Source organism: Pseudomonas sp. NPDC086278, assembly GCF_050280905.1.
Classification (GTDB): Bacteria; Pseudomonadota; Gammaproteobacteria; order Pseudomonadales; family Pseudomonadaceae; genus Aquipseudomonas.
The window spans coordinates 1-90,347 of record NZ_JBNNWE010000011.1; the positions used below are offsets into that span (position 1 = coordinate 1).

At 60.6% G+C, this 90,347-nt stretch carries 82 protein-coding genes and 2 pseudogenes; 45 read left to right on the forward strand and 39 right to left on the reverse strand.

Translation table 11 applies throughout. The features are described from left to right. Positions 1-669: thiamine pyrophosphate-dependent enzyme (locus ACQKP4_RS05360; protein WP_427631109.1), on the forward strand; the 669-nt coding region annotated here is incomplete at its 5' end. 123 nt (positions 670-792) lie between these two features. Then, positions 793-1,011 (forward strand): hypothetical protein, encoded by a 219-nt coding sequence (locus ACQKP4_RS05365; RefSeq protein ID WP_427631111.1) that lies wholly within the window; start codon positions 793-795, stop codon positions 1,009-1,011. Positions 1,012-1,024: 13 nt separating this feature from the next. Here ACQKP4_RS05365 and ACQKP4_RS05370 read toward each other — a convergent pair whose 3' ends face one another. From ACQKP4_RS05370 to ACQKP4_RS05390, 5 genes are read right to left on the reverse strand one after another with little or no spacing between them, the layout of a single operon-like run. Further along, a complete protein-coding gene (locus tag ACQKP4_RS05370; RefSeq protein ID WP_427631112.1) occupies positions 1,025-3,064 on the reverse strand; it encodes an LTA synthase family protein in 2,040 nt (679 codons plus the stop codon). Between the two features lie 44 nt (positions 3,065-3,108). Further along, positions 3,109-3,726: a hypothetical protein gene (locus tag ACQKP4_RS05375; protein WP_427631114.1), complete on the reverse strand. Its 618-nt coding sequence runs from the start codon at positions 3,724-3,726 to the stop codon at positions 3,109-3,111. After that, entirely contained in the window at positions 3,726-5,021 is a 1,296-nt protein-coding gene (locus ACQKP4_RS05380; RefSeq protein ID WP_427631115.1) for a sialidase family protein, read from the reverse strand. The genes ACQKP4_RS05375 and ACQKP4_RS05380 overlap by 1 nt, the downstream gene beginning before the upstream one ends. Positions 5,022-5,073: 52 nt before the next feature. Continuing rightward, complete coding sequence (locus ACQKP4_RS05385) at positions 5,074-5,619, reverse strand: cytochrome b/b6 domain-containing protein (RefSeq protein WP_427631117.1); 546 nt, start codon at positions 5,617-5,619, stop codon at positions 5,074-5,076. Beyond that, complete coding sequence (locus ACQKP4_RS05390; RefSeq protein WP_427631118.1) at positions 5,619-5,885, reverse strand: PepSY domain-containing protein; 267 nt, start codon at positions 5,883-5,885, stop codon at positions 5,619-5,621. The genes ACQKP4_RS05385 and ACQKP4_RS05390 overlap by 1 nt, the downstream gene beginning before the upstream one ends. Positions 5,886-6,053: 168 nt before the next feature. On the opposite strand from ACQKP4_RS05390, the gene ACQKP4_RS05395 reads away from it, so the two are divergent. Together ACQKP4_RS05395 and ACQKP4_RS05400 are read left to right on the forward strand one after the other, a co-directional pair. Then, entirely contained in the window at positions 6,054-6,716 is a 663-nt protein-coding gene (locus tag ACQKP4_RS05395) for a response regulator (protein ID WP_427631120.1), read from the forward strand. Then, a complete protein-coding gene (locus tag ACQKP4_RS05400; protein WP_427631122.1) occupies positions 6,713-8,080 on the forward strand; it encodes an ATP-binding protein in 1,368 nt (455 codons plus the stop codon). Before ACQKP4_RS05395 ends, ACQKP4_RS05400 begins: the two co-directional genes overlap by 4 nt. Here the strand turns inward: ACQKP4_RS05400 and ACQKP4_RS05405 are convergent. Continuing rightward, entirely contained in the window at positions 8,067-8,864 is a 798-nt protein-coding gene (locus tag ACQKP4_RS05405; RefSeq protein WP_427631123.1) for a DeoR/GlpR family DNA-binding transcription regulator, read from the reverse strand. The genes ACQKP4_RS05400 and ACQKP4_RS05405 overlap by 14 nt on opposite strands. Positions 8,865-8,984: 120 nt before the next feature. On the opposite strand from ACQKP4_RS05405, the gene ACQKP4_RS05410 reads away from it, so the two are divergent. From ACQKP4_RS05410 to ACQKP4_RS05420, 3 genes are all read left to right on the forward strand, one after another. Beyond that, entirely contained in the window at positions 8,985-9,866 is an 882-nt protein-coding gene (locus tag ACQKP4_RS05410) for a serine hydrolase domain-containing protein (RefSeq protein ID WP_427631125.1), read from the forward strand. 243 nt (positions 9,867-10,109) lie between these two features. Beyond that, on the forward strand, positions 10,110-11,081 hold the full coding sequence (locus ACQKP4_RS05415) for a glycoside hydrolase domain-containing protein (protein ID WP_427631127.1): 972 nt from the start codon (positions 10,110-10,112) through the stop codon (positions 11,079-11,081). A 34-nt stretch (positions 11,082-11,115) separates the two neighbouring features. After that, positions 11,116-12,639: a hypothetical protein gene (locus tag ACQKP4_RS05420; protein ID WP_427631129.1), complete on the forward strand. Its 1,524-nt coding sequence runs from the start codon at positions 11,116-11,118 to the stop codon at positions 12,637-12,639. Positions 12,640-12,657: 18 nt separating this feature from the next. Here the strand turns inward: ACQKP4_RS05420 and ACQKP4_RS05425 are convergent, their stop codons facing one another. Further along, the gene (locus ACQKP4_RS05425) at positions 12,658-13,326 is read right to left on the reverse strand and encodes an ATPase (protein WP_427631131.1); all 669 of its coding nucleotides are present in this window, start codon (positions 13,324-13,326) and stop codon (positions 12,658-12,660) included. Between the two features lie 213 nt (positions 13,327-13,539). Here ACQKP4_RS05425 and ACQKP4_RS05430 point away from each other — a divergent pair, with 213 nt between their 5' ends. Further along, positions 13,540-14,019 carry a hypothetical protein gene (locus ACQKP4_RS05430; RefSeq protein ID WP_427631133.1) on the forward strand — a complete coding sequence of 160 codons (480 nt, stop codon included), beginning with the start codon at positions 13,540-13,542 and terminating at the stop codon, positions 14,017-14,019. Between the two features lie 48 nt (positions 14,020-14,067). After that, positions 14,068-14,976 (forward strand): alpha/beta fold hydrolase, encoded by a 909-nt coding sequence (locus ACQKP4_RS05435; RefSeq protein ID WP_427631134.1) that lies wholly within the window; start codon positions 14,068-14,070, stop codon positions 14,974-14,976. 27 nt (positions 14,977-15,003) lie between these two features. On the opposite strand, the gene ACQKP4_RS05440 is transcribed toward ACQKP4_RS05435, so the two are convergent. Next, complete coding sequence (locus ACQKP4_RS05440) at positions 15,004-16,242, reverse strand: MFS transporter (RefSeq protein WP_427631135.1); 1,239 nt, start codon at positions 16,240-16,242, stop codon at positions 15,004-15,006. Positions 16,243-16,545: 303 nt separating this feature from the next. On the opposite strand from ACQKP4_RS05440, the gene ACQKP4_RS05445 reads away from it, so the two are divergent. The 8 genes from ACQKP4_RS05445 (at position 16,546) to ACQKP4_RS05480 (ending at position 22,948) form a co-directional block, all read left to right on the forward strand. After that, on the forward strand, positions 16,546-17,856 hold the full coding sequence (locus ACQKP4_RS05445; RefSeq protein WP_427631137.1) for a flavin-containing monooxygenase: 1,311 nt from the start codon (positions 16,546-16,548) through the stop codon (positions 17,854-17,856). 22 nt (positions 17,857-17,878) lie between these two features. Beyond that, entirely contained in the window at positions 17,879-18,295 is a 417-nt protein-coding gene (locus ACQKP4_RS05450) for a RidA family protein (protein ID WP_427631139.1), read from the forward strand. Between the two features lie 155 nt (positions 18,296-18,450). After that, complete coding sequence (locus ACQKP4_RS05455; protein WP_427631141.1) at positions 18,451-19,128, forward strand: DUF1028 domain-containing protein; 678 nt, start codon at positions 18,451-18,453, stop codon at positions 19,126-19,128. Beyond that, positions 19,125-20,273, forward strand: a complete 1,149-nt coding sequence (argE, locus tag ACQKP4_RS05460; RefSeq protein WP_427631143.1) for an acetylornithine deacetylase — start codon at positions 19,125-19,127, stop codon at positions 20,271-20,273. Before ACQKP4_RS05455 ends, argE begins: the two co-directional genes overlap by 4 nt. 187 nt (positions 20,274-20,460) lie before the next feature. Then, positions 20,461-20,679, forward strand: a complete 219-nt coding sequence (locus ACQKP4_RS05465) for a PLD nuclease N-terminal domain-containing protein (protein ID WP_427631145.1) — start codon at positions 20,461-20,463, stop codon at positions 20,677-20,679. A 664-nt stretch (positions 20,680-21,343) separates the two neighbouring features. Further along, a complete protein-coding gene (locus ACQKP4_RS05470; RefSeq protein WP_427631146.1) occupies positions 21,344-21,637 on the forward strand; it encodes a fructose-bisphosphate aldolase in 294 nt (97 codons plus the stop codon). A 328-nt stretch (positions 21,638-21,965) separates the two neighbouring features. Then, the gene (locus ACQKP4_RS05475; RefSeq protein WP_427631148.1) at positions 21,966-22,385 is read left to right on the forward strand and encodes a hypothetical protein; all 420 of its coding nucleotides are present in this window, start codon (positions 21,966-21,968) and stop codon (positions 22,383-22,385) included. A gap of 137 nt (positions 22,386-22,522) precedes the next feature. Continuing rightward, complete coding sequence (locus ACQKP4_RS05480) at positions 22,523-22,948, forward strand: hypothetical protein (protein WP_427631150.1); 426 nt, start codon at positions 22,523-22,525, stop codon at positions 22,946-22,948. Between the two features lie 210 nt (positions 22,949-23,158). Here the strand turns inward: ACQKP4_RS05480 and ACQKP4_RS05485 are convergent, their stop codons facing one another. The 5 genes from ACQKP4_RS05485 to ACQKP4_RS05505 all read right to left on the reverse strand — a co-directional run bounded on the left by ACQKP4_RS05485 (position 23,159) and on the right by ACQKP4_RS05505 (position 29,131). Next, positions 23,159-23,605: an NUDIX hydrolase gene (locus ACQKP4_RS05485; RefSeq protein WP_427631152.1), complete on the reverse strand. Its 447-nt coding sequence runs from the start codon at positions 23,603-23,605 to the stop codon at positions 23,159-23,161. Positions 23,606-23,682: 77 nt separating this feature from the next. Further along, the gene (locus ACQKP4_RS05490) at positions 23,683-24,231 is read right to left on the reverse strand and encodes a cupin domain-containing protein (protein ID WP_028623608.1); all 549 of its coding nucleotides are present in this window, start codon (positions 24,229-24,231) and stop codon (positions 23,683-23,685) included. A gap of 491 nt (positions 24,232-24,722) precedes the next feature. Further along, the gene (locus ACQKP4_RS05495) at positions 24,723-26,009 is read right to left on the reverse strand and encodes an NAD(P)/FAD-dependent oxidoreductase (protein ID WP_427631154.1); all 1,287 of its coding nucleotides are present in this window, start codon (positions 26,007-26,009) and stop codon (positions 24,723-24,725) included. Positions 26,010-26,065: 56 nt separating this feature from the next. Then, positions 26,066-27,556, reverse strand: coding sequence for an aldehyde dehydrogenase (locus ACQKP4_RS05500; protein WP_427631155.1), 1,491 nt, complete (start codon positions 27,554-27,556; stop codon positions 26,066-26,068). Positions 27,557-27,754: 198 nt separating this feature from the next. Further along, the gene (locus ACQKP4_RS05505) at positions 27,755-29,131 is read right to left on the reverse strand and encodes a glutamine synthetase family protein (RefSeq protein WP_427631157.1); all 1,377 of its coding nucleotides are present in this window, start codon (positions 29,129-29,131) and stop codon (positions 27,755-27,757) included. 280 nt (positions 29,132-29,411) lie between these two features. Here ACQKP4_RS05505 and ACQKP4_RS05510 point away from each other — a divergent pair, with 280 nt between their 5' ends. The 6 genes and pseudogenes from ACQKP4_RS05510 (at position 29,412) to arfA (ending at position 35,075) form a co-directional block, all read left to right on the forward strand. After that, positions 29,412-30,173, forward strand: coding sequence for a gamma-glutamyl-gamma-aminobutyrate hydrolase family protein (locus tag ACQKP4_RS05510; RefSeq protein WP_427631159.1), 762 nt, complete (start codon positions 29,412-29,414; stop codon positions 30,171-30,173). A 434-nt stretch (positions 30,174-30,607) separates the two neighbouring features. Beyond that, positions 30,608-30,763, forward strand: a pseudogene (locus ACQKP4_RS05515) (polyamine ABC transporter ATP-binding protein); the annotation flags it as partial. An 8-nt stretch (positions 30,764-30,771) separates the two neighbouring features. After that, positions 30,772-33,032: pseudogene (gene leuS, locus ACQKP4_RS05520) on the forward strand (leucine--tRNA ligase); the annotation flags it as partial. A gap of 87 nt (positions 33,033-33,119) precedes the next feature. Further along, the gene (gene lptE, locus ACQKP4_RS05525; protein WP_427631161.1) at positions 33,120-33,725 is read left to right on the forward strand and encodes an LPS assembly lipoprotein LptE; all 606 of its coding nucleotides are present in this window, start codon (positions 33,120-33,122) and stop codon (positions 33,723-33,725) included. Positions 33,726-33,764: 39 nt separating this feature from the next. Then, positions 33,765-34,802 (forward strand): DNA polymerase III subunit delta, encoded by a 1,038-nt coding sequence (holA, locus tag ACQKP4_RS05530; RefSeq protein WP_427631243.1) that lies wholly within the window; start codon positions 33,765-33,767, stop codon positions 34,800-34,802. Positions 34,803-34,910: 108 nt separating this feature from the next. Next, positions 34,911-35,075 carry an alternative ribosome rescue factor ArfA gene (gene arfA / locus ACQKP4_RS05535; protein ID WP_283189191.1) on the forward strand — a complete coding sequence of 55 codons (165 nt, stop codon included), beginning with the start codon at positions 34,911-34,913 and terminating at the stop codon, positions 35,073-35,075. A gap of 52 nt (positions 35,076-35,127) precedes the next feature. On the opposite strand, the gene ACQKP4_RS05540 is transcribed toward arfA, so the two are convergent. Continuing rightward, entirely contained in the window at positions 35,128-36,096 is a 969-nt protein-coding gene (locus tag ACQKP4_RS05540; protein WP_427631164.1) for a halovibrin HvnA, read from the reverse strand. A gap of 243 nt (positions 36,097-36,339) precedes the next feature. On the opposite strand from ACQKP4_RS05540, the gene ACQKP4_RS05545 reads away from it, so the two are divergent. Continuing rightward, positions 36,340-37,662 carry a lytic murein transglycosylase gene (locus tag ACQKP4_RS05545; RefSeq protein ID WP_427631166.1) on the forward strand — a complete coding sequence of 441 codons (1,323 nt, stop codon included), beginning with the start codon at positions 36,340-36,342 and terminating at the stop codon, positions 37,660-37,662. Positions 37,663-37,776: 114 nt separating this feature from the next. Here the strand turns inward: ACQKP4_RS05545 and ACQKP4_RS05550 are convergent, their stop codons facing one another. The 13 genes from ACQKP4_RS05550 to ACQKP4_RS05610 all read right to left on the reverse strand — a co-directional run bounded on the left by ACQKP4_RS05550 (position 37,777) and on the right by ACQKP4_RS05610 (position 50,359). Next, positions 37,777-38,727: a S66 peptidase family protein gene (locus ACQKP4_RS05550; protein WP_427631168.1), complete on the reverse strand. Its 951-nt coding sequence runs from the start codon at positions 38,725-38,727 to the stop codon at positions 37,777-37,779. Positions 38,728-38,901: 174 nt separating this feature from the next. Beyond that, positions 38,902-39,927, reverse strand: coding sequence for a lipoyl synthase (gene lipA, locus ACQKP4_RS05555; protein ID WP_427631170.1), 1,026 nt, complete (start codon positions 39,925-39,927; stop codon positions 38,902-38,904). 1 nt (position 39,928) lies between these two features. After that, positions 39,929-40,576 (reverse strand): lipoyl(octanoyl) transferase LipB, encoded by a 648-nt coding sequence (gene lipB, locus ACQKP4_RS05560; RefSeq protein ID WP_427631172.1) that lies wholly within the window; start codon positions 40,574-40,576, stop codon positions 39,929-39,931. Further along, positions 40,576-40,851: a DUF493 domain-containing protein gene (locus ACQKP4_RS05565; protein WP_054052426.1), complete on the reverse strand. Its 276-nt coding sequence runs from the start codon at positions 40,849-40,851 to the stop codon at positions 40,576-40,578. The genes lipB and ACQKP4_RS05565 overlap by 1 nt, the downstream gene beginning before the upstream one ends. Positions 40,852-40,931: 80 nt before the next feature. Continuing rightward, positions 40,932-42,089, reverse strand: coding sequence for a D-alanyl-D-alanine carboxypeptidase family protein (locus ACQKP4_RS05570; RefSeq protein ID WP_427631174.1), 1,158 nt, complete (start codon positions 42,087-42,089; stop codon positions 40,932-40,934). 181 nt (positions 42,090-42,270) lie between these two features. After that, on the reverse strand, positions 42,271-43,284 hold the full coding sequence (locus ACQKP4_RS05575; protein ID WP_427631176.1) for a septal ring lytic transglycosylase RlpA family protein: 1,014 nt from the start codon (positions 43,282-43,284) through the stop codon (positions 42,271-42,273). Continuing rightward, on the reverse strand, positions 43,284-44,294 hold the full coding sequence (mltB, locus tag ACQKP4_RS05580; RefSeq protein WP_427631178.1) for a lytic murein transglycosylase B: 1,011 nt from the start codon (positions 44,292-44,294) through the stop codon (positions 43,284-43,286). Before mltB ends, ACQKP4_RS05575 begins: the two co-directional genes overlap by 1 nt. 17 nt (positions 44,295-44,311) lie before the next feature. Continuing rightward, positions 44,312-45,415, reverse strand: a complete 1,104-nt coding sequence (gene rodA / locus ACQKP4_RS05585; protein ID WP_262164170.1) for a rod shape-determining protein RodA — start codon at positions 45,413-45,415, stop codon at positions 44,312-44,314. 31 nt (positions 45,416-45,446) lie between these two features. Next, entirely contained in the window at positions 45,447-47,342 is a 1,896-nt protein-coding gene (gene mrdA / locus ACQKP4_RS05590) for a penicillin-binding protein 2 (protein WP_427631180.1), read from the reverse strand. 10 nt (positions 47,343-47,352) lie between these two features. Beyond that, a complete protein-coding gene (gene rlmH, locus ACQKP4_RS05595; protein ID WP_007937439.1) occupies positions 47,353-47,820 on the reverse strand; it encodes a 23S rRNA (pseudouridine(1915)-N(3))-methyltransferase RlmH in 468 nt (155 codons plus the stop codon). A gap of 9 nt (positions 47,821-47,829) precedes the next feature. Continuing rightward, the gene (gene rsfS / locus ACQKP4_RS05600; RefSeq protein ID WP_427631182.1) at positions 47,830-48,324 is read right to left on the reverse strand and encodes a ribosome silencing factor; all 495 of its coding nucleotides are present in this window, start codon (positions 48,322-48,324) and stop codon (positions 47,830-47,832) included. A gap of 72 nt (positions 48,325-48,396) precedes the next feature. After that, the gene (gene nadD, locus ACQKP4_RS05605) at positions 48,397-49,119 is read right to left on the reverse strand and encodes a nicotinate-nucleotide adenylyltransferase (RefSeq protein WP_427631184.1); all 723 of its coding nucleotides are present in this window, start codon (positions 49,117-49,119) and stop codon (positions 48,397-48,399) included. Then, positions 49,088-50,359: a glutamate-5-semialdehyde dehydrogenase gene (locus ACQKP4_RS05610; RefSeq protein WP_427631186.1), complete on the reverse strand. Its 1,272-nt coding sequence runs from the start codon at positions 50,357-50,359 to the stop codon at positions 49,088-49,090. Before ACQKP4_RS05610 ends, nadD begins: the two co-directional genes overlap by 32 nt. Positions 50,360-50,536: 177 nt before the next feature. Between ACQKP4_RS05610 and ACQKP4_RS05615 the strand changes: the two genes are divergently transcribed. Together ACQKP4_RS05615 and ACQKP4_RS05620 are read left to right on the forward strand one after the other, a co-directional pair. Further along, positions 50,537-51,235 carry a DNA-3-methyladenine glycosylase gene (locus ACQKP4_RS05615; protein WP_427631188.1) on the forward strand — a complete coding sequence of 233 codons (699 nt, stop codon included), beginning with the start codon at positions 50,537-50,539 and terminating at the stop codon, positions 51,233-51,235. Between the two features lie 174 nt (positions 51,236-51,409). Further along, positions 51,410-52,726 (forward strand): bifunctional DedA family/phosphatase PAP2 family protein, encoded by a 1,317-nt coding sequence (locus tag ACQKP4_RS05620; RefSeq protein WP_427631190.1) that lies wholly within the window; start codon positions 51,410-51,412, stop codon positions 52,724-52,726. Between the two features lie 54 nt (positions 52,727-52,780). Here ACQKP4_RS05620 and ACQKP4_RS05625 read toward each other — a convergent pair whose 3' ends face one another. Genes ACQKP4_RS05625 through ACQKP4_RS05635 form a run of 3 tightly spaced genes read right to left on the reverse strand, consistent with a single transcriptional unit; the run spans position 52,781 to position 54,457 of the window. Beyond that, positions 52,781-53,371, reverse strand: coding sequence for an LON peptidase substrate-binding domain-containing protein (locus ACQKP4_RS05625; RefSeq protein ID WP_427631192.1), 591 nt, complete (start codon positions 53,369-53,371; stop codon positions 52,781-52,783). Positions 53,372-53,381: 10 nt separating this feature from the next. Continuing rightward, on the reverse strand, positions 53,382-54,098 hold the full coding sequence (locus ACQKP4_RS05630) for an LrgB family protein (protein ID WP_427631194.1): 717 nt from the start codon (positions 54,096-54,098) through the stop codon (positions 53,382-53,384). Further along, positions 54,095-54,457 (reverse strand): CidA/LrgA family protein, encoded by a 363-nt coding sequence (locus ACQKP4_RS05635; protein ID WP_427631196.1) that lies wholly within the window; start codon positions 54,455-54,457, stop codon positions 54,095-54,097. Before ACQKP4_RS05635 ends, ACQKP4_RS05630 begins: the two co-directional genes overlap by 4 nt. 177 nt (positions 54,458-54,634) lie before the next feature. Between ACQKP4_RS05635 and ACQKP4_RS05640 the strand changes: the two genes are divergently transcribed. The 3 genes from ACQKP4_RS05640 (at position 54,635) to ACQKP4_RS05650 (ending at position 57,589) form a co-directional block, all read left to right on the forward strand. Further along, complete coding sequence (locus tag ACQKP4_RS05640) at positions 54,635-55,090, forward strand: MaoC family dehydratase (protein WP_427631198.1); 456 nt, start codon at positions 54,635-54,637, stop codon at positions 55,088-55,090. Positions 55,091-55,201: 111 nt separating this feature from the next. Continuing rightward, positions 55,202-56,920, forward strand: a complete 1,719-nt coding sequence (locus ACQKP4_RS05645) for a C13 family peptidase (RefSeq protein ID WP_427631200.1) — start codon at positions 55,202-55,204, stop codon at positions 56,918-56,920. Between the two features lie 27 nt (positions 56,921-56,947). Then, positions 56,948-57,589 carry an oxidoreductase gene (locus ACQKP4_RS05650; protein WP_427631202.1) on the forward strand — a complete coding sequence of 214 codons (642 nt, stop codon included), beginning with the start codon at positions 56,948-56,950 and terminating at the stop codon, positions 57,587-57,589. A 118-nt stretch (positions 57,590-57,707) separates the two neighbouring features. Here ACQKP4_RS05650 and ACQKP4_RS05655 read toward each other — a convergent pair whose 3' ends face one another. The 4 genes from ACQKP4_RS05655 to ACQKP4_RS05670 form a co-directional block, all read right to left on the reverse strand. Then, the gene (locus ACQKP4_RS05655; protein ID WP_427631203.1) at positions 57,708-57,992 is read right to left on the reverse strand and encodes a YceK/YidQ family lipoprotein; all 285 of its coding nucleotides are present in this window, start codon (positions 57,990-57,992) and stop codon (positions 57,708-57,710) included. Then, positions 57,985-58,617, reverse strand: coding sequence for a flavin prenyltransferase UbiX (gene ubiX, locus ACQKP4_RS05660; RefSeq protein WP_054052392.1), 633 nt, complete (start codon positions 58,615-58,617; stop codon positions 57,985-57,987). Before ubiX ends, ACQKP4_RS05655 begins: the two co-directional genes overlap by 8 nt. Beyond that, positions 58,614-59,963 carry a UDP-N-acetylmuramate:L-alanyl-gamma-D-glutamyl-meso-diaminopimelate ligase gene (mpl, locus tag ACQKP4_RS05665; protein ID WP_427631205.1) on the reverse strand — a complete coding sequence of 450 codons (1,350 nt, stop codon included), beginning with the start codon at positions 59,961-59,963 and terminating at the stop codon, positions 58,614-58,616. The genes ubiX and mpl overlap by 4 nt, the downstream gene beginning before the upstream one ends. A gap of 170 nt (positions 59,964-60,133) precedes the next feature. Further along, a complete protein-coding gene (locus tag ACQKP4_RS05670; RefSeq protein ID WP_427631206.1) occupies positions 60,134-62,050 on the reverse strand; it encodes a sigma-54-dependent Fis family transcriptional regulator in 1,917 nt (638 codons plus the stop codon). Positions 62,051-62,803: 753 nt separating this feature from the next. Between ACQKP4_RS05670 and exaC the strand changes: the two genes are divergently transcribed. The 9 genes from exaC (at position 62,804) to ACQKP4_RS05715 (ending at position 72,592) form a co-directional block, all read left to right on the forward strand. Continuing rightward, positions 62,804-64,324, forward strand: coding sequence for an acetaldehyde dehydrogenase ExaC (gene exaC / locus ACQKP4_RS05675; protein WP_427631208.1), 1,521 nt, complete (start codon positions 62,804-62,806; stop codon positions 64,322-64,324). A 244-nt stretch (positions 64,325-64,568) separates the two neighbouring features. Next, entirely contained in the window at positions 64,569-65,939 is a 1,371-nt protein-coding gene (gene eat / locus ACQKP4_RS05680; RefSeq protein ID WP_427631209.1) for an ethanolamine permease, read from the forward strand. Positions 65,940-66,142: 203 nt separating this feature from the next. Continuing rightward, complete coding sequence (locus ACQKP4_RS05685) at positions 66,143-67,537, forward strand: ethanolamine ammonia-lyase subunit EutB (RefSeq protein WP_427631211.1); 1,395 nt, start codon at positions 66,143-66,145, stop codon at positions 67,535-67,537. Positions 67,538-67,545: 8 nt separating this feature from the next. Next, positions 67,546-68,370 carry an ethanolamine ammonia-lyase subunit EutC gene (gene eutC, locus ACQKP4_RS05690; protein WP_427631213.1) on the forward strand — a complete coding sequence of 275 codons (825 nt, stop codon included), beginning with the start codon at positions 67,546-67,548 and terminating at the stop codon, positions 68,368-68,370. A 116-nt stretch (positions 68,371-68,486) separates the two neighbouring features. After that, positions 68,487-68,948, forward strand: coding sequence for a GNAT family N-acetyltransferase (locus ACQKP4_RS05695; RefSeq protein ID WP_427631214.1), 462 nt, complete (start codon positions 68,487-68,489; stop codon positions 68,946-68,948). A gap of 548 nt (positions 68,949-69,496) precedes the next feature. Beyond that, on the forward strand, positions 69,497-70,153 hold the full coding sequence (locus ACQKP4_RS05700) for a DedA family protein (protein ID WP_427631216.1): 657 nt from the start codon (positions 69,497-69,499) through the stop codon (positions 70,151-70,153). A gap of 6 nt (positions 70,154-70,159) precedes the next feature. Next, positions 70,160-70,972, forward strand: coding sequence for a zinc-dependent peptidase (locus tag ACQKP4_RS05705; protein ID WP_427631218.1), 813 nt, complete (start codon positions 70,160-70,162; stop codon positions 70,970-70,972). 114 nt (positions 70,973-71,086) lie between these two features. Continuing rightward, a complete protein-coding gene (gene ppa, locus ACQKP4_RS05710; RefSeq protein WP_003205933.1) occupies positions 71,087-71,614 on the forward strand; it encodes an inorganic diphosphatase in 528 nt (175 codons plus the stop codon). Positions 71,615-71,845: 231 nt separating this feature from the next. Beyond that, positions 71,846-72,592, forward strand: a complete 747-nt coding sequence (locus tag ACQKP4_RS05715; protein ID WP_427631220.1) for a S24 family peptidase — start codon at positions 71,846-71,848, stop codon at positions 72,590-72,592. 586 nt (positions 72,593-73,178) lie between these two features. Here the strand turns inward: ACQKP4_RS05715 and ACQKP4_RS05720 are convergent. Together ACQKP4_RS05720 and ACQKP4_RS05725 are read right to left on the reverse strand one after the other, a co-directional pair. After that, the gene (locus ACQKP4_RS05720) at positions 73,179-74,486 is read right to left on the reverse strand and encodes an amidohydrolase family protein (protein ID WP_427631222.1); all 1,308 of its coding nucleotides are present in this window, start codon (positions 74,484-74,486) and stop codon (positions 73,179-73,181) included. Between the two features lie 600 nt (positions 74,487-75,086). Continuing rightward, the gene (locus tag ACQKP4_RS05725) at positions 75,087-76,367 is read right to left on the reverse strand and encodes a D-tagatose-bisphosphate aldolase, class II, non-catalytic subunit (protein ID WP_427631224.1); all 1,281 of its coding nucleotides are present in this window, start codon (positions 76,365-76,367) and stop codon (positions 75,087-75,089) included. 132 nt (positions 76,368-76,499) lie between these two features. On the opposite strand from ACQKP4_RS05725, the gene ACQKP4_RS05730 reads away from it, so the two are divergent. The 7 genes from ACQKP4_RS05730 to ACQKP4_RS05760 are packed head-to-tail and all read left to right on the forward strand — an operon-like array spanning position 76,500 to position 83,408. Beyond that, positions 76,500-77,300, forward strand: coding sequence for a DeoR/GlpR family DNA-binding transcription regulator (locus tag ACQKP4_RS05730; RefSeq protein ID WP_427631226.1), 801 nt, complete (start codon positions 76,500-76,502; stop codon positions 77,298-77,300). Next, complete coding sequence (locus ACQKP4_RS05735) at positions 77,297-78,229, forward strand: N-acetylglucosamine kinase (RefSeq protein WP_427631228.1); 933 nt, start codon at positions 77,297-77,299, stop codon at positions 78,227-78,229. Before ACQKP4_RS05730 ends, ACQKP4_RS05735 begins: the two co-directional genes overlap by 4 nt. A 50-nt stretch (positions 78,230-78,279) precedes the next feature. Beyond that, positions 78,280-79,539 carry an extracellular solute-binding protein gene (locus tag ACQKP4_RS05740; RefSeq protein WP_427631230.1) on the forward strand — a complete coding sequence of 420 codons (1,260 nt, stop codon included), beginning with the start codon at positions 78,280-78,282 and terminating at the stop codon, positions 79,537-79,539. Continuing rightward, the gene (locus tag ACQKP4_RS05745) at positions 79,539-80,444 is read left to right on the forward strand and encodes a carbohydrate ABC transporter permease (RefSeq protein ID WP_427631245.1); all 906 of its coding nucleotides are present in this window, start codon (positions 79,539-79,541) and stop codon (positions 80,442-80,444) included. The genes ACQKP4_RS05740 and ACQKP4_RS05745 overlap by 1 nt, the downstream gene beginning before the upstream one ends. Beyond that, positions 80,444-81,319 carry a carbohydrate ABC transporter permease gene (locus tag ACQKP4_RS05750; RefSeq protein ID WP_427631232.1) on the forward strand — a complete coding sequence of 292 codons (876 nt, stop codon included), beginning with the start codon at positions 80,444-80,446 and terminating at the stop codon, positions 81,317-81,319. Before ACQKP4_RS05745 ends, ACQKP4_RS05750 begins: the two co-directional genes overlap by 1 nt. Positions 81,320-81,343: 24 nt before the next feature. Further along, positions 81,344-82,297 (forward strand): SIS domain-containing protein, encoded by a 954-nt coding sequence (locus tag ACQKP4_RS05755; RefSeq protein ID WP_427631234.1) that lies wholly within the window; start codon positions 81,344-81,346, stop codon positions 82,295-82,297. Between the two features lie 31 nt (positions 82,298-82,328). Then, a complete protein-coding gene (locus ACQKP4_RS05760) occupies positions 82,329-83,408 on the forward strand; it encodes an ABC transporter ATP-binding protein (protein ID WP_427631236.1) in 1,080 nt (359 codons plus the stop codon). Between the two features lie 158 nt (positions 83,409-83,566). Here the strand turns inward: ACQKP4_RS05760 and ACQKP4_RS05765 are convergent, their stop codons facing one another. The 3 genes from ACQKP4_RS05765 to ACQKP4_RS05775 all read right to left on the reverse strand — a co-directional run. After that, positions 83,567-84,379, reverse strand: coding sequence for a YfaP family protein (locus tag ACQKP4_RS05765; protein ID WP_427631237.1), 813 nt, complete (start codon positions 84,377-84,379; stop codon positions 83,567-83,569). A 3-nt stretch (positions 84,380-84,382) separates the two neighbouring features. After that, positions 84,383-86,002: a DUF2300 domain-containing protein gene (locus ACQKP4_RS05770; RefSeq protein ID WP_427631239.1), complete on the reverse strand. Its 1,620-nt coding sequence runs from the start codon at positions 86,000-86,002 to the stop codon at positions 84,383-84,385. A 1-nt stretch (position 86,003) separates the two neighbouring features. Continuing rightward, a partial coding sequence (locus tag ACQKP4_RS05775) for an alpha-2-macroglobulin family protein (RefSeq protein WP_427631241.1) occupies positions 86,004-90,347 on the reverse strand: 4,344 nt, incomplete at its 5' end.

Below are 90,347 nucleotides of genomic sequence, written 5' to 3' on the forward strand. Positions count from 1 at the left end.
GCTGAGCGTGTTGAAAAGCGCACATGGCCGACCATCGCCAATGAATCGATGGGGCACCCCGCTTCGCTGGATAAAGACTCGCCCATCACAGCAGAGCTGCTCTATCCGCGCTGGGCAGAATTTATCCGCGAAGACGATCTGGTCGTGGCGGAAACGGGCACGGTTTCGATGGGCCTCGGCTTCGGCCGATTACCCCAGGGAGCGACGTTCTATAACCAGACGCTGTGGGGCTCGATTGGCTGGGCAACGCCTGCAGCACTGGGTGTCAGCGTCGCCGCGCCGGATCGACGAGTTCTGCTGTTCACCGGTGAGGGGTCGCATCAGCTGACCGTGCAGGAACTGGGACAGTTCGGGCGCATGGGCCTGCGCCCGATCATTTTCGTGCTGAACAACAACGGATACCTGATTGAGCGGCTGCTCTGCAAAGATCCGGACATTGCCTACAATGACGTCGCACCGTGGAATTACACCGAGCTGCCCCATGCGATGGGGTGCGACGGCTGGTACACAGCCAAGGTAAAAACCTGCGGCGAACTGGAAATTGCACTGGCCGAAGCCAACCGCTCGACCTCAGGTGTCTACATTGAAGTTGTGACCGACACTTACGCGTCATCCGAACTGGCTTTGCGCCTGTCCGAAGCGTTGAAGTCCATGAGAAAAAACGAATGAGCCCGACGCGGGTTTAAAACTGCCCATGGCTCTGCGTCGCTCAAAACTACGCCACTGCGCAAGCCCGCCGGACAACCGCCTGCCCGCCTCAGCGGAACGACCAAACACTTGAGCGGATGTTGAGTGACGCATGACGTGGGAGCGGGCTTGCTCGCGAAAGCGATCCGCGCCGCTATCGATTCCTTCGATCCTTTACATCACGAAGCCGAATTTTTTTATTTGTGGCGACATCGTCAAGATGTCGCCACTTCCAGGAATTCGGGCGACCCGTTCATGAACATCAATTTTGCGTTTGCGTGCCTGATCGTCGTGTCGTTTGCGATTGCGCTGGGCCACGGCTGATTTCAGCCGCGCATCAATCCACACGAACGTTGCGGAACAGCATCAGCCTCGAACTCTCATGCAAGCCCCGCGTCAGCTCCACCAGACGCTTGAACTCCTGCGGATTCTGCTCGGCGACATCCTCCGTCGGCGTGTTCGACGCCAGGTCGTGCAGGGTCGGCGAGCTGCCGTCATGTTGCATTTGCAGCAGGTGATGCTGGGTGACGCCACCGATCAGCGGGAAGGTACCTTCGCGCAAGACCAGCGGAACCACGCGCTCGCCCTCCGGCGCCGGTTGCTGGATATCGCGCCCCATCGCGCCGTTGGTGAACGGCATGCCAGCCATGCCCGCCACCGTTGGCAGCAGGTCCGCCAGGCCCACTGCCTCTTCGATCACCCTGGGCTGCAACAGGCCGGGCGCGTGAATCAGCATCGGCACGTTGTTGCTTTCCAGGCCCAACTGCTCGAAGGCCGGCGCCATGTGCGGAATCTGGCTGATGCGCGTGTTGTGGTCGCCAAAGAACACGAAGATCGTGTTGTCGTAGTAGCCGCCCTCCTTCGCGATCTCCATCAACCGTCCGATGTTGAAATCCAGCAGGCGCACCGCGTTGTATTGCTCGACGCTGCGCGACCCGGCGGCCTGCACTTGCTCGGTTGTCAGGTGGCTGACTTCGAAGCCGTCGTTGTCCTTGGGAATGGTGAACGGACGGTGGTTGCCAGAGGTTTGCAGGTAGGCAAAGAACGGCTGGTCCTTGGGCAGCTCGCGAATAATCCGGTCACTCTCCTTGAACAGGTCCAGGTCGGAGATGCCCCACACATCGACCAGCGGCGAGCGCCAGTCGCTTTCGTCATACAGCCGCACGCCGTCGACACTTTGCCGGATCAGTGCGTTGATATTGGCCCAACCGGCGTTGCCGCCAATCATGTAGAGCTTGTGGTAATCAGTGAACGCATTGATCACGCTGTGCTGGCGGGTGATCAGCGGATTGCGCGTTGCCGTCTCCTGGCGGGTGACGTCCGGCACCCCGGTAATGCTCGCCCAGACGGTTTTTGCGGTGCCGGTGACGGGCACGTAGAAGTGTTTGAAAAACCAACTCTGCCCGGCCAGGCGATCAATGTTCGGTGTCGGGTTCAGCGGGTTGCCATAGGCCCCCACGGCGCTGGTGCCCAATGATTCGAGCATGACAAAAATCACGTTCGGCGCTCGCTCGCCGGTTGCTTTGTACGGTTGCGCAGCCTGACGGCGTTCGAAGGTCAGCGTTTGCGAGTCCGGTTGCGTCACCCCCAGGTATCGGGCGACCGCCGGGTAATGCTGGCGCACCTGTTCTTCATCGAACTGCGACTGCCCGACCTTGAGCGTGTCGTAGAGAAAAATCACCGGGTTGAGCCCCAATGCCGCCATCTGGCTGTTGCCGGAAAAAAACGCATCGCTCCAGCGCAACGGCACCGGGTTCTCAAGGTTGAGGTTTTCCACCCGGCCCAACAGCGCCAACAACACCGCGACCACCCCCAGCCCTGCGCCGAACGCGACTGACCGACGACGAATCGGCGTCGGCTCGCGATCAAGGGTCAGGCGCTCCAGACGCATCAGCCCGTAGAACCACAGCGCAACCACCGCCAGCCAAGCGGCGGTGATCCACAACACCGGGTAGGTCTGCCAGACCATTTGCCGGGAGATTTGCGCGTCTTCGAGGTAGCGCAGCACCGTCGCGTTGATCCGCACGCCAAGGTAGGCGTAATGGCCGAAATCGACGATGTACACCAACCCGACAAGCGCCAGTGCCAGCAGCAGATACGTCCTCGCCAGCCAACGCAGCGCCGGCGTACGGATCAGATTCCAGCGCGGCAACCACGCCAGCACGGCCAGCGGCAGCATCAGCAACACCGCCAGGCGCAGGTCGAAACGCAGGCCGATGCCCAGCGTCTCAAGCCATTGCGGATTGGCGGCCACGGCCCGCAGATCGACCCCGGAAAACCCCAGTACAAACACCAGCCTGAGCACGGCGAACAGCAAAAACATCAAACCTATGGCACCGGCGCCATAGCGCAAGCGTCGTGATTGCAACCAACCCATCGTTTACCTCGGTGTTGTCATTCGTTGATTGACGCAGGCGCCGCTTAACTGTTCAGTGAAGGTTTCAGCCCAGCGTACGCGGGACGCATCCTGCGCCAGACAGCCATCGCCAACAGCCTTGAGCCCGCTACCACGCAGTACCCCGCCAACAGTGGGTCGATCAAGTAGTCCCAGTAGTTTTCCGACGCCTTCAGACGCAGTGCGAACGCCAGCGTACCGGCCGCCAGCATCCACACGCCGAGGGCGTTGCGCAGCCACAGCAGCGCCAGTGCCGCCAGGCCGGTGAGGACGATCATCGGGCGCGGGTTGAAGCCCCAGCGGTAGGGATCGAAATAAGTCAGGCCCAGCGTCGCCGGGTACAGCACCAGCCCGAACACGGCAAACGCCAGCAGCACCTGGCCCCGGTGCGCGCCTTTCAATGGCGGGACCACGCCCAGACGCAGCAAACACGCCCAGCCCAGAAACACCAACGTGCTGATCGCCAAATCATCGGTGAAGCTGCGCGCATAGGCGGCGAGGGACAGGCCGTCGACCGGAATGAAGCTGACCAGCACCAGCGCCGGCAACAGCCACGGACGCCAGCGCGCCGTGAAATCGAACGAACCCAGCAGCACAAAAATCACCAGGGTAAAACTCAAGTGGGCTTGCCAGAGAGGTAGCATCAGAGGCGCTCCGCCAGCCAGGCATCATTGAAGCTGACATGTTTGATAAAGGTGTTATTCCACGAGTAGACCACGTGGTACATACCGTCCGGGCTGCGGCTGAAATACGGATATTCGTACTCGAATTCGCAACCGTCGGGCTTGCACACGCGGTAATCCAGATTGCTCAGGAAACGTTGTTCCAGCGGCAAGCGCCGGGCGCCGCTGGAGGCACGAAAACCTTCGCCGATGATTGCCTTGTAGGCGCCCGGCGCGAACGCTTTGCCCGCAGGATCGGGTGACTGATCCAGCTCGGCCAGGTTACGCCAGTCAGTGAGCCCGGCATTGGTGCCATACAGGCTCAACTTGAAACGCCCGTCGCGCAGATCGTTGAGCGCCACCAGCACGCCGTCGCCGGGCATGCCGACCGCCGCCAACGACGAGTTGGGATTGGCCGGTGCCAATGGGTACGGCTCGCTCCAGGTCTGGCCGGCATCCTCCGTGCGGCTGGCGAGCACCCGATGATGGGTGTTGCCGGCATAACGCAGCATGGCCACGGCGCGACGTCCATCCTGCGGCACGATGGTCGGCTGCAAGGCATTGGTGCCCCGGCTGATGCGAAACTTGTCGATCACCACGCCGTCGGCACTCAGGTACAGGTACTCGGCGAACTTGCCGAGGAACTCGTGATAGATCGGCAACCCGATCGAGCCGTCGGCATGGAACACCGGCGCCGCGCGCACCAGCGTGCTGATGTTGAAGAATGGCGAGGTGATCAATTGCCGTGGTGGCGACCAGGTGCGGCCCAGATCATCCGAGACCATGGCATTGATGGCGCTGCCGGCCCAGCCGCCGACCGACACCGAGACATAGAACAGCCACAGGCGATTGTCCGGCGCCATGGCGATCACCGGGTTACCCAGTTTGCGAATGTGTTTGAGGGTGCCCAGGCGCGTCGAGTCGCGCGTGGCCAATACCTGCTCCGCGCCCCACTCGCCAGTTTTGGCGTCAAAGCGGGAAGCCCGCACCTGGACGTCCGCCGCGCCTTCGCGAGAACCGGCGAACCACACGGCCATCAGGTTGCCATTGGGTAAGGCCGTCACTGAGGACGAGTGAACAAAGTCGTCCAGGTGGGAGGACACAAAACGGCTGGTGTACAGCGGCGCAGGTTTTTGCCCCGAGGCCTGGCCGGGAGGGCTGGCCTGGGCGAAGTCCGCCAGCACATGCTCGGGATGGCTGCGCCAGGCGGCAACGAAAATGACGGCCAGCAGCAAACTGCTGACGATAAAGGTCAGGCGAACAGAAAAGATGCGCATGAATAACCTGTTGCAGGTGCAGGTGGGGGGGCAAGCGACAGGACGCGAGTGATCAGCGCGCAGCATCATCAGGAAGACGCCGACGACGCCCGGTGAGCATCGACAACGGCAAGTTGTCGCGGACCATAACACTTTCAAGCAGCGCCGCCGCAACATGAATACCGACCAGACCGAGCAGGACATTGGCGCTGGTCTCATGCACCAGCAGTGGCCAATCGGCACCCCACAAGGCATCGACCTCCTCCATCGCCCAACCGGTGAGCGCCAGAATCGCCATCGCCAGCATCATCGAAATCATCACCAGCGCACCGATCGGCGAATGCCCGAGGCGATGCTCGGGACGCTTGGCCAACAGTGATCGTACTTGCCCGACAAGCCGCGTCGGCGTCGGCCAGAAATCGGCCCAGCGGGCACTTCGCGGCCCGATGAATCCCCACACCACTCGCACCAGCAGCCAGGCGGCGGCGTAATAACCGAGCCAGACATGCCAGTCGTCACCGGCTTCAGTGAAGAAGTAGTTGGCGACAAAGACACCCGCGATAGACAGGTGAAACACCCGTACTACGGGGTCCCAGAGGCGCAGGGACTCACTTCGCATCAGCCTTTGATCTCGGTCTTGACCGCTTTGCCGGTCACCGGATCGTGGTAGATCTCGACCTTGCGCTTGTCCTTGTCGAAGCCATAGATCTCGTAGCAGTTACCGTCGGTGACCTTGAACTTGCTGATCTCGTAACCCTGGGCCTTGAGTTGCTCCTGGAAGACTTTCTGGTCTTGCCATTGCGAACGTTCGGCAGTGGTGCATTGAGGGCCGGCAACGGCGACCGGGCTGAGGATAACCAGGGACAACAGCAGTAGCTTACGCATAGGAGCACGCTCGTTTGATGAGGAAGCCGCACTGTGCAAAATCAAGCTTAATGCAAGCTTAGTTGGCAACGTGTCGTTACATCTTTCCCGGTGAAGGGGCTGCCAGCAGGCTAACGGGAGCGGCATGATGCCGCCGTCCCGTCGTCTGTTTCCTACCGAGAACCGCCCATGCGTTTGCTGCTTGTCGAAGATGATCGTGCCTTGGGCCAAGGCATTCGTGTGGCCTTGAGCGCCGAAGGCTACACCCTCGACTGGTTACAGGACGGGCTCAGCGCGCAACACGCCTTGCGCAGCGAAAGCTTCGACTTGCTGCTGCTCGACCTCGGCTTGCCACGGCTCGACGGGCTGACGCTGTTGCAGCAATTGCGCGCCGATCAGCAAGACCTTCCGGTGCTGATCCTCACCGCCCGCGACGGCACCGCCGAGAGGATCGCCGGTCTGGACGCGGGCGCCGACGACTACCTGATCAAACCCTTCGACGTCGAAGAGCTCAAGGCCCGGGTCCGCGCCCTGCTGCGGCGTAGCCAGGGCCGTGCGCAGCCGTTGCTCGAACACGCCGGCGTCAGCCTCGATCCGGCCACCCAGCAAGTCAGCTATCAGGGCGAAGACGTTGTGGTCACGCCGATGGAATACCAATTACTGCATCAACTGATGGCGCGCCCCGGCAAAGTGGTCACCCGCGAACGCCTGTCGCGTGCACTGTATGGCTGGCAGGATCGGGTCGAAAGCAACACCCTGGAAGTGCTGATCCACAACCTGCGCAAAAAACTCTTCAGCGAACTGATCCGCACCGTGCGCGGCGTGGGTTATGTGGTGGAGCTCAAACCATGATCTCGGTCCGCGCGCGCATTCTGGTGCCGGCGCTGGTGCTGGTGTTGATCGGTGACGTGCTGATCAGTTGGCTCGCCTTGCGCGACAGCCACCATGAAATCGAAGAAGTCTACGACGCCCAACTGGCGCAAAGCGCCCGGTTGCTCCAGGGCGTACTGCGACAACGGGCGCCCGGCGAGGCAGATTGGGACCGCTTGTACCAGGCGTTCGATGACGCCATGAGCCGCGTCGGCGATGGCGAGGCGGCGCACCCCTACGAAACCCCGCTGACCTTCCAGGTGTGGCGCAGCAACGGCGAGTTGCTGGTGCGTTCCGCCGAAGCCCCGGTGCTCGAGTCTCCGCCCACCACGCTCGGCTCCCACGACCTGATGGAAAACGGACGCGACTGGTGCGCCTTTTTGCTCGCAGACCCGCAGCAAGGCCTGTTGATCTGGGTCGGTGAGCGCGACGATATTCGCCAGGACCTGATCCAGCGCATCGTCCGTCATACCTTGTGGCCCACGTTGATCGGCGTGCCGCTGCTGGCCGCGCTGATCTGGCTGACCATCGGCTGGGGCCTCAAACCGCTGCGCGCCATGACCCAGGCGATCCGTGGACGCAACACCGAAACCCTTCAGCCGTTGACACTCGATCCATTGCCCGTCGACCTGGAACCCATGCAAACAGCGCTCAACGGCTTGCTGTCGCAGATCGACAGCCTGCTGGAACGGGAGCGACGCTTCATCGCCGATGCCGCCCATGAGCTGCGCACCCCGCTGGCGATCCTGCGCATTCACGCGCAAAACGCGCAGCGCGCCAATACGCCGGAACAACGGGAAGAAGCGCTGGAGTTTCTGGTCGCCGGCGTCGATCGAGCGACCCGGATCGGCAGCCAGTTGCTGACCATGGCCCGCATCGAACCGCGCCTGAACAACCCGCACATGAGTGTCGTGGAATTGACCGCGCTGGTGCGCGAAGAGTTGGCCGAACTGGCGCCGCTGGCGCTGGAGAAAAGCGTCGAACTGGTCCTCGAAGGTGAGCTTGATTGCGAGATACGCACCGACCCGGTCGCCTTGGCCATCGCCTTGCAGAATCTGGTCACCAATGCGCTGAACTTCTCCCCGCCCGGCAGCGAAGTGCGGGTACAGGTTCGCCCGCAACCGTCAGGCGCGGTGTACATCAGCGTCGCCGACAGCGGGCCTGGCATTGACGAAGCGCAATACGCCCGGCTGTTCGAACGGTTCTACAGTCAAGGCAACGCCCATGGCGCGGGCCTGGGGCTGGCCATCGTTGAGATGATCGTCAGCAAGATCGGCAGCAGCCTCAAGCTCTACAACTTGCCGCAGGGCGGATTGTGCGCAGAGTTGCGGCTCAGCGAATGCTGAGGCTCGTTTGCACCACGTGGATGCCCAGGCGTTTGTAATCCTCGACATTGCCTGAAGCGACGTGTTGCTCGGTGATGAGCGTATGGATCCGGTTGCACGGCGCGACCACAAACGGCTCCACCGCCCCCAGCTTGTCGGCGGTGGTGACGGCGATCACATGGGAGGCGCTGTCGAGCATCGCTTGCTTCACCGGCATTTCATCAAAGTGCAGGGAGCTGATGCCGACCTCGGGATGAATCGCGCAGACCCCGGTGAACAGCACATCGGCCTTGATGCTCTCGATCAGACGCAATGTTTCATGCCCGCTGGCAGACATCGTCGCCGGGTTGAGTTGCCCGCCGGCCACGATCACTTTGATGCCTTTGTACTCGGCCAGAGCGATGGCAATCAGCGGCGATGCCGTGACCGCGGTGATGGCGATGTCCGAGGGCAGCGACCGGGCGATCTGCAGCGTGGTGCTTCCGGAATCGAACATTACGATCTGACCGTCCCGCACCTGGCGCGCGGCCAGTTGCGCCAGGTGGGTTTTCACCTCATCGGTTTCACCCACCCGCGTGAAGAAGTCCTTGCCCGTGTCCTTGGGACGCGGCAGCGCCCCGCCATGCACGCGCTGCACCAGTCCGGCCGTGGCCAGTTCCGACAGGTCGCGGCGAATAGTGTCTTCGGACACTGCGAAATGCTGGCTCAATTCCGAGGCCATGACCTTGCCGTCGCGCTCGAGCATCAAGAGAATTTTCTGCCGACGCACCGAGGGAAGTTCGGCAACTGAATGTTGATCATGCATGGTTTTGCCTGTTTTTGCGTGTTTGTGCGAGATTAGCCAAAGCATCGCCCAAACACAATCAGGACGCCGATGCGTTTTCTGGCAAACTCCTGCGGTCCCCACCTCCACAGCGGTTATTCGATGCTTTTCTCGCTTGTTGCAAATGGCTCACTGACAACGCACGACCCGCATGGATCAGCGGTGCCGTGGTGGAGCTTTACCAAAACCGTGCTCGCTGGCGCCGCGCTCACGCTGGTGCGTGACGGGTTGATCACGCTTGATGAAACTCTGCCCGAAGGGCCTTTCACCCTGCGCCAACTGCTGAAACATGAGGCCGGACTGGCGGATTACAGTGAGTTGGCCGATTACCACGCGGCTGTTGCTCGTGATGAAACGCCTTGGTCGGCCAACGAAATGCTGCAACGCCTTGACGCCGCCACCTTGCGTTACACGCCGGGGGAAGGTTGGCGGTATTCGAACGTCGGTTATCTGTTCGTCGCCAGGCTCATTGAACGCGTGAGCGGCCAGGCACTTGATGCGGCGCTGGCTACGCGGGTGTTTTCCCCGATGGGTTTGACGCGCGTGCGCCTCGCCACCAGGCGTGCGGATCTGGTCGAGGTGAACATCGGTGCCGCCACCACCTATGACCCACGCTGGGTTTATCACGGACTGCTGGTCGGCCCACTGGATGACGCAGTCCTCTGCCTGGACCGACTGCTGGGCGGTCAATTACTGCCACCCTCGCTGCTCGCGCAGATGCAAACGGCGCGCGTACTCGGCGGGCCGATTGCCGGCCGTCCCTGGCGTGCGCCGGGATATGGCCTGGGCCTGATGCAAAGCTCGGTCGAAAATGGCTTGACCTTGAGTGGCCACACCGGCGTGGGACCGGGTAGCGTCATTGCGGTTTATCGCTGCGTTGAGGGTGACCGTTCGGCGAGTTGCGCGGTGTTTTGCGACCGGTTGAGCGAAGGGGATGTTGAATCGCACGTCGCGAACCAACTGAGGAGTGCCGTCGCGCTGTAATACGGTGACTTGCAATCAATACCCGGCGAAGTGATCGCCGAACTGTCAGCGACTCCTTAAAACACTTGCCGGGCCAAGCCGCCCGGTCAGATTAAAGTGTGCGAATTAAATCAACAGCCATGAACTTACGAAATAAAAAAACCATTATTTCTCAGTTTTTTATCAAACGTTGTTGCAGTTAGTTAACAGTGACTCAACCGGTTTACATCTTTCGTGAACGGTACCAACTTCGCCCATTGACGAGTGTCTGGAACACGCCTTTTATTAACGCCAGACTCAGTATCTGCCGCCTCGCCCCGCCAGGAGAAGTGCAAAACCCGTCAAAGGAAAAAAATCATGCTCATTATCGATACGCCCTATAACACCACATCAAAACTGCAGAACCTTGCCAAGGAAAACGTACAAACCATTATTCGTTATTACAACTTCAGCAATTCCAGATCATTTCCCGAAAAATGTTTGACCCTGATGGAAGCGCAATCCATTTGTGCGCAAGGCATGAACATCGCCGTGGTGTTTCAACAGCGGCAAAACTGTGCCGACGATTTCTCTGAAATCAAGGGTTATGAGGCGGGACGCAGGGCTTACCGCTACGCCTTGAATGACATTGGGCAGCCCGCGGGGTCGGGGATTTATTTCTCCGTCGACTTCGATGCCACTACAACCGAAATCACCCAACACATCGCCCCTTATTTCCAGGGCGTGCAGCGGGCCTTCAATGAAATCTCCGGCGGTCAGCCTGCCTATCGGGTCGGTGTTTACGGCTCGGGGGCCACGGCCAGCGCGCTGACCAAAAACAATCTGTGCGCACTGGTGTGGTTGGCGATGTCATCGGGGTTTCGCGGGACGAAGGAGGCGATCAAAAACGGCGCCTACGATATAGAACAGAAAGCCCCGGAGGCGAAGCTTGGCGGGTTGGCCATCGACTACAACCTCAGCAATCCGCAGCACAGCGACTTCGGCGCGTTTGTCTTGCCCGTCGAAACGTCTTCGGTCGCGATGGCTCATCTCGCCGCTACCCATGAAGTCATATCGCGCACCCGCCTCAGGCTGCGCGGCGGCCCGGGCACCGAATACAGTGTGCTCGGCAGCTTGCTGCCAAGGCAGTCAGTGGTGGCGAAACCGGTCAATACCGAATGGTCGAGCATCGATCTTCAGGGCGATGGGTTGATCGATGGGTTTGCTGCTTCGGCGTTTCTCAAAGAGTTGGCGTGATTAACGGGGTTTTCGTTTGCTGTCAGGAGGCGTTATGAATCTTCACTTCCAGCCGCTGAAACGCAATGAGCAAGATCGTATTCCGACCCACGCCTACGGGCGCTTTGACCATGCCGAACTGAGTGACGATGGCAGCACAGCGTTGGTCGCCTTTGACCTGGTCGACGCCGATTGGCTAACGATGGTGGGTTACGAAAACGAAATGTTTTCGCTGGAGGGGCTTCCGGGGCAGGCGAACATCTGGCGGCAGTTTACTCAACGTCAGCAACACGAACATCCGCAGAAACCGTTCGACAACATGCCCGTCTATCGACTGGAAATCGAGCTGTCAGCCAGTGGTGACTGGTTTGGTTTGCCCGCGCTCGGGGGGGTGGCGAACCCGGATATGGAAACGCTCGAAAAAACCTGGATCGACTTTCACTTTATCCCGCCAGGGAACGGCGACGGCGAGCATTCTGGAACGAAAGGCTCCGTTTATACCCGGATGTTCGAAGAGTCACTGACGCTGATGGTGCACGGGACCCTGGCGCCAGCCCCCATGGCCCGGAGCCTGTCGATCATCTTCTCGCTCGATCGCTTGCCGCGTATCAATCAGGCAGACTTCGAAAACCTCTTGGGCAACGAGGTGCTGGCTGAATGGCTCGTGGTGTTCGATGTTGGCCAAGGCAATGCATGCGCACTGCTGGAAGCTTGCGATCAGAATCAGAACGCCACCGCGCCGAGGCTTTATTTTGATCTCGGCGCCGGGGTCTACCGCAACAAACAAACCCAGCCGCCCAATCTTCAATTCAGCTTTTACAGCAACCCGTTAGTTGTCCTGTCGCACTGGGACTCGGATCACTGGGCCGGGGCCAACCTCGTCGATGTCGACGGCAATTACCCGGCGCTCGGTTTGACATGGATTGCACCGTCGCAAAAGGTCGGGCCTACCCACATTGCCTTCGTTAACGGTGTAATTGCTGCGCACGGCAAGGTTTTGATCTACGACCCGCCGGCCCCGAGTACGGTTGGAGCGGTGACACTGGGCGATAAGCGCCGCATACGATTCATGTGCGGGACAGGCAGTGGCAGGAACAATTCGGGGCTGGTCATGACTGTTGAAAATACCGAAAAAGAGGTAGCGCGCAGTTGGATTCTCACCGGTGATTGCGATTACGAGTACTTCGTGAAAGACCTCACGCCGGAGTTGCCCGTGGCACTCATTGCCCCGCATCACGGTGCCAACCTCAGCACCACCGACGCACCACGCTTCGACTTGTACAACGCCTATCGACGTCTTGTTTACTCGTTTGGTCAAAACAACAAGCACGGTAAAACCAAAGTGCGACACCCCACGTATAACGGCGTTATGGCCCACCATCGTGGGAACTGGAAAGAAGATGGATGGAATGTGAACGACCCTGGACTGGTACTGGCGACGGACGATGTGCGCTCTACCTGCGAACACACCAACAGCAATAATCGCGGAGGAATATTGATCGGCTGGGACGAGCCTCAGCAACAGATCGACCTCATCCGCACCTTCAAAACGTTCATCACCCCGACCACCCAAAGCTGATCGCCGGGGCTGACCCGTTCAATTACTGGCCACCCGCCCCGCATCACCGGAGGACACCAGCGCTTTCAGCGACGCATCAAACTGCTTCAGCGCGGTCACTTGCAGCTCGGTTTGCTGGCTGATTTGCGCGGCGATCTCCGGCGCAGCTTTGCCATGCACCCAGACCGACGGCATCTGTTGTGCCCGAGCGCCTTCGGCTTGGCCGATGTATTGCAGGTTCGAGTCGTAGAACTTGGCCATGAACCGCGCTTCGACCTGATTGTTGCGTTTCGACACGAGGCGGCTGTAGGTGTCGAGCATCACCACCACGTCTGGATGGGCTTGCACCAGGGCATCAAGGTTGTCGTAAACGGTCACCGAGCCGAATTGCTTCTGCAACGAATTCTTCAGCCAGTTGATCGCCAGCGTCGGGTCGGAGCTGTTGACGAAGGCGTTGCTGATGCGCGAATCCAGCGCCGGGTTCTTCGCGCCGTTCAGCGCGACAGCGTGGTACTGCTCAAGGTATTGGAGGGTGTTGAGGGTGTTTTCGCTGTAGAGCACGCCCACCGATTGAGCGTGTTTCAGGCTGGCGGTGCTGTCGGCCACCGGCAGGAGGTGGCAGGACGGGTCAGCGGCGTAGACCGGTGCGGTGGCGGCGAAGCTGCCGGTCAGGAGGGCGAAAAGGGCCAGCAAGGTAGACATTCTCATCGCGCAGATTCCTTCAATGGCGAATTCGGTATGGAGCCATCCTCCTCCCTTGCCGAAAAACACAGAACTTGCATTCCTTGATGGTAAGTATTGATTAAACGAATGATTGCGCCGTGAGCCGCAACCTCACACGGTTGAGTGTAGCTGCGCATCGCGAATTCCGGCGTTCGGGCTACGCTGTTTTAACGCGTCATTCATCGCTGGAGCCCGATTGTGATCAGGATTTCTTCCGCCGCTGTCACCTTGTTGTCCTTGCTGTTCGCCCTTGCGACGCCAGTGTCTGCCGAAACACCCGCACTGGACGAAGCCCGCACACTCGTCTCCAAGGCGCATCTGGGCGCCAACCTGCCGGCCATTGCGCTGTCGACCGCACAGGGAACGGTCACCTACTCGGTGATCGCTTCCAGGCTGGGCGCTGCCGAGGCCAAGCGTGTTATGTCAGACGAGATCCAGACGCTGCTGCCCAAGTACCAGCCGGAGTGGGACGAGAATCTGGCGCGGGCCTACGAGAAATCGTTCTCTCAGCAAGAGCTGGCCTCGCTCGTGTCTGACGGCCCCGCCTCCCAGTACGTGGAAAAAGTGAAAGCCCAACAAGTCACCCTCGGTGAAAACATGCGCTCGATGTCCGAGCCCATTGTCGTGGCGCTGGTCACCGAGGCCTTGAAGGTGACGCAGGACCAGAACGCTCAGTAATTCACCGCACCCTCGACGTCCCTTTCATCGGCTCCCTGGAGACACGCTATGATCCGCACCCTGCTGACCGCTTCTGTATTGCTTGCACTCAGCATTCCGGTGCAGGCCGGGGTGACGCCGTTCCCCGCGTCCTTCCAGACGAAAGACATCACCGTCGAAGGCGTCAAAATCCATCTGCGCGTTGGCGGCAAGGGGCCGGCCGTGGTGATGCTGCATGGTTTCGGCGACACCGGCGACATGTGGGCGCCACTGGCGGCCGACCTGGCCAAGGATCACACCGTGGTCGTGCCGGACCTTCGCGGCCTGGGCCTTTCGTCAATCCCGGCAGGCGGCTACGACAAGAAGACCCAGGCCGGCGACGTCCGTGGTGTGTTGGCCGCCCTCGGCATCGAACACTCGGTGGTCATCGGCCACGACATCGGCACCATGGTCGCCTTCGCCTATGCTGCGCGTTATCCGCAATTGACCGATCGCCTGGTGGTGATGGACGCGCCCGTGCCGGGCATTACGCCGTGGAACGACATCGTGCGCTCGCCGATGCTCTGGCACTTCGACTTTGGCGGGCCGGACATGGAGCGTCTGGTCGCCGGCCGTGAACGCATCTACCTCGACCGCTTCTGGAACGAGTTCGCCGGCGACCGCACCAAAGTCGACGAAGCCACCCGCCAGCATTACGCCAAGCTCTATGCCCGCCCCGGCACGATGCACGCTGCCTTTGCCCAGTTCCGCAGCATTCGCCAGGACGCGGTGGACAACGAAGCGTCGATGAAAACCCGACTGACCATGCCAGTGCTGGCGGTCGGCGGGGAGAAATCCTTCGGCGCCAATGAAGCGATCGTGATGCGCAATGCCGCGGACAACGTCACCGAAGTGGTCATTCCGGGCGCCGGGCATTGGCTGATGGAAGAAGCACCGGCACCGACCATCAAGGCGATTCGCGACTTTATTTCGCAGTGAACGCGCTAACGCGCACGAGTGCCTGGATCAGGTCGGTTCTGTCTGGTTTTCAAGGGCGTTACGGTCCAGGCCGCGCTGGACACACCACGACAACGGCAACGTCAGCAGCAGAATCGCGGCCAGTGTCATGACCGCCACGGGGATGCCGGTAAAGTCCCCGAGGCGACCAAACAGCACCGGCGCAATCGCCCCGCCGCCGATGGTGCCGGTGTAGAACAGCGCGAAGGCGTGCTCGCGCTTTTGCGGGGTCGAAAGCTCCGGCACCACGCCGTACAGCACCGAGGACGTGCCGTTCAATGCCAGGCCCAACAGCGGCAGCATCACCATCACGCCGGTCAGTGGCAGATACACCACCAGAATGATCAAGAACGCGGTCATGGATTCCGTCAGCCACACCGTTTTCATCATGCCGATGCGCGCGCCCAGATACCCGCACAGCAACTTGCCGAACGCGCCGCCCACAAACAACAGCGCCAACGCCAGGCCAATGCCTGCCGTGCCGGAGCCTTTGCTGGTCAACACGAACGGCAAGAACGTGAGAAAGCCCATTCGCACCGCACTGTCGACGATGCCGGTCAGCATCAGCGCCCGCAGGCCGCTGACAGAGCCGGAACCCGTGCCAGCGTTGACGGGTTTCTTGACCTTGGCAGTCGGCACTCCCCGCGCCGCAATCAACCACCCCAGCAGCGCCGCCGACGCCAGGCCGAGCAAGCCCATCAACGTGACGCTGGTGCGCCAGCTGATCACCGTTAGCAACACGCCGACCAGTGCCGGAATCAGCATCTTGCCGATGTCGCCGCTAAAGTTGTATTGCGACAGCGCCTCCTTGACCCCGCCGCCCGCCTCATAGGTATCGCTGACCATCGACGAGGCCAACGGGTGCTGCGTACTGGCGCCCAACCCGCCCAACATCAGCGCCAGCAACAACAACGGCAAACCGTCCGCCAGACCGACACACAGGTAAGCCACACCGACCAGTGCGGTGCCGCCCACCAGCAAACGCGTGCGCCCCCAGCGTTTGGCCGCGCGACTGGCCAGCAACTGGAAACTGGCCATCACTCCCGAATAGGCACCGCGCAACAACCCGACCTGCGCGAAACTCAGGCCGAATTGCAATTGCCAGATCGGCAGCAACACGTAGATAAGGTCGGTCATACCGTCATGCACGGCGTGCGCACTGCAAGCCGCCACCAGCGTTCGGCGACGCACCGACGCTTCGGCGGGTTGAGGTTGGGGCAAGGCGATGTTGTCGTTCAGTGCAGTCATCTGATTCGAGTTTCAGCGAGTAAGGTTGGCGTTCACATCAAGCAATCTGCGCCTCGATGGCCGTCTTGTCGATAACCGACCAGACGTTGCAGGTCTCTGCCTCCTTGAATTCGCGACATACGTTTTCGGTGAATACCACACGCAGGCCGGTCACCGGCAAGCCGCGCCGGGTGCTTTGCCTCAGTTATTTATACTCAAATGCCAGCTTAATAATATTTTACCGATACCAGGGTCATCCCTAGTCTTGAGCCCAAGAAATGGCAGGCCGTTCGCGACCTCACTCCAACGTCGAAGGGTATTGAGATGACCAACGAAAAAATAAAAACGGATACGCTGATTGTTGGCGCCGGTCAGGCTGGCGTGGCCATGAGTGAACACCTGAGCAAACTCGGCGTGCCGCACCTGGTGCTGGAGCGCAACCGCATTGCCGAGCGCTGGCGCAGCGGGCGTTGGGACTCGCTGGTGGCCAATGGTCCGGCGTGGCACGACCGCTTTCCCGGTATGGAATTCGACGACCTCAGCCCAGACGGCTTTGCCCCGAAGGAACGCGTCGCCGATTACTTCGAAGCCTACGCCAAAAAATTCAACGCACCGATTCGCACGGGCGTAGAGGTGTTCAAGGTTGAGCGCAATGTCGGCCGCGCGGGCTTCACCATCGAAACCTCCGAAGGCGTGATCGAGGCCAACCGCGTGGTCGCGGCCACCGGGCCATTCCAGCGTCCGGTCATCCCGCCGATTGCCCCAAAGGATCAGCCGTTCCTGCAGATCCACTCCGCCGATTACCGCAACCCGGCGCAACTGCCTGAAGGCGCGGTGCTGGTGGTGGGCGCCGGTTCATCCGGCGTGCAGATCGCTGACGAATTACAACGCGCCGGCAAGCAGGTATTCCTCTCGGTCGGCGCCCACGACCGCCCGCCTCGCGCCTACCGCAACCGTGATTTCTGCTGGTGGCTGGGTGTGCTCGGCGAGTGGGATCAAGCGGCGATGAAGCCGGGCCGAGAGCACGTGACCATCGCCGTCAGCGGTGCACACGGCGGCCGCACCGTGGATTTTCGTGGCCTGGCCCATCGCGGCATGACGCTGGTCGGCCTGACCCAGGCGTTCAACGGCAGCGTGGCGACGTTCCAGCCGAACCTGGCCGAGAACCTGGCGCGTGGCGATGAGAACTACCTGACGCTGCTCAACGCCGCCGATGCCTACATCGAACGCAATGGCCTGGACCTGCCGCAGGAGCCGCAAGCGCGCCACACCGTCCCCGACCCGGATTGCGTGACCAACCCCATTTTGCAACTCGACCTGGCCCAGGCCGGCGTCACCTCGATCATCTGGGCCACCGGTTTTGCCACCGATTACAGCTGGCTCAAGGTCGCGGCCTTCGACGACAACGGCAAGCCGCAGCATCAGCGCGGTGTGTCGAGCGAGCCAGGCGTGTACTTCCTCGGTTTGCCGTGGCAGTCGCGGCGCGGGTCGTCGTTCATCTGGGGCGTTTGGCACGACGCCAAGTACGTGGCCGATCAGATCGCCATCCAGCGTTCCTACTTCGACTACCACGACGCGGCGCAACGCGAGGCTGACGCCAGCCCGGTCGCCCGCAAAACCACGGTCAGTGCCTAATTTTCTGTGTCAGGAGCTTCAGATGTCGACGCCAACCCACACCCGTATTCGCATGTTCAACACCCAGCAAACCTACCCCAACCAGAGCCTGGACAACGACCTGTGCCAAGCCGTTCGCGCCGGCAACACGGTTTATGTCCGGGGCCAGGTCGGAACCGATTTCGAAGGCAATCTGATCGGCCTGGGTGACCCGCGTGCACAGGCCGAACAGGCCATGCGCAACGTCAAGCAGTTGTTGGAAGAGGCTGGCAGCGACCTGAGCCACATTGTGAAAACCACCACTTACCTGATCGATCCGCGCTATCGCGAGCCGGTGTATCAGGAGGTTGGGAAGTGGCTCAAAGGGGTGTTTCCGATTTCGACCGGGCTGGTGGTGTCGGCGCTGGGGCAGCCGCAGTGGTTGATGGAGATCGATGTGATTGCGGTGATTCCCGAGTAGACCGGGTCGCGGCCTTCGCGAGCAAGCCCGCTCCCACAGGGAGTTTCAGTGGTCATCGATTTGTGTACATCGCTGATCCCCTGTGGGAGCGGGCTTGCTCGCGAAGGCGCCCGCCCGGACACCACAAATGCCAAGGCAAACCAAGGAGCAAAACCATGACCTTTTCCATCGCCGGCCGTTGCCCCGAAACCGGTCAGTTCGGCATCGCCATCAGTTCCTCCAGCATCGCCGTCGGCGCCCGTTGCCCTTGGCTGCTGCCGGGGGTCGGCGCGGTCTCGACGCAAAACATCACCCTGCCATCCCTCGGCCCGGACGTCCTCGCGCTCATGGAGCAAGGCCTCGCCCCCGCCGAAGCGCTGGACCAAGTCCTGACCCGCAACGGCTACAGCCAATACCGGCAGATCATCGCCATCGACCACCTCGGCCAGACCGCGCATTTCAGCGGCGGGCAAACCCTGGGCAACCACAACGCCGTGGCCGGCGAACAATGCGTCGCCGCTGGCAACATGCTCGCCGACCGCTCGGTGATCGAAGCCATGGTCAGCGCGTTCGAGCACGGCGAGGGCCAACTGGCCGACCGTTTGCTCGCCGCCATGAAAGCCGCCATCGCCGCCGGTGGCGAAGCCGGGCCGGTGCATTCGGCGGCGCTGGCGGTGGTCGGCGAACTGACCTGGCCGATCATTAACCTGCGCGTCGACTGGGCCGACGACAACCCCATCGGCGCACTGGAAAAACTCTGGGATGCCTATCGCCCGCAGGTACAGGATTACATCGACCGCGCCCTCGCCCCCGACAAATCCCCAGGCTACGGCGTCGCCGGAGACGACCGATGAGCAACAGCCGCGATTTGCTGGCAACGCTGGTGGCGTTCGACACCACCAGCCGCGAATCCAACCTGCGACTCATCGAATTCGTCCGCGATTACCTCGCCGGGTTCGACGTGCCTTGCGAGCTGATCTACAACGCGCCGCGCAGCAAGGCCAATCTGTTTGCGACCATTGGCCCGGCAGATTTGCCGGGCATCGTGCTGTCGGGGCACACCGACGTGGTGCCGGTCGACGGCCAGGCCTGGACCGTTGCGCCGTTCGAACTGACTGAGCGCGATGGCAAGTTGTACGGTCGCGGCACGGCGGACATGAAGGGCTACATCGCCTGTGTGCTGGCCCTCGTCCCCTCCTTGGTGAACGCCTCGCTGCGCCTGCCGGTGCACATCGCGCTTTCGTACGATGAAGAAGTCGGCTGCCTCGGCGTGCGCTCGCTGTTGGCGGAACTGGACAAGCGTGCGGTCAAACCGAAGCTGTGCATCATCGGCGAGCCGACCGAGCTGAAACCGGTGCTCGGTCACAAAGGCAAACTGGCGATGCGCTGCGATGTTCAGGGTGCAGCGTGCCATTCGGCGTACGCGCCGCTGGGGGTCAACGCGATTGAATACGCAGCGCAATTGATTGCTGAACTCGGGCAGATTGGCGATCGACTCAAAGCGCCCGAGCATCACGATGCGCGGTTTGATCCGCCGTTCAGCACCGTGCAGACCGGGGTGATTGGCGGTGGCAAGGCGCTGAACATCGTGCCCGCCGATTGCCGCTTCGACTTCGAGATTCGCGCCCTGCCCTCGCACGATCCACACCTCGTTGCGCAAGAACTGAAGACCTATGCCGAGCAGCAGGTTTTACCGCGCATGCGGGCAGTGAGTGAACAGAGCGGGATTCGATTCAGCGAGTTGTCGGCCTACCCCGGACTGGCGACCGATGCGCACAGCGAGGCCGCCGAGTTGATTGCAGCGTTTTCCGGTTCGCGGGAATTCGCCACCGTGGCGTTCGGCACCGAGGGCGGCCTGTTCGATGCCGCCGGCATCCCCACCGTCGTCTGCGGCCCCGGCAGCATGAACCAGGGCCACAAACCCGACGAATTCGTCAGCCTCGAACAGCTCGATGGGTGCGATGAAATGCTGCAACGGATGCTGCGATCAATCACCTGAGCCGCACTATCACAGCCACTAAAAAACAACGGTGGGAGCGAGCTTGCTCGCGATGAGGCCCTGACAGCCAATACCGATTGACCTGCCAGACCGCATCGCGAGCAACCCCGCCTGCTTCTTCCACAAAATTAAATGAACCCTGCTTCCCTCGACTCACCTAACAGAAAGACCATCTGGAGGGTGACCCATGCAAAACGAAACAATCTGGATCGTACTCGCAGCCGTGCTGTTGCTGATTGAACTCTGGGCAATCAACCGCGTGCGCAAGGCTCAAGGCAAATCGAGCAACAAACTCTTGTGGATCGTGGTGATCGTGTTTGTGCCACTGATTGGGGTCATGGCCTGGGCCTTGGCGGGACCGAAACACACCGAACACAACCCGCATTCACCGCAGGCCAGGCAGTGATGTCGGAAAACGGATTGAGCACTGCGTAAATCCAAAAACAAAGCCCCGAAGACTCGGGGCTTTGTTGTTTCTGGCTACCGCACCCATCGGGCAACCATCCCCCCACCTCGATCTTCTAATCCTGACGTCCGAAAATCGCGTAGGAATTTACCCTCCGTGGCGAGGGGGCTTGCCCCCGTTGGGCAGCGAAGCAGCCCCAAACCCTCCGATTTTTTTAAACATGCCCCCATCCTGTAGCGGCCGGCGAAGCCTGCGTTCGCCTGCGCAGCCGCTGCAAACCGGCAGGCACGGCCCAACTGGCATTAAACAAACCTGAATGTCACGACTGTCAGTCATCCGGATGCAGCCTCCGACACCCGGCAGAAATACGATTTTGCGTCCTACAACCCCGTTTGCAGGCTTCAAAATCGGCGCCTATATTCGGCACGTCGCTGACATAAGCCGGCGATGGGTTTCGCAGCCCTCAAGATTGACACCAAGACACCGTCAGGCATGATGCAGCCGGCTCCGCCTGCTTAATGTTTTATGGCGGTTGTGCGCGGGAGACCCTCGGGTCTGCCGGGTCTTGGTGTAAATCCTCCGGTCTGCGAACCCGCGCACAGCTGCCACCCATTTGTTTCGCAGCAGAAAGGTGGCAATTCTTCTTTGTATAAGGATTTACACCATGACAACTCAACTTCCGCCACGCCGCTTCACCCCCATGTCCCAACTCGCCACCGACTACCCGGTCCTGCTCATCGACTACGACGCCCCGCTGCGCGAACTCCACAACTGCGTCAGCGAACGCCTCAGCGCCGCCCTCAAATACCTCAACCTCATGGCCTGCACCAGCCTCCCCGACTACGCCGAAAACGACATCAACACCGTCACCAACATCGCCCGGATCTTGATCCAGGACGTGAGCGATGTATTTCGGGTGATTGAGCAGCGTGGGTTTGATGCGCCACCGAAACAGTAACTCGAGCAGAACTCAGAACAAACACCAGACAAATGCGAAAAAAGTGACGCATCTATTCAATCAAATAGATCCGTCACCTTTTCGCGCTTCCACCAATATCAACCTAATGGCACTCTGCCGCCTATTTGGCAAAGATGACGAATCTGTTTCTTCGGGACTCGCATTGCTCGAACAATAAAACCCGCCCCACTTCCTCAAACCGACACGGACAGCATCTCTCATGAAACCGCTGTGCTTAGGCTCGCTCCTGCTACTAATCGCAGGCTGCTCGCCGATCCCACAATACGAAGCCCCCACCGACGCCCCCCAAGCGCAAATTCGCAGTGAAATGGACGCAAGAATCAATCGTCACAACTACCTGACCCTTAGCGCAGCCCCGACCATGGCCTGCAAGTACGGCCGGTCGGTGCCCGTGACACCCGCTCGGAACCTGTTCTCGGTCTGGGGTGGCTACCCATCGACACCATCGAAACCCGAAGGTTTTCGAGCCATTGAAGCGGGCAAACCGATCCACCTGTTACTGGAGGGCGGGGCCAGTGGCAACCGCAGATGTACGGTCGACTTTGTCACCGAGTTCATGCCGGGCGCTCGTTATGTGATCAAGGGCGGTATCACCGACGGCCCTCATGTCATGATCGGCTGCCAGATCAACATCGTCGATCTGGATTCCGGGGTTCGACTGTTTCAGGTCGAGCAGTCACCGGCCAACGGCTGTGCTCTTGATCGGTTGTCGCTGCCGATACGTTGAGCGCGGGGTCGTTGAATGTGTAATTGGTTTGAAATGACGCTGGAAATAAGGTGCCGGATCTTTGTTTAAATAGATCTGTCACCTTTTCTGGGATCGAGCAGCGCCAGGCTGATTCCTGGCAATCATGGAAGTGCGTAATGAGAGTAATCATTGCTGTGTTGTTGATGTTTAGCGGGTACGCCAATGCCAGTTGTGGGCAGATATCCGACAGTGATCAGCGTAACTATTGTTATGCCAAGGAGAATCGCGGCAGCTGTGGGCAGATTGAAGATTCGAATTTGCGTAATGCGTGCTATGCAGAAAAAGGAGGGTCTGGCTGCGGGCAGATCAGCGACAGCGATATGCGCAACTATTGCTATGCAAAACAGAGCGGCAGTGGCTGCGGGCAGATCAACAATTCCGATATGCGCAATGCCTGCTATGCGGAAACCAGCAACGGCAGCTGCGGCCAAATTTCGGACAGCGACCAGCGCAATTTTTGCTACGCCAAGAAGGGCAATGGCAGTTGCGGGCAAATTTTCAATAGCGACCTGCGGAACCTGTGTGAAGCCATGAAGCGCTGACAACTAAGAAGCCCCGTCCATTTCTGGCGGGGCTTTGGGTAACTGCGTCAAATCTTATGAACGCGTGACCTCATAGCCCGCCGGAAGCGGTCATGGAGGAGCACATCATGTTCATTTGGCGTGTGTAGGTCATGGGTCGATAGTGTTTGGGATGATCCGGGGTGTCAATTTTGAGGGCGAAATAAATGCGCTCCCTTTCCCGGATGGGCTTCAATCCAGCAATGCAACTTTCGTCAGCAAATCGTAAAGACCATCTGGCACCAACGGCGATTGGTTAGTAAAACTTGCGGATGAGTGCCACGCCGCAGTAAACGCAGCACCATCACTCTCTTGAGCATTCAAGTACGGCAATTCGTAAACCGCTGAATCCACAAACCTCGCATCGTAAACCTGCACAATCTCGTGCCCAGGGTTACCGGCATAAGTAAAGAGGCTTTCAAGCGTACCAATCAATCGCACATCGGTGATCGGCAATCCAAGCTCTTCCTGCACCTCTCGCACTACGGCGTCGGCGCTGGTTTCGCCAAAGTCGATGCCTCCTCCGATCGGACGGAAGAAGGTCTGTTGGGTGATGGGGTCGGTGAATTCGTTGACCAGTATCTTTCCATCGTGATGGAAGACACAGAGCGCTAGTGCGCGGATGCGTCGGGTAGTCATGCGGTAAATCCGTTGACTTTGAAGGATGCCTGCAGCAACCGATGAAAGTTGCTACAGGTAAGTGTCCATTTTCGATATCAGAAGTTCGCCGGGGTGTTGGCGCTGATGATTTCCGCCTCATCCTGTCCGATATTGCGAAACCGATGCGGCAACGTCGTCGGGAAGTAGTAACCGTCGCCCGCGTTGAGCACACTGATCTGCCCATCCACGGTCAACTCAACTGTGCCCCGCGTGACAAGCCCACACTCCTCGCCTTCTGAGTGAACAATGGGTTCCTCGCCCGAACTGGCGCCCGGCGCGTATTGCTCGCGCAGCAAACGCATCTGCCGGCTCGGCACCGAGGCACCGATCAGCAGCAGGCGCAGGCCATGACGCCCGAGGTCGGGTTGTTCGTTGGCGCGGAATACGTATTGATGCTCACGCGGTGGCTGGTCGAAGGTGAAGAAATCCGCCAGGGACATCGGAATGCCTTCGAGCAGTTTTTTCAGGGAGCTGACGGAGGGACTGACGCGATTCTGTTCGATCAGGGAGATGGTGGCGTTGGTGACGCCGCTACGTCGGGCCAGCTCGCGCTGGGAGAGTTTGTAGCTTTCGCGTACTAGTTTGAGTCGTGAGCCCGTGTCCATGACAGCCTTATGCGAAGAATACTTAAGGGTTATGGGGGTGGATGGCGGGCGACTTTTGGCCGCGAAAGTACCGCTTCCCTGTCCCGGAATTGTGAAAGGCGGGTATTAAATCACGTTTGGGGGTGTTGCTCAGCAGGTTCGATGGATGGGTGGCAAAAAAGCGCTTTGCCGTTAATGTCAGCCACTTGGCACAGCGAACTGTGGGAGCGGGCTTGCTCGCGATGGCGGTGTATCAGTCAGCATCTATGTTGGCTGATATGGCCTCTTCGCGAGCAAGCCCGCTCCCACAGTTTTGATCTCGGCTGGACACAAATTCTTGTGCTTGGCCTGGATTCCCTGTGGGAGCGGGCTTGCTCGCGAAGGCGGTGTCTCAGCTACATCAATGTTGGCTGATATGGCCTCTTCTCGAGCAAGCCCGCTCCCGCAGTTTTGATCTCGGCTGAACACAAATTTTGTGCTTGGCCTGGATTTCCCACAGTTTGATTCGCCGATTAGATCCCGAACCGATCACGCAGCGCGTAGTACGCGGCGCCCATGGCCGTGAGCGGGGCCTGGAAGGTGCGGCCGCCGAGCATTGGCATGTGCGGGAGCGATGCGAACGCGTCGAAGCGTTCGGCGTCGCCGCGGATCATTTCCGAGATCAGTTTGCCGGCCAGGTGCGAGCAGGTGACGCCGTGGCCACTGTAGCCCTGCATGTAGTAGGCGTTTTTCTCGATGCGGCCGAATTGCGGCATGCGCGACATGGTCAGCAGGAAGTTGCCGGTCCAGCGGTAGTCGATCTTCACGTTCTCGAGTTGCGGAAAGGTCTTGAGGATTTTCGGCTTGATCAGTTGCTCGATGTCGTCCGGCTCGCGGGCACCGTAGACCACGCCGCCGCCATACAACAGGCGGTTGTCGGCGGTGAGGCGGTAGTAATCCAGCAGATAGTTGCAGTCTTCGACGCAGTAGTTGTTTTTGATCAGGCTGCGCGCGACCTTCTCGGACAACGGCTCGGTGACGACGATTTGCGAGCCGCACGGCATGCTTTTGCGCGTGACCCGGTTGTCGAGGTCTTGCGGCAGGTACGCGTTGCCGGCGATCAGCAGGTACTTGGCGCGAACCAGGCCTTTGGCGGTGCGCACGGTGATCGGTTCGCCGTAGGTGATTTCCACCGCCGCCGATTGTTCGTAGATTTTGCCGCCCAGGCCGATGATGGCCGAGGCTTCGCCGAGGGCCAGGTTCAGCGGGTGGATGTGACCGCCCTGCATATCGAGCAGGCCGCCGACGTAGTTATCGCAGCCGACTTCGCGCTTGATATCCGCCGCATCGAGCATCTGCAGGTTTTTGTTGCCGTAGCGTTCCCAGCTGCTCTTCTGCTCGGCCAGGCCTTTGAGTTGCTTTTTGTTCAGCGCGGCGAAGATGCCGCCCGGCTTGTAGTCGCACTGGATGTCGTAGTGCTGTATGCGCTGACGGATGATGTCGGCGCCTTCGAAGATCATGCTGCCGAGCACTTCAGCGGTCTTGTCGCCGTAGCGCTCTTCAATCACGTCCACGTCGCGGCTGTAGGAGTTGACCAGTTGGCCGCCGTTGCGGCCGCTGGCGCCGAAGCCGACTTTGGCGGCTTCGAGCACGGTCACGCTGTAGCCTGCTTCCGCGAGGAACAGTGCCGAGGACAAACCGGTATAACCGGCGCCGATGATGCAGACGTCGCAGTCCACGGCCTGTTCCAGCACCGGGAAGTCGCCGGTGAAGTTGCGGGTGGCGGCGTAGTAGCTGTTTACATGTGTTGTTTGTTTCATAGGTTTCTCCGAGGGTCGCTGGCTGCGCGCCGGCGACCGTCGCTTTTTTATAGGTGTCAGAGCTTGATCCAGGTCGCTTTGAGTTCGGTGTATTTGTCGAACGCGTGCAGCGATTTGTCCCGACCGTTACCCGACTGCTTGTACCCGCCAAACGGCGCGGTCATGTCGCCGCCGTCGTACTGGTTGACCCAGACGCTGCCGGCACGCAAACCGCGCGCGAAGGTGTGGGCCTTGCTCAGGTTGCTGGTCCAGACGCCAGCGGCCAGGCCGAAGATGCTGTCGTTGGCGATGGCCAGTGCTTCTTCAGCGGTGTCGAAGGTGATCAGCGACAGCACCGGGCCGAAAATTTCTTCGCGGGCGATGGTCATGGCGTTGGTCACACCGTCGAAAATCGCCGGCTCCACGTACAGGCCACCGGTGCTTTCGAGGGTGCGGCTGCCGCCCGCGATCAATTGCGCGCCCTGGTCCTTGCCGAGCTGGATGTAACGCAGCACATTGTCCAGTTGACGCTGATCGACGACCGCGCCGACGGTGGTTTCCGGGTCGAGTGCGTGCCCCGGTTTCCAGGCTTGCAGCGCTTCCACCAGCAACGGAATGAACTGCTCGCGAATCGAACGTTCCACCAACAGGCGTGAACCGGCGGTGCAGACTTCGCCTTGGTTGAAGGCAATCGCCCCGGCCGCCGCTTGTGCGGCCGCGCGCAAATCCGGCGCATCGGCGAACACCACGTTCGGGCTCTTGCCGCCGGCTTCGAGCCAGACGCGATTCATATTGCTTTGCCCGGCGTAGATCAGCAGTTGCTTGGCAATCGCGGTCGAGCCGGTGAAGGCCAGCACGTCGACGTCCATGTGCAGCGCCAGCGCCTTGCCGACGGTGTGACCGTAACCCGGCAGGACGTTGAAAACGCCTTTGGGGATGCCGGCGTCCAGCGCCAGTTGCGCGATGCGAATTGCGGTCAGTGGCGACTTTTCCGACGGTTTGAGGATGAACGAGTTACCCGCCGCCAGGGCCGGGGCAAACTTCCAGCACGCCATGATCAACGGGAAGTTCCACGGCACGATGGCCGCGACGACGCCCGCCGGTTCACGGGTGATGAGGCCGAGTTGGTCGTGCGGCGTGGCCGCGACTTCGTCGTAGATTTTGTCGATGGCTTCGGCGCTCCAGCGGATCGCGTTGGCGGTCGCCGGGATGTCGATGTTCATCGAATCGTTGATTGGTTTGCCCATGTCGAGGGTTTCGAGCAGGGCCAGTTCTTCCTGGTTGGCCAGGATCAGATCGGCGAAACGAATCAGGATGCGCTTGCGCTCGGCCGGCGCCAGGTTAGCCCAGATCCCAGCGTCGAAGGTGCGGCGCGCGACGGCAACGGCGGCGTTGGCGTCGGCTTCATCGGTGCTGGCGACGTTGGCCAGGAAGCGACCGTCGACCGGGCTCATGCATTCAAAGGTGTCACCGCTGAGTGCCGGGCAGTATTGACCGTCGATGAAGGCGCGGCCTTCGATGGATAAGGACTGGAAGCGTTGCTCCCAGTCGCTGCGAGTGTTTGTCATGGTTGTGACTCGACGCAGGGGAATTGAGTGATCATCGGACGGACAAAAAAATTGAAATGCGATCCCTGTGGGAGCTGGCTTGCCAGCGATGGCGTCATCACAGTCAACATTGACGGCGCCTGTTCCACCGCAATCGCTGGCAAGCCAGCTCCCACAGGGTGGCGGCGTACACACTTATTGTGTACGCCGCCAATTCCGTCAGACCGTGTGCAAGTACCAGTTGTACTCAAGGTCGGAGATTGAGTTCTCGAACTCGGCCAGCTCGCTTTCCTTGCACGCCACGAACACGTCGATGTACAGCGGGTCGATGTATTTGGCCATGACTTCGCTGTCGTCCAGCTCGCGCAGGGCATCGCGCAGGTTGTTCGGCAGGCTCTGCTCGTTCTGCTCGTAGGAGTTGCCTTCTACGGGGGCGCCCGGCTCGATTTTGTTGGTCAGGCCGTGGTGAATACCGGCCAGCACCGACGCCATCAGCAGGTACGGGTTAGCATCGGCACCGGCAACGCGGTGCTCGATGCGCACCGAGTCTGCCGAACCGGTCGGCACACGTACCGCCACGGTACGGTTGTCGATGCCCCAGCTTGGGGAGTTCGGCACGTAGAACTGGGCGCCGAAACGACGGTACGAGTTGACGTTCGGGCACAGGAAGGCCATCTGCGCCGGCAGGGTCTCGAGCACACCGCCGATCGCGTGACGCAGTGCGGCGTTCTGCTCGGGATCCTCGCTGGCAAAGATGTTGTTGCCTTCTTTGTCGAGAATCGAAATGTGCACGTGCAGACCGTTGCCCGCCTGACCCGGATAGGGCTTGGCCATAAACGTGGTGTCCATCTCATGGTCGTAGGCGATGTTCTTCACCAGACGCTTGAGCAGCACCGCGTAGTCGCAGGCCTTGATCGGGTCGTTGACGTGGTGCAGGTTCACTTCGAACTGCGCCGGGGCGCTTTCCTTGACGATGGCGTCGGCAGGAATGCCCTGCTCTTTCGCGCCCTCAAGGATGTCTTGCAGGCAATCGACGTATTCGTCGAGGTCATCGATCAGGTAAACCTGGGTCGACACCGGACGCTTGCCCGACACTGGCGAACGCGGCGACTGCGGACGGCCGTTCACGTTGTCCTGGTCGATCAGGTAGAACTCCAGCTCGAACGCCGCGCAGATGGTCAGGCCCAGTTCGTCGAACTTGCGCACGACATTGGCCAGCACTTCACGCGGGTCGGCGAAGAACGCCTCGCCTTCCAGCTCGTGCATGGTCATCAGCAACTGAGCGGTTGGGCGCTTTTGCCACGGCTCGATGCTCAGGGTGCCAGGGATGGGGAAGCAGATCCGGTCCGAATCGCCGATGTCCAGACCCAGGCCGGTGCTTTCCACCGTAGAACCGTTGATGTCCAGGGCAAACAGAGACGCCGGAAGGTTAATGCCTTTTTCGTAAACCTTATGAAGACTGGTGCGCTCGATGCGCTTGCCGCGCACCACACCGTTCATATCCGCAATCAGAAGGTCGACGTACAAAACCTCAGGATATTTCTTAAGGAATGCGTTTGCTTCGTTGAGTTGAACGGTACGCAGGGGGACCGACATGATGCACCTATTAGCTGTTAATTATTATGTTCACTACCTTGTTGCGAGCCCAGTCAACCCGAACGGCAAAGTGAAGTCAATAGCGAACACTTGGCCTTCACACCTTTATTTTCGGACCTTTTATGGGCACAAGAGTGCCAGAACAGTCCTATGCACCGCGTGAACCCTGAGGATCAGACGTGTGGCGTTGAGAATTTTTTACATGAGAGTTGTTAATTAAAATCAACAAGGCTAAGCTCCGGAAAAGCTCGTTCAAGTGTGAAACTTCGAGGTGATAAAAATGGCACTCAAGCCATTGATCGGCGTTACAGCGTGCGTCAAACAGATTGGCCTGCACCCCTACCACATCAGCGGCGACAAGTACTTGCGTGCTGTCAGCGTTGCGGCTTTGGGGTTGCCGATGATCATTCCTTCCCTGGCCGAACTGACCGACATCGAGGACGTGCTCGCACACCTTGATGGTCTGTTGCTGACCGGCTCGCCGTCGAATGTGGAACCCTTCCACTATCAAGGCCCCGCCAGCGCTCCGGGCACCGATCACGATCCGGCGCGAGACGCCACCACCCTTCCTTTATTACGTGCAGCGATTGCGGCGGGCGTTCCGGTGCTGGGCATTTGCCGTGGCTTCCAGGAAATGAACGTGGCGTTCGGCGGCAGCCTGCATCAGAAGGTGCATGAACTGCCGGGCATGCTCGATCACCGTGAAGCGGACAGCCCGGAGCTGGCGGTGCAATACGCACCGGCGCATGCGGTCACCGTGCAACCGGGGGGCGTGTTTGAAGCCCTGGCGTTGCCGGCCGAGTTCAAGGTCAACTCGATTCACAGCCAGGGCATCGACCGCCTCGCGTCCGGCCTGCGCGCCGAAGCGATTGCACCGGACGGTTTGATCGAGGCGATTTCAGTGGACCACAGCCCGGCGTTTGCCGTCGGCGTGCAGTGGCACCCGGAATGGCAGGTGCAGTCGAACCCGACCTATCTGGCCATTTTCCAGGCGTTCGGCGATGCATGCCGGCAACGGGCCGCGTTACGTAAAACCCGCTGACCCACACCCAACATTTACTGCCCCCGCGAACCAGGCGGGCGTGCCTTTGCGCGCCTGCCCTTCGCGACCACAACACACTGCAATAACAACAAGTACCACCAGGCAGCCAGGACGGCGGCGCCGAATAAGCCCGAGCGGTATGGGCCAGAGAATCAACCGCAAAACCAGGATGGAAACAGGTTTTTGTGGCGAGGGGGCTTGCCCCCGTTGGGGTGCGAAGCGCCCCTGAAACCCGTCGCTACGATCTTAATTAGAGAGTGAAGACAGGATTTACGATTGCTTTGCAATCGAACGGGGGCAAGCCCCCTCGCCACACAAGCTCGCTCCACGGGGATCAGCGATCTGACGCACTGGCACCGTACGCCTCAGGCTTGCAATCAACTATTAAGTCAGGCCGAGTTGGCCCGACGACTGAAACCTGTTGGGAGTTTCACATGGCAAATGCCTCCAGCACTTACAGGAAGGCTCTTGAAGGTCACCAGGCTCCGAAAAAGGTCTTGGTGAAAATCGATCGCGTGACGAAGAAGTTCGACGAAACCACCGCCGTGGACGACGTCTCGCTTGAGATTCATCAAGGCGAAATCTTCGCCACGACAGCCTGGCGGTGGACTGGTCCCGCGAAGTCACCACCTGCAAGCCGGACTACTACCGCTGGGAACAATGGCTGTTCACTCGCCTGTTCGAAAAAGGCGTTATCTACAAAAAAAAAGCGGCACCGTGAACTGGGACCCGGTCGACCAGACCGTCCTGGCCAACGAACAGGTGATCGACGGTCGCGGCTGGCGTTCCGGCGCGCTGATCGAAAAGCGCGAAATCCCGATGTATTACTTCAAGATCACCGCCTACGCGGATGAACTGCTGTCGAGCCTCGACGATCTGCCGGGCTGGCCTGAACAGGTCAAGACCATGCAGCGCAACTGGATCGGCAAGTCCCGCGGGATGGAAGTGCAGTTCCCGTACAACGTCGATTCCATCGGCGAAAGCGGCGTACTGAAAGTCTTCACCACCCGTCCGGACACCCTGATGGGCGCGACTTACGTCGCCGTCGCCGCCGAACACCCATTGGCCGCGCTGGCCGCGCAGAACAACCCTCAGCTGCAAGCGTTCATCGCCGAATGCAAGGGCGGCAGCGTCGCCGAAGCCGACGTCGCCACTCAAGAGAAAAAAGGCCTGCCGACGTCGCTGTTCGTCGAACACCCGCTGACCGGTGAGAAGCTCCCGGTGTGGGTCGCCAACTATGTGCTGATGCATTACGGCGACGGCGCGGTGATGGCGGTACCGGCGCACGACGAACGTGATTTCGAGTTCGCCACCAAGTACAACCTGCCGATCAAATCCGTGGTGCGCACCAGTTCCGGCGACACCAACCCGTCGCCATGGCAGGACGCTTACAACGAACATGGCACGCTGATCAATTCCGGCGAATTCGACGGCCTCGACTTCGAAGGTGCTTTCGATGCCATGGAAGTCGCGCTGATCAAGAAAAACCTCGGTGCCTCGCGCACCCAGTTCCGCCTGCGCGACTGGGGCATCAGCCGTCAGCGCTACTGGGGCTGCCCGATCCCGATCATCCACTGCACCACCTGCGGTGATGTGCCGGTCCCGGAAGATCAGTTGCCGGTGGTGTTGCCGGAAGACGTGGTCCCGGACGGCGCGGGCTCGCCTTTGGCGCGCATGCCCGAGTTCTACGAGTGCAACTGCCCGAAATGCGGCGCACCGGCCAAGCGCGAAACCGACACCATGGACACCTTCGTCGAGTCCTCGTGGTATTACGCCCGCTACGCTTCGCCGCACTATGAAGGCGGCCTGGTGGAAAAATCCGCGGCCGACCACTGGTTGCCGGTGGATCAGTACATCGGCGGTATCGAACACGCGATTCTTCACCTGCTGTACGCCCGCTTCTTCCACAAGCTGATGCGCGACGAAGGCCTGGTCAGCTCCAACGAACCGTTCAAGAACCTGCTGACCCAAGGCATGGTGATCGCCGAGACTTACTATCGTCGCGAAGCCAATGGCGCCTACACCTGGTTCAACCCGGCGGATGTAGAACTTGAGCGTGACAGCAAAGCCAAGGTCATCAGCGCCAAGCTGATCGCGGACGGTCTGCCGGTGGAAATCGGCGGCACCGAGAAGATGGCCAAGTCGAAGAACAACGGCGTCGACCCGCAGTCGATGATTGACCAGTTCGGCGCCGACACCTGCCGCCTGTTCATGATGTTCGCCTCGCCACCCGACATGAGCGCGGAATGGTCCGACTCCGGCGTCGAGGGTTCGCACCGTTTCCTCAAGCGCGTCTGGCGTCTGGCGCAAGCGCACGTGACTCAGGGCCTGCCGGGCAAACTGGACGTCGCCGGCCTGAACGACGAGCAGAAAGTCATTCGCCGTTCGATCCACCAGGCCATCAAGCAGGCCAGCCACGACGTCGGCCAGAACCACAAATTCAACACCGCCATCGCCCAGGTGATGACGCTGATGAACGTGCTGGAAAAAGCCCCGCAAGGCACCGGAAAGGATCGAGCACTGATTCAGGAAGGTCTCGAAACCGTCACGCTGCTGCTGGCGCCGATTACGCCGCACATCAGCCATGAGCTGTGGAATCAACTGGGTCATGCCGACCCGGTGATCGACGCGGGCTGGCCGGTGCTGGACGAGAGCGCGTTGGTGCAGGACAGCCTGCAACTGGTTATTCAGGTCAACGGCAAGCTGCGCGGGCACATCGAAATGCCGGCCAGCGCCAGCCGCGAAGAAGTTGAAGCGGCCGCACGGGCCAACGAGAACGTGCTGCGCTTCGTCGACGGCCTGACTATTCGTAAAGTGATCGTAGTGCCCGGGAAACTGGTCAATATCGTCGCCAGCTAATTGGATCAGGCGCCAGGTGAGCCTGGCGCCGAGTAAAACCTTTCGGGCCGCACGGTCGGCCCACCTGGTTTCAAGGGGAGCAACAAGATGATCAAACGCAATCTGCTGGTGATGGGCCTCGCCGTCCTGTTGAGCGCCTGCGGTTTCCAGCTGCGCGGCACTGGCAGCACTGAACTGACAATCAAGGAACTCGACCTGAGTGCCCGTAATGCCTACGGCGAGACCGTGACGCAATTGCGTCAGGTTCTGGAAAGCAGCGGCGTCAAGGTCATTGCCGGCGCACCGTACAAGCTGGTCCTGACCGATCAGCAGGAAAGCCAGCGCATCCTCAGCTACGCCGGTGCCGGCCGCACTGGCGAGTATCAGGTGACCACCGTCCTGAACTACGACATCCGTGGCGCGAATGATCTGCCGCTGCTGAGCGACAAGATCGAAGTGCAGAAAATCTTTCTCCACGACGGCAACAACCTGGTGGGATCCGACCAGGAAGCCAATACGGCCCGCGCCGAAACCCGTCGCGAACTGGTGCAACGCATGATGCTGCGTCTGCAGCAGCTGACTCCAGCCCATCTGGACCAACTGCAACAGACTGCTGACGCCAAGGCCAAGGCCGACGCCCAGGCATTGGAAGCAGCGCAGAAGGCTGAAGCGGAAACGCCGCGTCAGTCGCCTGTCGATATTCCCCAGCAATAAGACTTACGGGGCGCTCAGGCGCCCCGTTTGCCCTTTCTTATGAAACTCGCCCCCGCCCAACTCGCTAAACACCTGCAAGGCACACTCGCGCCGGTCTACATCGTCAGTGGCGATGACCCGCTGCTGTGTCAGGAAGCCGCCGACGCCATCCGCGCCGCCGTCCGCCAGCAGGGTTTCGACGAGCGCCAGGTGTTTGCCGCCGACGCCAATTTCGACTGGGGAACGCTGTTGCAGGCTGGCGCGAGCATGTCGTTGTTCGCCGAAAAGCGCCTGCTGGAATTGCGTCTGCCCTCTGGCAAACCCGGAGACAAAGGCGCCGCGGCGCTCATGGAATACTGCTCGCGTCCGGCCGAAGACACGGTGCTGTTGATCAGCCTGCCCAAGCTGGATGGCAGCGCGCAGAAAACCAAATGGGGCAAGGCACTGGTCGAAGGCCAGCACACTCAATTTGTGCAAATCTGGCCGGTGGATGCCAATCAGTTGCCGAGCTGGATCCGTCAGCGCTTGTCCCAGGCCGGGCTGTCCGCCAGCCAGGACGCTGTTGAACTGATTGCCGCGCGGGTTGAAGGCAACTTGCTGGCCGCCGCCCAGGAAATCGAAAAGCTCAAGCTAATGGCTGAAGGCGGGCAGATCACCCTCGAAACCGTGCAAGCGGCCGTGGCCGACAGTGCGCGCTTCGATGTGTTTGGCCTGACCGATGCGATCCTCAACGGGGAAGCCGCCCACGCCCTGCGCATGCTTGAAGGGTTGCGCGGTGAAGGCGTCGAACCGCCAGTGATTCTCTGGGCGCTGGCCCGGGAACTGCGCCTGCTGGCCAACCTTTCGTTGCAATTCAGCCAGGGTGTACCGCTGGACAAAGCCTTCAGCTCGGCCCGACCGCCGGTCTGGGACAAGCGCAAACCGCTGATGAGCAAAGCGCTGCAACGCTATTCGGCGCAACGCTGGGCGCAGTTATTGCTGGAAGCGCAGCGTATCGACGCGCAAATCAAAGGCCAGGCCGCTGGTTCGCCATGGATGAGTTTGAGTCGATTGTCGTTGTTGATGGCCGGGCAAAGGTTGTCGCTGCCTGCCGAGTAGATTTTGATTTTTTTCCTACACGTTTCACATCCATCATTCCTATAGACAGAACCCGAAGTTCGGCAGATTATTTCCCGCGCAAAATCCATCTGTCTGTGAGATCCGATCATGAGCAAAAAGCCATCCAAGCGTGGCCCCAACAAGGCCAAATCCATCATCGCCCAGCCACTGTTCCGCAGCCGTCAGGAACCCGCCGGCAAGGGCAAAGGCAGCTACCGCCGCGAAGCCTTCCAGTCTAATAGCTGGGAGGCTTCTTACTTTCTGGCTGCTTGAAACTCCCCCCGCCGAACCACCTTCTCGATTCCCCCTCCCCTATTCCCAATGGCTACAAGGTTTGATCAGCTGCGCGGAATGTAAAAGTGGCTGACTGCTCCAACGTTTGAGGCAATGGGATATAAATAATCGGCAGCGTGGCTCCGGTTAATCCCCGAAAACGCCTTTGATAAAACTGTGCGCCTGCCAACCCCGATGCCTTGGTGTAGAAAAACGCCTCGATTGGCAACTGAGCAGGGATGTTTTGTGCCCAGGTTTTTAGCTTCGTATCGTTTGGAGTATTAAAAGCATCAGGTGAAATCAGTCGTCCGGCACGCATCCCCTCCAGGAATCGGGCCGCCGCAGCGTTGTTTACGCCGTCGCGAACATTGAACGAACACATGGCTTCATACGGGTTACGCCCATCAGCAATATCCTTACGATATTTCGCCACCCACTTCGCCGCCGTATCGATTATCGGATTCTGCTCCTCGCAACTGCGACTAACCGTCGGGTATCTCGGATGTTCGCCACAGCCACCATTTGGCCGGGCGTTAGAGGAACCATCCACCGGAAAGAAACACAATATTTCTATATTCAGCTTCCCCGCTGGAGTGCTGAGGATCGGATAAAAAATAAAGCCACTGTCGTAGGTGTAGGCCAGCCGTTTTACCTTGTAGTCCGAGCGCAGGTAGGTAAACGACACTCCGCCATTTTTAATCGACGTCGGGCTTGGGTTCCACGCATCAAATTCGGTCGAGGCTTCTGTCCCGCGAATAAGCAACCCAGTGCACAGAAACGCCGGCGTAGAGGCCGACCCGCAGTTATCGCGCGTATCTCTGTAGCGTTTTTGCAGCTCGGCAGCAACCTGTGCTCCGGTCAGAGCCGTGGGAACATTGGTTGCGGAGGCATTCGAAGCTGCGTCCGTTGTCACAGTTCGTGTGGTTACCGGGGTGTCTTCGGCTTTCTGCTCAAGCCCAGGATGAGTTAATGAGCAACCCGCTAATAAAAAGGCCATGAGCAAGGCCAGTGATTTTTTCATTTCGGTACTCGCTATCAAGGGATCAGGCGCATGTGTTGTTTGGCTAAAACTCGCACACGGCCATTCAACACCCACGCGAGACGAGCAAGATAGCTGTCATATCTGACAGTAGAAGAGCCAATAAAATGAGCGTAAGTTGATCAGCCGGCTGATTAAGTCACCGTGCAAAAGCTTGGCAGGCAACCGCTTCTTTCAGAAGGCATGTTAAGGTCTGCACCTGATTCGTATTCCCTGGACCTGTGCATGCCCCTTTGTCTTTCCCGTCGTTGGCACCTTCGCCAATTGATTGCTGCCTCCAGCCTCATCTTGCTTGTCGCCTGCGCGGAAAAACCGACCGCCGCCGACGCCCAACCGCTTCAGAGCCTCCCCGTCACGACTGCCCCGGCGATCATTCCGCCCGTGGTGCCGACCGGTGATGACCTCGATATCCAGCCTACCCAGACCTTCGCCGAATGGCAGGCCGGTTTCCGCAAGGACGCTCTGGCCGCCGGTATCCGCGCCGATGTGTTTGACCGCGCCTTCGCCGGTGTCAGCCTCGACCCGAGCGTGATTCGCGCCGACCGCAGCCAGCCTGAATTTTCGCGCCCGGTGTGGGAATACCTCGACGGCGCCTTGTCGCCGTTGCGGGTTCGCAAAGGCCAGGCGCTGGTCAGCCAGTACGCCGACATCCTGCAAAGCATCGAGCAACGCTACGGCGTCGACCGTCAGGCCTTGGTCGCGGTGTGGGGCATGGAGAGTAATTTCGGTCAGTTCCAGGGCAGCAAATCCGTGATCAGCTCCCTGGCAACGCTCGCCTATGAAGGTCGGCGTCCGGGTTTTGCCCACGCGCAACTGATTGCCGCGTTGCAGATCCTGCAACAGGGCGATATCGAGCCTCAGAAAATGCTCGGTTCGTGGGCGGGCGCCATGGGCCAGACCCAGTTCATCCCGACCACTTACAACACCCACGCAGTGGATTTCGATGGCGACGGTCGCCGCGACATCTGGGGCAGCCCGGCCGACGCATTAGCGTCCACCGCGCATTACCTGCAAAGCTCCGGCTGGCAGAAAGGCCAGCCGTGGGGCTTTGAAGTGCAGTTACCAGGCAGTTTCAACTACGTGCTGGCCGATGGCACGATTCGCAAGAGCGTTGCCGAATGGCTGCAACTGGGCGTCTCGCTGCCCAATGGCGCGCAGGTTCCCGCAGGCTCGGAACACTTGTCGGCCGCCCTGCTGCTGCCGGCCGGCTACCGTGGCCCGGCGTTTCTGGTCCTGGATAACTTTCGCGCAATCCTCAAGTACAACAACTCTTCGTCCTATGCATTGGCCGTGAGTCTGTTGTCCGAACGCTTTAGCGGCGCGGGTTTGATTAGCGGCGACTGGCCCAAAGATGATCTGCCGTTGAGCCGTAGCGAGCGAATTGAACTGCAAAACCTGTTGAGCGCCCAGCACTACGATGCGGGCACCGCTGACGGGATCATCGGCGCCAACACGCGCAAGGCGATCCGCAGTGCACAGCAGTCGTTCGGCTGGCCGGCGGATGGGTATCCGACGCACAAATTGCTGGAAGGTTTGCGCAGCCGATAGTTAGCCGGATGGCGACTGCCGCCTTCGCGAGCAAGTGCTCCCACACTGGATTTGTGAAACGACACAAAACCTGTGGGAGCAGCTCGCGAAGACTGACTATCAGCCGCTAAATATCTACCCCTTGAGCACCACATCCTGCTCCAGCACCAATTCCTTCTTCCCCGCATCCAGCCGGACCAGCGCGCCCATCGGCAACGTCAGGTTCGGGTCGCAATGCCCACTGCGCCAGCCGGCCAGTACCGGAATCCGCAACGGCTCGAAGGTTTGCTTGAGCAGTCGCTCCAGCGCGCCCGGATCAACCCCCGCGACATCGCCCACCAGAACTGCGCGCAGCTTGGGCAGCGTGCCCGCCAGGCGCAGATGGGTCAGCAGGCGATCAATGCGATACAGCGGCTCGTTGACGTCCTCGATGAACAGGATGACGCCCTCGGCGTCCATCTCGTAGGGCGTGCCCATGGTCGCGGCAATGATCGACAGATTGCCCCCCAGCAAACGCCCGTGAGCGATTCCGGGCTCGATGGTGGTCAATGGGTAAGCCGTCGGGTGCGTCAGGACGCTGCCCGCCTTGACCTGCCCCCGCAGCATATTGAAGAACGATGATTCGGTTGGCTGCTGCTTGTCCCCCAGCAGGTCTGCATTAAGCAGCGGACCGTGGAAAGTGACAAAACCCGCATAACGGCTGATCGCCACGTGCAGCGCCGTGATGTCGCTGTAGCCGATGAATGGCTTGGCGTTGTTTTGCAGCAACTCGAAATCGATACGGTCGAGCAGACGCGGCGTGCCATAACCGCCCCGCAGACAGATGATCGCGTCAACTTCAGTGTCGGCGAACGCCCCATGCAAATCGTTGAGGCGCACATCGTCGCTACCGGCCAGGTAGCCGTCTTTCTCGTAAACACCTGGAAACACCCGCAGCGCATAACCACGCGCGCGCATCCAGGCGATGGCTTTGTCGGTGTCCAGCCCGGCGGGCCCGGCAGGCGCAATCACGCCGATCAAGCCTTGCGACGGCAAGGCCGGCACCGGTTTATGAGGGTAAAGCGTGTGAGTCGGTCGAACAGTCATCCATGAATCTCCCCGCGCGAAAGCTTCAGCACACAGTAGTCAGGAACGAACATAAACAGAAGGGGGGTATTGGCGTCGCGCATTGCAGGAAAAACCGCCGTGGACGTGGTCATGGCAAAAAAACGCCCGCGAGGCCTGAAAAGCCATGCGGGCGTCTTTTGTTTCATCGGTCAATCACAAGGACGACATCAGCTCAGCCTTGACCAGCTTCGCCTGCTCGTCGGCGTGGTACGAAGAACGCACCAGCGGGCCCGATGCGACGTTTTTGAAGCCCATCTTGTAGCCTTCCTCGGCGAACCAGGCGAAGGTGTCCGGGTGCACGAAACGCTGCACCGGCAAGTGGCTGCGGGACGGTTGCAGGTACTGGCCCAGGGTCAGCATGTCGATGTCGTGTTCGCGCATGCGCTTCATGACTTCGATCACTTCTTCGTCGGTTTCGCCCAGGCCCAGCATCAGCCCGGATTTGGTTGGAATGTGCGGCATCATCTGCTTGAAGCGTTGCAGCAGGGTCAGCGACCACTGGTAGTCCGATCCCGGACGCGCAGCCTTGTACAGGCGCGGTACGGTTTCCAGGTTGTGGTTGAAGACGTCTGGCGGCTCGGCGGCGGTGATTTCCAGCGCCACGTCCATGCGGCCACGGTAATCCGGGACCAGGGTTTCGAGTTGCACGTTCGGCGACAGCTTGCGGATTTCGCGGATGCAGTCGGCGAAGTGCTGGGCACCGCCGTCGCGCAGGTCGTCGCGGTCAACCGACGTGATCACCACGTATTTCAGTTTCAGATCGGCAATGGCGATGGCCAGGCTTTGCGGCTCATTGACGTCCAGTGGTTTCGGACGACCGTGGCCGACATCGCAGAACGGGCAACGACGGGTGCAAATGTCACCCATGATCATGAAGGTCGCGGTGCCGCCGGAGAAACACTCGCCCAGGTTCGGGCAGGACGCTTCTTCGCAGACGCTGTGCAGTTTGTGTTTGCGCAGCAGGGCCTTGATGCGGTCGACTTCCGGGGACACCGGGATACGCACGCGAATCCAGTCGGGTTTCTTCGGCAGTTCGGTGGTCGGAATGATCTTCACCGGGATACGTGCAACCTTCTCGGCGCCGCGCAGCTTGACGCCGGCTTCAACCTTGGCACGCGGGGCCGGACGCTCGGTGACATCAAGCGTCGGGATCATGGTTTGCACTGCATCAGTAGTCATATCAGTCGATTCCGCCCGTTAGGGTCGTCTGCTCAGCATAGTCGAGGTGTTTGACGAGCTGCGCGCGCAGCCGGGCACTTACCTCGGCAAATTCAATCGATCCTGCGTGATCGCGGAGCTGGGTCATTGCCAGCCCGGCGTAACCGCAGGGATTAATCCGTCGAAACGGTTCCAGGTTCATGTCCACGTTCAGGGCCAGGCCATGAAAGGAGCAACCGTGGCGGATCCGCAAACCCAGCGAGGCGATTTTCGCCCCGTCGACGTAGACACCCGGCGCATCGGGCTTGGCCGCCGCCGTGACGCCGTAACTGGCCAGCAACTCGATCAGGCAATGCTCCATGCGGCTAACCAGGTCACGCACGCCGAAACCCAGTTTGCGCACATCCAGCAACAGATAGGCCACCAACTGGCCGGGGCCGTGATAAGTCACCTGACCACCGCGATCGACCTGCACCACCGGAATATCACCCGGCAGCAACAGGTGCTCGGCTTTGCCGGCCTGCCCCTGGGTGAACACCGGAGGGTGTTCCACCAGCCAGATCTCGTCCGCGGCGTCAGTGCCACGTTCATTGGTGAAGCGCTGCATGGCGTGCCAGACCGGCTCGTAAGCCATCTGGCCGAGCTCGCGAAAGCCCAGCGTGCCAGGCATCACAACACCATGTGGACGAAACCGGTAGCCCGCAGCTCGCTGTTGATGTCGTACAGCTGGTCTTGACCGGTGGCGATGATGTGCAGCTGGATGGTGGTGTACTTGCCGTTGCTGCTCTGGCGTTCGTCCACTTTTTCATCATTGATCGTCGCGTGCTTCTTAACGATGTCGATGATCTTTTGCTTGATGTCGACAATGGTGTCGCCGATCACTTTGATCGGGTAATCATTGGCCGGGAATTCGATCTTTGGCGCCTTTACTTCGGTATCTGTCATGGCGTAACGGCCTCGTAAGCCGTGGCAACGGACATGGCCCCGTTCCGGTTTGGAGCGGGGCCATGCAAGTCCACACTAATTCAGTTGAACAAGCTGTAGAAGAATAGACGGATGCTATCCCACATGCGGCGGAAGATACCACCCTCCTCGACCGCGTCCAGAGCGATCAGGTCAGCGCTGTGCACCACCTTGTCGTCCAGTTTCACTTCGACTTTGCCGATCACGTCGCCCTTGGCGATTGGCGCAACCAGTTGAGGGTTCATGGTCATGCTGGCGGCGAGCTTCTTCAGCTGGCCTTTTGGCAGGGTCATGGTCAGGTCTTCAGCCAGGCCGGCCTTGACTTGATTGGTCGCGCCTTTCCAGACAGGCGCCTGAGCCAGCTCGGTGCCTTTCTGATAGAAGGTCTGGGTTTCGAAGAAGCGGAAGCCGTAGGTCAGCAGCTTCTGGGTTTCGGAAGCACGAGCCACTTCGCTGCTGGTGCCGAACACCACGGCGATCAGGCGCATGCCGTCACGAACGGCCGAAGACACCATGCAGTAGCCGGCTTCGTCGGTGTGGCCGGTTTTCAGACCGTCGACGGTCTTGTCGCGCCACAGCAGCAGGTTACGGTTAGGTTGCTTGATGCCGTTCCAGAAGAACTCTTTCTGCGAGTAGATCGCGTAGTGAGCCGGGTCTTCGTGGATGATCGCGCGAGCCAGCACCGCCATGTCGTGCGCCGATGAGTAGTGCTCAGGGTTCGGCAGACCGGTCGGGTTCATGAAGTGGCTGTTGGTCATGCCCAGGTCGGCCACGGTTTTGTTCATCATGTCGGCGAAGGCGTCTTCGCTGCCGGCGATGTGCTCGGAGAGCGCAACGCTGGCGTCGTTACCCGACTGAATGATGATGCCGTGCAGCAGGTCGCTGACCGTTACCTGCGAGCCGACCTTGATGAACATCCGCGAACCGCCGGTACGCCAGGCGTTTTCGCTGACAGTCACCGGATCGTTTTCGCCGATCTGGCCGCGACGGATTTCCAGGGTCGCAATGTAGGCGGTCATCAGCTTGGTCAGGCTGGCGGGCGGCAGACGCTGGTCACCGTTGTTCTCGACCAGCACGTTGCCGCTGCTGGCATCCATGAGCACATAGGCTTTAGCGGCCAGTTGTGGTGGCGACGGCATCATCTCGACCGCGAACGCGGCTGGCGAGAGGAGCAGCGGGACTAGCAGGAACAGGCGTTTGGCAAAGGTGGTGATGTTCATCCGTCTCTCGAAATCGCTAATGGAAACTGCCTTGAAGGCAAAACTAATCAGATGGCTTTCTACGGGCCATCGCGTGTTCAGTCGTTCACTCTGTAACCCTTGCCGGGCTTTTGTTCTTCACGAGCCAACAACCAGGTTCACCCCCCAAATCGCAAGCGAACCGTCAATCAAGTACTACGTGTTACTCGGCGGTGACCAGACTCGGTGAACCGAGATTGGCCATTCGCACGCTGTTCTGCACTTGCTGGATTTCACCCTGAGAACCGATCGGCCCCAGGCGCACCCGATGCAGTGTTTGTTGGTTGCGCACGATCGAGCTGATGAACACCGGTGCGCTCACCATCCCGCTCAACTTCGATCTCAGGAGTTCTGCAGCGTCCGGGTTGGCGAACGCGCCCACCTGCAGATACTGGCCAGAGGCTGGTACAGAAGCGTTTTTTTTTGCATCGATCTGCACAGGCACAACGGCCGCGGCGTGTTGCTGCGGCGGTGGCGTCCATTGCTCGACGGTACCCGCCGAAGCGGTGATCGTCGGCGCGGCATTCTGCGCTACTTGTGGCTCGTTGAGCATCAAAGGCGCCGGACGGCCTTTGGCAGCCCACCACGTTTGCGGGTCGATACCTTCAACCTTGACCCGCGCCGTGCCGATTTCGGCGTAACCGAGTTTTTTGGCGGCGGCGTAAGACAAGTCGATGATGCGGTCGGAGTAGAACGGGCCACGGTCGTTGACCCGCAGGATCACGCTCTTGTTGTTGTCCAGGTTGGTCACCCGAACGTAACTGGGCAGCGGTAAAGTCTTGTGCGCGGCGCTCATGCCATACAGGTCATAGACCTCGCCGTTGGCGGTGTTCTGGCCGTGAAACTTGGTGCCGTACCAGGACGCCGTGCCGGAAGCGACATAGGTCTTGGATTCTTGCAGCGGGAAGTAAGTCTTGCCGAGCACGGTGTACGGGTTGGCTTTATAAGGGCCAGTGTGCAGGGTTGGCGTGGCATCCGGGATGCGCGATACGTCGACGTCCCACCACGGTGCGCCATCTTTGTGGGCGCGGTTGATGTCCAGCCCCGGCACCGAGCGCACAGCGGTGGAGGACGATTTCTGGGCCGGCGCGCGGCTGGTCGAACAACTGGCGACCAACACCGCCAGCGCGGCGAAAGCCATGAGCTTCAGGGGTTTATTCATAGGCAATGCCCGCATTACTTGACGCCCCGTGCTTGGACCAGCTGTTCAGACAGTTGATGTACGGCCATGGCGTACATCACGCTGCGGTTATAACGCGTGATCGCGTAGAAATTCTTCAGACCCATCCAGTACTCGGGGCCTTTGTCACCTTCCAGTCGGAAAGCCGTGACCGGCATATCATCGCGCAGCGCATCATGACTCGACCACCCCAACGCTCGCAACTCTCCGACGGTTTTAGTCGGTTCGATGCCCGTGGTCAAACCTTCATCAACCTGATCGCCTCGCACGTCGGCGCGACTGACCACCGGTTCACCCGCGACCCAGCCGTGACGTTTGAAATAGCTGGCGACGCTGCCAATGGCATCGTCCGGATTGGTCCAGATATTAATGTGGCCGTCGCCGTCGAAGTCCACCGCATACGCACGAAAACTGCTCGGCATGAACTGTGGCAGGCCCATGGCGCCGGCGTAAGAGCCTTTGAGGGTCAACGGATCGACCTGTTCTTCGCGGGCCAGCAACAGGAATTCACGCAATTCCTTGCGGAAAAACTCGGCACGGGGAGGATAGTCGAAACCCAGCGTCGACAAGGCATCGATCACCCGGAAATTCCCGGTATTACGGCCGAAAAAGGTCTCAACGCCGATGATCGAGACGATTACCTGGGCCGGCACGCCGTATTCCTGTTCGGCGCGGGCCAGCACCGCTTCGTGCTGACGCCAGAAATCCACACCGCGGGCGATGCGCGCGTCGGTGATGAACATCGGGCGGTATTCGTTCCACTGCTTGACCCGCTCGGCGGGTTTGGAAATCGCGTCCAGAATCGACTGCTTGCGCTCGGCCTCGCGGAACACGCCCATCAGCTGTTCACCGGCGAAACCGTAGTCGCGGGTCATTTCACCGACGAATTCGGCCACCTGGGGTGAGCCTTCGTAATCGCCGGCCAACGCTTCCTGCGTTGTGCCAAGGATGCTTACCAGGCCGACCCACGGCGCGTTTCGAGTCGCCCAGCCACGCATTACTTGCATTGAAATCTTCACCTTATTCAAACCTGTGCGATCCACTTGCGATGGGTATGGATCGACATCAAAACCCCAAACGCTGACAGTAGCGTCACCAGCGAAGTTCCTCCGTAGCTAATAAACGGCAACGGCACCCCCACAACCGGCAACAGGCCACTGACCATACCGATGTTGACGAAAACGTAAACAAAAAACGTCATGGTGAGGCTGCCCGCGAGCAATTTGCCGAACAATGTCTGGGCCTGGGCGGTAATCACCAGCCCGCGACCGATCAACAGCAGGTAAATCAGCAGCAAGGCGCAAATGCCGACCAGGCCGAACTCTTCGCCCAGTACCGCAATAATGAAGTCGGTGTGGCTTTCCGGCAGGAAGTCCAGGTGCGACTGGGTGCCCAGCAGCCAGCCCTTGCCGAACACGCCGCCAGAACCGATGGCGGCTTTTGACTGAATGATGTTCCAGCCCGTGCCCAACGGATCGCTTTCCGGGTCGAGAAACGTCAGGATTCGCTGTTTCTGGTAGTCGTGCATGATGAAGAACCACATCGCCACGGCCACCGGCACCGCAGCCGCCAGCACGCTGAGGATCCAGCGCCATCGCAGGCCGCCCATGAACAGCACGAAGGCGCCGCCCGCGAGAATCAGCAGCGAGGTGCCGAGGTCGGGCTGACGCACGATCAGGATGAACGGCAAGCCAATCAGGAACAGGCTGACCCCGACGTGCTTGAGCTGCGGCGGCAACGTGCGTTTGGACAGATACCAGGCGATGGTCGCCGGCATCAGGATCTTCATGAATTCCGAAGGCTGGAAGCGGATCACGCCGGGGATGTTGATCCAGCGCGTGGCGCCCATGGCGTTGTGGCCCATGACGTCCACCACCACCAGCAACAGCACGCCGAGTACATAACCGACCGGCACCCAACGGGCCATGAAGCGCGGCTCGAACTGGGCGATGACGATCATCGACACCAGGCCGATGCCAAACGAGGTCGCTTGCTTGGCCAGCAAGTCCCAGCTCTTGCCACTGGCCGAATACAACACGAACAGGCTACCGGCGGCGAGGGTCAGCAACAGGATCAGCAACGGGCCGTCGATGTGCATGCGTTGCAACAGCGTCGCACGGCGACGCATCACATCCTCACTGGAGAGGATGCGATCGAAATTACTCTTCACGGGCCGTAGCCTCCGGGCTGATAGGGCTGGCGTACTCGGCCTTCAACCGACCGTCCTGGTCCAGAAGCCAGGCGTCCATGATTTGACGAACCACAGGCGCGGCGACGCCGGAACCGGACTCGCCGTTCTCGACCATCACCGACACCACGATTTGCGGGTTGTCGGCCGGGGCGAAGCCGACGAACAAGGCGTGGTCGCGGTGGCGCTCCTGAACCTTGGAGCGGTCGTACTTCTCGCCCTGCTTGATCGCGACCACCTGGGCGGTACCACTTTTGCCGGCGATCCGGTATTGCGCACCGATGGCGGCCTTGCGCGCCGTACCGCGAGCACCGTGCATGACCTGCTGCATGCCATGGTTGACCTTGGTCCAGTCGGACGGATCGCGCAGAACGATGTCCGGCATCGGATTTTCATCCTTCGGTCGTTCGCCCTCAACGGTCTTGGCCAGGTGCGGACGGTTCCAGATGCCTTTGTTGGCCACCAGCGCCGTGGCCTGGGCCAACTGCAACGGCGTGGACTGCATGTAGCCCTGACCGATCCCCAGAATCAGCGTTTCGCCCGGGAACCAGGCCTGACGGCGCGTTGCACGTTTCCATTCGCGGGACGGCATCAAACCCGGCGACTCTTCGAACATGTCCAGCGAGACCTTCTGGCCGATGCCGAACTTGCCGAGGTACGACGACAACCGATCAATCCCCAGCTTGTGGGCCAGGTCGTAGAAGTAGGTGTCGTTGGAACGCATGATCGCCGTGTCCAGGTCCACGTAGCCGTCGCCGGTACGGTTCCAGTTTCGGTATTTGTGATCGTAGTTGGGCAGTTGGTAGTAACCGGGGTCGAAGACTCGGGTCGAGGCCGTGACCACGCCCGAATCCAGGCCGGCAATCGCCACCGCCGGCTTGATGGTCGAGCCTGGCGGGTACAGACCGCGCAGCACGCGGTTGAACAGCGGCCGGTCGATGGAATCGCGCAGTTCGGAATAAGCCTTGAAACTGATGCCGGTGACGAACAGGTTCGGGTCGAAACTCGGCTGGCTGACCATCGCCAGGACTTCGCCGGTTTTCGGGTCCAGCGCCACCACCGCGCCACGGCGTCCGCCGAGCGCCGCTTCGGCGGCTTCCTGCAATTTGATGTCCAGGCTCAGGACGATGTCCTTGCCGGGAATCGGATCGGTACGCTTGAGCACCCGCAAGACGCGGCCCCGAGCGTTGGTTTCAACTTCCTCGTAACCCACCTGGCCGTGCAGCTCGGGCTCGTAGAAGCGCTCGATGCCGGTCTTGCCGATGTGGTGGGTGCCGCTGTAATTGACCGGATCAAGCGATTTCAGCTCTTTCTCGTTGATCCGCCCCATGTACCCGACCGAGTGCGCAAAGTGCGCGCCCTGCGGGTAATGCCGCACCAATTGCGCAACCACTTCCACGCCTGGCAAACGGAACTGGTTCACGGCGATCCGGGCGATCTGCTCTTCGGTCAGCTCGAACAGGATCGGCACCGGCTCGAACGGCCGACGGCCCTGACGCATGCGTTTCTCGAAGATCACCCGATCCTCGGGCGTCAGCTCCAGCACTTCGACGATCACGTCGAGTATTTGCTGCCAGTCGCCGGAGCGCTCGCGGGTCATGCTCAGGCTGAAGCTTGGCCGGTTATCAGCCACCACCACGCCATTACGGTCGAAGATCAAGCCGCGAGTCGGCGGAATCGGCTGCACGTGGACGCGGTTGTTTTCCGACAGGGTCGAGTGGTACTCGTACTGAATCACCTGCAGGAAATACAACCGCGCGATCAGCACACAGATCAGCACGACCACCGCAATAGCCCCGAACACGACGCGGCCCCGCACCAGACGGGCGTCTTTTTCGTGGTCCTTGATGCGGATCGGCTGGGACATGAGGGCAGAACTACTTGTGGTAAGGGTGGCCGGACAGGACTGTCCAGGCACGATACAGCTGTTCGCCGATCAGGATCCGCACCAACGGGTGCGGCAACGTCAACGGCGACAACGACCAGCGCTGATCGGCCCGCGCGCAGACTTCCGGCGCCAGCCCTTCGGGGCCGCCGACCATGAAATTCACCGTGCGCGAGTCCAGCCGCCAGCGATCGAGTTCGACCGCCAACTGCTCGGTGCTCCAGGGTTTGCCGTGGACTTCCAGCGTGACGACACGCTCATTCGGCCCGACTTTCGCCAGCATGGCTTCGCCTTCCTGACGGATGAAGCGCGCCACGTCGGCATTCTTGCCACGCGTATTGAGCGGAATTTCCACCAGTTCCAGCGCCAGCTCGGACGGAAGACGCTTGGCATATTCATGCCAGCCTTCTTCCACCCATTTGGGCATGCGTGAACCGACGGCGATCAGTCGCAGTCGCACAGCGGTCCCTTACTGCTGGTCTTTGTTGAGCTTGATGAAGTGCTCATGGGTGTTTTCCGGGCTGTGGTGAGCCGCGTTCAGAGCACGGCTCTGTTCTGCACCGGACCACAGACGCTCGAGGTCGTAAAACTGACGAGCCGAAGCAGTCATCATGTGCACGATCACGTCGTCCATATCCAGCAACACCCAGTCGCTGTCGCCCTTGCCTTCTTCACCCAATGGCTTGACGCCCAGGGCTTTGACGGCTTCGCGGACCTTGTCCAGCATCGCGCCGATCTGGCGATTGGAAGTACCAGTGGCGATGATCATGAAGTCAGTGATGCTCTGCTTTTCACGAACGTCGATGACCTGGATATCCTGGCCCTTCACGTCTTCCAGGGCTGCCACGGCAACCTTGACCAGCTCTTCACCGCGCAGCTCCGGCCCGGTCGGGGCCTCTACTGGCAGCGGGGCGCTCTTGAACGTGCCTTTGCGCTTCACTTTGGATACGTCTTTGTCAGTCATATAAAACTCGTTTTGCTCGTATGTTCGGGCGCTTCGGTTCACGGGTTCACGTGTTTTGAAGCGCGCCCTTTTTCAGTTCGACGCACGGTAAAGTCCGTGCGCATCGATGTAGGCCAGGACCGCGTCGGGCACCAGGAAACGTACCGACTTACCGCTGGCCAGCAGTTGACGGATCTGGGTGGCGGATACCGCGAGCGGTGTCTGCCAGACGAATGCAATCTGTCCGCTCGGCCCTTTGAGGGCCAGCGGGTCGCTCACCGAGCGTGCCGCCAACAGATTGCGCAAGGCATCCGGCGGTTCGCTGTCGGCATCCGGGCGTTGCAACACCAGGATGTGGCAATGCTGGAGCAACTCTTCCCAGCGGTGCCAAGTGGGCAGGCCGCAAAATGCGTCCCAGCCCAAAAGTAGAAAAACCTGGTCTTCGGCGGCCAACTCGGCGCGCATCAGCTCCAGGGTGTCGATGGTGTAGGACGGTTTGTCCCGCTGCAATTCGCGGGCGTCCACCACCAACGGTGCCACACCGGCCACCGCGCACTCGACCATCGCCAGACGGTCCTGCGCCGAGACCTGCGGCGTATCCCGATGAGGCGGCCTGGCACTGGGTGTCAGTCGCAGCTCATCCAGCGCCAGCGATTCGGCGACTTCCAGCGCACCGCGCAAATGGCCGATGTGCACCGGGTCGAAAGTCCCGCCCAGTACGCCAATGCGCCGAGGTTGCGGCGCGTTGGCAGTCACTTGGGCTATCGGGTCGAGGTCGCCCAAGTCAGACCGACGCCTGACCGCGCAACTGGCCATCACCGACCACGATGTACTTCTCGCAGGTCAGCCCTTCGAGACCCACCGGGCCGCGGGCGTGCAGCTTATCAGTAGAAATGCCAATCTCGGCACCCAATCCGTATTCAAAGCCATCGGCGAAACAGGTCGGCGTGTTGATCATCACCGATGACGAATCGACTTCGGCGACAAAACGCCGGGTGTCGGCGAGGTTTTCGCTGACGATCGAGTCGGTGTGGTGAGAGCCGTAGTGATTGATGTGGTCGATGGCCTGGTCCAGCCCGTCGACCACGCGAATCGACAAGATCGGCGCCAGGTATTCGGTGTTCCAGTCTTCTTCCGTCGCCGCTGCGGCATCGATGATCGCCCGTGTGCGCTCGCAACCGCGCAGCTCGACGCCTTTTTCGCGGAACTGGGCAGCCATCGACGGCAGGAAATCTTTCGCAACGGTTTGATCCACCAGCAGCGTCTCCATCGCACCGCAGATGCCATACCGGTAAGTCTTGGCGTTGAAGGCGATGCGCTGGGCTTTCGCCAGATCGGCGTGGGCACTGACGTAAACGTGGCAGATGCCGTCCAGGTGCTTGATCACCGGCACGCGGGCGTCACGGCTGACGCGCTCGATCAGGCCTTTGCCGCCGCGCGGCACGATCACGTCGACGTACTCGGGCATGCTGATCAGCGCGCCAACGGCGGCACGGTCGGTGGTTTCGACCACTTGCACCACGGCGGCCGGCAATTCGGCTTCGGCCAGACCGCGCTGGATGCAGGCGGCAATGGCGCGGTTGGAATGAATCGCCTCGGAACCGCCGCGCAGGATGGTCGCGTTACCGGACTTCAGGCACAGGCTGGCGGCGTCGATGGTCACGTTGGGACGCGATTCGTAGATGATCCCAATCACGCCCAACGGCACGCGCATCTTGCCGACTTGAATGCCCGATGGCCGAAAGCTCATGTCGCGAATCGCGCCGACCGGATCGGGCAACGCCGCCACTTGGCGCAGGCCGACGATCATGCCGTCGATGCGCTCCGGGGTCAGCGCCAGGCGTTCGAGCAAGGCCGGTTCAAGACCATTGGCGCGGCCCGCGGCCAAATCCTGTTCATTGGCCGCCGTCAGCTCGGCGCGGGCAGCGTCCAGCGCATTGGCAGCCGCCTGCAAGGCGCGGTTTTTCTGCGCGGTGCTGGCACGGCCAATGATGCGAGACGCCTCGCGGGCAGCGCGACCCAGGCGGGTCATGTAGTCAAGAACGGACTCAGTCATGGTCTGGCGTGGACTTGGCAAAGAGGAAAGCGGCAGATTATAGCTGTCGCGTCCACCGACTAACAGCGGTGACAGGCGGATGGTCGAAATGGAGGGCGATTTGCCGACGTTCAGCCGTGATTAAGCTGCAAATTGTTATCATCAGCGCTCAATCAGCCCTGATAAACGCCGTTCATCATGTCCAACCTGACTGTTCGCGCCCCCGCCGCAAGCCTGCCCACGGCACTTCCCGACGCTTTTTTCGACCGCGACGCGCAAACCCTGGCCCGGGATTTACTCGGCAAAGTCATTCGCCACCGGATGGGCGATTTGTGGCTCAGCGCGCGAATTATTGAAACCGAAGCCTATTACTTCGACGAAAAAGGCAGCCACGCCTCCCTCGGCTACACAGAAAAGCGTAAGGCTTTGTTTCTGGATGGCGGCCACATCTATATGTATTACGCCCGTGGCGGTGACTCTCTGAACTTCAGCGCCAAGGGGCCGGGCAACGCGGTGCTGATCAAATCCGCCTATCCGTGGGTCGACGAACTGAGCGGGCCGGCGAGCCTGGCGCAGATGCTGATGAACAATCCCGATGCGCAGGGCCGCCCTCGCCCTTCGCAAAAGCTCTGCGCCGGGCAGACCTTGCTGTGCAAGGCGCTGGGCTTGAAGGTGCCGGTCTGGGATGCCAAACGCTTTGATCATGAAGTGCTGCTGGTGGAAGATGCGGGCCCCGCACCGGCTCATGTCATTCAAACCACGCGCCTGGGCATCCCCCAAGGGCGTGATGAACACTTGATGTACCGGTTTGTTGATGCGGCTTACGCGCCGTATTGCACGCGGAACCCGTTGCGACGCGGACAGGTCGAAGGTCGCGATTATTTTTTGCTGCCTTGATGATAAAAAATCCACCGGTGGGGACGGGCTTGCTCGCGAAAGCGGCCTTTCATTCGATATTGATATCGCCTGACATGCGCCTTCGCGAGCAAGCCCGCTCCCACAGGGATCTGCGGTGTTACGTAAATTGCATTCGCCCGCCAAGGGCTAATTGAATCAGATGGAGTGGTTTTTATGGGCCCATGGCTCGATAGCGTGACCGGTTGGTTGACGGTCAACCCGCAATGGCTGGCCGCGGCGGTGTTTATAGTGGCTTTTGTGGAATGCCTGGCGATTGCCGGGTTGATCGTGCCCGGCACGGTGCTGCTGTTTGCCGTGGCGGTATTGGCCGGCAGCGGTGCGCTGTCGTTGAGTGAAACGCTGCTGCTGGGGTTTGCTGCCGGCGTGCTCGGCGACATCGTGTCCTACTTCATCGGTCGACATTTCCACCAGAACATCCGGCGCTTGCCCGGCTTGCGTCATCACCCGGAATGGATCAACGGCGCCGAGGCCTATTTCCAGCGTTATGGCATCGCCAGCCTGTTGGTCGGACGCTTTATCGGCCCGTTGCGCCCGATGCTGCCGATGGTCGCCGGGATGTTCGACATGCCGTTCCCACGGTTCCTGGCGGTCAGTCTGCTGGCTGCCGCCGGCTGGAGTGTTGCTTATCTGTTGCCGGGCTGGGCCACGGGGGCGGCGATTCGTTTGCCGCTGCCGGAAGGTTTCTGGCCTGAAGCCGGGATTGTCGCCGGTGCCATTGCCGTCATGGTCGGTTTGAGCATCACCAGCAGCATGCGTCGCCATCGCAAGGCGACGGTGTTGATTGCCGGGATGAGTTTGCTGATTCTCGCAGGACTGTTTATCGGTTATCCGTACCTGACCGCCCTCGACCAGGGCGTCATGACGCTGGTGCAAGAACACCGCAGCCCAATGCTTGATGAATGGGCCGTGACCTTCACGCTGATCGGCGAGTTCCGCAACATGCTGATGTTCAGCGTCCTGCTGACCGGACTGCTGCTGATCACCCGGCAATGGCGCCAAGCGATTTTCGCTGGCAGCACTTTGCTTTGCACCGCGCTGGCCAACACCTTCACCAAGCTCTTTTTTGCCCGTATGCGCCCGGAAGTGCTGACTGATCCGCTGACCAGCTACAGCATGCCCAGCGGTCATGCGTCGGGGTCATTTGCGTTGTTCCTGACCCTCGCCGTACTCGCCGGCCGAGACCAGCCACCGCGAATGCGCCTGACCTGGTTGCTGCTGGGTTGTCTACCCGCGCTGTCGATTGCCTTGTCGCGGGTTTACCTGGGCGCGCACTGGCCGACGGACGTGCTGGCCGGCGCGATGCTGGCGGCGTGTGTCTGTGCGGCGAGCTTGTGGCTGAGCCAGCGCCAGGCGCCGCTCAACGCCATGCCGCCCAAGGTCTGGTGGCTGGTGTTGCCGGCACTGACCGCGTTGTTTGCGTTCTTTGCATTGCGGCATCTGCCGCATGCGATGTTGAGATATGCCTACTGACAGGCAGCGCGACGTTCGCAGAGTGAAACGTCGCACTCATATCGTGCTCGCGCCTCAGGCAAACAACTCGCCCTGCAACTCGTCCAGCAACGCTTGAATGGCATCGAGCCGTTGCTGCGGGTCATCGAGTTGCAGCAGATCAATCTTGTCCACTTCGGCGAACGGCAGCAGATACGCCAACTGATTGGCCAATGACTGTTGCCCGTTGGCCTCGGTGCCCATGTTCAGCGCTTCGACCATCGGGTGCTCGGCCAAGGCTTTGAGCAGCGCGACCAGGTCGGCGTCTTCATCTTGCAGGGGTTGCTCAGGTTCATCTTCCAGCCACTCGACGTCGGCGATGGTCAATTGATCGCGTTGCACCTCGGTGCGCAACACGTGAAAACGCCGTCCGCCCTGCACCCTGATCCCCAACAAGCCGTTGTCCTGCTGCTTGAAATCGGTGATCAGCGCTTCACAGCCCACCAGCGCGTAGCCGGCCGGGGCGATGCCAACCTCTTCACCCTCAAGAATGCACACCACGCCGAAACCAGCGCCCTGTTTCATGCAGCGGCCAATCATGTCCAGGTAGCGCGCCTCGAAGATCTGCAAATCGAGGATGCAACCCGGAAACAGCACTGTGTTCAGCGGAAAAAGCGGCAAGCTCATAGACATTTCCTTACACCATCATCGACACCGCCAACGGCAGGAACACCGCCGTGGCCACGCCCATCAGACTCATCGCCAGCGCCGCGAAGGCGCCGCATTCTTCACTTTCCTGCAACGCCACCGACGTGCCGACTGCGTGGGCGGTCATGCCCAGCGCCATGCCACGCGCCTCAGGACTGTGGACACCGAGCCGGGTCAAAAGACTCGGCCCGAAAATCGCGCCAATCACCCCGGTGATCAACACGAACACCGCCGCGAGCGCCGCGACGCCGCCAATCTGTTCGGCGACGAGCATGGCGATCGGCGAGGTCACCGATTTGGGCGCCATGGTCATCAGGATCATATGTTCGGCACCGAACCACCAACCCAGCAGCACGCCCAGGCCCGTCGCCACCACGCCGCCTATCACCAGCGTAGTAAATATCGGCCAGAACAACTGCCGAATCCGTCGCAGATTGAGGTACAGCGGCACCGCCAGCGCCACGGTCGCCGGGCCGAGCAGAATGCTGAGGATCTCGGTGCTCTTGCGGTACTCGACAAAGGTCAGACCGCAACTGACCAGCACGCCGATCACCAGCAGCATCGACACCAGCACCGGTTGCAGAAACACCCAACGGGTTTTCTCGAACGCCGCCAGCACCAGTTGATAAGCGCCCAACGTGATGCCGATGCCGAACAGCGGGTGATGGATGACGGAATCAATCGCGCCGTGCCAATCGAGGGTCATTGGTCATCTCCGCGAGGCGCGTGACGCTTGACCAGGCGTTGCATCAGCACGCCGGCGAACGCCATCGACAGCACCAACGACAACACCAGGGCGCCAACGATGGCCCAGAAATCGGCCGCGATGTCCTTGGCATACACCATGACGCCCACCGCCGGCGGCACCAGCAGCAACGGCAGGTAACGCAGCAGGCTGCTGGCCGCGACATTCAGCGGTTCGCCAACCTGACCGCGAGCGATCAAGTACGCCAGCAACAGCAACAGCCCGACAATCGGCCCAGGCAGTACCGGCAAAAACAAATGGTTGATGGCCGTGCCCAGCAATTGGAACAGCACCAGCCAGGTCAGGCCACGTAACAACATCCGTTCTCTCCCCCGGAATGAGTGCCCGGCATTATAAGCACGCCGATAGACCGGCATTCGCCAAAAGCATGGTCAGTTGACCGGAGCAATTTGCCATGTTGATCTAAAGTGGTTTCAGGGAGGTCAAATCCCCCCACTTGAAAAACTATAAATCCGATGAAACCAAGGAGAGTCTCAATGCCCTATGTTCCCGTTGCAGAGCTCAAAGATTATGTCGGCAAGGAACTCGGACGTTCCGAATGGCTCACCATCGATCAGGCACGCATCAACCTGTTCGCCGAGGCCACAGGGGATTACCAATTCATTCACGTCGACCCGGTCAAAGCCGCGCAAACGCCATTTGGCAGCACCATCGCCCACGGTTTTCTGTCGCTGTCGCTGATTCCCAAATTGATGGAAGACATCCTCATCCTTCCCGAAGGCTTGAAGATGGTGGTCAATTACGGGCTCGACAGCGTGCGCTTCATCCAACCGGTCAAGGTCAATTCGAAAGTGCGGCTCAAGGTCGAATTGACTGAAGTCAGCGAGAAAAAACCCGGCCAATGGCTGCTCAAAGCCACCGCCACACTCGAGATCGAAGGCTCGGACAAACCGGCCTACATCGCCGAACCGCTGTCGCTCTGCTTCGTTTAATCCTCCCGGATGCGAAACAGCTCACGCTGTTTCGCTACGCGCCCCTTTTACCGGCTGTATAAGGTCACATAGCTGCGGCATACTCGGTCGCCTAATTGCCCGGATCCCGCTATGCGCTCACTTGCACTCCTCGCCTTGACCCTGATGCTCACCGCTTGCGGCGACGGCGAATCGCCGCTGCCGCCCGATGCCCGCTTGCCGGACGGCGGGCGCTATCGCGGTGATCTGGTCAACGGCTTGCTGCAAGGCCAGGGCCGCATCGACTACCCGAATGGCAGTTGGTACGCCGGCGAATTCGACAAGGGCCAATGGCACGGCCAGGGCGAATGGCACGGCAGCAACGGCGAAGTCTATCGCGGCCAGTTCAACCAAGGGCTGTTCGATGGCCCGGGCGTGCTGACCACCAACGGCAGCAGCTACACCGGCGGCTTCAAACTCGGCCGGCGCGACGGCGAAGGCACGCTGAAAGAAAACGGCATGACCTACCGCGGCGAATTCAAGGCCGACCAATATTCCGGGCTCGGCCGTCTCGAACTCGAGGACGGCAGCACCTATCAAGGCCAGTTCGCCCACGGCAAACCCAACGGTGAGGGCCAGCGCGGCGACGCCAGCGGCAACCAGTTCACCGGGCACTTCGTCGACGGGCAACTGGAAGGCAACGGCACGTTCAACAGCGCCGACGGCGACATCTATGTCGGCAGCTTCAAAGACAACCAGTTGCACGGCAAGGGCCGCTACGAAAACGCCGACGGCGATGTGTGGCTCGGTCAGTTCAAGGAAGGCTCGCTGAGCGGCAAGGGCGAGTTGATCGGCGCCGACGGCAGCCATTACGTCGGCCAGTTCAGCGACTGGCGCTTCAGCGGTCCGGGGCGCTTGAACCTGCCCGACGGCAGTTTCTACATCGGCCAGTTCGACAATGACAGCTACTCCGGGCGCGGCACCCTGGTGCTGACGGATGGCACGGTGCAAAGCGGCACATGGGTCAACGGTCAGCGCGTGCGCGACGCCGACGGCAAGTTGCTGCCTGACAGCCTCGAACTCGGCCTGCTGGCCCAAGGCCGTTTGCTCGAAGATGCGCTGTTCAACGTCCCGGCCTCGACCCCGGCGGTGGAGCTGTACACCCTGACCCTCGGTGGTGACGGCAAGCAGAGCGTGTTCCTGCGTGAATCCGATTACGTCAGCAACATGCTCAGCAGCCGCTTCGGCGCCTACGGCCAGATTCGCCTGGTGAACCATCGCGACCACCTCATGGACCGGCCGATGGCCACCCGCGAAAACCTGCGCCGCGCGGCACTGACCCTGGCCGAACGCAGCGGCCCGGAAGATTTGATCTTCATCTACCTGACCAGCCACGGCACCAGCGAACACGAACTGGTGCTCGATCAGCCGCGCATGGAGCTGTCCGACCTGCCGGCCGACGAACTCGCCGCCGTCCTCGCCCCGCTGAAGAACCGCGACAAGATCATCGTGATTTCGGCGTGCTACTCCGGTGGTTTCATTCCGGCGCTGAAAGACGAACGCACGCTGATCATGACCGCCTCGCGCGCTGATCGCGTGTCGTTCGGTTGCTCGGAGGAAGCCAACTTCACCTACTTCGGCGACGCGCTGTTCGCCCAGGCGCTGAACCAGACCGACGACCTCGAGCAAGCCTTCAAACTGGCCAAGGCCACCGTCGCCGAGCGTGAACTGGCCGATAGCTTCGAAGCCTCTGAGCCGCAGATCTGGGCGCCGAAAACCGTCCTCGCGCACTGGCAACTTTTACGCAAACAGCAAGCACGAAAAGCACTGCAAAGTGCCTCTATCAACAGCAAGGATGCAAAGAGCAACTAAGCTGAACAGTATCAAGGGGGAAACACTATGTACTTGACGCCTCAGCATGTATTGCTTGCCGGAGCTACCGGTTTGACCGGTGAACATTTGCTTGATCGCTTGCTCAATGAGCCAACGATTTCAAGGGTATTGGCCCCATCACGTCGACCACTGGCCGAACATCCGCACCTGGAAAACCCGGTCGGTGATCCGGCGGTGTTTCTGCCGCAATTGAACGGTCGCGTCGACATCGCCTATTGCTGCCTGGGCACCACGATCAAACAGGCGGGCTCGGAAGCGGCGTTCCGCGCGGTCGATCTGGACATGGTAGTGGCGTTCGGCAAACGTGCCCGGGAAATGGGTGCGCGGCACTTGATCGTGATCAGCGCGCTGGGCGCCGATCCGAAATCCTCGGTGTTCTACAACCGGGTCAAGGGTGAGATGGAACAGGCATTGCGCGCACAAGACTGGCCGCAACTGACCATCTGCCGGCCTTCGCTGCTGCTGGGCGATCGCGTCCAACCGCGTTTGGCCGAGCAACTGGCCGGGCCGTTGTCGCGGTTGATTCCGGGCAAATACCGGGGCATCGAAGCGTGCCAATTGGCGCGGGCGATGTGGCGGCTGGCACTGGAAGAGCAGGATGGCGTGCGGGTGATCGAGTCGGACGAATTGCGCAAGTTAGGTAAATAAATCTGCGGTGTTGCCCGTTCGCGAGCAAGTCGAATCGTCGCACCGCCGCTCCCACATTGATCTGTGTTCATCGGACAAACGTGGGAGCGGCGGTGCAACACCGTTTCAATGCCGAACGCTACAACCCGCCCGTCGCCTGAAAACTCACGCCGATCACGGTCAGCAGCGACAACGGCAGCAGCAGCGTATCGAGCAACGCGCTGGCCGGCAGATCCAGCCCCGGATAACTCGGCGCTTCGGCGCCAAAATGATCCTTGGCACAGCACCCACCGTTCATCGCGTACACATCCAGTCGAGTCCCCGAATACACCACTGGCGCTCCCGGCTTGGCCGCATCCAGCGTGCGCGCCGTGGCGCAGCCGGCCAGTTGCAACGCCAGCAGTAAAACCAGCAGCTTATTCATCGCTGCTCAAATGGTGTTCGCCCCAGCGCGGCAGCATGTCTTGCGGGATGTTCAGCAGGTTGAGAATCCGCGCCACGACAAAGTCGATCAGGTCATCGATGGTCTGCGGCTGGTGATAAAAACCCGGCGAGGCCGGCAAAATCGTCACGCCCATGTTCGACAACTTGAGCATGTGCTCCAGGTGAATGCTCGAATACGGCGCTTCACGCGGCACCAGAATCAACTGGCGGCGCTCCTTCAACGTCACGTCGGCGGCGCGCTCGATCAGGTTGTTGCAAGCACCGGTGGCGATCGCCGACAACGTCCCGGTCGAACACGGCACCACCACCATTGCCGCGGGCGCGCCAGAGCCCGAGGCCACCGGCGACATCCAGTCTTCCTTGCCGTACACCTTGATTTGCCCGGCGGCGGCGCCGGTGTATTCGGTGAGGAAGGCCTGCATCGTCTGCGGCTTGGGCGGCAGCGTGACGTCGGTCTCGGTGGCCATCACCAGTTGCGCGGCTTTGGAGATCAGGAAATGCACTTCCCGATCTTCACGGATCAGGCAATCGAGCAAACGCAAACCGTACTGCGCGCCCGAAGCGCCGGTCATCGCCAGCGTGATGCGTTCCGGGCCGTTGTTCATTGCAGCGCCTCGGCCAGTTTGCCGTGCAGGCCGCCGAAGCCGCCGTTGCTCATGATCACCACATGCGTGCCGGGCTGGGCCTGGCTTTTCACCCGTTCGATGATGCCTTCCAGCGAATCGCTGACAATCGACGGCACGGTGCACAGCGCCGCCGTGCCGGCCAGGTCCCAGCCGAGGTTGGCCGGTGCGTACCAGATCACTTGGTCGGCATCGACCACGCTTTCCGGCAAACCGTCACGGTGCGCGCCGAGTTTCATGGAGTTGGAGCGTGGCTCGATGATCGCAATCAACGGCGCATCGCCGATTTTCTTGCGCAAGCCGTCGAGCGTGGTGGCGATGGCGGTCGGATGGTGGGCGAAGTCGTCATAAATGGTGATGCCGCGCACTTCCGCGACTTTCTCCATCCGGCGCTTGACGCTTTTGAATGCGCTCAACGCGGCGATGCCCATCGCCGGCACCACGCCGACATGGCGCGCGGCGGCCAGGGTGGCGAGGGCATTGGCAACGTTATGCTGGCCGGTCATGTCCCACTCGACCACGCCTTGGGCGACGCCGTCGAACATCACTTCGAACTTCGAACCGTCTTCGCTCAACAGCTTGACCTGCCATTGCCCGCCAGCACCGGTGGTTTGCACCGGGGTCCAGCAACCCATTTCAATGACGCGCAGCAACGCGGGCTCGGTGGTGGGATGAATCACCAGGCCTTCGCTCGGGATGGTCCGCACCAAATGGTGGAACTGGCGCTCGATGGCTGGCAGATCGGGGAAGATGTCGGCGTGATCGAACTCAAGGTTATTGAGGATCGCGGTACGCGGGCGGTAGTGGACGAACTTGGAACGTTTGTCGAAGAAGGCGCTGTCGTACTCATCCGCCTCGATCACGAAGAACGGTGTGCCGCCCAGGCGAGCGGAGACCGAGAAATTCTGCGGCACGCCGCCGATCAAAAAGCCCGGGCTCATGCCCGCGTGCTCCAGCACCCAGGCGAGCATGCTGCTGGTGGTGGTTTTGCCGTGGGTTCCGGCAACGGCCAGCACCCAACGGCCCTGCAGCACGTGATCCGCCAGCCATTGCGGGCCGGAAACGTAAGGCAAGCCCTTGTTCAATACGTATTCAACGGCCGGGTTGCCACGGGACATGGCGTTGCCGATGACGACCAGGTCCGGCGCCGGATCGAGCTGCGAGGGATCGTAGCCTTGGGTCAACTCAATGCCCTGCGCTTCGAGCTGGGTGCTCATCGGCGGATAGACATTGGCATCGGAGCCCGTCACGTGATGGCCCAGCTCTTTGGCCAGAACCGCCATCGAACCCATGAAAGTGCCGCAGATACCAAGAATATGAATGTGCATTAGTCGACCTCGTAAAACCTGGCCGCAGGTTAGCGTAGGGAGGGGAAATTCGCACCTTGTGTTTCGGAGCCGAGGACGCCTTCGCGAGCAAGCCCGCTCCCACATTTGATCTGTGTCGCTTACAAATTGAATGTGGGAGCGGGCTTGCGCGCGAATGGCCTCGACGCGGTTTAGCGCTCGATCCCGTGCTTGCGCAGCTTTCTATAGAGGGTATTGCGGCTGACCCCAAGCTGCTCCGCCGTATGCGTCATGTGCCACCGCGTCTGTTCCAGCGCATTGAGCAGCGCCAGTCGCTCGGCGTCCTCCAGCGGATGCTCCGACGTTTCTTCGGCCGCCAGAGCCGGCACCGGTCGGGCCTGACGAATCATCGCCGGCAAATCCTCCAGCCCGATCCGCCCGCCGTCACACAACGCCGCCAACGTGCGAAGGACGTTACGCAATTGCCGCACATTCCCTGGCCACGCAAAACCGAGCAACGCCTGCCGCGCCGGCTCGTCAATCAGCACCGTTTCGCCGGCGGCCTCTTCAGCCAGCAAAAAGTCGAGCAACTGCGATTTATCCGTGCGATCACGCAACGCCGGCAATGCCACTTCCAGGCCATTGAGCCGGTAATACAAATCCTCGCGGAAGCTGCCGTCCTGCACCCGCTCCAGCAAATGCCGATGGGTGGCACTGATGATTCGCACATTGACCGACTCCGGCTCACCGCCAATCGGTACCACCTGCCGATCTTCCAGCACTCTTAATAGCCGGGTCTGCAAGGCCAGCGGCATGTCACCAATCTCATCGAGAAACAACGTGCCGCCATCCGCCTGCTGCAACTTGCCGCGCATGCCTTCCTTGCGCGCGCCGGTAAAGCTGCCGCCGCGATAGCCGAACAATTCGCTTTCGATCAGGCTTTCAGGAATGGCCGCGCAATTGAGGGCGACGAAGGCTTTTTCGCAGCGCCGGCTGGCCTGATGCACCGCTTTGGCGAACGCCTCTTTGCCGGACCCGGTTTCGCCGTTGATCAGCAGCGGCACATCGCGCTCGAACACTCGCAGGCATTTGCGGAAATCTTCCTGCAACGCCGCATCGCCCAGACAGATGCCGGACAAGCGCGGCCGCTCGGCCATTGCCGGGGCGGGCGTCACGGGCACCGGAATACTGCGCGGCTGGCCACGCAACACGGCAAACAGGCTGCGACCATCGCGGGTGCGCAACGGCCAACTGGCACTGGCGCTCACACTGGCGCGAGCGAGCAACTGGTCCAGCGAGCAATCGAAAAACGCCTCAACCGGCTGACCGAGCAATCCGCCGCGAACATGCCCCAGCAAGTTCAACGCACTTTGGTTGACCGCGCTGATCCGCCCTTCCCCGTCAAACGCCAACAGCCCTTCGCTGAACAGCCCCACAGACTCGGCCTGCAAATGAAAGCGCAGCAGCCATTGATTGTCGAAGTAACGCAGGAAATAGCAGCTCTCGATCATCTTCGCCGACAGATTGACCAGCGCCATGGTGTGGAATTGGCTTTGACGCGAAACGTCATGCCGCGCGGAAGACACGTCGAGCACCACCAGCAGTTCGCCGTGCGGGTCGAATACCGGGCTGGCCGAGCACGTCAGGCCGGTGTGGCGACCGCGAAAGTGTTCATCCTGATGGATGGTCAGCGACTGGCGTTCCACCAGGCAGGTGCCGATGCCGTTAGTGCCCTCGCAGGCCTCGCTCCAGTCGGCGCCGAGCCAGAGCCCGGCACGCTCGAAAATTTTCCGTTCGGCGGGTGCGGTGACGCAATTGAGGATCACCCCGCGCGCATCGGTCAGCAGCACCGCATGGCCGGCGCCCGAGAGTTGCTGATGAAGACTGGTCATTTCGTTGCCGGCGATTTGCAGCACTTGCTGCAAGCGTTCGCGGCTTTCCAGAACACGGCCATGTTCCAGCACCGTTGGCGCGATGCTCAGGGCTGGGTCGAGGTGATAGTCCTCAAGACAGCGCAGCCAGGAACGGGCAATCGACGGATCGCTGCCAGGACCGTGCAAGTGGGGCTTGCCGCCCTGCGTAACGGTCAGCACTTGCCGGGCATGGCGACTCAAATGGTTGTCGTGCATTTCTTATTATTCTCCCCGAACGGTGAGTGCTTGCTGTGACCAGAGGGCTTCTGTGATGAGGGAGCTTTGTGGCCAGGGCCTTGTTGTAATGAGGAGGGCTTGCTGTGCTGAGGAGATTTTTGTGGCAAGGGGGCTTTTGTGGCGAGGGGGCTTGCCCCCGTTGGGCTGCGAAGCAGCCCCAAAACCAGCCACCTCTATCTACCTGCCATACCAGGTGCTCAGGATTTACGACTGCTGCGCAGCCGAACGGGGGCAAGCCCCCTCACCACAAAAGCCCTCTAGGCAAAAAGCCCCTTAGCAACAAAAGCCTTCCAGCCACAAAAGCCACTCAGCAACACAAGCCTTCTATCCACAAAAGCCACCCAGCAACACAAGCCTTCTATCCACAAAAGCCACTCAGCAACACAAGCCTTCTAGCCATAAAAGCCACTCAGCAACACAAGCCCTCTAGCCACAAAAGCCCCGTCGCCACAACCGTATCCATGCATGGCAATTTGCGCCCCAGCATCCTCCAGCCATTCGCGCATTGCAATGCCGGCGAGATCACCCGATCACCGCCTGCGCCACAAATGGCACAAAGTGTCACTCGCGCTGTACCGAAAGCGTCACAGTCGCCGTCCGCCCGTCCGACAGAAACTGCGCAAGGCCTTGATTTGCCTGACCTGCAAGGCAGTGGCCCAGCCTTTGCTCTACGCTTATAGCAAGCGCACAAGCGCGTCTCTCTTATAAGTACAAAAGCCAAGGAGAACTATCATGCGTTACGCTCACCCCGGTACTGAAGGCGCCATCGTTTCGTTCAAGGCCAAATACGGTAATTACATCGGCGGCGAGTTCGTCGCGCCTGTCAAAGGTCAGTACTTCACCAATACATCGCCAGTGAATGGCCAGCCGATTGCCGAATTTCCGCGTTCCACGGCCGAAGACATCGACAAAGCGCTGGACGCTGCCCACGCCGCTGCCGATGCCTGGGGCGCCACGTCCGCCCAGGCGCGCTCGCTGGTGCTGCTGAAAATCGCCGACCGCATCGAGCAGAACCTGGAACTGCTGGCCATCACCGAATCCTGGGACAACGGCAAAGCCGTGCGTGAAACCCTCAACGCCGACATCCCGCTGGCAGCCGACCATTTCCGTTACTTCGCCGGTTGCATCCGCGCCCAGGAAGGCAGCGCCGCCGAAATCGACGGCAACACCGTCGCGTATCACATCCATGAACCGCTGGGCGTGGTCGGGCAGATCATCCCGTGGAACTTCCCGATCCTGATGGCCGCCTGGAAACTCGCGCCGGCCCTGGCCGCCGGTAACTGCGTGGTGCTCAAGCCTGCCGAGCAGACTCCGCTGGGCATCACCGTGCTGCTGGAACTGATCGGCGACCTGTTGCCGCCCGGCGTGCTCAACGTGGTGCAAGGCTTTGGCAAAGAAGCCGGCGAAGCGCTGGCCACCAGCAAGCGCATCGCCAAGATCGCCTTCACCGGCTCGACCCCGGTCGGCTCGCACATCATGCACGCCGCGGCCGAAAACATTATTCCGTCCACCGTGGAGCTGGGTGGCAAGTCGCCGAACATCTTCTTCGCCGACATCATGCAAGCCGAGCCGACCTTCATCGAAAAAGCCGCCGAAGGCCTGGTGCTGGCGTTCTTCAACCAGGGCGAAGTCTGCACCTGCCCGTCCCGCGCACTGGTGCAGGAATCGATCTACGACGACTTCATGAAAGTGGTGATGAAGAAAGTCCTGTCGATCAAACGTGGCGACCCGCTGGACACCGACACCATGGTCGGCGCGCAGGCGTCCGAGCAGCAATTCGACAAGATCCTTTCGTACCTGGAAATCGCCAAGGGCGAAGGCGCCGAGCTGCTGACCGGCGGCAAGGTGGAAAAACTCGAGGGCAATCTGTCGACCGGGTATTACATCCAGCCGACCCTGCTCAAGGGCACCAACAAAATGCGCGTGTTCCAGGAAGAAATCTTTGGCCCGGTGGTGAGCATCACCACCTTCAAGGACGAAGCCGAAGCGCTGGCCATCGCCAACGACACCGAGTTCGGCCTCGGCGCCGGCCTCTGGACCCGCGACATCAACCGCGCCTACCGCATGGGCCGCGCGATCAAGGCCGGTCGTGTCTGGACCAACTGCTACCACCTGTACCCGGCGCATGCCGCGTTCGGCGGTTACAAAAAGTCCGGCGTCGGGCGTGAAACCCACAAGATGATGCTCGATCACTATCAGCAGACCAAAAACCTGCTGGTGAGCTACGACATCAATCCATTGGGCTTCTTCTAAAGACTGGGGGCGCTGCAGATGTTTCTGCATCGCCCCTTCTGCCGCGTTCGCGAGCAAGCCAGCTTCCACATTTATCCGCTGAACACAGATTTATTGTGGGAGCGGGCTTGCTCGCGAAGGCGTCCTCAAACACACCGAAAATCATCGTTCTGCCGCTCTGGCGCGGGCTTTGCATGCATGCTTCACAGATAAAAGCCATACCCGAAAGTCCAACAGATCAAACAATAAAAAACAGAGAGGACTTATGACTTCTACGACACAACTAAAACCCACACTCGGCACCCTGCACCTATGGGGCATTGCCGTCGGCCTGGTGATTTCCGGCGAATACTTCGGCTGGAGTTACGGCTGGGGCACCGCAGGAACGCTGGGTTTCCTCGTCACCGCATTGATGGTGGCGACGATGTACACCTGCTTCATTTTCAGCTTCACCGAATTGACCACCGCCATTCCCCACGCAGGCGGGCCTTTCGCCTATAGCCGGCGGGCGTTTGGCGAAAAGGGCGGATTGATCGCCGGCATCGCGACACTGATCGAATTCGTCTTTGCGCCACCGGCCATTGCCATGGCCATCGGCGCGTATTTGAACGTGCAATACCCGGAACTTGACCCGAAGATCGCGGCCGTTGGCGCGTACGTCATCTTCATGACGCTCAATATTCTCGGCGTCAGCATTGCCGCGACCTTTGAGCTGGTGGTCACCGTGCTGGCGGTCGCCGAACTGCTGGTGTTCATGGGCGTGGTCGCGCCGGGCTTCAGCTTCAGCAATTTCGTGCTCAACGGCTGGTCCGGCTCCAACGAGTTCACCATCGCCTCGATCCCCGGGATCTTTGCGGCGATCCCGTTTGCGATCTGGTTTTTCCTCGCGATTGAAGGCGCGGCGATGGCTGCCGAGGAAGCGAAAGACCCGAAACGCACCATTCCAAAAGCCTACGTCAGCGGCATTCTGACCCTGGTATTCCTCGCCATCGGCGTGATGGTGATGGCCGGCGGTGTCGGCGACTGGCGCCAACTGGCGAACATCAACGACCCGTTGCCGCAAGCGATGAAAGCGGTGGTCGGCAACAATTCGACCTGGATGCACATGCTGGTGTGGATCGGTCTGTTCGGTCTGGTGGCGAGTTTCCACGGGATCATCCTCGGCTACTCGCGGCAGTTCTTCGCCCTGGCCCGGGCCGGTTATCTGCCGCGCTCACTGGCCAAGCTGTCGCGTTTCCAGACTCCGCACCGCGCCATTCTGGCCGGCGGCGTGATTGGTATCGCGGCAATCTACAGCGACGGCCTGGTCAATCTGCAAGGCATGACCCTGACGGCGGCGATGATCACCATGTCGGTATTCGGCGCCATCGTGATGTACATCATCAGTATGTTGAGCCTGTTCAAGCTGCGTAAAACCGAGCCGGACCTGGAACGCAGCTTCCGTGCGCCGGGTTATCCAATCGTGCCGGGCATTGCGCTGTTCCTGGCGGTGGTGTGCCTGGTGGCGATGGCGTGGTTCAACACGCTGATCGGCCTGGTGTTCCTGGGGTTCATGGCAGCGGGTTTCATCTACTTCCAACTGACGGCCAAACAGCGTTCCGATGCGCCGGCGGACGCTATGCTCACCGGTATCTGAGTTGCACCGGCGCCGGGCTGATTGCCCGGCGCCTGCCACATCGAAGTGCACCGAGATCCAATGGGGGAGCGGGCTTGCTCGCGAAAGCGGTGTGTCAGTCGACAACGGTGTTGAATGACCCACCGCTTTCGCGAGCAAGCCCGCTCCCACAGGGGTTGGATGGTGTGTTGAAGATATTTACAGGATCAGGAGGACCCCGTCCCATGGCCGCATTTGCCCATTCTGTCGGCGCCCAGACTTACCGTTTCGAGAGTCTCAAGGACGTCATGGCCAAGGCCAGCCCCGCACGCTCCGGGGATTTCCTGGCCGGTGTCGCCGCCCTCAACGATGGCGAGCGCGTGGCCGCGCAAATGGCCCTGGCCAACATCCCGCTGAGCCACTTCCTGCAGGAAGTACTGATTCCCTATGAGGCCGATGAAGTCACCCGGTTGATCATCGACACTCACGACAAACAGGCCTTCGCCGTGGTCAGCCACCTCACCGTCGGCGGTTTTCGCGACTGGTTGCTCAGCGACGCCGCCGACGAACAGACGCTGCGCGCCCTCGCCCCGGGCCTGACCCCGGAAATGGTCGCCGCCGTGTCGAAGATCATGCGCGTGCAAGACCTGGTACTGGTCGCGCAGAAGATCCGCGTCGTCACGCAATTTCGCGGCACGATGGGCCTGCGCGGGCGCTTATCCACGCGCCTGCAACCCAACCACCCCACCGATGAACCGGCCGGCATTGCCGCGAGCATTCTCGACGGCCTGCTGTATGGCAACGGCGACGCGATGATCGGCATCAACCCGGCCACCGACAGCATCGCCTCCATCTGCGCGATGCTGGACATGCTCGACGCGATCATCCAGCGCTACGAAATTCCTACGCAAGCCTGCGTATTGACCCACGTGACCACGTCCATCGAGGCGGTGAATCGCGGGGTGCCGCTGGACCTGGTGTTCCAGTCGATTGCCGGCACCGAAGCGGCCAACGCGAGTTTCGGCATCAACCTGAACCTGTTGCAGGAAGGCTATGACGCCGGTTTGAGCCTCAATCGCGGCACGCTGGGCCAGAACCTGATGTATTTCGAAACCGGCCAGGGCAGCGCACTGTCGGCCAACGCTCACCACGGCATCGATCAGCAGACCTGCGAGACCCGGGCCTACGCCGTGGCGCGCCATTTCAAGCCGTTCCTGGTGAATACGGTTGTAGGCTTCATCGGCCCGGAATACCTCTACAACGGCAAGCAGATCATCCGCGCCGGTCTCGAAGACCATTTCTGCGGCAAGTTGCTGGGCGTGCCGATGGGCTGCGACATCTGTTACACCAACCACGCCGAAGCCGACCAGGACGACATGGACACCTTGCTGACCTTGCTGGGTGTGGCCGGGATCAACTTCATCATGGGCATCCCCGGCTCCGACGACATCATGCTCAATTACCAGACCACTTCGTTCCACGACGCGCTCTATGCGCGCCAGACCCTGGGCCTGAAACCGGCGCCGGAGTTCGAGCAATGGCTGGCGAAAATGGGCATCTTCACCCAGGCCGACGGCAAGGTTCACTTCGGCAACAGCCTGCCGCCGGCCTTCCGCCAAGCCTTGGCGCAACTGGGATGAGTGTTGATATGGATAAACCACCTGTTGATCCGCAGAACCCCTGGCTGGAGCTGCGACGCCTGACCCCGGCGCGGATTGCCCTGGGCCGCACCGGCACCAGCCTGCCGACCGGCGCGCAACTGGATTTCCAGTTCGCCCACGCCCAGGCCCGGGATGCGGTGCATTTGCCGTTCGACCATGCCGGCCTCAGCGCGCAACTGGCCGAGCGCGGGCGCGAAATTCTGCTGCTGCACAGCGCGGCCACGGATCGCAACAGCTATTTGCAGCGCCCCGATCTGGGCCGCAAGTTGAGCGATGAGTCGGCGCAAACCTTGCGGGACCACCGGGCTGCCCATCCCGACGGCGTCGATCTGGCGATTGTCGTGGCCGACGGTTTGTCGGCGCTGGCGGTACATCGCCATAGCGTGCCGTTTTTGACGCGACTCGAAGAACAGATGTCGGCCGATGGCTGGACCCAGTCGCCCGTGATCCTGGTGGAACAGGGCCGTGTGGCGGTGGCCGATGAGATCGGCGAGTTGCTGGGCGCAAAAATGGTGGTGATCCTGATCGGCGAGCGTCCCGGCCTCAGTTCACCCGACAGCCTCGGTTTATATTTCACCTACAATCCCAAGGTCGGATTGACGGACGCCTATCGCAATTGCATTTCCAATGTGCGACTCGAAGGCCTGAGTTACGGCATGGCGGCGCACCGCTTGTTGTACTTGATGCGCGAGGCCTGCCGGCGGCAGTTGTCGGGGGTCAATCTGAAGGATGAAGCACAGGTTCAGACCCTGGAATCGGAAGCCGGCGCGGACATGAAAAGTAATTTCCTGCTGAGTCCGCCAGAGGCCTGAACCGTTTCCGCATTGCGCTTCTGCTTTGGTTTCAGGCAGGATCGACGCACGGCTGCCCGAGTAACAAATTGCCGTCAGAGCACGTGAAGACAGCCACTTGAAGACGAGACCTATCGATGCGGATTATTCAAGCGACCCTCGAACACCTGGACCTGCTGACCCCGTTGTTCGTCAAATATCGCGAGTTTTACGGCTCGCTGCCGTATCCCGACTCGTCCCGGGCGTTCCTTGAGAAACGCCTGCGCCGCAAGGAGTCGGTGATCTACCTGGCCCTTTCCGACGACGACAATCACAAACTGATGGGCTTTTGCCAGTTGTACCCGAGCTTTTCGTCGCTTTCGCTCAAGCGCGTGTGGATCCTCAACGACATCTACGTCGCCGAAGACGCCCGCCGCCAGCTGGTGGCCGACAACCTGATTCGCACCGCCAAGAAAATGGCCAAGGAAACCAATGCCGTGCGCATGCGTGTTTCCACCAGCAGCAACAACGAAGTGGCGCAGAAGACCTACGAGTCCATTGGTTTTAAAGAAGACACCGAGTTCAAAAACTACGTATTGCCGATCAGCGACGAACTGTAACGACGTCGCGGTGAGGCGGGCTGTTGGGGCTGGGGCTTCTGTAACAGGGGCTGTTAGGGTAAGGGCTTTGGGCTGGGGCTGTTGTGGCGAGGGGGCTTGCCCCCGTTCGGCTGCGAAGCAGTCGTAAAACCTAACAACACGGTGTAGCTGCCGACATCTCCAGGGGCCGCTCCGCGCCCCAACGGGGGCAAGCCCCCTCACCACAAAAACCCAGCGCGCAATGGCCCAGCAGCCCAGCCACAAAAACCCAGCGCGCAATAGCCCAGCAGCCCAGCCACAAAAACCCAGTGCGCAATAGCCCAAGTAGCCCCAGCCACAACAATTCAATGTCGCAATGGCCCAGCAGCCCAGCCACAGGCGTTTGTGCGCAGCCCGTCGAAATCTGCCTGACTCGCGACATCCCCCGCTACAAACTGAACGCGCTTTTCACTTGCCTGCCCGTATAATGCCGACCTTTCCGGCTTGTAAGAAAAACTACACCCGTTTGTAGGCTTTCGCGAAGTCATCGCACAGGCCTGCAGAGTCGGGCCATTACCACAGGTGCCCCCATGGATTTCAACCCGCTCGACCTTATCCTGCATCTCGATGTGTACCTCGATTTGCTGGTGAACAACTACGGGCCATGGATCTACGCCATCCTGTTTCTGGTGATCTTCTGCGAAACCGGTCTGGTGGTGATGCCATTTCTGCCGGGTGACTCCCTGCTGTTTATCGCGGGCGCCGTGGCGGCCGGTGGCGGCATGGACCCGGTGTTGCTGGGTGGCCTGCTGATGCTCGCGGCGATCCTCGGCGATAGCACCAACTACGTGATCGGACGAACGGCGGGCGAAAAGCTGTTCAGCAACCCTAACTCGAAAATCTTCCGCCGCGACTATCTGCAACAAACCCACGACTTCTACGACAAGCACGGAGGCAAAACCGTGACCCTGGCGCGCTTCCTGCCAATCATCCGCACCTTTGCACCGTTCGTCGCCGGCGTCGCCAGAATGCCTTACCCACGGTTCTTCTTCTTTAGCGTGCTCGGCACCATCCTCTGGGTCGGTGGCCTGGTGACACTCGGCTATTTCTTCGGCAACGTGCCGTTCATCAAGAAAAACCTGTCGCTCCTGGTCGTGGGCATCATCCTGCTGTCGCTGGTGCCGATGATCATCGGCGTGATCCGCAGCCGCTTCGGCGGTTCCAGCTCAAAAGCCGAGTCGCGCTGATTGACCATGTGGTCGCTTAGCGCCTGGCGTCGCCAGCGCACTTTGGCCAAGCACCCGATTGCCGACGACATGTGGCAGCGGGTGCGCCATCACCTGAGTTTTCTGGACGGCATCACCGCTGCCGAAGACCAATGGCTGCGCGAAGCCAGCGTGCTGTTCCTGCAGGAAAAACACCTGACCGCCCTGCCCGGCGTTGAACTCCATCAGGAGCAACGGCTGCTGCTCGCGGTGCAGGCGCAATTGCCGCTGCTGAATCTGGGCGACCTGAACTGGTATCAGGGGTTTCACGAAATCGTCCTGTATCCCGATGATTTCCTCAGCCCGCAACGCCATCGCGATGCCAGCGGCGTCGAGCATGAATGGAACGGCGAACACAGCGGCGAAGCCTGGCAACAAGGCCCGATCATCCTCGCCTGGCCCGGCGTGATGGCCAGCGGCGGCTGGGAAGGTTACAACCTGGTGATCCACGAACTCGCGCACAAACTGGACATGCTCAATGGCGACGCCAATGGCCTGCCGCCGCTGCACGCCGACATGCGGGTCAGCGACTGGGCCAAGGTCATGCAGCAAGCCTACGATGACCTCGACCAACAACTGGAGCGCCATCCCGACGCGCAAACCGCCATCGACCCGTACGCCGCCGAGAACCCGGCCGAATTCTTCGCCGTCACCAGCGAATACTTCTTCAGTGCCCCGGATCTGCTGCATGAGGCTTATCCGCAGGTCTATGAGCAGCTGAAGCTGTTTTACCGGCAGGACCCATTGACCCGGCTGCGGCAACTTCTGGCCGAAGACCCGGTCTATCAGCCACGCGACTAAGGTCCTGTACGACCTCTGGTCCATGGCGTCGACGGCGGAATATGCCTATAATCGCCGCCACTTTTTGGTCAATCCGGCCAAGTGTTTTTGGTCAACTAACGGGGGCACCGCCCAATGAGCTACAGCAAGATTCCGGCTGGCAAAGACCTGCCGAACGACATCTACGTCGCGATCGAGATTCCGGCCAACCACGCGCCGATCAAATACGAAATCGACAAAGACAGCGATTGCCTGTTCGTTGACCGTTTCATGGCCACCCCGATGTTCTACCCGGCCAACTACGGTTACATCCCGAACACCTTGGCCGACGACGGCGACCCCCTCGACGTGCTGGTTGTCACCCCTTACCCGGTTGCTCCAGGTTCGGTGATCCGCGCTCGTCCAGTCGGCATCCTGAACATGACCGACGACGGCGGCGGCGATGCCAAAGTCATCGCAGTCCCACACGACAAGCTGTCGCAGCTGTACGTCGACGTGAAGGAATACACCGACCTGCCACCGCTGCTGATTCAGCAGATCGAGCACTTCTTCGCGAACTACAAAGACCTCGAAAAAGGCAAATGGGTGAAGATCGAAGGCTGGGCCGGCGCCGATGCCGCCCGCGAAGCGATCACCAAGTCGGTTGCGGCCTATAAAGGCTGAGAAACAGCGGTGAGTTCCTAGCCGCAAGTTCACGAGAAACCCCGGTTCGTCCGGGGTTTTTTGTGGGCGTTGAAAAAGCGCTTTTTAAACAACGCGTTTAGCTCGCGGCCGCTTTAGTTTTTTCATGTTTAATTTGTTCCAAATACGTCTTACATCCGGTCGTAAATTTCCCTCGAAATTTGAACGGTTCGTTTATTCAAACCCCCGCCCTGCGCCCGTAGACTCGCGTTTATGAAAAAGAACACTAGCGGCCCACGGTTTAAAGCGCTCCTCGAAAAAGCGAAGATAACGACGACAGGTTTTGCCGCTTTTTTCGACACCGAAGCGCAAAACATCCACAACTGGTACACCCGCGGTGTGCCCGCCTACCGCATGGAAGAGGTCGCCAGGCTGCTCTCGGTCAACAGCGACTGGCTCAAAACCGGTGAAGGTCCACAAGACTCAAAACACCTGCGCCTGCTCGACGAGTCCGGCAATACCTTCGACGCCCAGGCCATCCGCGGCATCTACACGGTGATCGAGCCCACCGACGTCGAGCTGCCCGTCTACAAGGAAATACCCATTGCTTTGGGGTCCTTAAAAACCCACGTCGTCGAAGACCCCGGCCAATTCATCCGCTTGCCCAAAAGCCACCTTGAATCGCTGGAAATCAATCATGCGGATGTCATCTGCGTGCACATGATCGGCAACAGCATGGGCGAGAAAATCGAAGATGGCTCCGCACTCGCCATCGACCGAGGCCTGACCAAAGTGATAGACGGGGAGATTTACGCCATCGAGCATGACGGGATGCTACGGATCAAATACCTGCACCGCATGCCGGGCAATGCGCTGCGGCTGCGCAGCTACAACAAGGCCGAGCACCCGGATGAAATCTTCAATGCCGAGCAGATCGATCAGCAGAACATCCGGGTCCTGGGCTGGGTGTTCTGGTGGTCGACACTGAACAAACGACGGCCGGCAGTGCCGTTTCTGTAACACAGCATCGTCCGCTTCGCGAGCAAGCTCACCCCCACATTGAAATGCGATCACCTGCGGGAGCGAGCTTGCTCGCGAAGGCGGCGGAACATTTACCCTGAAACTCGACCGATTAACTCGATCCTGAGCACTCCCCGCTGGGAATTCCCCCAGAAAATCAGTATGCTGCGCCCCACATTTGCGCATCGACCCGCCCCGCGGCTCCGATCGCACCGACAAGGCAGATGATTTTCTCGCCGAGTCCCACAGCCGGACGCAAGATCCGGGTGTACGTTTTGAAGGCTGGCGCGGTTTACCAAAAATGATCCAAGCCAGTCCCCGAGAAGCCGGCCACAAGCCGGCTTTTTAATGCGTGAAATAATCTCAGGAGCCACCACTTGGGTGATAACCCGCCTGACGCATTTCATGTGCAGGGAGACGACAAATAACTTGTTAGGCGAACGGAGTTCAGTGCCCTTACATCAGGCCTGCCGACTTGAACGAATTCCTGCAAGAAAATCTTACCCTTCGGCGAGTCGTTCATTTATAGCGGTGTAGGGCATTCTCGAAAGGATGCCCTACGCTCAGCGAGAGTTATCACGCAGCACTACAGGTCCGCAAGTACATCAGGCGGAACAATCGCACCGCCCTTCATTACAACGGGCACATTTTCAAGGATTGAAATGTTGGCAATTGGATCGCCATCGACGGCAATAATGTCAGCATAGCGGCCGGCACTGATGGCCCCAACATCTTGCTTCCAGTTCAGCAGGTCAGCGGCAACTACGGTTGCGGACTGAATGGCCTGCATTGGCGTCATGCCGTACTTCACCATATAAGCAAACTGACGAGCATTTTTCCCATGCGGGTAAATGCCTGCGTCTGTGCCGTAGGCGATTTTTACTCCGGCATTGACGGCCTTGCGGAACCCCGCACGCTGTACTTCCGTTGTTTCGGTGTTCTTGCGCAGATAACTTTCTGGCCACTTTTCCTCGCGGCCAACTTTATCGATGTAATCACCGTTATAGACGTCCATCACAAGATAGGTTCCGTTTTCCTTCGCTAACTTGATGCCTTCATCATCCAGTAGCGACGCATGTTCGACGGATTTTGCGCCGGCGCGTATAGCGGCCTTGATACCCTCCGCACCATGGGCATGAACAGTGGCATAACTTTTGTGAACTTTGGCTTCCTGTACGACAGCCCGCATTTCATCTTCGGACATTTCCATCTGTCCGGGCTCTGTGCCTTCGGCAAGGACAGCTCCCGTGCCGATCATCTTGATGGTGTCGACACCGTGCTGAAACAGATATCGGGTTTTGTTCTTCGCTTCGTTGGCATCAGCAAACACCCCGACGCGCATGTCGTCCGGAAGCGTCACTCCCGGCGCAAAGCCCGTCACCTCGCCGCCGCCCCCCGGCACCGACATATAAGCCCCGACAACGTTCATCCTCGGCCCCAGGACCTGATTGGCATTGATCGCATCGCGCAGCGCGACATCCGTAAAGGCCCGGTACGTTCCAACATCGTGCACCGTGGTGAACCCTGCACGCAGAGTCTGATACGCATGTTTCGCACCCAGCAACGCATAGTCCTGTGGTGAATGCAGAAGCGGCTCGGCCACGTTATTGGTCATGTCCCAATCGGCGATATGAGTGTGCATATCGATGAGACCTGGCAATACGGTCTTGGCCGACCAATCGATTACTTTGCTGTTGGCTGGCGGGGCGCTCCACGGCTCGACGGAAACGATACGCTCGCCATCAATCGTGATGCGTTGATCGGTGAGTACTTTGCCTCGCTCCACATCCACCAGACGACCTGCATGGATATATACAGTTTCCGCGTGTGCGGATAACGCCAGCGACGACAGCGCCACGGCTAACATAAGACGATTAGCTTTATTACATCCCATTTTTATACCCCTCTTATTATTTGGACGTTATTAATCGGTTACGCACACGCGAACAGAGCACACCCTACTTAGGCGAGTCAGAGGAGAAACCAGGAAGTTATCCAGCCATTATAATTAGCCGCGCAATATCGCCTGCAGAAGTTATATTCCGCACCGCATGCTGGCGCATTAACAGCACTGCCTGAATAACAAATCAACTGAGCGGTCGGAACGCCAATCCCAATAACCGTGAAACCTCGCCCATAATTGTCTCCGTAAACGCGGAAATGTAACTATATAGGAAACAATCGGGGGGCAAATCGCCTGAATTGTACTAATTTGTTCTTAGTTGTAATCCATGCGTAACAAAAACAGGCAATAGCACGCAGCGAGGACCATGGGAAGCGCTGAACTTTCAGGCATCAAACTAGAAGTAACGCGATGTGTTGCCGCAGTATACATCCAACAGAAACAGGATGACCGACGATTTCTTCAGCCGGGGTGGGGGTGGAGGCCATTCATGGCTCGACAAGCACCGTCGTTTCGTCGGTGACAAGTCGGCGGCAACAATAGCTGTTTGGGCAGCATCCAGATGTTGCCCGAACAGGGTCGATTCATTACTTAATGCCTACATGCGTTTGCATACAGCGCCAATACCTGCCCGACCGCCGCCAATACCAGCTCCCGCGCCGAGCCACCGCCCTGCCCGCTCACCACTCTCGGGTACAACTGCGGAAAATACTGGCTGACCAACGTCTCGGGAATCGGCTCGTCACCGAAGGCCAGAAACATGTCCTCGACCGCGCGACTTGCCGCGGCGAACGGCCAGTAATAACGAATCCGGTCGCTGTAGCTGAAGTGCCGCTGCACGCGCAGTGCGTCGGCGTCGCCGTGGTAGTAGCGGTCCCAGTAGTGCGGCTCGGCGAGCATCAGTACCTCCATGGTTTTACGCAGGCTTTCCTGTTCCGGCACTGAGCGCAACGCCGCGGCGATGTGGTCCAGGGCATAGAGCGCCTCGCGCAGGGCGAAGGTCAAACCGGGGCCGACTTTGAGGATCGCAAAACCGTCGCGCACCAAATGCTGGAGTGCGTCGCTTGGCTGGTAGTCGGTGGAATGGGCTTCGAAGACAAGTTGCGGCTCGCCCTGGAGAATGGCGCTCAGTTGCCGGGCTTTTTCCGGCTGATAGACCACCACATTTTCATTGCCGAATTCGACACCGGGCTGGACTACCAGGCCGATGACGCGGGCAAACACGCCGTCGAGCCCTTGGGCGATGAAAGCCTGGCGATGCAGTTCGATGGTTTCATTGGCCGACTGCGGCGAAGTGACTTCCAGGTTCTCGACCTTCTCCGAGGCCCCGCCCGGCACCGGGACTTCGGTGCCGATCACGTAAAACGGTGCCGGCAAACCCGCCTCATTCACCGTTCGTTCGACCACCGCCGCCAGGCGTGCGGCGCGTTCAGCCACCAGTGCGCCGTCCAGCGGATCGGTTTCGCCCATGCAGGCCATGCTCGCATCAAGGTGGATCTTGCTGAATCCCGCCCGCGCATAGGCTTCGAGCATGCGTTCGGCTTTGCGCATCGCGATGCCAGCGGGAAGATGTCGCCAAGGATTCGGCCCCAGGTGATCACCGCCGAGGATCAACCGTTGCGGATCAAAGTCGACCCGCTCGGCGATATCCAGCACGAAGCGCCGAAAGTCCGCTGGCGTCATGCCGGTGTAGCCACCCTCGTGGTTGACCTGGTTGCACGTCGCTTCGATCAGCACCGGCACCGTGTCATTAAGGCCGTTGCGCAATGCTGCTTCGATGACCAGAGCGTGTGCCGAGCACACCGAGGTAATGCCCATGACGCGACCTTGCGCATGGGCACCTGCCAATTTTTGAAGATAATGACTGTGCATGACCGGTGCCTCTCGATGACGTGGGAGATCACCTTACGAGAGCGAAACGATCAAAATCAATCATAAATTTGATTGACAGTGATTTTTTTAGCTTTATATTTCATTTCAATGAATCACTAACGAGCAATTACAGTGACCAAAGACGAACGGCTTGCCCTGATCTGTCAGCACCTCTACAGCCACGGCGAAAGCACCATTCAGACCATCGCCGAGGTCGCCGACGCCTCCCTCGCCACCGTGCGCCGCGACCTGTTGAGCCTGGAAGCCGACGGCACCATTCACCGCACCCACGGTGGTGCGCGAATCGCCAAGAGCGCCGGCGTCGAAGTGGCGTTTGACCTGCGGGAAAACCAGAATCTTTTTGCCAAGCGCGCCATTGCCGACTTGGCTTATGAGCAGATCGCTGCGGGCTCGACGATCTTCCTCGACGCGGGCACCACGGTGCTGCAACTGGCCCGCCGCCTGCGCCTCAACCCCATGCCGCTGTCGGTGTTCACCAATTGCCTGAACACCGCTCAGGTATTGATGAACACGCCCGACATCAAAGTCATCCTGCTCGGAGGCCAACTGCGCGCGGAGAACTCCTCGATGGTCGGCGCCCTCGCTGAAGCGATGATCGAAAACTTATGGTTCGATCAATTGTTTCTGGGGGCCGGTGCCATTGCCCCGGATGCCTGCATCTACAGCCTCGACGCCAGCGAAGCGCAGCTCAATCAAAAGATGCTTGCCCGTGCCGGCAGCACCTTGTTGTTGGTGGATTCGAGCAAGTTCGGTCAATGCCTGACGTACCGTGTGGCGCCGCTGGACAAACCCTTGACGGTGATCAGCGACGAGCAACTTTCCGCCAGTTGGTGGGCACGTTTGCGCGAGCGAGGCTGCATTACGCTACAAGCCTCCAGCCAAGGGATTACCACTCAGGACGCGCAAGCATGAACGACTGCGTGCTGGGACTGGACAGCGGAGGCTCGAAAACCCGCGTGGCGGTTGCCGATCGCCAGGGCAAAATACTGCACTGTGAATCGGCGCCCGGGCTCGATCCAACCGCCAACTCGCAATGGTCCACTCAATTGCACGCGTTGATGCAAATCCCTGCCCGGCTGCCATTGGCGACTGCGGTCCTCGGCCTGCCGCTGCATGGCGAACTGGCCGAGTGTTCCATCGCCCAGCGCAACGCGGCAGAACAAGCGCTGCCCTGCCCGGTCACCGTGGAAAACGACGTGCGCATCGCCTTCGATGGGGCATTCGCCGGGCAAGGTGCCGGTGTGTTGATCCTCGCCGGCACCGGGTCGATGGCCTGGGCCAGCCGCAACGAACCCGACGCCGAGCACGTGCGCGTCGGCGGCTGGGGCGATGTGTTTGGCGACGAAGGCAGCGCCTACTGGATCGGCTGCCAGGCGTTGATCCGCGCCAGCCGCAACCTCGACGGCCGGGACGCCGCGTGCCCGGCGTTGACCCAAGCCCTGCTTGATCACCTGGGCCTGGCTCCCGAACAACTCGCCGGCTGGGTCTATGGCCTGGCCAACCGCCGGGCCGATATCGCGGCCCTGGCCGAAGCCGTGTCGGCGTGGGCCGATGCTGGCAACGCCGCCGCGATCAACGTGCTGGATGCCGCCGCCGCGCACCTGGCCGAACACATCACCACTGCCTGGCGCCTGCTCGGCCTGACCGGACCGGCAACCTGGAGTTATGCCGGTGGCGTGTTCGCTAACCCGCAGATGATCGATGGCATCCGCCGTCGCATCGGCAGCGCAGCGTGCGCGCCACGTCTGCCGCCCATCGGTGGCGCCTTGTGGCGTGCCGCTCAAAACGCGGGATGGAACCCCGACCAACGCTGGATCGAACAACTGTCACGCAACCTTTAGTCCTCTTGCACTGCCGTCAACCTCCCCTTTCCCGACGTAGAGGTTTTGCCATGCTCCGACGCCATTTGCTCGCTTCGCTCGCGATATTGCCGCTGTCGTTTACGGTCCCGGCTTTCGCACCTCTGGCCAGTGCGGCCAGCGTTACTGAAGTTCTGCTGCCGCCGTGGGGCACGCTGCCCAAGGCCATGACCGATCGCCTCGCCAGCGAAACGGGCGTGACGCTGGACACGCAAACGCTGGGCTGGGACCAGATCCTGACCAAGGTTGCCACCTCGATGATCGCCGGCAGCCCGCCTGCGGACACCACCGAAGTGGACTGGTCGTGGGTCGGGCAATTCGGTGCCGCCAATTGGTACCAGCCGCTCAACGATGCAGTGGATGCTGCGACCCTGGCAGACATTCCTTCGGCGAAGTTCTTCATGTTCGATGGCAAGCTGCTGGCGGTGCCTTACGCCAACGATTTTCGGGTGCTGATCTACAACCGCGATCACCTCAACCGCGCCGGGATCACCGCAGCACCGACCACCCCGGATCAACTGCTCGCCGATGCCAAAGCGATCAAAGCCAAGAACATCAGCCAATATCCGATCGCCCTACCCCTGTCTGCCAGCGAAGGCAGCGCCACCGCATGGTACCTGCTGACCAAGGTGTTCGGCGGCGAGTTATTCAACGACAAGCTCGAACCGCAATTCGTCAAACCCGACTCCGCTGGTTACCGGGCCATGGCGTTCGAGATCGACGCACTCAAGCAAGGCTTGATCAGCCCGGCAGCGACCGGCCTCAAGGACGTCGAAGTGCAGGAGCTGTTCAAGAAAGGCGACGCCTCGTTTGACCTCGCCGGTTGGGCCGGTAACGTCGCGGTGTACAGCGACCCGAGTAAATCTCAAGTGGCTGAACAGGTCGCCGCCGCACTGATGCTGACCACCACCGGCACCGCCCGCACCATCGGCCTGCCGGAAGCCATGGGCATCCCGACCACGGCGAATAATCCCGCCGGCGCGAAGACTTTCATCAACTGGTTCATCAAGCCTGAGAACCAGATCGAGAGCTACAAAACCCTCGGCAACCTGCCGACCCGCACCAGCGTACTCAAGCAGCTCAACAGCGAGGGCAAGCTCAAAAGCGGTGACGTGATCCTGCAACAGGCCGGGCTGGTCGATCCGTTGTTCAAACAAGGCACGCCCGTCTGGTATCCGCAGTTCACCAGTGCCGTATCCAGTGCGCTGAACCAGGCCGCCAAAGGGCAACTGACCGTGGCCCAGGCCGTGGCGCAGATTGCCGAAGAAGCCAAGAGTGCGATGCAGCCGTGATGACTTTAGCCTCGATCAGGGAGCGCTTGCGCCCCACACCGGGTGAAACCTGGCTCGGTCTGGCGTATGTGCTGCCGATCATCCTGGTGATGGCCAGCCTGGTGTTCGTGCCGCTGGTGACCACGGTGCTCGACAGCCTGTACCGGATTGACCCGATGCGCCCCGGCACGCCCTTCGTCGGCCTGCTCAATTACCAGAACCTGGTAACCGACAGCAACGTTCAGCACGCCACCTGGAACACGTTGGTTTACGTGGTTCTGGCGGTTCTGCTGGAAACCCTCGGCGGTCTGGCCGCCGCGCTGTTGCTGAACAAGGTGCGCTACGGCCGACAATGGTTGCTGGCGATTCTGGTATTGCCCTGGTGCCTGCCGCCGGTGGTCAACGCGCTGGTCTGGTTGTGGATCTACAACCCCAGTTATGGCGTGTTGAACAACCTGCTCAAGGCCATCGGGCTGATCAGTGAAAACCAGGTGTGGTTCAACGATCACCACACCGCGTTGCTGCTGATTTCCCTGGTGCACGTCTGGCGCATGCTGCCACTCACCGCGATCATTTTGCTCGCCGCGTTGCAGGCGATTCCCGGCGACTTGTATGAGGCGGCCAAACTCGATGGCGCGGGGCGCATCAAGTGCTTTCGCATGATCACCCTGCCGCTGATTGCCGGCGGCCTGGCCATCGCCTTGAGCCAGTCGACGGTGTTCGCCTTCAACCTGTTCGATGAAGCGTGGATTCTCAACGGCGCGAGCCTGGACACCCGCAGCTTGATCATCCAGGTGTACATGTCGGCGTTCCAGAACCTGAAGTTCTCCTACGGCATGGCGCTTTCGGTGCTGGCGATGATCGCCTCGCTGCTGGTGTCGATGGTCTACGTGCTCAAGGTCTACCGCGAAACGAGGTTCGACTGATGCGCAGATATTTACTCGAAGGCTTGAGCAAGGCCGGGTTCGCGCTCGCGGTGTTGGCGCTGATTCTGTGGTCGTTGGGGCCGGTGTATTGGTCGGTAATCACCAGTTTTACCGAACCGAAAGAGATGCTCAGCGGCCAGCTTCACCTGTGGCCGCAACACCCGACCCTGGAACATTTCGCCAAGCTGTTCGGCGCCAGCAGTTCGTCTCAGGGCAATGAAGTGCAATCAGTGTGGCCGCAATTTTCCAGGGCGTTCATCAATAGCCTGGTGACCTCGGTGGCGGCAACGCTGCTGACGCTGGTAGCCGCAGCGTTCGGCGGTTATGCCTTTGTGCGCTTGCGCTTTCCCGGTCGCGACCTGTTGTTTGCACTGGTGGTGGCGAGCATGGCGGTGCCGGCGTACACGGTGATGATTCCGCTGTACCGCTTGATGATCAGCCTGCACCTGATCGACACCTACCTCGGCGTCACCTTGATCTACGTCTCGGCGTTCCTGCCGCTGGCGTTGTGGCTGATGCGCAGCGTTTACCAGTCGTTGCCGGTGTCGCTTGAAGAAGCGGCGTGGCTAGACGGCGCGGGCCGCACCTACACGCTGGTTCGCATCGTCTTGCCGTTGGCGGCGCCGGGGCTGATTGCCACAGCGATCCTGACGTTCCTCAGCGCCTGGGGCCAATTCATGGTGCCGCTGGTGTTCTCGCCGTCGCTGGCCACCAAGTCGCTGACCGTGCTGATTCCAGAGTTCGTCACCCGCAATTACGTCGACTACGGCCTGATGAATGCCGCAGGCGTGGTCGCGATGTTGCCACCGGTGCTGCTGGTGATTTTCCTCAATCGTTTTCTGGTGCGCGGGCTGATTGCCGGCGCGACCAAATAATCCCTCTCTTCAAGGACTGCCTCCATGAACATCACTGAACGCGTCATCGTTGAGCAATTCCCTTTCTGGGCGGCGGCACTGACTCAGCCATTGCCAGACTTCAGCGCCGGCACCACCGTCGTGGTCGGCTGCGGCACCTCGTATTACCTGGCGCAAAGCGTCGCCAGCGCCTTCAACCTCAACGGCAAACGCGCTATCGCCGTGCCGGGCGGTGAATGGGCGCGACGTCCCGAAGCCTTCCTGGCCGACACCACCGACGTGAAGGTGATCGCCCTGTCACGCAGCGGCGAATCCACCGAAACCGTGCAAGCCGTGCAAGCCAGCCGCGCCCGTGGCTTGAAAACGCTGGGCATCACCTGCGAAAAAGACAGCAGCCTCGCCCTCGGCAGCGACCAAGTGCTGTTCGCCCCGACCCATGCACTGGAAGGCATCGTCATGAGCAGTTCGGCGAGCCTGATGTTGCTGCTCGGTTTGCGCCTGGCCGGCGTCACCCTTGACCCGACGATTGCCGCCAGCGCCGAACGCGCCATGCGTTCGCTGGACAGCCAACTCAACAGCGCCGTGCTCCTTCGTTCGCACTTCGTCTATCTGGGCGGCGGCGCTTACTACGGCCTGGCCAGCGAAGGCGCGCTGAAATTGCAGGAAATGAGCCTGACCTACACCCAGGTTTTCCACCCGCTGGAACACCGTCACGGCCCCGTCAGCCTGGTCGACGAAAAGACCTGCGTGGTGCTGATCTACAGCCCGCAGAGCCTCGAAGAAGAAAGCCTGTTGTGCGCTGAACTGCAGGCCAAAGGCGCGCTTGTGATCGGCTTCGGCGGCCCCGGTGACCTGTCGATCGACATCACCCAACAGGGCCTCGATCGCAGCCTGGCGATATTGCCGGCCATGCAGTTGTTCGGTGAACGCCTGGCGCAGCATAAACACCTGGACAGCACCGCACCGCGCCACCTGACCAAGGTTGTGCGCCTTTCCTGAATCGCTGGTCCGACACAGGTGGTCTTTCGTTATGGCAACGGTCAACATCCAGCAACTTCGTAAAAACTACGGCACCATCCCGGTGCTGCACGGCATCGACCTGGCCATCGCCGACGGCCAGTTTGTCTCGTTGGTAGGCGCGTCCGGCTGCGGCAAGTCAACGCTGCTGCGGATGATTGCCGGGCTGGAAACAGTCACCTCCGGCACCATCGAACTCAACGCACGGGTCATCAACGATCTGTCGCCCAAAGATCGGGACATCGCCATGGTGTTCCAGAACTACGCGCTGTACCCGCACATGACGGTGGCGCAGAACATGGGTTTCAGCCTGCATCTGCGCAAGGAATCCCCCGAGCGCATCGACAAAGCCGTGCGTGAGACCGCCGCCCTGCTCGGCCTCACACCGTACCTTGATCGCTTCCCGAAAGCGTTGTCCGGCGGCCAGCGTCAGCGCGTCGCCATGGGCCGCGCCATCGTGCGCCAGCCCCAGGTATTTCTGTTCGACGAACCGCTGTCGAACCTTGACGCCAAGCTGCGGGTGCAGATGCGCATCGAGATCCGCACGCTGCAGCGCCGGCTCGGCACCACGGCCATCTACGTAACACACGACCAGATGGAAGCGATGACCATGTCCGACCTGATCGTGGTGATGAACGCCGGGCGCATCGAGCAAATCGGCGCGCCTACCGAGGTCTATGACCTTCCGGCCAACCTCTTCGTCGCGACCTTCATCGGCTCACCGGCGATGAACCTGATCGAGGGGACACTGGAGCATGAGGGGGCGCTGTCGTTCGTGCGCACCGCCGGGCAAAGGATCGCGTTGGGCCGATACATCAATCGACCACCCTTGACCTCCGTGGTGGTCGGAATCCGGCCAGAGCACGTGACGCTGGCCACGGTGGAAGGCGCCGCTTTTGCGCTGCCGTTCAGCGTCGACCTGATCGAACCCACCGGCGCCGACTGTCACGTCTACGGCCGCTCGTGCGGGGCGCAACTGGTGGCCTCACTTTCACGCCGCGACAGCCTGGCATTGGGCGGGCAGGTGACCTTACACGGGCGTTGCGAACAACTGCACGTGTTTGACAAGGCCAGCGGGCTGCGGATCGATTGAAGATGTTCGCTGTTGGATGAAAAATCTGACCGCCGTTTCAACGCCACCGAGAAGGGGTGCGTGCCCTGGTGACATGACCCCCTGACTTCAGCTCGAAACACTTACACAGGCCGCTTTTTCAGAACGGCCTGTGTAAGGTCGTAACTTGCTGTTCCCCCTCACGGATAACTAAACCCCTTAACCAGCGTCAACTCCCCCACTGCCCGCATCGGCACCAGAAAAGTCTCCATCTTCTCGTTCGGCGTCCCTTCCTCGGTGATCACCGTCACTTGCGCGGTGGTCAGCGCCTGAACCGCATCCGCCTGCCCGTCCTCATCACTGCGATAGCCGCCGCCGAAGTAATTCACGTAAACCAAATACTGCCCCTTGATCGGCGCCGGCATGGCGAAGATCTCCGGGCCATAACCGGTGGTCACGTCCACATCGAGCGCCGCGCCATTGGGTGCAACCCGGTCTCCGTACCAGATGTGTGCGCCATCGGGGGTGATCAGGTGCAAATCGAGGTCGGTGTTGTCGCTGTCCCAGGACAAAAGAACCCGCAATTTCGCCGGAGTGGCGCCGCCACTGGCATTGAGAAATTGCGTGCGATGCCGTTGCTGCCCATCGGGGCTGCGGACTTCGACGCTGTTGCTGCCGTTTGGAAACGAGAACGGCCGATCAAAGCGGCCCGCCGGATCGATTTTCAGCGGCATGCTCACCCCGTTGACGATCAACCGGCCAGGCTCGGCGGTTTTCGGTGTGGCTTTGATCTGGCCGCTGATGCGCGCGGTGTTGGCCTGGCCGGCCGGGGTGTTCACCGAGGAGGCCGGGTAGTTGACGGTCTGGCGAAAGTTTTCGCCTTCGCCGTCAACCGCGCCGGTGCGCCAGCCGCCGACGTGGGTGTCGAGTTTGACGGCGTCGTCGGCGAAGGTCGTCGGCAGGACGCAGAAGGAGCAGAGAAACAGCAAGACCTGTGGATAACGGAGTTTCATGGCCTATTCCAGCAAGAGGTGGCGGGCGAGCCCTTCGATGTAGGTTTCATCCTGGCCGTTGGGGTGTGCTTCGAAGGCCAGGTGCAGGTATTCGTGGGTCAGGTCGAGTCGGTCTTGCAGCGACTGCACGCCGCGCACATAGATGCGTTGGCGTTCGCGGTCGACATAGGGCCGACCGAAGGCCAGGCGGCAGACGGCGAAGGTGCGGACTTCGTTGTAGCCGACCTCGCCTTCCAGGCGCGGGCGCCAGTTGCGGCGCTGGGTTTGCAGCCAGTCTTGCGCGGCGGGCAGCGCTTCGCAGGAGGCGACGGGATTGTCCCAGCGGCTGAGGCTGGCGCGCGGGTAGGCGTGCAGCAGGATCGCGTCGTAACGTTGGCCGGCGTTGGCTTGTTCGACGGCTTGTTGCCAGGAGAGTTTGTCCGGGCCGGGTTGGTCGGAGTGGTAGGTGACGGTGCTGCCGGCCAGCACGAGGTCGCTGGTCCAGGCGGCGATGGCGCGCGATTCGGCGGTGGCTGGACGTGGCGCGACCCGTTGGCGGCTGCTGCTGTCGTCGATGCTCAGGCAGTCGCCGTGGCGGGTAGCGTTTTGCAGCAGGTAAGTCCTGATCGCGATGGCCAGGGCTTTGGCCGCTTCGACGGGTTCGGGTTTGGCTTCGCGCTGCAACACCCGGGCGACGTACTCTTCGCGGTCCAGACGGGCGACGAGTTTGTCCTTCAGCAGAAACAGTTCACCGCCGCTGTGGATATCGAGCTGATTGCCATTGACGAATTCGACGCGGTAGTCGCCCTGCAACGGCCCGGAGTCAGCCACCCGATCCCCCGCCAACACGCGGCTGATCGGATAGCGAGAAAACAACCCCACCTCGACACACCGCCCGGCATCCGCAGGCCAATCCACCGGCAACAGCGAAGCCAACGCCTGAGCGTAATGGCGCAAAACCATCTGGCTGGTTCCGCGCCCACCGGCCCAGATCGGCGATCCATCCACCGTCCAACCGGCAAATCCACCCTGACGCGAGGAAGCATCCTGATCCCCCAGCCAACTCCAGGTTTTCACCCGCAAGCGGCCGCCGAGTTCACCCACGACATTGCCGTCAGCGGCGTTCAACACCACGTCCAGCAACACTCGCCGCGCCTGATCCTGCGCCGGCATTACGGCCAACATCCGCAGCAGTTCGACGACTGGAACCCGAGTCGCAGGCTGCAATGACGGCAAGCTCAGCAACCACTCCGGCGCCTGCCTTGCCTGCCAGTACTGACGCCAATCACCCTCGGCAATGCCCAACCGCGCAGGCTCAAAGTACAAGCCGCACGACTTGACCAGCGCCTGATCACGCTCAATCTTGCCGCCCGCCGTGCAGCAATAAACTTCTTCCTTCGACTGCCCGCGACATTCATACGCAGGTTCCCGCGCCCCGGTATCCACCAGCCAACCGTAGACAAACAACTTCCACAAACTCCCTAACGGCGTCGACAGATCCGAAGGCAACGGTTCGCGTGAAATCAATTGAGTCCGGCTCAACGACAGCAACTCACCCTTGAAGCCCAGCCGCAACGGTTCGTCCTGCGCGGTCGCCAGCGCAGGGAGCAAACACAACAGCAGCCAGACCAGCGGCCGGGTCATGTCAGTTGACCGTGACCTGGCCAAGCGCCGGTTTCTGTTCCTGGGCCTGATGCTGCGGCGCATAGACCTGGGTGAAGCGCACCGGTGGCAGGTTGAACTGGCCTTTTTGCGAGAAGCGCACCAAGTGCCGCACGCGCAATTCGCCGCTCAAGGCATCTACCGGAATCGCGTAAGCCATCTGCCCCGGCTCGAAACGCGCCTTCTCCAGCGCCGTCGGTTCGGTGCCGGCCTTGCCCGTCAACTTGATGCCCCAGGTGGTGCGCTCGACATCGGCGCCCGGCGGCAGCGGCACTTCGATCATGCCGTAGCGCAGCGGCTTCGCGGCTTTGCTGGTGATGATCACTTCGTCCAGGTACAGGCTGTCGCTGGACAACGGTTGGGTGCCGACCGCTTCGAGTTTGAATTCGAAGGCTTCGTCACCCGGCACCAGACGCGACAGGCGACGGGTGATGCTCACCGCCATCGGGTCGACGGCTGGTTGCTGGGTCTGGTAGCTCAGCGCGGCGCGCAGCGGACGTTCTTGCGTCCCGGTCAGCGACAACGCTGCCGGCACTGGCGTAGCGCCCTGCCACGTCCAATAGATCTCGCCGGTATCGCCGTAGCGTTTCTTCCAGCCTTCGCCCGGCGCCAGGGCGATGGTCGGCGAGGCCTGCTCGATGCTGCGTTGCAGCCAGCTCAGCGCCAAGGCGCGTTCCAGGGTCGATTGCTGTGGCAACAGCCGTTGCAGCAGCGCGGTCGCGCGCGCCTGATCGAAGGTTTGCAGCGACAGGTTCAAGGCTTCGGCAAACGGCTGCGAACTGACCGCCAGACGTTGTTGCGCATCGGGCAATTGACGATTGAATGCATCCGGCAGATTGACCTTCGACTGCTTCGCCAAAGTGGCCGTCAGCACACGCGCCGCCGCCAGCCCCAACGCCGAATCTGGATCGCTCATGACGATGCTGTCTTCGCCGTCCTCCATCAGGTTCGCCGCGTTGCCGTCGCCGGCCTTGGCCAGGTCATCCATCAAGCCGCTGAGCAACGTGTTGACCGGCAATTGCATCTGCTTGGCAAACGACAGGATCAACGCGCGCTGCAACAACGGCGTGTTTTTCGCTTGCTTGGAATACACCTCCAGCACCCGCTGCCAATGCTCTGGCGGCAGGCTCAGTTCCAGCGCTTTGCTGGCGTACCAATCCGCGTAATAGGCGTAAGCGGTGAGGAACGCATCCGGCTCGCCGTCCTGGCCCCACCAGGTAAAACTCGCCGACGGCCCGGCCATTTGCACCAGGCGCAGACGGCTGTTTTGCATGATCAGGCGCAGGCGGTCGCGAACTTGCGCGTTCGACGCCAGCGCCGGATACGCAATGCTCAGCGGCAGCAAACGACTGGCCGTCTGCTCGACGCCGCCGTACGGATAGCTCAGCAGATCGTCGAGCGCCGAACGGAACAGCGCTTGCGGGCTGTCATCCAGACGCAGGCGGATATCCGTCGCGTCTGCCGGCAGCGTCAGCGGTGTATCGCCGCTGGCCACGTCCAGACTTTGGCTTTGCGTGACCTGCCAACCTTCACCGGTGGCGGTCAGGCGCACGGCCAGCGCGTCAGCCGTTTTGCCGTCCTGCACCAGTTCCGCGGTCCAGTCGCCACTGGCGAGCGCGAATGCCGGCAGCGCGATGTAATTGATGCCGTTGTTCAGGGTCACCGGCACGCGCTGATCGGCGCCGCCGTAATGAATCACCAGCTCAGCCTTGAGCGGTTTCTCGGCCTGGCTGAAGGCGAACACACCGAGATCCGGTTTGTCGCCAGTGCGGAATTTGCTGGGTCCGCTCCATTTCAGGTACAGCGGTTTTTCCGAACGCACGAATTGCTTTTTCTGCCCGACCTGGCCGTCATCGGCGATGGCCCGGGCGGTGATGCGCCAGCGGGTCAGCGAGTCCGGCATCTTGAAGGTGAAGCGGGTCTTGCCATTGGCATCGGTCACCAATTCCGGCTGCCACGCGGCGGTATCGACGTCTTCACGACGCGGCCGCTCCAGCACTTTCACCCCGCGCTCGCTGCGGTTGGCTTTGCCCGGCGCGCCGGGGCTGCCCGGCAACGCCACGTCGTAGCTGATGAACGACAGGCTGGCGCTGGTGCGCACGTTATTGCGGCGCGGGTGGTAGAAGAACTGGTCAATGGTCGGCGCGACTTCGGGTTGCAAGGCGTAGATCATTTCGTCGACCACGCTGACCGTCAGGTGCGCCGCAATCGGCTTGCCGGCGAACTGCGTGGTCAGGTCGACCGACACGGTATCGCCCGGCTGATACGACTCTTTATCGGTGGCAATCGCCACATCGATTTGTGGCGCGACCACCTTGATGCCGGCGTTCTGGAAGCTGTACTGGCCGCCCTTGGTGTACAGCACCGAGAAGGTCAGGTTCGGCGCAAAGTTATCCTTCACCGCAATGCGGGCGCGGTATTGGGTTTCGCTGAGTTTCTCCATCTTCAGCCAGTCGCCGCCCTTGGACAGCAGCGCCGTGGCCTCGACCTTGTCCCGTTCCAGCGACAGCAGCGCATCGCTGACCGGTTCCGGGAACGTGATCAGCGCCAGGGCTTCGTCGCCGGCCTTGTACTCGGGTTTGTCGAGGACGATTTCCACGGTGCCCGGCACGGCTTTGACGCCGTCGCCAGTGACCGAATGACCGGTCGCACCGATCACGCGGCCATGCTCATCTTTCAAGGTCAGGTTGTAAGTGCCCGGACGTTCGAAGGCCACGGTGAAGCCTTTATCTGTTGCTGCAAGCTTGCCGTCGCCAGTGGTCTGATCTTCCAGACGCACCCAGCTGTAGCTGCTTGGCGTCACGTTTTTGCTCGGCTCGTTGGCGCCTTCATTGACGTAGCTGAACGCGACTTTGTCGCCGACCGCACTGAAACGTTGCGGCGCACGCAGGCTGAAACTTGCGGCGCCACGGTCAATCAGGATTTCCTTGGTGGTCTTGACCCGATACGCCGCGCCATCGCTGGCGAACACGGTGAGCATATAGCGGCTCGGTTTGTCGGCGGCCGGCAGGTCGAGGGTCGCGTTGCCCTTGGCGTCGGTGGTCAATTCGGCGCTGGTCAGTTCCACCGGGAATTGCCCGAGGTATTGCAGTTCGTTGTCGACCATCGACAGTTGCTGGGCACGCAGGCTCAGGCTCAACTTGGCGTTGGCCACCGGTTTGCCGTCCGGGTATAGCAGCACCAGACTGCCCTTCACCGGTTCGCCGGTGCGGTAGTCCTGCTTGGCCAGGTTCAGCGAGATTTCGAAGTGCGGCTTGATGTATTCAGCGACGCGGAACGCACTGCTGTAGGCCTGATCCTTGTAGCTGAAACGCAATTCATAACCGCCCGCCACCGCGTTGTCCGGCAACTGGAATCGGCCTTGGGTGCCGGCCTTGGAATCAAGCTTCAACGCCAGCGATTGCAGCGCCGTGCCGGTGGCATCGAGCACGGTGACATTGACGTCGGCAGCGCTCGGCGCCACCGAGTCCCGGGCATTCTTGAACTCGCGCCCGACGATTTTCAGCGACACCCAATCCCCCGGCCGGTACAGCGGCCGGTCGGTGAAGGCGTAGAGTTTGGTGTCGTAGATTTCGCTGTCGTAGTAGAAGTTTTCCGAGACGAAAACGCCGCCCTCCTCGTCCTCGCCAATCACGAACGAACGCTCGGGGCTGACGTGTTTCAACCGCAGCAAACCATCGCTGTCGGTGGTGCCGCTGCTCATCACGCCGAGGCCATCGGTCCACAGCACGTTGACCTTGGGCACCGAACTGCCTTCGTGTTTGCGCGCGGCCCAGACCACCAGTTCATCACCGGCAATTTTGCTCACGGCCACGGTGTTGGAAACGAACACCATGGTGGTTGCGCGGTACTTGCCGATCAGCGCTTCCACCAGATACAGGCCCGGTTTGAGCTTGCCCAACGGGATATACACATTGCCCGGTGCAACGCTGACGAATTCGCTGGAAGAACCGGCCAGGTTTACACCCGCTGGCGGCTGGATCGGCTTGGCTTCCCACAGCGGATAACGGAATTGACTGACCACCGGCAGGCCCGGAATCAGCGCAAATTGCGGCTGCGCGTCGTAAGGCGTTGGCGCGGCAATCGCGGTGCCCATCTTCAGCTCCGGCACTTCCTCGGTGACTTGTTTACGCGACTCGTAGGAAAACGCCCGTTGCATCACCCGACGGGACTTGCGATACCAGTTGTCCCACAGGTACGCGAGGGTATTCGACAGGCCCTCGCCCTTGAACTGGCCGTCGCTGTGCCGTTGGCGCCGCCGCTGGCGATGGAGGCGCTGACCTGGGCTTTCTGGACGCTTTCGCGCGCCTTGGCCATGTCCACTTGC

What these genes read in the sequence shown, in the direction of transcription:
- ACQKP4_RS05685 (WP_427631211.1), top strand. Translation starts at nt 66,143, where the DNA reads ATGGCCGCATTTGCCCATTCTGTCGGCGCCCAGACTTACCGTTTCGAG.
- ACQKP4_RS05610 (WP_427631186.1), bottom strand. Translation starts at nt 50,359, where the DNA reads ATGACTGAGTCCGTTCTTGACTACATGACCCGCCTGGGTCGCGCTGCC.
- ACQKP4_RS05545 (WP_427631166.1), top strand. Translation starts at nt 36,340, where the DNA reads ATGCCCCTTTGTCTTTCCCGTCGTTGGCACCTTCGCCAATTGATTGCT.
- ACQKP4_RS05395 (WP_427631120.1), top strand. Translation starts at nt 6,054, where the DNA reads ATGCGTTTGCTGCTTGTCGAAGATGATCGTGCCTTGGGCCAAGGCATT.
- ACQKP4_RS05755 (WP_427631234.1), top strand. Translation starts at nt 81,344, where the DNA reads ATGAACATCACTGAACGCGTCATCGTTGAGCAATTCCCTTTCTGGGCG.
- ACQKP4_RS05770 (WP_427631239.1), bottom strand. Translation starts at nt 86,002, where the DNA reads ATGACCCGGCCGCTGGTCTGGCTGCTGTTGTGTTTGCTCCCTGCGCTG.
- ACQKP4_RS05565 (WP_054052426.1), bottom strand. Translation starts at nt 40,851, where the DNA reads ATGACAGATACCGAAGTAAAGGCGCCAAAGATCGAATTCCCGGCCAAT.
- ACQKP4_RS05385 (WP_427631117.1), bottom strand. Translation starts at nt 5,619, where the DNA reads ATGCGAAGTGAGTCCCTGCGCCTCTGGGACCCCGTAGTACGGGTGTTT.
- ACQKP4_RS05750 (WP_427631232.1), top strand. Translation starts at nt 80,444, where the DNA reads ATGCGCAGATATTTACTCGAAGGCTTGAGCAAGGCCGGGTTCGCGCTC.
- ACQKP4_RS05670 (WP_427631206.1), bottom strand. Translation starts at nt 62,050, where the DNA reads ATGCACGACAACCATTTGAGTCGCCATGCCCGGCAAGTGCTGACCGTT.
- ACQKP4_RS05390 (WP_427631118.1), bottom strand. Translation starts at nt 5,885, where the DNA reads ATGCGTAAGCTACTGCTGTTGTCCCTGGTTATCCTCAGCCCGGTCGCC.
- ubiX (WP_054052392.1), bottom strand. Translation starts at nt 58,617, where the DNA reads ATGAACAACGGCCCGGAACGCATCACGCTGGCGATGACCGGCGCTTCG.
- argE (WP_427631143.1), top strand. Translation starts at nt 19,125, where the DNA reads ATGAGCAACAGCCGCGATTTGCTGGCAACGCTGGTGGCGTTCGACACC.
- ACQKP4_RS05715 (WP_427631220.1), top strand. Translation starts at nt 71,846, where the DNA reads ATGAAAAAGAACACTAGCGGCCCACGGTTTAAAGCGCTCCTCGAAAAA.
- rodA (WP_262164170.1), bottom strand. Translation starts at nt 45,415, where the DNA reads ATGCGTCGCCGTGCGACGCTGTTGCAACGCATGCACATCGACGGCCCG.
- rsfS (WP_427631182.1), bottom strand. Translation starts at nt 48,324, where the DNA reads ATGACTGACAAAGACGTATCCAAAGTGAAGCGCAAAGGCACGTTCAAG.
- ACQKP4_RS05405 (WP_427631123.1), bottom strand. Translation starts at nt 8,864, where the DNA reads ATGCATGATCAACATTCAGTTGCCGAACTTCCCTCGGTGCGTCGGCAG.
- ACQKP4_RS05400 (WP_427631122.1), top strand. Translation starts at nt 6,713, where the DNA reads ATGATCTCGGTCCGCGCGCGCATTCTGGTGCCGGCGCTGGTGCTGGTG.
- lipA (WP_427631170.1), bottom strand. Translation starts at nt 39,927, where the DNA reads ATGACTACTGATGCAGTGCAAACCATGATCCCGACGCTTGATGTCACC.
- ACQKP4_RS05550 (WP_427631168.1), bottom strand. Translation starts at nt 38,727, where the DNA reads ATGACTGTTCGACCGACTCACACGCTTTACCCTCATAAACCGGTGCCG.
- lptE (WP_427631161.1), top strand. Translation starts at nt 33,120, where the DNA reads ATGATCAAACGCAATCTGCTGGTGATGGGCCTCGCCGTCCTGTTGAGC.
- holA (WP_427631243.1), top strand. Translation starts at nt 33,765, where the DNA reads ATGAAACTCGCCCCCGCCCAACTCGCTAAACACCTGCAAGGCACACTC.
- exaC (WP_427631208.1), top strand. Translation starts at nt 62,804, where the DNA reads ATGCGTTACGCTCACCCCGGTACTGAAGGCGCCATCGTTTCGTTCAAG.
- ACQKP4_RS05500 (WP_427631155.1), bottom strand. Translation starts at nt 27,556, where the DNA reads ATGACAAACACTCGCAGCGACTGGGAGCAACGCTTCCAGTCCTTATCC.
- ACQKP4_RS05440 (WP_427631135.1), bottom strand. Translation starts at nt 16,242, where the DNA reads ATGACTGCACTGAACGACAACATCGCCTTGCCCCAACCTCAACCCGCC.
- ACQKP4_RS05740 (WP_427631230.1), top strand. Translation starts at nt 78,280, where the DNA reads ATGCTCCGACGCCATTTGCTCGCTTCGCTCGCGATATTGCCGCTGTCG.
- ACQKP4_RS05485 (WP_427631152.1), bottom strand. Translation starts at nt 23,605, where the DNA reads ATGACTACCCGACGCATCCGCGCACTAGCGCTCTGTGTCTTCCATCAC.
- ACQKP4_RS05480 (WP_427631150.1), top strand. Translation starts at nt 22,523, where the DNA reads ATGAGAGTAATCATTGCTGTGTTGTTGATGTTTAGCGGGTACGCCAAT.
- ACQKP4_RS05700 (WP_427631216.1), top strand. Translation starts at nt 69,497, where the DNA reads ATGGATTTCAACCCGCTCGACCTTATCCTGCATCTCGATGTGTACCTC.
- ACQKP4_RS05495 (WP_427631154.1), bottom strand. Translation starts at nt 26,009, where the DNA reads ATGAAACAAACAACACATGTAAACAGCTACTACGCCGCCACCCGCAAC.
- ACQKP4_RS05425 (WP_427631131.1), bottom strand. Translation starts at nt 13,326, where the DNA reads ATGAGAATGTCTACCTTGCTGGCCCTTTTCGCCCTCCTGACCGGCAGC.
- ACQKP4_RS05370 (WP_427631112.1), bottom strand. Translation starts at nt 3,064, where the DNA reads ATGGGTTGGTTGCAATCACGACGCTTGCGCTATGGCGCCGGTGCCATA.
- ACQKP4_RS05375 (WP_427631114.1), bottom strand. Translation starts at nt 3,726, where the DNA reads ATGCTACCTCTCTGGCAAGCCCACTTGAGTTTTACCCTGGTGATTTTT.
- arfA (WP_283189191.1), top strand. Translation starts at nt 34,911, where the DNA reads ATGAGCAAAAAGCCATCCAAGCGTGGCCCCAACAAGGCCAAATCCATC.
- ppa (WP_003205933.1), top strand. Translation starts at nt 71,087, where the DNA reads ATGAGCTACAGCAAGATTCCGGCTGGCAAAGACCTGCCGAACGACATC.
- eutC (WP_427631213.1), top strand. Translation starts at nt 67,546, where the DNA reads ATGGATAAACCACCTGTTGATCCGCAGAACCCCTGGCTGGAGCTGCGA.
- ACQKP4_RS05625 (WP_427631192.1), bottom strand. Translation starts at nt 53,371, where the DNA reads ATGAGCTTGCCGCTTTTTCCGCTGAACACAGTGCTGTTTCCGGGTTGC.
- ACQKP4_RS05475 (WP_427631148.1), top strand. Translation starts at nt 21,966, where the DNA reads ATGGACGCAAGAATCAATCGTCACAACTACCTGACCCTTAGCGCAGCC.
- ACQKP4_RS05630 (WP_427631194.1), bottom strand. Translation starts at nt 54,098, where the DNA reads ATGACCCTCGATTGGCACGGCGCGATTGATTCCGTCATCCATCACCCG.
- ACQKP4_RS05765 (WP_427631237.1), bottom strand. Translation starts at nt 84,379, where the DNA reads ATGAAACTCCGTTATCCACAGGTCTTGCTGTTTCTCTGCTCCTTCTGC.
- ACQKP4_RS05455 (WP_427631141.1), top strand. Translation starts at nt 18,451, where the DNA reads ATGACCTTTTCCATCGCCGGCCGTTGCCCCGAAACCGGTCAGTTCGGC.
- ACQKP4_RS05435 (WP_427631134.1), top strand. Translation starts at nt 14,068, where the DNA reads ATGATCCGCACCCTGCTGACCGCTTCTGTATTGCTTGCACTCAGCATT.
- ACQKP4_RS05725 (WP_427631224.1), bottom strand. Translation starts at nt 76,367, where the DNA reads ATGCACAGTCATTATCTTCAAAAATTGGCAGGTGCCCATGCGCAAGGT.
- eat (WP_427631209.1), top strand. Translation starts at nt 64,569, where the DNA reads ATGACTTCTACGACACAACTAAAACCCACACTCGGCACCCTGCACCTA.
- ACQKP4_RS05735 (WP_427631228.1), top strand. Translation starts at nt 77,297, where the DNA reads ATGAACGACTGCGTGCTGGGACTGGACAGCGGAGGCTCGAAAACCCGC.
- ACQKP4_RS05470 (WP_427631146.1), top strand. Translation starts at nt 21,344, where the DNA reads ATGACAACTCAACTTCCGCCACGCCGCTTCACCCCCATGTCCCAACTC.
- ACQKP4_RS05410 (WP_427631125.1), top strand. Translation starts at nt 8,985, where the DNA reads ATGCTTTTCTCGCTTGTTGCAAATGGCTCACTGACAACGCACGACCCG.
- nadD (WP_427631184.1), bottom strand. Translation starts at nt 49,119, where the DNA reads ATGGCCAGTTGCGCGGTCAGGCGTCGGTCTGACTTGGGCGACCTCGAC.
- ACQKP4_RS05465 (WP_427631145.1), top strand. Translation starts at nt 20,461, where the DNA reads ATGCAAAACGAAACAATCTGGATCGTACTCGCAGCCGTGCTGTTGCTG.
- ACQKP4_RS05575 (WP_427631176.1), bottom strand. Translation starts at nt 43,284, where the DNA reads ATGCGGGCATTGCCTATGAATAAACCCCTGAAGCTCATGGCTTTCGCC.
- mpl (WP_427631205.1), bottom strand. Translation starts at nt 59,963, where the DNA reads ATGCACATTCATATTCTTGGTATCTGCGGCACTTTCATGGGTTCGATG.
- ACQKP4_RS05380 (WP_427631115.1), bottom strand. Translation starts at nt 5,021, where the DNA reads ATGCGCATCTTTTCTGTTCGCCTGACCTTTATCGTCAGCAGTTTGCTG.
- ACQKP4_RS05570 (WP_427631174.1), bottom strand. Translation starts at nt 42,089, where the DNA reads ATGAACATCACCACCTTTGCCAAACGCCTGTTCCTGCTAGTCCCGCTG.
- ACQKP4_RS05645 (WP_427631200.1), top strand. Translation starts at nt 55,202, where the DNA reads ATGCGCTCACTTGCACTCCTCGCCTTGACCCTGATGCTCACCGCTTGC.
- ACQKP4_RS05705 (WP_427631218.1), top strand. Translation starts at nt 70,160, where the DNA reads ATGTGGTCGCTTAGCGCCTGGCGTCGCCAGCGCACTTTGGCCAAGCAC.
- mltB (WP_427631178.1), bottom strand. Translation starts at nt 44,294, where the DNA reads ATGCAAGTAATGCGTGGCTGGGCGACTCGAAACGCGCCGTGGGTCGGC.
- ACQKP4_RS05490 (WP_028623608.1), bottom strand. Translation starts at nt 24,231, where the DNA reads ATGGACACGGGCTCACGACTCAAACTAGTACGCGAAAGCTACAAACTC.
- ACQKP4_RS05635 (WP_427631196.1), bottom strand. Translation starts at nt 54,457, where the DNA reads ATGTTGTTACGTGGCCTGACCTGGCTGGTGCTGTTCCAATTGCTGGGC.
- ACQKP4_RS05540 (WP_427631164.1), bottom strand. Translation starts at nt 36,096, where the DNA reads ATGAAAAAATCACTGGCCTTGCTCATGGCCTTTTTATTAGCGGGTTGC.
- lipB (WP_427631172.1), bottom strand. Translation starts at nt 40,576, where the DNA reads ATGCCTGGCACGCTGGGCTTTCGCGAGCTCGGCCAGATGGCTTACGAG.
- ACQKP4_RS05720 (WP_427631222.1), bottom strand. Translation starts at nt 74,486, where the DNA reads ATGGGATGTAATAAAGCTAATCGTCTTATGTTAGCCGTGGCGCTGTCG.
- ACQKP4_RS05505 (WP_427631157.1), bottom strand. Translation starts at nt 29,131, where the DNA reads ATGTCGGTCCCCCTGCGTACCGTTCAACTCAACGAAGCAAACGCATTC.
- ACQKP4_RS05655 (WP_427631203.1), bottom strand. Translation starts at nt 57,992, where the DNA reads ATGAATAAGCTGCTGGTTTTACTGCTGGCGTTGCAACTGGCCGGCTGC.
- ACQKP4_RS05615 (WP_427631188.1), top strand. Translation starts at nt 50,537, where the DNA reads ATGTCCAACCTGACTGTTCGCGCCCCCGCCGCAAGCCTGCCCACGGCA.
- ACQKP4_RS05450 (WP_427631139.1), top strand. Translation starts at nt 17,879, where the DNA reads ATGTCGACGCCAACCCACACCCGTATTCGCATGTTCAACACCCAGCAA.
- ACQKP4_RS05745 (WP_427631245.1), top strand. Translation starts at nt 79,539, where the DNA reads ATGACTTTAGCCTCGATCAGGGAGCGCTTGCGCCCCACACCGGGTGAA.
- ACQKP4_RS05650 (WP_427631202.1), top strand. Translation starts at nt 56,948, where the DNA reads ATGTACTTGACGCCTCAGCATGTATTGCTTGCCGGAGCTACCGGTTTG.
- ACQKP4_RS05510 (WP_427631159.1), top strand. Translation starts at nt 29,412, where the DNA reads ATGGCACTCAAGCCATTGATCGGCGTTACAGCGTGCGTCAAACAGATT.
- ACQKP4_RS05620 (WP_427631190.1), top strand. Translation starts at nt 51,410, where the DNA reads ATGGGCCCATGGCTCGATAGCGTGACCGGTTGGTTGACGGTCAACCCG.
- ACQKP4_RS05420 (WP_427631129.1), top strand. Translation starts at nt 11,116, where the DNA reads ATGAATCTTCACTTCCAGCCGCTGAAACGCAATGAGCAAGATCGTATT.
- mrdA (WP_427631180.1), bottom strand. Translation starts at nt 47,342, where the DNA reads ATGTCCCAGCCGATCCGCATCAAGGACCACGAAAAAGACGCCCGTCTG.
- ACQKP4_RS05445 (WP_427631137.1), top strand. Translation starts at nt 16,546, where the DNA reads ATGACCAACGAAAAAATAAAAACGGATACGCTGATTGTTGGCGCCGGT.
- ACQKP4_RS05760 (WP_427631236.1), top strand. Translation starts at nt 82,329, where the DNA reads ATGGCAACGGTCAACATCCAGCAACTTCGTAAAAACTACGGCACCATC.
- ACQKP4_RS05640 (WP_427631198.1), top strand. Translation starts at nt 54,635, where the DNA reads ATGCCCTATGTTCCCGTTGCAGAGCTCAAAGATTATGTCGGCAAGGAA.
- ACQKP4_RS05695 (WP_427631214.1), top strand. Translation starts at nt 68,487, where the DNA reads ATGCGGATTATTCAAGCGACCCTCGAACACCTGGACCTGCTGACCCCG.